Here is an 86,421-nt window from a genome sequence, read left to right as displayed (position 1 = left end):
GGGTGGGCGCGGTCCGGGTCGGTCGTGGGGGCGGGGACGGCGACGGCTTCGGTCCAGTCGGCCGGTGGGTCGTCCGTGGTGGGGGCCGGCGTCCGGGCCGGGTCGCTTGTCCGCGGGGTGCCGCCTTCGGGCTGGGGGTGCCCGTTCACGCCCGCGTTGCCACGCTCGGCACGCCGCAGGTGGGCGCCGAACCGCCCGTACGCCCCGAACGTCTCCCGCGCCACCGATCGGCTGTACGCCCCGAAGCGGCGGTACGACCTTCCCGTGCTCTGGGCGGCGGTGGGCCCGAGCTCCTTCGGGCGCAGTGCCCACGCCACCATCACCGACGCGATCCCCGGTACCAGGGTCAGCAGCGTCAGCGTGGCCGGCAGGGGCAGGGGGCTGTCCGCCGCCAGGAACTGCGAGGCCGCGCCGTCGAAGGGCATGCCTGTCAGGTCGCCTCGCAGGTGGAGGAAGACCAGCAGGGCCAGCATGGAGCCGACGGCGCAGGACAGGGCCGTGGTGGTGGCCGATACGGCCATCAGGCGGACCGGGCCCAGGCCGAGGGCGGCGAGACCGGGGCGGGGTCTGGTGCCGGGGTCGGTTCGGGCCACGGCCACCGCGAAGTGGACCGTCGCGGCCAGCGGGGGTGCGCACCAGGCCAGGCGGAGGAGTGACTCGGCGGGGGAGTTGTGGGACAACGCGTAGCCCAGGGCGCACAGCAGCAGGAAGCTCGTGCCCGCCGACGCCGCCACCACCAGCAGACGGCGCAGCTGCACGGCGGGTTGCGCGCCGCGGGTCAGACGGAGAGCGAGCACGCGGCCCGGCCTTCCGTCTCCGTGGCCGGGGGCAGGTGCACCGTGTTCACGCGCCGCCCGTCGAGGAGTGTCACCGTGCGGTCGGCGAGGGCCGCCGGGTCCGCGTCGGGGCTGGCCAGGACGACCGTGATGCCGTGCGAGCGGGCCGCTGTCGTCAGAGTGCGCAGGACCTGCGCGCGATCGGAGCGGTGCAGGGGCGCCGCCGGCTCGTCGGCGAACAGGACCGTGGGCGAGGGGGCCAGGGCACGGGCGATGCAGACGCGCTGGCGTTCGGCCTGGACCAGCTGGTGCGGGCGCTTGCGGGCCACCTCGCCGACGTCCAGACGCACCAGCCACTCCAGTGCGGCCGTCTTGGCGCGGCGGCGACTGGTGCCGCGCAGCATCAGGGGGAGGGCGGTGTTCTCCCAGACGTTCAGCTCGGGGACGAGTGAGGGGGCCGGGTCGATCCAGCTGAAGCGGTCGCGCCGGAGCCGTTCGCGGGCCGTCGGGCCCATCTTGTGCACGGGCACGCTGTTGAACCAGACCTCGCCCCGCCGCACCGCGGCCAGGCCGGACAGACACCGCAGGAGAGTCGTCTTGCCGCTGCCGCGCGGGCCGATGACGGCGAGGACCTCGCCCTCCTGGACACCGAGCGAGACCCCGCTGAGCGCGGGCGAACCGTCGTTGTGCGTGAAGTGCAGGGCGCGTGCCCAGAGCACGTCGTTGTCCGGCGGGGCCACCATCGCGTACACCTCGGTTCTGATCCGTTTTCCCAGGCCTGATCCCTCGTGCGGGGGAACGAAGGCTGGGCTGATCGGTCACTGGCACGCTAGGCAGCCACCGCCCGGAGCCCGGACAGCACACGGCCCCGGGCCGCCGTGTCTCACTCGAACGGGCGGCACCGGGGCCGATGTGTTGATCATTCAGGCGGAAGATCGACTTCCGTCGAACGCCGGTCCGGTCCAGGTGCCGGCGAACGGTCCGGGCGTCACAGCTTCGTCCACGCCTCCGTCAGCGTCGCCCGCAGGATCTGCTCGATCTCGTCGAAGGTCTCCTGGTTGGAGATCAGCGGCGGGGCGAGCTGGACGACCGGGTCGCCGCGGTCGTCGGCACGGCAGTACAGGCCGTTCTCGTAGAGCTTCTTGGAGAGGAAGCCGTACAGGACGCGCTCGGTCTCGTCGGCGTCGAAGGACTCCTTGGTCGCCTTGTCCTTGACCAGCTCGATGCCGTAGAAGAAGCCGTTGCCGCGGACGTCGCCGACGATCGGGAGGTCGTGCAGCTTCTCCAGCGTGGTGCGGAACGCCGCCTCGTTGTCGAGGACGTGCTGGTTGAGGCCCTCGCGCTCGAACAGGTCGAGGTTGGCGCAGCCCACGGCCGCGGAGACCGGGTGGCCGCCGAAGGTGTAGCCGTGCAGGAAGGTGTTGTCGCCCTTGTAGAACGGCTCGGCCAGCCGGTCGGAGATGATGCAGGCGCCGATGGGGGAGTAGCCGGACGTCATGCCCTTGGCGCAGGTGATCATGTCCGGGACGTAGCCGAACTTGTCGCAGGCGAACATCGTGCCCAGGCGGCCGAAGGCGCAGATGACCTCGTCCGAGACGAGCAGGACGTCGTACTGGTCGCAGATCTCGCGCACCCGCTGGAAGTAGCCGGGCGGGGGCGGGAAGCAGCCGCCCGCGTTCTGTACCGGCTCCAGGAAGACCGCGGCGACCGTGTCCGGGCCCTCGAAGAGGATCTGCTGCTCGATCTGGTCGGCGGCCCAGCGGCCGAAGGCCTCGGGGTCGTCGCCGAAGATCGGGGCGCGGTAGATGTTGGTGTTCGGGACCTTGTGGGCGCCCGGGACGAGGGGCTCGAACGGGGCCTTCAGGGCGGGCAGGCCCGTGATGGACAGGGCGCCCTGCGGAGTGCCGTGGTAGGCGACCGCACGCGAGATCACCTTGTGCTTGGTGGGCTTGCCGACCAGCTTGAAGTACTGCTTGGCGAGCTTCCAGGCGGTCTCCACCGCCTCACCGCCGCCGGTGGTGAAGAAGACCTTGTTGAGGTCGCCCGGCGCGTAGTCCGCGAGGCGGTCGGCGAGCTCGATCGCCTTCGGGTGGGCGTAGGACCAGACCGGGAAGAACGCCAGTTCCTGCGCCTGCTTGAACGCGGTCTCGGCCAGCTCGACGCGGCCGTGACCCGCCTGGACCACGAACAGGCCGGCGAGACCGTCGAGGTAGCGCTTGCCCTTGTCGTCGTAGATGTAGGTGCCCTCGCCCCGGACGATGGTGGGGACGGGGGCGTTCTCGTACGAGGACATGCGCGTGAAGTGCATCCACAGGTGGTCGTACGCGGTCCTGCTGAGGTCCTGAGGGGTGTCGGTACTCACGGTTATCGGGTCCTCACGGTTATCGGGTTCCCCACATGTAGGTCTGCTTCTTGAGCTTGAGGTAGACGAAGCTCTCGGTGGAGCGCACTCCGGGCACGGCCCGGATGCGTTTGTTGATGACCTCCAGGAGGTGGTCGTCGTCCTCGCAGACGATTTCCACCATCAGGTCGAAGGACCCGGCTGTCATCACCACGTACTCGCATTCGGACATGGCGGTCAGCGCGTCGGCGACCGACTCCACGTCGCCCTCGACGTTCACGCCGACCATCGCCTGGCGGCGAAAGCCCACGGTGAGCGGGTCCGTCACGGCGACGATCTGCATCACGCCCTGGTCGAGCAGCTTCTGGACGCGCTGGCGCACGGCTGCCTCGGACAGGCCCACGGCCTTGCCGATGGCGGCGTACGGCCGGCGGCCGTCCTCCTGAAGTTGTTCGATGATGGCGAGGGAGACGGCGTCCAGCTGGGGACCGGCGTTCCTGGACTCGCGGGAGTCCCTGTGCTCTGCGCTTCGACTGGCCACGACGTCACTGTGCACGACGTCTCGACAGTTCCGCAAGGCCGTAGCGATGAAATTCGTTGTTTACGTGACTGGGACTTGCGGATTTCGCAGCCTTGGCGCAATCGGGGGTGTTGAAAACGTGGGTCTGCCGACTAGGGTGGTTGTCTCAGTAACTGGACAACCAGAACTGACAGCCACAAGCAGTGAAGACCTGACAGGAGGCCGGCAGTGAGCACCGAGCTGGGACGGCTGCGCAAGCTACGAAACTACGTCGCCGGTGAGTTCCGGGACGCCGCTGACGGACGGACCACCGAGGTGGTCAACCCCGCGACGGGCGAGGCGTACGCGACCGCGCCGCTGTCCGGGCAGGCGGACGTCGACGCCGCGATGGAGGCCGCCGCCAGGGCCTTCCCGGGCTGGCGTGACACCACCCCCGCCGAGCGCCAGAAGGCCCTGCTGAAGATCGCGGACGCGTTCGAGGAGCGGGCCGAGGAGCTCATCGCCGCCGAGGTGGAGAACACCGGCAAGCCGGTCGGGCTCACCCGGTCGGAGGAGATCCCGCCGATGGTCGACCAGATCCGCTTCTTCGCGGGTGCGGCGCGGATGCTGGAGGGTCGGTCGGCCGGTGAGTACATGGAGGGGATGACCTCGATCGTCCGCCGTGAGCCGGTCGGCGTCTGCGCGCAGGTCGCGCCCTGGAACTACCCGATGATGATGGCCGTGTGGAAGTTCGCGCCGGCGCTCGCGGCGGGCAACACGGTCGTGCTGAAGCCGTCGGACACGACCCCGGCTTCGACGGTGCTGATGGCCGACATCATCGGTTCGATCCTCCCCAAGGGTGTCTTCAACGTCATCACCGGCGACCGCGAGACCGGCCGCATGATGGTCGAGCACCCCGTCCCGGCCATGGCGTCCATCACCGGCTCGGTGCGGGCGGGCATGCAGGTCGCCGAGTCCGCGTCCAAGGACCTCAAGCGGGTCCACCTGGAGCTGGGCGGCAAGGCGCCGGTCGTCGTCTTCGAGGACACCGACATCGCCAAGGCCGTCGAGGACATCTCCGTCGCGGGCTTCTTCAACGCCGGGCAGGACTGTACGGCCGCCTGCCGCGTCCTCGTCCACGAGGCCATCCACGACGAGTTCGTCGCCGCGCTCGCGAAGGCCGCCGCCGACACGAAGACGGGGCAGCCGGACGACGAGGACGTGCTGTTCGGGCCGCTCAACAACCCCAACCAGCTCAAGCAGGTCGAGGGCTTCATCGAGCGGCTGCCGGCGCACGCGCGCGTGGAGGCCGGTGGCAAGCGGGTCGGTGAGAAGGGCTACTTCTTCGCGCCGACCGTCGTCTCGGGCGTCCAGCAGGACGACGAGATCATCCAGAAGGAGGTCTTCGGCCCGGTCATCACCGTGCAGTCCTTCTCCGACGAGGCGCAGGCCGTCGAGTGGGCGAACGGGGTCGAGTACGCGCTCGCTTCGTCGGTGTGGACGAAGGACCACGGGCGGGCGATGCGGATGTCCAAGGCGCTGGACTTCGGGTGCGTGTGGATCAACACGCACATTCCGCTGGTTGCGGAGATGCCGCACGGTGGGTTCAAGAAGTCCGGGTACGGCAAGGACCTTTCGGCGTACGGGTTCGATGACTACACGCGGATCAAGCATGTGATGACGTCGTTGGACGCGTAAGAGGTCGTATTCCGGCTGCGGGTGCGTGGGGGCTGGTCGCGCCCACGCGGCGGAGCCGCAAATCGATACAGCCCCGCGCCCCTGGGGGCGTTGCGGTCCCGGACGGATCAAGTACCGTCCGGGACATGCCCTCTCGTCGCACTCTCCTTCGGGCGCTCGGTTCCGGCGCGATGCTGGGCGGGCTCGTCGGCTGTGGTGTGCCTGCCGCCTACGTACGACCCGGCGACCGTGCAGCCGCAGACGCCTCTGCCACCGACCCGCGGCTCACCTGGGCCAACTGGCCGCTGTACATCGACACCGACGACGAGGACGAGAACCGGCGGCCGACGCTGGAGGCCTTCCAGAGGCGCACCGGCATCTCCGTCGAGTACGTCGAGGAGATCAACGACAACGACGAGTTCTTCGGCAAGATCAGCCCCGCCCTGATGAACCATCGGCGCACGGGCCGCGATCTCGTCGTCATCAGCGACTGGATGTGCGCCCGGTTCGTACGGCTGGGCTGGGTGCAGGAGATGGACCGGGCGCGGCAGCCGAACGTGACGAAGTACCTGGACCCGCTGCTGCGTTCACCGGCCTTCGATCCGGGCCGGAAGTTCACCGTGCCGTGGCAGTCCGGTATCACCGGCATCGCGTACAACCGCCGCAGGCTGGGCCGCGAGATACGCAGCGTGTCCGAGCTGTGGGCGAGTGATCTGAAGGGCCGGGTGACGCTGCTGTCCGGGCTGGACGAGGCCTTCGCGCTGCTCATGCAGGGCAACGGCGTCGACATCACCCGGTGGACGGCGGACGACTTCCACACCGTCTGCGACCAGGTCGAGGAGCAGGTGCGCAAGGGGCAGATCCGCCGCTTCACCGGCAACGACTACATCAAGGACCTGTCGAGCGGCGACGTCCTGGCCTGCCAGGCGTACTCGGGCGACGTCATCCAACTCCAGGCCGACGACCCCGACATCCGCTTCGTCGTCCCCGAGGAGGGCGCCGAGCTGTGGTCGGAGTCCCTGATGATCCCCAACCTGGCCCGCCACAAGGCCAACGCCGAGCGGCTGATCGACTACTACTACGAGCCCGAGGCCGCCGCCGAACTGGCCGCGTGGGTCAACTACGTCTGCCCGGTCCCGGCCGCCCGGGACGTGCTCGCCGCCGCCAAGGACGAGGAGACGGCCGCGTTGGCCGAGGACCCGCTGATCTTCCCGGACAAGGCGATGCGCGAACACCTCGCCATCGCGCGGGACATCACGGCCGGAGAGCGGGTGGAGTTCGGGAAGCGGTGGAACGCCATCGCAGGGTTGTAGGGAGCCGCTAGGGCCTGTCCGGCGGATCGGGCCGGCTGCAAGAAACAGTGCAGACCGGCCGAACCGAGCGGTGCCTGGTGCGTGCAGCTGCAAGGCGGAGGAGCGAAGTCGAGAGTGGGGGAGTCGGCGACCCACGACAACGCGGCTGGGGGTCCCCCCTCTGGGGGAGCGCGTGCCAGGCACCGCGACGCCGGCATGAGCCGCCGGACAGGCCCTAGGTCCGGCTGCGGTGGTGCACCGCCGTACGTCCCACCGTCGCGGCCAGTTTGCGCAGCCTGCGCCAGTCCAAGCGGGGAGCGCGCTGGGGGACGCCGGGGCGTTTGCGGGGGACGCGGACGCGCAGGGCGCCGGGTGTGATGCGGCAGTGGACCGGGGTGGTCAGGACGAGGGCCTCGCCGTCGATGCCGGCCTCGATCTCCGCGCGGTCGGCCTCGATGACGACATCGGGCGCGGTGAGGATGGTGAGGCCGTCCGGCGCGGGGTCGAGGAGCAGTGCCGCGGCCTCGGCCGCGCTGTCCACCCTGATGGCGAGGACGCCCAGGACGGCCGCGTCGAGTCGGTCGCGGCGGCCGAGTCCGAAGGGATCGTCCGTGCGGTAGGGGTTGTTGCTGACCAGCACGGCATGCGGAGCGGTGAGCGTGGTGCCCGCCGCACGGGCCGTCAGCCGCGGGCCCTGCTGGCGGGTGAGCAGGTCGGGCAGCAGCTCCAGGCTGGTGCCGATCTTGTCGTCGCGGTAGCCGGGGCTCTGCACGATGGCCGCGTACGCCCCGAAGGAGGCGTTGTTGACGAAGGGCCGGCCGTTCGCGAAGCCGAGGTCGACGCGGAGTTCCACGCCGTCGGTGAGCGCGTCGAGGCAGGTGGAGGGGTCCTCGCGGTCGAGACCGAGGTCCATGGCGAAGTGGTTGCGGGTGCCGGCGCTGATCACCAGGAACGGGATGTCGTACGCGGCGGCGACCGCCGCGACCAGCGCCTGGGTGCCGTCGCCGCCCGCGACGCCCAGCAGGTCGGCGCCGTCCGCAACGGCCTTGCGGGCCAGGGCGGTCACGTCCTGGTGCTGGTCCGGGTCGAGCAGGATGACGTGGGCGCCGAGGCGCTCGGCCTTCTCCTGGAGAGCGAAGCGGACCACCTTCCCGCCGCCCGAGCGCGGGTTCATGATCAGATACGGCCGCTCCGGCGGGGGCGCCTTCCGCTCCCGCATCACCCGCACCCGAGGGCTGCCCGTGCCCCGCAGCGCGTACCGGCCGCTCCACACGGCCACCGCCCACAGCGCCACGGACGCCAGCAGTGCCCAGAAGAGGGTGGCCGCGAACAGGGCCACGACAGCGGCCGGCACCGCCAGGGCCAGGACGGCCGCGGCCCAGCGCACCGGCCCGCGCAGGGTCAGCGTCCACCACACCGCGACCGCACTGAGGCCCAGACCCGCGGCCCCGGCCACCAGCAGCAGGACGCCGCCGACACCGCCGTAGGCGAGCGGCACGAGCACCGCGAGCCCCGCCGCGGCCAACGCCGTCCGCGCCGCCCACCGCTGCTCTCGGTAGGCCCGCGCACTCAAGTCCAAGCCCATGATTTCTCCGTTCGCCGCGGACATCGTAGGACCGGTCGGTCACGGACCGGACGGCAGTGGGGAGGGCCCCACGAGACCCCGCTTTCGAACGTGTTCAACTGCAGTCGTACGCTACCCCCATGAGCGACAGAGCCGCCCTGCTCAAGGGCATCCGCGTCTGGCTGGTCTCCTTCGTCGTCTGCCTGGTACTCAGCGGCGCCACGGCCTTCCCTCTCGTCCACGAACTGCGCTGGACCGAGGACCTGTTGCGTGCCCTGTCCGTGCCGGAGCACCTCCCCGGCCTCATGGACTGGATCGAGCGCGTCCGGCACGGACTGGACACCGCCGACGCCGACTATCCGTTCCTGCTCTACGGCACCGACTGGCTGGCCTTCGCCCACCTCGTCATCGCGGTCGCCTTCTACGGCCCCTACCGCGACCCCGTCCGCAACATCTGGGTCGTCGAGTTCGGGATGATCGCCTGCGCCGGGATCATCCCGCTCGCCCTCATCTGCGGGCCCATCCGCGACATTCCCTTCTGGTGGTCGGTGATCGACATGTCGTTCGGTGTCTTCGGCGTGATCCCGCTGTACGTCGTACGGAAGAAGATCAAGCGACTGGAGGCGCTGAGCGGAGCGTCGTCACCTCCAGCCGCTGCCGTCGCCGTCAGCGGTTGAACGCCGGGAAGGCGAAGCGCTGGGCGATGGCCAGGCCGTCGCCCTTCGCGTCGGTCGAGTTGACGGAGTAGACCACCGTCCGGGACAGGTTGCGGGTGGCCGCGACGACGGCGTGGTAGCCGGGGCGGGCGCCCGTCTTGGCCCAGATCTCCTTGCCGTTCAGCTCGTACCGCTGCAGCGCGGCGGCCATGGTGGCCCCCTTGATCTTCGGGACGGTGAACATCTCCTTCAGCTGCGGCTCGGGCACGACCTGGCCTCGGAACAGGGCGAACAACAGGCGCTCCAGGTCCGCCGTCGTCGAGATCATGTCGCCGGCCGCGAACCGGTCGGACATGTTCCATTCGGTCACGTCGACCAGCTTGCCGTCGATCCAGTCGTACCCGCGGTTGTGTGGCCCGTGGATGCGGGGGTCCGGGCCGTCGGGGAAGGACGTGTGCCGCATGCCGAGCGGGCGGAAGATCCGTACGGCCGCCTGGTGGGCGTACGAGTCGCCGGTGACCTTCTCGATCAGCATGCCCAGCACGGTGTAGTGGATGTTGCCGTAGCGCTGGTGCTCGCCGGGCGCGTGGTCGGGGTCGGGGCCCTTGGCGACCGACGCGGCCACCACCTCCTCGGGGGTCAGTGTCTCGAAGCGGTGCTCGTAGCCGTCGTCGACGTCCTCGCCGAGGGACGCGCCCGGCTGGAGACCGCTGGTGAAGTTGAGCAGTTGCCGTACGGTGATGGGCTGCTGGAACTTCTCGGAAAGCAGACCCGGCAGATACTCCTGCACCGTGCCGTCGAGGGAGATCCGCTTCTCGGCGGCGAGTTGCAGCACGATCGCCGCGGTCACGATCTTCGTCGTCGAACCGGCCCGGAAGCGGGCGTTCTCCAGCGCCGGCGCACCCGTTCTCATGTCACGCACGCCGGCCACCCCGTGCCAGCTCCCCTTGCCACCGACACGGATCAGCGCGGCCGTCGCGTCCTTGTCGGGCAACCCCTTCAGCGCGGCGCACAGGGCCTTGACGTCGGGGCCGGCCGGATCGGCAGCCTCGATCGCCTGCGCGCTGCACGACGATGACGTGGGGCGCGCGGAAGCCGTCCCGGCCAGGGGTAGCGCGGTCAGGGTCAGGGCGAGCGCCGAGGTGAGGAGGGCGGGAAGCGGGCGTACGGGCATCTGCTGCTCCTGAAGTCGACGAGATGTCGTGATCATCGTCAGGGCGAGGCGGCCCCGGGCGAATCGTCGGTGAGGAGGGGCCCGGACCCTGGGGGAGCCCGGGGCAAGTGCCGTACGGAACAAGGGTGTTGTAAGGGATCGCCCTTACGGGCCGGCCGGGTCCGCAGCTCCGGTCGCCGAAAAAGTGTTATCCCTGCCCCCTTCACCGCGTCTCCACTCGAGTCCCCCCGTCCCCCCACGTCCGGGAGTCGCCCCTATGCCTCGCCCGTCGTCCTGCCTGTCGTCCTGCCTGTCGTCTCACTCGCACCGGAAGCGGAATGTGATCTCCGACATAGCCAACAGTGCTGGTCAGGCTGAGAAGGTGCGTACGGGCAGCAAATGACCTGGGAGAGGACGCACGTGGACGAGGGAGCCCGCATGCAGTGGCGCTCCACCATCGCGGCGGCGCAGGCCGGTGACCGGCATGCGCTCGACGAGCTGGTCGAGGGCTGGCTGCCGCTGGTCTACAACGTGGTCGGGCGCGCCCTGAACGGGCATGCCGACGTCGACGACGTCGTCCAGGAGACCATGCTGCGCGCCGTCGACAACCTCGGCTCGCTGCGGGACCCGGACAGCTTCCGCTCCTGGCTCGTCGCGATCGCCATGCGGCAGATCCGGGACCGGGCACGCCGCAGGCAGACCGCCCAGCTGGACGAGTCGGCCGCGCACGAAGCCACCGACTTCGCCGAACTCACCGTGCTGCGGCTGCAGTTGGAGGGGCAGCGGCGCGAGGTCGCGGAGGCCGTGCGCTGGCTGGACGACGAGGACCGGCAGCTGCTGTCGCTGTGGTGGCTGGAGGTCGCAGGCGAGCTGACCCGGCGCGAGCTGGCCGCGGCGGCCGGGATCAGCCGGCAGCACGCCGCGGTGCGCGTCCAGCGGGTGAAGGAGCGGCTGGAGACCGCGCGCGGCATCGTCCGTGCGCTGGAGGGCGCCTGCCCCGACCTGCGTGAACTGACCGGCCGCTGGAACGGCAGCCCCGACTCGGTCTGGCGCAAGCGGCTGGCCCGGCACATCAGGGGCTGCGGCTACTGCGGCGACACCCGCGAGGCGGTCGTACCGGCGGAACGGCTCCTCGTCGGCATCGCGCTCGTCCCGATCCCCGTCGGCTTCACCCTCTCACTCGCCCTCGGCGGCAAGACGGCGGCCGCGGCGACGGCCACGGCGACCTCCATCGGCTGGTCCGCGAAGGTGATGGCCGCGCTCACCCAGCCCGCCGTGGCGGTCACGGCCGGCGCGACCATCGTCGCGGGCGGCGCCTACGTCGTCACCCAGACCCCGGACGCCCCGCCACGCGCGGCCGCCCCCACGATGGCCAGCACGGCCCGCCCCCCGTCGCCCACGCCGACCGTCTCGCCGTCGGCGACGCCTTCACCGTCACCGTCGCCATCGGCGACGAAGAAGGTCGGCCTGTACGGCACGGTCGTCGACGCCGTCGACCAGGCCCCCGACCCGAACACCAAGCCAGCCGCCCTGCCTCGCCGCCCCGAGTCCGGCATCACCAGCACCTTGGGCGCGAGGGCCGTCATGGAGCACCGCGGCGAGAGCGTCACGCTCAGCGGGCAGGGCTATGTCCTGGTGCGCTGGCAGATCGCGCCGCACGACCGGCCCGGCGGGCTGACCATGCCGACCTGGACCGGTCTGAAGGGCAAGATCTTCCACGTCGCCTCCGGCGGCGGACGCCGCATGGACGACGTCGTCGGGGACGGTTCCGACGGGGGCTACGTCACCGGCATGGGCGGCCCGGACATCGGCTACACGGTGCTGCCCGACGGCACCCAGCAGATGTGGCAGAACGAGTACTTCTACATCGACGGCACCGTCACCCTGAACCAGAACGAGCGCGGCGCCTCCTACGGCCTGACCGTCATGCCGTCGAGCTGGGACAAGGTGACCGAGGACCTGGAGTACGGCCCACCCCGGGGTGCCATCCGCTACGGCCTGGTCCGCGACAACGGCCAGGACACCGCGCCGGTGCCGCAGTACGTCACCCGCGAGGGGCCGACCGATCCGGCGACGGTGCCTCAGCGCTCGCGCGTGTAGCGCTCCTGCGCCTCCATCACCTCGTCGCCGTGCTCGAAGGCCCAGGCGCCGAAGGCGTCGATGGGAGTGAGCAACGTCCTGCCCAGCTCGGTGAGTTCGTACTCCACGCGGGGCGGCGAACCGTCGTACGCGTGACGTTCGACGAGCCCGTTGAACTCCAGCCGCCGCAGCGTCTCGGTGAGCGAGTCGGGCGCGGCAGTCGGCGAGGAAAGGCTGGTCGGTGGTCACGTACCGAATGGTGCCCGAGCGGCTTCCTGCAGTCAGGCACATGCGAATCGGGATTCTCGGTATGGGCGGTATGTCGGACGCGTTGGGGACGCAGTGGCGGCGGGCCGGGCACGAGGTGCTCGCCGGTGGCCGCTCGGCGGGCGGTCTGCGGGAGGCCGCCGAGTTCGGAACGGACGCGGTGCTGCCGGCGGTGCCGTACGCGGCCGTGATCGAGGTGGTCGCCGGGCTCGAACCGGCGCTGCGCGAGCGAAGCGAGATGGGGGTCCCCCCGGCCGAAGGCTTGGGGAAGGTGTTGATCGACTGCACCAATCCGGTGGGCCCGGGCTTCGGGCTGCTCACGGCGGGCGGCCCCGCCGCGGCCGAGCGCATCGCCGCCGCCGCGCCGGCCGCGCATGTGGTCAAGGCCTTCAACCTGTGCCACGTCGACGTCTGGCGGATGACGCCGCCCGTCTTCGACGGCCGCCCGCCGGCGGTGCCGCTGTGCGGGGACGACGAGGGGGCTCTGTCCGTCGTACGACGACTCGTGCGCGACCTCGGCTGTGAGCCGCTGAACGCCGGGGGACTGGACCGGGCCGGGCTGGTGGAGGCGACGGCGGCGTTGCTGATCGTGCTGTGGGTGGGGGAGGGGGCGGACGCGCAGGCGATCGCGCCGCCGCTCGTGTTCGCCGGTGACCGGGCCTAGGCGGTGCGCAGCCCCAGGAGGACGTCGACGCGGTTGGTCGTGATCGAGTCGACGCCGAGGTCCAGCAGCCGGCGCATCGAGCGGCGGGTGTCCGGGGTCCAGACGGACAGCAGGTAGCCGTCGCGGTGGACGCACTCGGCGAGGGCGTGGCCGACCAGGCCGAAGCGGTAGTTGAGCCAGCGCGGGCGGACCGCGTCCAGCAGGGCCGGGCGCGGCGGCGCCAGGGTCGTCCAGGTCAGGGCGATCTCGGCGGCCGGGTCGGCGGCGCGCACGGCGAGCATGGCCGGGGCGCCCGCGCAGTAGTACACGCGGTCCTGCGCCCCGCAGTCGCGCACGACGTCCACGACCCGGCGCGCCGCCCGCACGTCGGGCGTGCCCGGCAGGTCGAGCATCACCCGGCTCCCGTCGCACGCCGCCAGCGCCTCCTCCAACGTCGGCACCCCGCCCGCCGTCAGCCCCCGCACCTCGGCCCACGACAGCGCGAGCAGCGGCCGGTCCTGCTCCCACAGCCGCTTCAGCGTCTCGTCGTGCAGCAGCACCGGCACGCCGTCCTTGGTGAGCCGCACGTCGATCTCCACGGCGTCCGCGCCCAGTTCGAGCGCGGAGCGCAGGGACTCGAGCGTGTTCTCGCGGACGCGGTAGGGGTCGCCGCGGTGGGCGACGGCGGTCACGTTCTGCATGAGGACATTGTGGCGGCTCGGATTGCTCAGGTGGCGAGCCGGCCGGCGGTGTACGTGTCGATCTCGGCCGCGATCCGGGCCCTGCCGGGCTCGTCGAGGAAGGACGCGTCCACGGCGTTCTTGGCGAGGTCGGCCAGGCCCCGCTCGTCGAGGTCGAGGAGGCGGGCGGCGACCGCGTACTCGTTGTTGAGGTCGGTGCCGAACATGGGCGGGTCGTCGGAGTTGATGGTCACGATGACCCCGGCCTTCGCGAACTCCTTTATCGGGTGCTCGTCGATGGTGCGGACCGCGCGCGTGGCGATGTTGGAGGTCGGGCACACCTCCAGCGGGATCCGGTGCTCGGCGAGGTGTGCGAGCAGCTTCGGGTCCTGGGCGGAACTCGTGCCGTGCCCGATGCGCTCGGCACGCAGGTGGGTGAGGGCGTCCCAGACCGTCTCCGGTCCGGTGGTCTCGCCGGCGTGCGGCACGGAGTGCAGTCCGGCGGCGATCGCCCGGTCGAAGTACGGCTTGAACTGCGGCCTCGGTACGCCGATCTCGGGCCCGCCGAGCCCGAACGACACCAGGCCCTCCGGGCGCACCCGGTCGTCGGTCGCGAGCCGCACGGTCTCCTCGGCCGCCTCCAGCCCGGCCTCGCCCGGAATGTCGAAGCACCACCGCAGTACGGTCCCGAACTCGGCCTCGGCCGCCTTGCGGGCGTCCTCTATCGCCGCCATGAACGCGCTCTCGTCGATGCCGCGGCGGGTGGAGGAGAACGGGGTGATGGTCACCTCGGCGTAGCGCACCTGCTGGCGGGCCAGGTCGCGGGCCACCTCGTACGTCAGCAGCCGTACGTCCTCCGGGGTGCGGATCAGGTCCACGACGGACAGGTACACGTCGATGAAGTGGGCGAAGTCCGTGAACGTGAAGTAGTCGACCAGGGCCTCGGGGTCGGTGGGGACCTTGGAGTCGGGGTGGCGGGCGGCGAGTTCCGCGACGATGCGGGGGGAGGCGGATCCGACGTGGTGGACGTGCAGTTCGGCCTTGGGCAGTCCGGCGATGAAGGTGTGCAGGTCGCGCGGGACGCGGGCGTCGACGAGACGGTCGGTCAAGGTTCCTCCCCGGGAACGGCGTCCGCGGCGGCCGGATGTGCGGCTCGGCGGGACGCGGGTGATCGGCTGATCAATGCAGTGACATCGTAGGCAGCGGGGACGAGAGCGGGGGCGGGCGGTCGGGATGCCGGCCATGGGGCTCGGGTACCGGGCGGTGGAGCGCTGGTGGTGAGGCCGTAGCATGGCGGCACGAACGAGCCAGGGGGACATGACATGACGGACGCAGCGCAGGCCGGGGGAGGCCAGGACCCGTGGGCGCCGCCCGAGAACAGACCGTCGCTGGACAAGAACCCGGCGCCCGGTGACGCGTCGCAGCCGCAGTCCGTCCACGACCATGCCACGGTCACGTCGATGCCGTCCGACGGTTTCGCCCCGCCCGGCGCCCCGGCCCCGGCAGGCTCCGGTCCGGCAGGTCCCGCCCCGGGATACGCCCTGCCCGCCTACCCTCCGCCCGGTGCCGCCGTCCCGCCCCCGCCCATCGCGCCCACCGGCCCCGGGGCCCCGGGCGGCTACGGCTACCCCGGCTATCCCCCGGGCTACGGCTGGCCCGGCATGCCGATGCAGCCGCAGAACGGCATGGGCGTCGCGGCGTTGGTGCTCGGCATCCTGTCCTGCTGCCTCTTCTGCCTGTACGGCGTGGTCTCCCTCGTCCTCGGCATCCTCGCCGTGATCTTCGGCATCAAGGGACGCCAGAAGGCGGAGCGCGGCGAGGCCAACAACCACGGCCAGGCGCAGGCCGGTCTGATCACGGGCATCGTCGGCATCGTCCTCGGCATCGCCGTGATCGTCCTGATCGCCATCGGCATCACGGCCGCCATCAACTCGGACGACGACTACGACGAGGACTACTACGGTGCCTCCCCGGCGGTGTCCGTCGCGGCGGTCCGCTGAATCCCCGGCCTGACCAGGGCGATTACGATGCCCTGACTGTCAACGAGGGGAGAGCAGTTCATGTCCGACGCCAATCCCGGAGCCGGTGGATTCGGGCCGCCGCCGTCGCAGCCACCGCAGCAGCCCGCCGGGGGATACGCCGACGCGTCGTCCGCTCCGGGGTACGGCCATCCGCACGCCACCCCGTCCTACCCGGCGGGATACCCCCAGGCGCCCGGCTATGCCATGCCGCTGCAGCCGAGCAACGGAATGGGCACCACCGGACTGGTCCTGGGCATCATCGGCGTGGTGTGCAGCCTGACCTTCTTCCTGTGGTTCTTCGGCGTCGTCCTCGGGATCCTCGGGATCATCTTCGGCGCGATCGGCCGGAGCAAGGCGGGCCGCGGCGAGGCCACCAACAAAGGCGCGGCGACCGCGGGTCTGGTCTGCGGGATCGTGGCCACCGTGATCCTGCCGGTGCTGGGCTTCCTCATCTTCGCGAGTGTCATGGGCGCCCTGTGAGGCTCCGCGCCCTGTGAGGCTCCGCGCCCTGTGAGGCTCCGCGCCCTGTGAGGCTCCGGGCCCTGTGAGGTCCCGCGGCCTGTGAGGTCCAGGGGCCGGCCGCCAGGTCGGCCCCTCACCCTCCGACCGGCCCGCCCCGCAGCCGCTCCCGCGCCTCCATCAGCGCGAACCCCAGCAGATTCGGCCCCCGCCACCGCTCCGGATCCCCGGCCCCTTCGTCGTTCGCCGCCAGCCCGATCCCCCATACCCGGTCCACCGGACTCGCCTCCACCAGCACCCGATCCCCCGTGCCCAGCAGAAACCCCCGCAGATCCGCATGCGCGGCGAACTTGTGCACCGACCCCTCGACCACGATCCGGAACCGCTCCCGCTCCCATATCGCGTCGTCGAACCCCCGCACCAGCCGCCCGGCCTTCTTCGCCACCGACGGATGCCCGGCGTCCAGCACGCGCCGCTCGGCCTCCCCGTCACCGAACAGCCGTGCCTTCTCGGCCATCATCCAGTGCTCGGCCGTCGCGTACTCCACCCCGTCCGCGGTGAACGGCGATGCCCACCACTGGCTCAGACAGCTCGCGCCCACCCGGCCGTCGGGCAGCGGCCGATGCCCCCAGAAGTGCAGGTACTTGACCCTCGCCCCCGCGTGGACCTCCCTGATCAGGACGTCCAAAGAATCGATCTTCGCCATGTGCCCGAGTCTGGCACGCACCACCGACAATCCGTCCCCCGTTTTCAAGGCCAACTCGACACCTGGTCGACAGATTCCGTCGCGTAACCAAAAGGCAACAACGGAATCCCTTGTTGGAGCCCTCTACCTCTGTCAGGATCGGCACTCAAATCGAGCCTGAGCCACGCCGATCCCCTCACGGGGCGCGGAGGGAGCGACATGCATAACCCGGGCACCGCCACCCCGGAACGATTCCCGGCCCAGGACCGCTTCGCGGACGGCGCGCAGTACATCGCGGGCCGCCCGGCGAAGGGGACCTCGGGCCGTACCCACGCCGTCGTCGACCCTGCCATCGGCGCGGAGGTGTACACGTACGACCTGGCCGGTACCGATGACGTCGACGTGGCCGTCGCCGCCGCGCGCGAGGCGTTCCCCGGCTGGGCCGCCGCCACCCCGGGCGAGCGTTCCGACGCGCTGCACCACTTCGCCGCCGTCGTCGCCGACCGCGCCGAGGAATTCGCCCGCGCCGAGTCCCTGCAGTGCGGGAAGCCGCTGAAGCTGACCCGTGAGTTCGATGTGCCGGGGACCATCGACAACATCGCCTTCTTCGCCGGTGCCGCCCGCCACCTCGCCGGCCAGTCCGCCGGGGAGTACTCCGGTGACCACACCTCCTACGTCCGCCGCGAGCCCATCGGCGTGGTCGGGTCCATCGCCCCCTGGAACTACCCCCTCCAGATGGCCGCCTGGAAGATCCTCCCGGCGATCGCCGCGGGCAACACCATCGTGCTCAAGCCCGCCGAGCTCACCCCGCTCACCTCGCTCCTCTTCGCGCAGGCCGCCACCGACGCCGGGATCCCGGACGGTGTCATCAACATCGTCACCGGGACCGGCAGGGAGGCCGGCGAGCATCTCGTCGGTCATCCCGACGTCGCCATGACCTCCTTCACCGGCTCCACCGCCGTCGGCAAGCGCGTCGCCGAGATCGCCACCGGCACCGTGAAGCGGATCCACCTGGAGCTGGGCGGCAAGGCGCCCTTCGTCGTCTTCGACGACGCCGACCTCGAAGCAGCCGTACACGGCGCGGTCGCGGGGGCGCTCATCAATACCGGGCAGGACTGCACGGCGGCCACGCGCGCGTACGTGCAACGGCCGCTCTACGAAGCTTTCGTGGAGCAGACCGCCGCCCTCATGGACACCGTCCGCCTCGGCGACCCCTTCGCCCCCGGCACCGACCTCGGCCCGCTGATCTCGCACGTCCAGCGCGACCGGGTCGCCGGGTTCGTCGACCGTGCACGTGCCTACGCGCGCGTGGTGACCGGTGGCGAGGCGCCGAAGGGCGAGCTCGCGAACGGCGCGTACTACCGTCCCACCCTCGTCGCCGACGCGCCCCAGGACAGCGAGATCGTCCAGTCCGAGATCTTCGGACCGGTTCTGGTCGTCGTGCCGTTCGACAGTGACGAGGACGGGATCCGGCTCGCCAACGACACCCCGTACGGGCTCGCCGCCTCCGCCTGGAGCCGTGACGTCTACCGGGCGAACCGGGCCACCCGCGAGATCAAGGCGGGGTGTGTCTGGGTCAACGACCACATTCCGATCATCAGCGAGATGCCGCACGGCGGCTACAAGGCGTCCGGCTTCGGCAAGGACATGTCAACCTTCTCCTTCGAGGAGTACACGCAGATCAAGCACGTCATGTTCGACAACACCGCGGTCGCCAGGAAGGACTGGCACCGCACCGTCTTCGGGGACCGATAGCCAGATCAGGCGGGAGCAGCCGGCCGCCCGACCCTCGACCGGCCTCCCCAACCTTTCCGATCTCTCCCGAAAGGGCACCACGCGCATGGAGCAGTACGAGCCCGACCGCCTGTCCCCGGCCCGAGTGGCCGCCATGCGGCGCAGCCTGCGCAACGGCAGGGCCGCCATGACCCGCCGTTCGCTGCTGCGCGCCTCCACGGGCGGCGCGCTCGCGCTGGGCGGGCTGGGCACGCTCAGCGCCTGCGGGATCCCCGCGGCCGGCAAGACCCAGGGCGGCACGTCCGCCGAGGACCACTCGGCCGAGGAGAAGACCGTCAACTTCTCCAACTGGACCGAGTACATGGACGTCGACGACAGCGGCAAGCACCATCCGACGCTGGAACAGTTCACGAAACGCACCGGCATCAAGGTCAAGTACACCGAGGACATCAACGACAACAACGAGTTCTTCGGCAAGATCAAGCCGCAGCTCGCCGCCGGGCAGGACACCGGGCGCGACATCGTCGTCCTCACCGACTGGCTGGCCGCACGTCTCATCCGCCTGGGGTGGGTCCAGAAACTGGACGCGTCCAACCTGCCGCACGCCTTCGCCAACACGTCGCAGCAGTTCCGCAGCCCCGACTGGGACCCGGGACGGGCGTACTCGTACCCCTGGCAGGGCATCTCGACCGTCATCGCCTACAACAAGAAGGCGCTCGACGGCGTCGAGGTGAAGACGGTCTCCGACCTGCTCGACAACCCCAAGCTCAAGGGCCGCGTCGGCTTCCTCACCGAGATGCGCGACACCGTCGGGATGACCCTGCTCGACATGGGCAAGGACCCGGCCAAGTTCACCGACGACGACTACGACGCGGCGATCGCCCGCCTGCAGAAGGCCGTCGACAACAAGCAGATCCGCCGGTTCACCGGCAACGACTACACCTCCGACCTCACCAGCGGCGACTTCGCCGCCTGCCTCGCCTGGGCCGGTGACGTCGTACAGCTCAAGGCCGACAGCCCGGACATCGACTTCCTCATCCCGGACAGCGGCTACATGACGTCCAGCGACAACCTGCTCATCCCCAACAAGGCCCGTCACAAGACGAACGCCGAGCGGCTCATCGACTACTACTTCGAGCCGAAGGCCGCCGCCGAGCTCGCCGCCTACATCAACTACGTCTGTCCCGTCGACGGCGTGAAGGAAGAGCTTGCGAAGATCGACGAGGACGCGGCGGACAACCCGCTGATCCTCCCCGACAAGGCCATGCAGGCCGCCTCCCGTGCCTTCCGCTCACTGAGCTCGAAGGAAGAGACGGCATACGAAGAGAAGTTCGCGAAGCTCACAGGGGCGTGACACCAATGACGAACGAAACCAGCGGCGACGTCCGCCTCTCCGGCATCAGCAAGATCTACGGCTCCTTCACCGCCGTACACCCGCTCGACCTGACCGTGCCACAGGGCTCCTTCTTCGCCCTGCTCGGCGCCTCCGGCTGCGGCAAGACCACCACCCTGCGCATGATCGCGGGTCTGGAGGAACCTTCCTCCGGCACGGTGCACCTCGGCGAGCAGGACGTGACCGCCCTCCCGCCGTACAAGCGGCCGGTGAACACGGTCTTCCAGTCGTACGCCCTCTTCCCGCATCTCGACATATTCGAGAACGTCGCCTTCGGCCTGCGCCGCCGCGGCATCAAGTCGGTGAAGAAGCAGGTCGACGACATGCTCGACCTCGTGCAGCTCGGCGAGCAGGCCCGCAAGAAACCGCACCAGCTCTCGGGTGGTCAGCAGCAGCGCGTCGCCGTCGCCCGCGCGCTCATCAACCACCCCAAGGTGCTCCTCCTCGACGAGCCCCTCGGCGCCCTCGACCTCAAGCTGCGCCGCCAGATGCAGCTGGAGCTCAAGCGCATCCAGACCGAGGTCGGCATCACCTTCGTCCACGTCACGCACGACCAGGAGGAGGCCATGACGATGGCCGACACGGTCGCCGTGATGAACGCGGGCCGCGTCGAGCAGCTCGGCTCGCCGACCGACCTCTACGAGAACCCGCGCACGACGTTCGTCGCCAACTTCCTCGGCACCTCGAACCTCATCGAGGCCGAAGTCGACTCCAGGAGCGGCGACGACATCGTGCTGAAGGCGGGCGGCGGCAAGCTCGTCCTCCCCGAGGCGCGCTGCTCCGCGGCCACGGCGACCGGTGGCAAGGTGCTGGTCGGCGTCCGCCCGGAGAAGATCTCCCTCACCCCCGCCGACGATGCCGGCGAGATCCCCGAGGGCCGCAACCGCATCACCGGCAGGATCGCCGACTCCAGTTTCATCGGCGTCTCCACGCAGTACGTCGTCGACAGCCCGGTCTGCCCCGAGTTCGAGGTCTACGCCCAGAACATCGACCGGGACGCCCGACTGGTGCCCGGCGCCGAGGTGGTCCTGCACTGGAACCCGGCGCACACCTTCGGTCTGGACTCCAGTCAGGACATCGACGCCGGCACCGAGGAAGAGGCGGCGGTCTGATGGCGACCCTCACCGAGGCGCCACCGCCTCTCTCCCCGACGGCTCCCGAGAAGAAGCCCCCGCGGGGGCGCGGCCGTCTCGTCCCCTACTGGCTCCTGCTCCCCGGCATCCTCTGGCTGCTGGTCTTCTTCGCGCTGCCGATGATCTACCAGGCCTCCACGTCCGTGCAGACGGGCTCCCTGGAGGAGGGCTACAAGGTCACCTGGCACTTCGCCACCTACTGGGACGCCCTGTCCGAGTACTACCCGCAGTTCCTGCGCTCGGTGCTCTACGCCGGCTCGGCGACGATCCTGTGCCTGATCCTCGGCTACCCGCTCGCGTACCTCATCGCCTTCCGTGCGGGCCGCTGGCGGAACCTGATCATGATCCTGGTGATCGCGCCGTTCTTCACCAGCTTCCTGATCCGCACCCTCGCCTGGAAGACGATCCTCGCGGACGGCGGACCGGTCGTCGGCGCCCTCAACACGCTGCATGTCCTGGACGTCACCAGCTGGCTCGGCATGACCTCCGGCGACCGCGTGCTGGCCACGCCGCTGGCGGTGGTGTGCGGTCTGACGTACAACTTCCTGCCGTTCATGGTCCTGCCGCTCTACACCTCGCTGGAGCGCATCGACGGCCGGCTGCACGAGGCGGCGGGCGACCTGTACGCCAAGCCGATCACTACCTTCCGCAAGGTCACCTTCCCGCTGTCGATGCCGGGCGTCGTCTCCGGCACCCTGCTGACCTTCATCCCGGCGGCCGGCGACTACGTCAACGCGGACCTGCTCGGCTCCACCGACACCCGCATGGTCGGCAACGTCATCCAGACGCAGTTCCTGCGGATCCTGGACTATCCGACGGCCGCGGCCCTCTCCTTCATCCTCATGGCCGCCATCCTCGTCATGGTGACGCTCTACATCCGCAGGTCGGGAACGGAGGATCTGGTTTAAATGACCTTCGTCAACTGGCTCAAGCGCAATCTCGTCGTCATCGCGGGACTGCTGACGCTCGCTTATCTCCTCCTGCCGAACGTCGTCGTGACGGTCTTCTCCTTCAACCAACCGAAGGGGCGCTTCAACTACGAATGGCAGGAGTTCTCCACGGCCGCCTGGCAGGACCCGTGCGGCGTCTCCGACCTGTGCGGCTCGCTGTCGCTCAGCCTCCAGATCGCGTTCTGGGCGACGGTCGGCGCCACGCTCCTCGGCACGATGATCGCCTTCGCACTGGTCCGCTACCGCTTCCGCGCGCGCGGCGCCGTGAACTCGCTGATCTTCCTGCCGATGGCGATGCCCGAGGTCGTCATGGCGGCCTCGCTGCTCACCCTGTTCCTCAACATGGGCGCCCAGCTGGGCTTCTGGACGATCCTCATCGCCCACATCATGTTCTGCCTGAGCTTCGTCGTGACGGCGGTCAAGGCCCGCGTGATGTCGATGGACCCGCGGCTGGAGCAGGCCGCGCAGGACCTGTACGCCGGACCGTTCCAGACGTTCGTCCGGGTCACTCTGCCGATCGCCGCTCCGGGGATCGCGGCGGGCGCGATGCTCGCCTTCGCGCTCTCCTTCGACGATTTCATCATCACCAATTTCAACGCGGGTTCCACCGTCACCTTCCCGATGTTCGTCTGGGGCTCGGCCCAGCGCGGAACGCCCGTTCAGATCAATGTCATCGGTACGGCCATGTTCGTCGTCGCCGTACTGTTCGTCCTGGCCTCCATGGTCATTGGCAATCGCCGCAACAAACAAAAGGCATAACTGTAGGGAGTTGAAATCATGGCCCCAAGCGCCATGAACCGTTGGACAACGTCACTCTCTGAGGCCCAGCCGGTCCCGTACTGGCTGGACGACCCCGGCAGGCCCCACCCGGAACCCGCCCTCACCACCGCCGAGACCTGCGATCTGCTGGTCGTCGGCGGCGGCTACAGCGGACTGTGGACCGCGCTCATCGCCAAGGAGCGCGACCCGCAGCGGGACGTGGTCCTGCTCGAAGGCCGCGAGGTGGGCTGGGCCGCCTCGGGCCGCAACGGCGGCTTCTGCGCCGCCTCCCTCACCCACGGGCTGCCCAACGGGCTCGCCCGCTGGCCCGACGAGATCCACAGGCTTCAGGAGCTGGGCGCCCGCAACCTCGACGAGATCGAGAAGGCGGTCGCCCGCTACTCCCTGGACTGCGACTTCGAGCGCACCGGCGAGATCGACGTCGCCACGGAGACCTACCAGGCGTGGGAACTGCGTGACTGGTACGAGGAGTTGCGGGACAAGGGCCTCGCCGAGGGCATCGAGTTCCTGGACGCGGAGGCGGTGCGGGCGCAAGTCGACTCACCGACATTCCAGGCGGGGCTCTACGACCGCCGGGGCGTGGCCATGGTCAACCCCGCCAAGCTGGCATGGGGCCTGAAGCGGGCCTGCCTCGACCTCGGCGTCCGCATCCACGAGCACACCCCCGCCCTCACCCTGAAGCCGTACGGCGCCGGCATGGCCGTACGCACCCCCTACGGCCAGGTCCGCGCCCGCAAGGTCGCGCTCGGCACGAACATCTTCCCGAACCTGGTCAAGCGCGTCCGCGCCTACACCGTCCCGGTCTACGACTACGCCCTGATGACGGAGCCGCTCACCATCGACCAGCTGGCGTCCATCGGCTGGAAGAACAGACAGGGGCTCGGGGACAGCGCCAACCAGTTCCACTACTTCCGTCTCTCCGCGGACAACCGCATCCTCTGGGGCGGCTACGACGCCATCTACCCGTACGGCGGCCGGGTCCGGGCCGAGTACGACGACCGCCCGGAGACGTACGCCAAGCTCGCCGGGCACTTCTTCACCTGCTTCCCGCAGCTGGAGGGCATCCGCTTCACGCACGCGTGGGGCGGCGCGATCGACACCTGCTCGCGCTTCTCGGCGTTCTTCGGGACGGCCCACCAGGGCAAGGTGGCGTACGCGGCGGGCTTCACGGGCCTCGGTGTCGGCGCGACCAGGTTCGGCGCGGACGTGATGCTGGACCTGCTGGCGGGGGAGCGCACGGAACGCACGCAGCTCGACATGGTCCGCAAGAAGCCGCTGCCCTTCCCGCCGGAGCCCTTCGCCTGGACCGGCATCGCGCTCACCAAGTGGTCGCTGGCCCGGGCCGACGCGCACGGCGGACGGCGCAACCTGTGGCTGAAGACCATGGACCGGCTCGGCCTCGGCTTCGACAGCTGAAGGTCGCTCAGCTCGGAATGTGACTCAGGTCACTATGAATTGGTGGCGAAAACTCGCGTAATGCCTGGCAGGTGACCTCCCTCTCCCTCGTGACGCGACTCGCGTCCACGAAGAAAAGGGAGGTCACCGTCATGACAGGGGCGAAGACGGCGGTCGAGTGGCTGGCATCCGTTGCGCCGGATCCCGAAGCCTGTCGCTGGGAGTGGGAGCGCAACCCCCTCGGAGTCGCGCTGCTGCCGGCCGGCAAGGCCTGGGACGTACTCATCCTGCCGGGCGAGCTCGGCTATCCGACCCTCGATGTCCTCACCCGCATCATCGATCAACTCGGCCCGGTCCTGGTCGACTTCGGCGACTCGCGCATGGGCTTCTTCGTGCCGCCCGGCACCGCCGCCCGCTGGCTCGGCACCGGCATCCGTACGGCCGGGGCCGGCACCTGGATCGTCGTTCCGTATCCGGGCCGCGCCACCGGGGGCACCCGCTGGCTGGTCCCGCCGGACGGCACCGGCACCCTCACGGACCCGGCACTTCTCGAGCTGGCCATGCACGAGGCGGCGGCGCGGCTGGCCGTGGAGGGGGAGGGCTAACCTGCGGGAACTCCCGGGATTCCTGAGACCCTTGACAGAAAGATTGGTCTGGACCAAGTTGTGAGCGCTCCGCCCTCCAATTCCCCCATCCCTGGAGGCACTTGTGGATCGCTTCAGACCTCTCGCCCTGCTCGCCGCCGCGGCACTGACCCTGCCCGGCGTCACCGCGCTCTCGTCGGCCGCCCGTGCGGCCGACGCCGACCTGGCTCGCAACGGAGGATTCGAGGCCGGCCTGGACGGCTGGACCTGCACGGCCGGTACGACCGTCAACTCACCCGTGCGCACCGGCGCTTCGGCACTCCAGGCGACCCCGGCCGGGAGCGACAACGCCCGATGCGCACAGACGGTGACCGTGAAACCGGACTCCCCGTACACGCTGTCCGGATATGTCCGCGGCTCCTACGTCCACCTCGGCGCGAGCGGCACCGGCACCACCGACGTCTCCACCTGGACCCAGTCGGCCCCCGCCTGGCAGCAGCTCACGACGACCTTCCGCACCGGCCCCTCCACCACCCGCGTCACCCTCTACACCCACGGCTGGTACGGCACCGGCGCCTACTACGCCGACGACATCTCCCTGGTCGGACCGGGTGTGGACGCCGGTCAGCCGCCCGCGCCACCGACCGGCCTGAAGGCCGGCACGGTCACCTCCTCCAGCGTCGCCCTGTCCTGGTCGCCGGTACCGGGCGCGACGAGCTACGCCGTCCACCGCGACGGCGCCAAGGTCCAGACGGTGAGCGGCACTTCGGCGACGATCGGCGGGCTGTCGCCCTCCACCGCGTACGGCTTCCAGGTCAGTGCCGTGAACGAGGCGGGCGAGTCCGCGAAATCGGCCACGGTGAGGGCCACGACCACCGCCGGACCGGGCGGCGGGGGCACCGACCTCCCGGCCCACGCCCTGGTCGGCTACCTCCACGCGAGCTTCGCCAACGGCTCCGGCTACACCCGCCTGGCCGACGTCCCGGACAGCTGGGACGTCATCGACCTGGCCTTCGGCGAACCGACCTCGGCCACCTCGGGCGACATCCGCTTCGACCGCTGCCCCGCCACCGAGTGCCCGAGCGTCGAGAGCGACGCCGACTTCAAGGCGGCGATCAGGGCCAAGCAGGCGGCCGGCAAGAAGGTGCTGATCTCCATCGGCGGCCAGAACGGCCAGGTGCAGCTGACGACCACGGCGGCGCGGGACACCTTCGTGACGTCGGTCTCGAAGATCATCGACGAGTACGGCCTCGACGGCCTCGACATCGACTTCGAGGGCCACTCGCTGTCCCTGAACGCCGACGACACGGACTTCAAGAATCCGAAGACGCCGGTGATCGTCAACCTCATCTCGGCCCTGAAGACCCTGAAGGCCAAGTACGGCGACGACTTCGTCCTGACGATGGCCCCGGAGACCTTCTTCGTCCAGCTCGGCTACCAGTACTACGGCACCGGCCAGTGGGGCGGCCAGGACCCGAGGGCGGGGGCGTACCTCCCGGTCATCCACGCGCTGCGCGACGACCTGACGCTCCTCCATGTCCAGGACTACAACTCGGGCCCGATCATGGGCCTGGACAACCAGTACCACTCCATGGGCGGCGCCGACTTCCACATCGCCATGACCGACATGCTGCTCACCGGATTCCCGGTCGCCGGCAACGCGAACAACGTCTTCCCGCCCCTGCGCCCCGACCAGGTGGCGATCGGCATGCCCGCCTCGACCAACGCGGGCAACGGCCACGTCCCGCCGGCCGAGGTCACCAAGACCCTCGACTGCCTGACCAAGAAGGCGAACTGCGGCTCGTACGCCACCCACGGCACCTGGCCGGCGCTGCGCGGCCTGATGACATGGTCGATCAACTGGGACCGGTACGGCGGCTGGGAGTTCCAGCGGACGTTCGACGGCTACTTCGGCTGAGAAACAGCCAGAGCAAGGACAGAAGCACCGTGCACAGGCACCAACTGGCCACGACGTCCAGTGGCCAGTGGTAGCCGCGGCGGACCAGGCCGAAGCCGACGGCCGCGTTGACGACCGCGCAGGCGATGAGGAGCTCGCGGCGGGCGTAGGCGGAGCGGAGCCAGGGGAGGAGGAGCAGGGCCACGGAGCCGTAGGCGATGGCGGCCGTGGCGGTGTGGCCGGAGGGGAAGTAACCGGTCGCCGGGGGGACGGCGGGGGTGCCCGGGCGGTCGGTGAGTTCCTTGAGGGGCACGATCAGGGCCGGGACCAGTGCCATCAGGACGGCCGCCGCGGCGGCCGGCAGCCACCAGTGGTCTGTACCAGTGCGGCGGGACCGCCAGGCGGTGTGGACGAGGAACACGGCGAGAACCGGTACCGCGACCTGGACATTGCCCAGGTCGGCCAGGAGTTCGGAGAAGCGGTCCGGGTGGATCAGGGCCCGGCTGACCCGCTCGTCCACACGCACGAGCGGCCCGTCCGCGACGACCTGCCAGGTGATCAGGGCGAAGAGGAGGGCCGGAAGACCGAGAAGGAGGAAGAGGGAGGTCGGGCGCCCCGGAACAGGGGGGGTGGTTCCGAGGCGCCCGTCCGGATCGGATGGTCGGCCGCCCCGGGGGGTTTGGGGCGGGCGACTGTCCGATCGGTGAGGAGATCCGAAGCCGGAGGCTCCGGTTGTGTGCGCGAGGGCACGACCAGGTCGAAGCTGGGGAGGCCTCGGCCCGTTGTCGCCCAGAGTCCCCTCTGGGCGGGGTGTATCTCTCATCTGCTTAGAACCTACGACAGCGGAAGGGGGTTAGACAGACGGAAACGCGTCCTGACATCCACCTCGCACACCTTCTTCACACGCTCTGACTACAGCCGCCCCAGCCCCGGAACCGCGGACGCCGGCAGGGCTGGGGCGGATGAGGTTCCCGGGTCGGGAAACCGGCACTCACCAGTGGTTTTGATGGGACCTCAGATACGGGCGAAGGCCTGCTCGATGATGTCGAGGCCCTCGTTCAGCAGGTCCTCGCCGATGACCAGCGGGGGCAGGAACCGCAGCACGTTGCCGTAGGTGCCACAGGTCAGGACCAGCAGGCCCTCCTGGTGGCAGGCCTTGGCGAGCGCGGCGGTCGCCTCCGGGTTCGGCTCCTTGGTGGCGCGGTCCTTGACCAGCTCGATGGCGATCATGGCGCCACGGCCACGCACATCACCGACGATGTCGAACTTTTCGGCCATGGCGGTGAGGCGGGCCTTCATGATCGCCTCGATGTTCTTCGCCTTGGCGTTGAGGTCGAGCTCCTTCATCGTCTCGATCGAGCCCAGCGCTCCGGCGCACGCCACCGGGTTGCCGCCGTAGGTGCCGCCCAGGCCGCCCGCGTGCGCGGCGTCCATGATCTCGGCACGGCCGGTCACGGCGGCGAGCGGGAGGCCGCCGGCGATGCCCTTCGCGGTCGTGATCAGGTCGGGGACGATGCCCTCGTCCTCGCACGCGAACCACTGCCCCGTACGGCAGAAGCCGGACTGGATCTCGTCCGCGACGAAGACGATGCCGTTGTCCGAGGCGAACTTGCTGATGGCCGGCAGGAAGCCCTTGGCCGGCTCGATGAAGCCGCCCTCGCCGAGAACCGGCTCGATGATGATCGCGGCGACGTTCTCCGGGCCGACCTGCTTGCTGATCTGGTCGATGGCCTGCGCGGCGGCCTCCGGGCCGGCGTTCTCCGGGCCGGTCGGCCAGCGGTAGCCGTAGGCCACCGGCACCCGGTAGACCTCGGGCGCGAACGGGCCGAAGCCGTGCTTGTACGGCATGTTCTTCGCGGTCAGCGCCATCGTGAGGTTCGTGCGGCCGTGGTAGCCGTGGTCGAAGACGACGACCGCCTGGCGCTTGGTGTACGACCGCGCGATCTTGACGGCGTTCTCGACGGCCTCGGCGCCGGAGTTGAACAGCGCCGACTTCTTGGCGTGGTCGCCGGGGGTCAGCTCGGCCAGCGCCTCGGCGACAGCGACGTAACCCTCGTACGGCGTGACCATGAAACAGGTGTGGGTGAAGTCGGCGAGCTGCGCGGTCGCCTTGCGTACGACGGCCTCGGCGGACGCGCCGACGGACGTCACCGCGATGCCCGAACCGAAGTCGATGAGCCGGTTGCCGTCGACGTCCTCGATGATTCCGCCGCTCGCACGCGCCGTGAACACGGGCAGCACCGAGCCCACGCCCTGCGCGACCGCGGCGGTACGGCGGGCCTGCAGCTCCTGCGACTTCGGGCCGGGGATGGCGGTGACGACGCGGCGCTCCTGCGGAAGTGCGCTCATGAGGGGCTCCTGGGGGTTTTGCGGACGCTTGTCTTGTCTTTTCTCGCAGGCTAGGGCGGGGAGTGGGGGGTGGGCATGCTCCATGTGGGCGTTGTCGGCGAGGCATGTTGTCCGTGGTGGACATGGCGTTCACGAGAGCGCCCGGCCGCGTAAGCGGTGAACTCCCCACGCGGGGGCATTAGATTGGCTCGCTGACGGTGGACGGAACGGCTGGTCAGGGGAAGAGGGCGATGGACAGCGACGGGACGAGGGACGCGCGGGGCACGCATGCGAACCCGGTACCGCGCCCGGCGGGCCCACCGAAGGTGCCGACGGCACCGCCACGGCCGACGCACGCCCCGGACCAGCCGACGCCATCGGGAATCGCCGGCTGGCTGAACGAGCCCCGTCCCGAGGCCCGGCCCGGCATCTGGCGAATGGGTTACCGGCCGGCAAAGGGAGCGGATCAGCAACAGCGGCTCAGCCCGATGACGATCGTCGGCATGGTGATCCCGGCGGTCGCCGGAATGATCATCTGGTCTTTGTGGCTGCGTGGCGGGATTCCGTATCAGTGGGCTCCCCTGCGGCTGGTCACACCGGACGACTGGTGGGAGACCGCGACCGAGATCAATGCCAAGCCCGGTGGGTGGGGCATTGAGGCCTTCATCGCCTACCGGGGCATCTCCTTTGCCCTGCTCGTCTGGGCCATGGCCCGTCTCGGTAGCTGGGGCAAGGTGTCCGGCTACTACTTCGCCCGCAAGCCCCAGCCCCGGCGTGCCGCGCTCACTGCCCTTTGGGCCCTCGTGGCGCTGGCGCTCGTGTTCCCCAGCGCGTTCCCCGGGGCGTTCTGGGACCCCGTCCCGGTCGTCGACCCCCTCCTCAACCTGACCATCGCCCTCTCCCAGGGCTACGAACTGCTCCAGTCGCCACTGTTCGTCTACGGCCTGTACACGGTCATCACCCTCCTCGTGATCTGGCCCTTCGCCCGGGCGGGCGACTGGCGGGCCTATGCCAAGGAGCGGCTCGCCGTCCGCCGGTCCACCGGCACGGACGGGCCTGCGAAGCCGGCCCCTGTGCCCCCCGCCCAGTGGCCGGCCCTGCGCGCCGCCGGGCAGCACCAGGTGGCCGACCTGCTCACCGCCGAGGTGTTCGCCGGGCGGATGAACGACGTGGACTGCGCCCGCCTCGAGTACGCCTGGGGCCGGGCCCGGAGCCAGGGCCGGATGGCTGCCTTCGCGGACACGGTGCTGCGGCACGGGGCCGCCGCGTTCACCCACCCCTCCGGCGCCCGGGACCTGGGCGGCCGCGCCGCCCGGCACGACCTGCTCACCGGGCAGGTGCGCATCGGGCAGTGGGCCGCCGACGAGCGCACCCCGCCGGCATACGGCGGCGTGGGTGCGGCCCTCGGGTCGCAGACGCTGGGCACCTCGCTGCTGGTCGTCGGGCCGTCGGGCGCCGGCAAGACCCGGCACGTGATCGCCCCGGTGACCGAGTCCCTCACGCTCCAGGCCCTCACCGGCAGTTGTGCGGTCGTCGTGGTGTGCGGCGCGGGCGCGGCGGTCGGGGCGGACTCGTCGTACGACGTCGTGGTGCGCATCGGCGACCCCGCGTCTGTGCACGACCTCGACCCGTACGCGGACGTGGACGACCCCGACGAGGCAGCCGGGTTCCTCGCCGAGGCGCTGGCCGGGGACCTCGACACCGTCGGCGCCGAGCGCGCGGCCACCGCCCTCGCCCAGCTCCTGGGCCCCTACCTGGCCGCGTACGGCCGCTTCCCCGCCCTGCCCGTCCTGCGGCAGCTGCTGGAAGGGGACCCGGCGGCCCTGACCGACCTGCGCGAGCGGCTGGCCGACGACCAGCACACGGCGATGCGCCGCGAACTCGAGGCCCGCGTCCGGCACACCGGCGCCCCCGGCGACGCCGGCCCGGTGCTCGCCGACCGGCTCGCCCTGCTGGACCGGCCCGCTTTCGCCGACTTCTTCGGCTCGGGGGGCGACACGATCCGCCCGTTCTCGCTGCGAGCCGTGGCCCACCACCCGCTGCGGGTCCGTATCGACCTGCCCGAGCGTGGTCACGAGGAGGCGTCCCGGCTGATCGCACGGCTGGTGCTGGCCCAGTTCGCCGCGGTCGTGAGGGAAGGGGCACGCGACCACTTCGTCGGCCTGGTCCTCGACGACGCCACCGGCACCGTCACTCCCGAATCGGTACGGCGGATTCAGCGGCTGCGCTCGCAGAACGCCGGTGTCGTGCTGGCGCTGCGCACGGTCTCCGACGTCCCGGAAGCCCTGCACGGGCCGCTGTACGGGGCAGTCGGCTGCCGGATGGCGCTGTCCGGAGTGACGACCTGGGACGGCAGCCGCTTCGCGGACGCCTGGGGCACGGAGTGGGTGGAGACCACCGATGTCGCCCAGCACACCGTGTTCGCCGATCAGCCGATGACCCGGGCCATGCACGCCCTGCGCAAGCTGGTGACCGGCAAGGCGGTGACCACGGAAGCGGTCACCGTCCGCCAGGTCGAGCGGGAGCGGTGGTCGGCGTCCGAGCTGGCGCATGCGGTGCCGCCGGGACATGCGGTGCTGTCACTGACGCAGGTGAACGGGGAGCACGCGCCGCCGTTGCTGGTGGATCTGCGGGGGTAGGTCCGGACTTCACGTCACCCCATGACCGTACGGTGAGGCAGAATCGGTACAGGCCGTTCATACATGGCGGCCAAAAGATCACACGGATCACAAGATCAATCCGAAGATCGCCGAGATCACACCGACTGAAGGCCTCATGCCCCCGACGCTCGCCTCGCTCGTCCACCACTCCGCGCTGAAGCTGACCGTGCGGGCGGGCGAGGACCGCCTGGACGTGCCCGTGCGCTGGGCGCACGTCAGTGAGCTCGCCGACCCGGTCCCCTATATGGAGGGCGGCGAGCTGCTGCTGATCACCGCGCTCAAGCTGGACGCGGAGAACCCCGAGGCGATGCGGCGCTATGTGCGACGGCTGGCCGGTGCGGGCGTGGTCGGGCTCGGCTTCGCGGTCGGCGTCAACTACGAGGACATCCCCGCGGCGCTGGTCGAAGCGGCGAAGGAGGAGGGCCTGCCGCTGCTGGAGGTGCCGCGCCGCACGCCCTTCCTCGCCATCAGCAAGGCCGTCTCGGCGGCGATCGCGGCGGACCAGTACCGGGCGGTGACGGCGGGGTTCGCGGCGCAACGGGAGCTGACGAAGCAGGCGTTGACCGACGGTCCGGAAGGGCTGCTGGCCGCGCTGGCCTCCCAGGTGGACGGCTGGGCGGCCCTGTACGACGCGTCCGGTGCCGTGGTCGCGACGGCGCCCGAGTGGGCGGGGCGGCGGGCGGCACGGCTCACGGCGGACGTGGAGCGGCTGCGGGAGCGGCCCGCGCCGGCGTCGTCCGTGGTCGGCGGGCCGGAGCACGAGGACCGGGTCGAGCTGCACACGCTGGGCACGGGGCGTCGGCCGCGGGCGGCGCTGGCCGTGGGGACGGCGGCGGCGCTGGGTACCGCGGAGCGGTACGCCGTGTACTCGGCGATCGCGCTGCTGACGCTGACCACCGAGCGGTCGCGGTCGCTGCACGCGGCCGAGCAGCGGGTGGGCGCGGCGGTGCTGCGCATGCTGCTCGCCGGGGAGCCGGACCATGCGCGGGCCGTGGCGGGAGACCTGTACGGCGAGCTGCTGGACGCGCCCTTCCGGGTGATCGTCGCCGCGTCCGACACGAACGGGGATCCGCTGGGCGCCGTCACCGAGATCGTGGAGTCCGCGGCGGCTCGGGCCGGGGAGGCGGTGCTCGTCGTGCCGGAGGGGGAGGGTGAAGCGGCGCGGCTGGTGGTGCTCGCCGCGGACGGGGGTGCGGCGGTGGCGGCGTGCGCGAAGTACGCGGCAGCGCTGGAGGCGGCGCGGGCGGGGGACGTACCCGAGCAGGCGGCGGGCGCCGGCGAGGACGAGCTGGTCGTGGGGCTCTCGGCGCCGGCCGGGCCGATCGCTGCCGCGGCGGCGTACAAGCAGGCCGAGCAGGCCCTGTCGGTGGCTCGGCGGCGGGGGCGGGTGTGCGTGGAGCACGAGCAGCTGGCCGCCGGGTCGGTGCTGCCGCTGCTCGCGGACGATGCGGTGAAGGCGTTCGCGGACGGGTTGCTGCGGGCGCTGCATGAGCATGACGCGACGGGGCGGGGGGATCTGGTGGCCTCGCTGCGGGCGTGGCTGTCGCGGCACGGGCAGTGGGACGCGGCGGCTGCGGATCTGGGGGTGCATCGGCACACGCTGCGGTACCGGATGCGGCGGGTGGAGGAGATTCTGGGGCGTTCGCTGGACGACGCGGATGTGCGGATGGAGCTTTGGCTGGCGTTGAAGGCGACGTCGGCGGAGTAGACAGCCGGCGTCGGTGCGGGCCTCGCTGGGGGCTGCCGCCCCCAGACCCGGCTTCGGCCCTGAAGGGGCCTCGTCCTCAAACGCCGGACGGGCTAGGTCCAGCCCCTCCGGCGTTTGAGGAGCGGGGGTCCAGGGGGCAGTGCCCCCTGGCGGGGTCGAAAGGGCAGAGCCCCTGGGGGATGGGACGGGTAGGGGCGGCGGGGGCGAGGCATCCTGGGTCGCGCACCACCCACCCCGCCAAACCGGCGCAGCCCCTCCCCTCACCACTCCACCCCGGACAAACACCACTCAGCCACCGCCCCCCTACCGTGGACCACGACACACAGGACACCCCCAACGCGGAAGGGCCGGGACTCGATATGCCCAAAGAAAATGTGGCGGTCACCCACGCCTTCTGGCTCGCCGGTCGCCAGGTCAGTGGCGAGGACAGCTTTGATGTCACCTCCCCGTGGGACGGGCGGGTCGTCGGCAAGGTGAGTGCGCCGACGGACGCGCAGATCGAGGAGGCCGTGGCCGCCGCGTACGCCGTCCGCGAGGACTTCGCCGCGACGCCGGCCCACGTGCGTGCCGCCGCGCTCGACCACGTCAGCAGGCGGCTCGTCGAGCGGACCGAGGAGATCGCCCGGCTGATCTCCGCCGAGAACGGCAAGCCCATGAAGTGGGCCCGCGGCGAGGTCGGCCGTGCCGTGTCCGTGTTCCGGTTCGCGGCCGAGGAGGCCCGGCGGTTCAACGGGGGAGAGGCCCAGCGGCTCGACACCGACCTCGGCGGTCAGGGTCGCCTCGCCCTCACCCGGCGCTTCCCCAAGGGCGTCGTGCTGGGGATCGCGCCGTTCAACTTCCCGCTGAACCTGTGCGCCCACAAGATCGCCCCGGCCCTCGCCGCCGGCGCGCCGATCATCCTGAAGCCCGCCCCGGCCACCCCGCTCTCCGGGCTCGTCATCGGTGAGCTGCTCGCCGAGACTGAGCTTCCGGCCGGCTCCTGGAGCATCCTCCCGGTTCCGAACGACCGTATGCCCGCGCTCGTCCAGGACCCGCGCCTGCCCGTGATCTCCTTCACCGGCTCCGAGAAGGTCGGCTACGCGATCATGGACTCGGTGCCGCGCAAGCACTGCACCCTGGAGCTGGGCGGCAACGGCGCGGCGGTCGTGCTCGGCGACTACGCCTCCGACGCCGACCTCGACTGGGCCGCCACCCGCATCGCCACGTTCTCCAACTACCAGGGCGGCCAGTCCTGCATCTCCGTGCAGCGGGTGATCGCGGACGCGTCCGTCTACGACCGGCTCGTGCCGCGCATCGTCGCCGCCGTCGAGGCCCAGGTCACCGGCGACCCGAGCGACGACGCGACCGACGTCGGGCCGCTGGTCAGCGAGGACGCCGCCAAGCGCGTCGAGACGTGGGTGGACGAAGCCGTCGCGGCGGGGGCGGCTCTGCTCACCGGCGGCAAGCGCGACGGTGCCTCCTACGCGCCGACCGTCCTCACCGACGTACCGGCCGACGTCACCCTCTCGTGCGAGGAGGTCTTCGGGCCCGTCCTCACCGTGCAGAAGGTCGACGGGGAGGCCGCCGCCTTCGCCGCCGCCAACGACTCCAAGTACGGCCTCCAGGCAGGTGTGTTCACGCACGACCTGCAGACCGCCTTCCGGGCCCACCGTGCCCTCGAGGTCGGCGGCGTCGTCATCGGCGACGTGCCTTCCTACCGCGCCGACCAGATGCCGTACGGCGGCGCCAAGCAGTCCGGTGTGGGCCGTGAGGGCGTGAAGTTCGCGATGGACGACTACACCTACGAGCGGGTGATGGTCCTCACCGGCCTCGCTCTCTGAGCTCTCTGAGCTATCTGAGACCGTTCGGGATCTGCTCTAGCTTGTGACAATCGTTTTCAGCTAGACTGGGTCCGTATCCCGGGATGAAAAGGGGCCCGGCACCGATGCCTTCCGGTGCCGGGCCCCTTCTTTACGTCGGCCTCTTCCGGACCCTCAACCGGAGAAGCCGACGTGCGCGAGCCGCACCGGGCCGCGCAGTCTGAGGTGGACGTCGCGGACGCCCTCGGCGATGATCTCGGCGCGCTGCGTCGAGTAGTCGTACGGGCTCGCATCCGGCGCCTTCGACGTCAGCACGGCGAGCACCGCGCCCCCGTCCAGCGAGACCTCGACCACGCCGTCGCCGGACACGGTGGCCGTCACCGCCGTGACGCCGCCTTCGAAGTCGCAGTCGCGGTAGATCAGTTCGCCCGACCTGCCCTGGGCGGGCGTCACCGCGTCGCCCGACGCCTTCGTGCGGTCGACGATCGCCACGCCGCTCTGCTCGTCGAAATCGGCCGCGTCCAGGCCGCGGCGCAGGACCGGGCGCGGTGCGGCCGCCTCGCCGTCCAGGAGCACGGTCGTGCGCAGGCGGATGTCCTCGCTGGAGGCGCCGGCCAGGATCTCGTACGGGCCCGGCTCACGGCGCCAGGCGCCCCGCGCCACGTCCCAGAAGTCGAAGGACGACAAGGGGACTTCGAAGGTCAGGGTCGACTGCTCGCCGGGCTCCAGCCGCACCCGGCTGTGGGCCACCAACTCCCGCCGCGGGCGCGGCACCGTCGGTTCCACGGCGCGCGTGTAGAGCTGGGCGACCTCGTCGGACGTCACGTCCCCGGTGTTGGTGACCGTGAAGGAGACGTGCAGCGCGTCGTCCGCCACGCGGGTCTCCAGGTCGGCGTAGGAGAAGGCCGCGTACGACAGGCCGTGGCCGAACGGGAACAGCGGGGTCCCCTCGAAGTACAGGTAGGTCTGACGGCCGCCGATCACGTCGTAGTCGAGGAGGTCGGGCAGGTCGGCGTCGTCGGCGTACCAGGTCTGCGGGAGGCGGCCGGCGGGGGAGACGTCGCCGGCCAGGACGCGGGTGAGGGCGGTACCGGCCGCCTGGCCGCCGTGGGACGTCCACAGGATCGCCGGGAGGGCGGCCGGGTCGACGGCGTAGGGGTACGCCGACACCAGCGCCAGCACCGTGTTCGGGTTGGCCGCGCGGGCGGCGCGCAACAGGCGCTCCTGGTGCGCGGGGAGGGCCAGCGTCGTGCGGTCCTCGGTCTCACGGCCGTTGATGTGCGGGTCGTTGCCCGCGACCACCAGGACCACGTCCGCCTGCGAGGTGACCCTGGTCACTGCGTCTTCGCCGCTTTCGACGACGATGAGCTCGAAGATTTCCGGATTCGCTTCGGCAACCCTCACGCCGTCGGCGGCGACTGAGACGTGGCGACCCGTGCCGACATGGCGGAGGAGGTGTCCGTTCTCGTGGGGTTCCAGGCGGAATGTCTCCTGGACGACCCAGCCTCCGGGCTGGTCGGCGGAGGCGCGGACACAGCCGTCCTCGGCGACCGACAGATAGCGGCCGTCGGGGGCCCGCAGGGTCAGCACGCCCTCGCCCCAGTCGACGAGCGCGAACTCGGTGCCGGTCGGGTCGGTGGTCAGCGGCGGCAGATCCGTACGGCCGGCGAGCAGGGCCGGGTCGAGGGCGCCCTCGGCGCCGCGTACCTCGTCGTCGGCGTCCGCCTCGGGGACGTGCAGGAAGGCTCCGGCCGACGTCTTCAGCAGGATGCGGTCGACGCCCTCCGCGAAGTCCACCCGGTCCGCACCGAACCGCTCGTACAGGCCCTCCAGCGGGGTGCAGCGGTGGATGAGCGTGCCGCTGTACCAGTCGCGCTTGCACTCGTCGGCGAGCAGACCGACCACGGCGAGCCGGGTGTCCGGCGCGAGCGGCAGCAGGCCGCCGCTGTTCTTGAGCAGGACGACCGACTGCTCGGCGGCCTCCTGGGCGAGGGCGCGGTGGGCCGGGGTGTCGAAGTCCTTGGTGAGCGCATGCGGGTCGTACTCCGGGTCGAACTCGCCGAGGCGGAAGCGGACCGAGAGCTGGCGGCGCACCGCCGTGTCGATGTCCGACTCGGTCAGCAGGCCCTGGTCGAGGGCGCCGCGGATCCGTGCGGTGATCTTCGAGCTGTCGGTGCCGTGGTCGGTGAAGCTGTCGACGCCGGCGAGGATCGAGGCCGCCGTGGCCTCCTCGTGGGTGTCGAAGTAGTGCTCGGAATCGACCAGGTTGGAGGGTGCGCCCGCGTCCGAGCAGACCAGCAGGTCCTCGTCGGTCCAGGCGCGCAGGTGCTCGCGCAGATACGGCGAGACGTGGTTGGGGCGGCCGTTGACCAGGTTGTACGCCGGCATCACCCCGGCCGTCGCGCCCGCCTCGACCGTCTCGCGGAAGGCACGCAGGTCGTACTCGTGCAGGACGCGCGGGCGCACCGAGGAGGACGTGACGTCGCGGCCCGTCTCGTTGTTGTGGGCCAGCCAGTGCTTGAGGACGGGCGCGGTGCGCCAGTACGTGGGGTGGTCGCCGCGCAGGCCGCGGGTGTACGCGGTGGCGATGGCCGAGGTGAGCTTCGGGTCCTCCGAGTAGCCCTCCTCGTTGCGGCCCCACAGGGGGTGGCGCAGGAGGTTGACGGTGGGGGCCCAGACGTTCAGGCCCACGCGGTCGTCGCGGGCACGCATCGCACGGGTCTCCTTGGAGACGGCGTCGCCGACCCGTCGTACCAGGTCCGTGTTCCAGGTCGCGCCAAGGCCGACGGCCTGGGGAAACACGGTGGCCGGGCCCATCCAGGCCACGCCGTGCAGCGCTTCCTGCCCGGTGCGGAATTCGTCGATGCCGAGCCGCTCGACGGCCGGTGCGAACTGGTGCAGGAAGCCGATCTTCTCGTCGAGCGTGAGCCGCGACAGAAGGTCGTCGATGCGCTTCGCGAACGGCAGTCGCTGATCGCGGAAAGGCGGCGTAGGCGGCGTTTGTGCGGTCACGTGGGGTTCCCCTTGCGGTGGAGCGGCGAGACGCTTTCGAAGCGCTTCGATGCTCATTCGATCCGGGGGTGGGTGTCAAGACACCCCGGCGCAACAACTCCGACGCCTGACCGTTATTTCAAGCCCTGTAAGAGAGCGTTCCGACCCCCGCACCTCGGAGGAATCTTGGAAGCGACCCTTGTGCGCCCCCATGCCTTCACTTAACCTCGCAGCAACATCGAAGCGCTTCGACTACGAGGCTCGCCCACTTCAGGGGTGTACGTCCTCGGCCGTGGCCGGAGCACCGCTTCAGCTCAGCCAGATCCACTTAAGACACCGCAGCCGACGGCCCACCGCCGGGTGTCCAGGTGCGCCATGAAGGGTTGACGCAATGACGCCGAATGCCGCCTCCGCCTCCTCCGGACCCAGCCGGAGAAGCTTCCTCGCCTCTACGGCGGTCGCCACCGCAGCGGTGGCGGGAGGGATGCCGCTGCTCTCCGCCTGCGGCGGTTCGGACAGCGGGTCGCGAGACGGCACCACGTCGGGCAAGGACGCGAAGAAGATCCTTCCGGCGTACGTGGCCAGCAATGTGGTGACGCCGGACATCCCGTCGAAGAACGGCTCGTCGCTCGGCTTCACCAGCAAGCTGGACCTGGCGGACCTGAAGACCTCGGTCCCGAAGAAGCTCGGCAAGGGCGGCAAGGTCACCATCATGTCGCCGTTCTGGGGCTCGCCGCCCAAGGGCGACAACCCCTACTACACGGGGATGAACGACCTGATCGGCGTCGACGTCCGGTGGCAGAACCAGGACGGCAACACCTACGACCAGAAACTCGGCGCGGTCCTCGCTTCCAGTGAAATCCCGGACATGGTGGTGATCCCCGGCTGGAACATGGGCGGCAAGATACCCAGCGCCATCATCGGCAAGTTCGCCGACCTGGGGCCCTACCTCTCCGGTGACGCGGTCAAGGAGTACCCGAACCTCGCGGCGATCCCGACGGACGCCTGGCAGCGGTCCATTTTCGGCGGCGCGCTGCGCGCCCTGCCGATGCCGGCCTCGTACGTCCCGAACATCGTGCCCTGCTACCGCAAGGACATCTTCGACAAAGAGGGCTACGAAGTCCCCAGGTCCGCCGACGAGTTCCTGGCCCTGTGCAAGGAGATCACCAACGCCAAGGCCAAGCGGTGGGCGTGCGGTGACATGAAGTGGACCGCCTTCAACTCCTTCGGCTCTCTCGGCGGTGGAGAGAAGGCGCTCGCCTGGAACGTGGTCGACGGCAAGCTGATCAACCGCCTCGAGACCGAGGAGTTCCTCGAGGCGCTGGAGTGGACCCGCAAGCTGTTCGCCGCCGGGGTCGTCCACCCCGACTTCGAGCTGGGCAAGAGCCAGGCCACCGACCCGGCCCCCAAGTTCGCCGCCGGTGAGTTCCTGATCTGGAACAACGACAGCTCCAACTGGTACGGCCAGACCGCCTCCCAGGCCACCCAGAACCCCGACTTCGAGATCTGGGGCATGGACATCTTCGGCCACGACGGCGGCGACCCGGTCCTGTGGGCCACGAACCCGGCCAACATCTTCGCCTTCGTCAGCAAGAAGGCCTCCGAGTCCGTGATCCGCGACGCGCTGGCCGTCGCCAATGTCACCGCGGCGCCGTACGGCACCCAGGAGTACATGTTCACCAACTACGGCGTCGAGGGCACCCACTACACGGTCAAGGACGGTGTCCCCGTCAAGAACGACAAGGGCAACAACGAGGTTCTCAACGCCTTCGTGATGGTCGCGAGCCCCGCCTCCACCATCGCCCACCCGGACTTCCCGGACGTCGCCAGGGGCCGGGTCGAGTGGCAGCAGCGGATGGGCGCCTTCACCAAGAAGACCGCCTTCTACGGCATGCAGATCACCGAGCCCGCCCGCTACACCAACCTCACCAACGACCTGGAGCAGCTCGAGGACGACGTCGTCCGCGGCCGCAAGAAGATCAGCGACGTGCAGCAGTTCGCCTCCGAGTGGAAGAGCAAGGGCGGCGACAAGCTGCGCGACTGGTACCAGAAGATCCTCGACGAGAACGGCAGCGCGGCCAACTGATCCGGGGTTGAGGCAAGGAGAACGCCGTGTCCCACAGCACGGTGCCTCGGAGCAGTGCCGAGGCGAAGACGAAGACCCAGCGTGAAGAGACCCCGGTGGCGTCCGACGGCGCCACCGGGCCGGCGGGGAAGCACCCATCGGGCAAACTGAGCCTCAAGGTCAGGTTCAGACGCGACCGGCTGCTGCTGGTGATGACACTGCCGGCCGTCCTGCTGATCCTGCTCTTCAACTACCTGCCGATCCTCGGCAACGTCGTCGCGTTCCAGGAGTACGACCCCTACATCAGCGACAACGGCATCGTCTCCATCCTGAACAGCCCCTTCGTGGGTCTGGAGAACTTCCAGCGGATCTTCGAGGACTCGGCCTTCTGGAACGCGGTCGAGAACACACTGGTGCTGTTCTTCCTCCAGATCGTGCTGTTCTTCCCGATCCCGATCCTGCTCGCGCTGCTCATCAACAGCGTGGTCAGGCCCCGGGTGCGGGCGGTCGCGCAGGCCGTGCTGTACCTGCCGCACTTTTTCTCCTGGGTGCTGGTCATCGCCGTGTTCCAGCAGCTGTTCGGCGGTGCCGGGCTGCTGTCGCAACTGCTGCGCGAGAACGGCTACGACGGCCTCAACATCATGACCAACCCGGACACCTTCCCGCTGCTGATCACCGCACAGAGCGTGTGGAAGGACGCCGGCTGGGGGATCATCGTCTTCCTCGCCGCGCTCGCCTCGGTGAGCCCGGACCTGTACGAGGCCGCGGCCATGGACGGTGCGAGCCGCTGGCGCCGGATGTGGCACGTCACGTTGCCCGCACTGCGGCCGGTGATCGCCCTGCTCCTGGTGCTGCGTGTCGGTGACGCGCTGACGGTCGGGTTCGAGCAGATCCTTCTGCAACGCGACGCCGTCGGACCCGGGGCGGGGGAGGTCCTCGACACCTTCGTGTGGTGGAACGGCGTGCGGAACCAGGACTTCAGCTATGCGGCCGCCGCCGGCCTGATCAAGGGCGTCGTGAGCCTCGGACTGGTCCTCGTCGCGAACAAGGTGGCCCATCTCATGGGCGAGCAGGGGGTGTACAAGAAGTGACCGCCGTCATCGACAAACCGGTGAGCGAACCGCGCTGGTGGCAGGCCCCGCCCCGGCCGAGCTGGGAGGAGAAGCCGTCCAAGGCCGGCCTCACGGGCAAGGGCCTCGCGCTGACGCTGGCCTGTCTCGGGGTGCTCTTCCCGCTGTGGATCGTCCTCGTGACGAGCCTGTCGTCGCGCAAGACCATCGACGAGGCCGGCGGTCTGGTGATGGTGCCCAACGGGATCACCTTCATCGCCTACAAGGAGCTGCTGAGCGGCGGCCAGGTCACCCGCGCCACGATCATCAGCCTCCTCGTCACCCTGATCGGCACGCTGTTCTCGATGGCCGTGTCCGTGATGTGTGCCTACGGGCTGTCCCGGAGCGGGTCGCTGGGGCATCGCTGGATTCTGATGACGCTGCTGGCGACGATGTTCTTCAGCGCCGGGCTCATTCCCACGTATCTGCTGGTGCAGACACTGGGGCTGACGGACTCCTATCTGGCGCTGATCCTGCCCAGTGCGGTGAGCGTGTTCAACATCCTTGTGCTGCGCGGGTTCTTCATGGGGATCTCGCAGGAACTCGTCGACAGTGCGCGCATTGACGGAGCCGGTGACTTCCGGATTCTGTGGCAGATCGTCATGCCGCTGTCCCGGGCGGTGATCGCGGTGATCACGCTGTTCTATGCCGTCGGGTACTGGAGCGCCTGGTTCAACGCGTCGCTCTATCTGAACGACCAGGACATGATGCCGCTGCAGAACGTCATGATCCAGCTGGTGCAGAAGCAAGAGGCCCCGGTGGGACTGGGGCAGGCCATCAAGACCGGAGAGCTCTCCGGGCTGGCTGTGCAGATGGCCGTGATGGTCATGGCTCTGCTGCCGGTTGCTGTGCTTTCCCCCTTCGTCCAGAAGCACTTCAAGAAGGGCATGCTCACGGGGGCGGTCAAGGGCTGACGCCCTCGCACGAGGTCTCGCCGTAGGACCACGGTTGTTTGCTGTCTGCGGCTTCGTCGTGGTTGGTCGCGCCCACGCGGCGGAGCCGCAAATCGAAACAGCCCCGCGCCCCTAGGCAGGTTTCCCCACTCTTTCTCGTAGAACGAGGTATGTGTCATGCACGCGTCCCGCCTGAGCAGACGTGCCGTTCTCGCCGGGACCGCGGCCGCCGCCGCGCTCACCGGCCTTCCGTCCCTCGCGGGGCGGGCGTCCGCCGCGGAGCCCGTTGCCGCCGCCGGCCAGGCGTACCGCTGGCGCACCGCCGTCATGGGTGGCACCGGCTTCATCACCGGTGTTCTCTTTCACCCTTCCGTCCGCGGCCTCGCCTACGCCCGTACCGACATCGGTGGCGCCTACCGCTGGGACGACCGCACCGCGAACTGGGTCCCGCTGACCGATCACCTCGGCTGGGACGACTGGAACCTCCTCGGCGTCGAGGCGATGGCCGTCGACCCCGCCCACCCCGACCGCGTCTACCTCGCCCTCGGCACCTACGCCCAGTCCTGGGCGACCAACGGTGCCGTCCTGCGCTCCGACGACCGCGGCGCCAGCTGGGCCCGGACCGACCTCACCGTGAAGCTCGGCGGCAATGAGGACGGCCGGGGTGCGGGTGAGCGGCTGCTCGTCGATCCGCGGGACAGCAACACGCTGTGGCTGGGCACCCGGCACGACGGGCTGCTCAAGTCGACCGACCGGGGCGCCACTTGGGCAGCCGTGACCGGATTCCCGGGTTCCGCGAGCGCCACCGGCCAGGGCGTCACCCTCCTCGTCGCCGCCGGGCGCACCCTCTACGCCGGCTGGGGCGACGGTGACGGCACGTCGGGTACCAAGAACCTGTACCGGACCAGCAACGGCACGACCTGGGAAGCCGTCCCCGGCCAGCCCTCCGGCACCGCCGCCAAGGTCCCGATCCGCGCCGCCTACGACCGGGGCACCAGCCACCTGTACGTGACGTACGCCAACGCACCGGGCCCCAACGGCCAGTCCGACGGCAGCGTGCACAAGCTGTGCACCCTCAACGGCAAGTGGACCGAGGTCACGCCCGTGAAGCCCGGCGGCACCACGGCCGACGGGTCGGCCGACACCTTCGGGTACGGCGGCGTCGCCGTCGACGCACGCCGCCCCGGCACGCTCGTCGTCTCCACCAACAACCGCTGGGCGGCCGTCGACACGGTGTTCCGCAGCACCGACGGCGGCCGCACCTGGACGTCCCTGAAGGACACGGCCGTCCTCGATGTCTCCGAGACCCCCTACCTCAAGTGGGGCCAGGACAAGCCGAAGTTCGGCTGGTGGATCCAGGCCCTCGCCCTCGACCCGTACGACTCCCGGCACATCGTCTACGGCACCGGCGCCACTCTCTACGGCACCCGGGACCTGAAGAACTGGGCCCCGCAGATCCGCGGCCTGGAGGAGACGTCCGTGCGCCAGCTGATCTCGCCCCCGGTCGGGGAGGCGCATCTGATCAGCGGCAACGGGGACATCGGCGTGATGTACCACGAGTCGCTCACCGCATCGCCCTCGCGCGGCATGGCGTCGAACCCCGTGTTCGGGTCGGCGACGGGGCTCGCCCAGGCCGCGGCCAAGCCGGCGTACGTCGTCCGGGCCGGCTGGGGCGACAACGGCAACGGCGCCTACTCGGGCGACGGCGGGCAGACCTGGGCGCCCTTCAAGGCCCAGCCCACTATCGCCAAGGACGCACCCGGGCCGATCGCCACCAACGCCGACGGCAGCGTGCTGCTCTGGGCCTTCGTGCACTGGGACGGCACGAAGTACCCCGCCCACCGCTCCGCGGACAACGGTGCCACCTGGTCCGAGATCTCCTCCTTCCCGAAGGGCGCCACGCCGGTCGCCGACCCGGCCGACCCGACGCTCTTCTACGCGTACGACACCGACACAGGAACGCTACTGGCCAGCACTGACAGTGGCCGTACCTTCACGGCCCGTGCGACCGGGTTGCCCTCCGGGGAAAGCCAGTTCGAGCTGGTCGCGGCGCCCGGGCGCTCCGGTGACCTGTGGCTGAGCACGAAGGGGAACGGCCTCTACCGGTCCACCGACGGCGGCGGGGCCTTCACCAAGGTCGACAGCTGCTGGGCCTCGCACACCCTCGGCTTCGGCAAGGCCGCCGACGGCGCCGACTACCCGGCGATCTACATGGTCGGCTCCACCGAGACGATCACCGCCATCCACCGCTCGGACGACGAGGCGAAGACCTGGGTGCGGATCAACGACGACCAGCACCAGTGGGGCTGGACCGGCGAGACGATCACCGGCGACCCGCGCGTCCACGGCCGCGTCTACGTCGCCACCAACGGGCGCGGTGTCCAGTACGGGGACCTGGTGTGATGCCGGAGTCACAGCGGCCGACGCTCGCCGACGCCACCCGCGGCCGCCTCCTCTTCGGCGGCGACTACAACCCCGAGCAGTGGCCCGAGGAGACCTGGCACGAGGATTTCCGGCTGATGAAGGAGGCCGGGGTCAACTCGGTCACCCTCGGCGTCTTCTCCTGGGCGAAGCTCGAACCCCGGCCGGGGGCACGGAACTTCGGCTGGCTGGACCGGCTGATGGACCTCATGCACGAGAGCGGCATCGGCGTCGTCCTCGCCACTCCGACCTCCTCGCCCCCGCCCTGGATGGGGCGGCTGCACCCCGAGACGCTCCCGCGCGACGAGGACGGCCGTACCGAGTGGTGGGGCGGCCGGCAGCACTTCTCGCACTCCAGCGCCACCTACCGGCGCTACGCCGCCGCCATTACCGAGGACCTCGCCGCCCGCTACGGCAGCCACCCGGCCCTGCGGATGTGGCACATCAACAACGAGTACTGCACCTACGACTGGGGCGACGAGGCCGAGGCCGCCTTCCGTCGCTGGCTCCAGGAGAAGTACGGCACGCTCCACGCCCTCAACGAGGCCTGGGGGACCGCCTTCTGGAGTCAGGGCTACGGCGACTGGGACGAGGTCCTGCCGCCGCGCCGGGCGCACTACATGAAGAATCCGACCCAGGTCCTGGACTTCAAGCGGTTCACGTCCGACGCGCTGCTGGAGTGCTACCTGGCCGAGCGCGACATCGTCGCCCGGCACACCCCGCACATCCCGGTGACGACCAACTTCATGCCGTTCTGGCAGGGGCAGGACGCGTGGGTCTGGGCCGAGCGGGAGGACGTCGTCTCCGTCGACATCTATCCGGATCCGCGTGATCCGTTCGGCGGGCAGTACGGGGCGCTGGTCCATGACATGACGCGCTCGCAGGCCCGCGGCGGCCCCTGGACGGTCATGGAGCAGGCCGCCGGGCCGGTCAACTGGCGCGGGGTCAATCACCCCAAGCCGGCCGGCCTGGGCCGCCTCTGGTCCCTCCAGGCCGTGGCCCGCGGCGCCGACGCCGTCTGCTACTTCCAGTGGCGGCAGTCCCGGCAGGGCGCGGAGAAGTTCCACTCCGGCATGGTCAGCCACGCCGGGGAGCACGGCCGTACCTTCCAGGAGGTCAGGCGGATCGGCGCCGAACTCGCCCTGCTCAGCGAGAAGGTGGCGGACACCCGGGTCGCGGCCGCCGAGGTCGCCGTACTCCTCGACTGGAACGCCTGGTGGGCGAGCCAGCAGGAGGGGCGGCCGTCCTCCGAGGTCGACTACCCGCAGGTCGTCCGCGCCTGGCATCGCGCCCTCTGGGAGGCGCACACCGTCGCGGACTTCGCTCACCCCGAGCACGACCTGTCCGCGTACAAGCTGGTCGTCGTCCCGCAGCTGTACCTGGTGACGGACACGGCCATCGACCGCCTCGTCGCCTACGTCGAGGGCGGCGGCACCCTCGTCGCCGGCTTCCAGACCGGCGTCGCCGACGAGGACGACCGGGTGCGGGCGGGCGGTATGGACGCCCGTCTTCGCGATCTCTTCGGCATCCGCGTCCTGCACGAGTGGTGGCCGCTCGACGCGGGCGAGAAGGCCGACGTCGAGGGCTTCCACGGCACCCTGTGGTCCGAGGAGATCGAGGCGGCGGACGACGTGGACGCCGTGATCCCCTACAAGGGCGGCGAGCTGGACGGGCTCCCCGCGGTCCTGCGCAAGGGCCGCGCCTGGTACGTCTCCACCCTTCCCGAGCCGCACACCCTGCGCACCCTGCTCGCCGACATCGCCGCCGGCGCGGGCGTACGGCCGACCCTCACCGGGCTCCCGGCCGGGGTGGAGGCGGTCCGCCGGGGCGGGCTGCTGTTCCTGCTCAACCACGGGCGCGACGGCGTCACGGTGCCCGTGCCCGGCCGCCACCGCGACCTGCTGACCGGCACGGATGTCACCGACGCGGTGGAGCTGGGCCGATACGGGGTGGCCGTACTGGAGGCCGCCTCATGAGCGGACCCGTACACGGCACCTGGGAGCCCGCCCCCGCCGCCCGCTGGGAGGACGCCTACCTGAGCGGGAACGGCCGACACGGCGTCATGGTGTGCGGAGATCCGAACGCCGACCGGGTCATCGTCAACCACCACACCCTGGTCCGCCCCAACGGCAGCGAACACGCCCGTCCACCCGCCCTCGCCGCCGAACTCCCGCAGCTCCAGGACCGGTTGCTCGCCGGAGACGTCACGGCGGCCGAGCGCTTCACCGACGGGCGGGAGCTGCAGTGGGTGCAGCCCTTCCATCCCGCCTTCCAGATACGGCTGCGCCGTGCGGTCGCCGAAGAGCGCGAGGACTACCGTCGCGAGGTCGACTTCGCCACCGGCGTCTGCACAGCCATACGGGGCGGCTGGCGGAGCCAGGTCTTCGTCTCGCGCGCCGACGACGTCATCGTCCAGTACGTCACCGAGCCCGGCCTCACCACCGACGTGACCCTGGACCCTCAACTGCCTGGCGCCCCCTACAACTTGGCGGTCGGACACAGCGCCATCCTCACCCCCGACGGCGCACTCCTCACCCTCCGCGTCCGCTACCCCGGCAGCGACCGCGCGTACACAGGTGTCACGCTCGCCCTGGTCACCGGCGGCAGTACCCGCACCTCCCTGCCCGGCATGCGCATCGAGGGCGCCCGCTCGCTGCTCCTCCTCACCCGGGTCCAGCGCCACACCGGTGAGCTGGACGCCCTCGCCGAGGCGCGAGCGCTGCGTGCCCTGCTCCCCGACGGCGACGAGGACCCGTACGACCGCCTCCTGGCCCGCCACACCGACCTGCACCGCCCGGCCTACCTCCGCGCAGGCCTCGACCTCGGCGCCGACGACGCCGAACGTGCGCTCCCCGGATCGGAGCTGGTCAGCCATCCCAAGAGCCCCGCCCTTCTGGAACGCCTCTTCGCAGCCGGCCGCTACCACCTCCTCTCCGCCGCCGGAATGCTGCCGCCCCGGCTCACCGGCCTGTGGACCGGCGACTGGAACACGGCCTGGTCGGGCGCGTTCACCACCGACGCCAACGTCAACCTCCAGACCGCATCGGCAGCGGCGGCCGCGCTCCCGGAGGTCACGGAGGCCCACGCCGCCCTCATCCACGGCCAGTTGGACCACTGGCGCGACAACGCCCGCACGATCTTCGGCACCCGCGGCGTCGTCGCCCCCGCCCACACCGACGGCGAGTCCGGGCACATCTACCACTTCAACCGCGAATACCCCCTGCACCTGTGGACCGCCGGCGCCGACTGGCTCCTCAAGCCCCTCGTCGACCACGACGACACACGCGGCGACCGCGACCCCCGCACCGCCGCCGTCCTCGCCGAAGTCGCCCTGTTCTACGAGGACTTCCTCACCCGGACCGACAACGACGGCTACCTGGTCGTCGTCCCCTCCTACTCACCCGAGAACCGCCCGGCGAACGCGAGCTGGGGCACTCTCAACGCCGCGATGGACCTCTCGGCGGCCCGGCATGCGCTGCTCACGGCCGCCGAGTACCACCCGGACACCCCGGAGGCCGACAGCTGGCGCGCCCTCGCCGACCGCCTCCCGCAGCACCGGATCAACGCTGACGGCGCCCTCGCCGAATGGGCCTGGCCCGGCCTGGAGGACACCTACGACCACCGCCACCTCAGCCACCTCTACGGCGTCTGGCCGCTCGACGAGATCACCCCGTACGACACCCCCGGCCTCGCCGCGGCCGCCCACCGCGCCCTCGAACTGCGCGGCGCCGAGAACGACTCCGCGCACGGCCACCTCCACCACGCCCTCATCGCCGCCCGCCTCAGGGACGGCGACCGGGTCGCCCACGCCTTCGACCAGGTGCTGGGCGGCGACTTCTTCCACGCCTCCCTGATGAGCGCCCACTACCCGAACCGCCACGTCTACAACGCGGATGCCGCACACACCCTGCCCGCCGTACTGATCGAGATGCTCGTGCAGTCGACCCCGCACCGACTGGTCCTGCTGCCGGCCCTTCCCCCCACCTTCCGGGAGGGCCGGCTCCGGGGCGTACGCACACGGTTCGGCGCCGAGGTCGACCTGACCTGGACGCCCGAGGGAGCCACGGCCGTCCTGAAGCCGTCGCGCTCCCTCCGTATCGAACTCCGGACTTCCTCCGGCGACGCGCAATCGCTCGACCTCGTCGCCGGAGAAGACCACGTCCTCACGTCGGGGACGTGGTAACTCCCCCCGCATTTCCCCCCACCCATGGAAGGGACACCATGGCAAAGAACGCACTTCGCAAGATCACCATGGCCGTGCTGGCCCCGGCGATGGCCATCGGCGCCACCGTCGGTCTCGCCTCCGCCCCCGCCTCGGCCGCGGTCTGGAACTCCTGCGACCAGTGGGGCAACACGAGCCTGAACGGCTACACGCTCTACAACAACATCTGGGGCTCCGGCGCCGGCAGCCAGTGCATATGGGCCAACTCCGGCACCAACTGGGGTGTCTGGGCCAACCACCCCAACACCGGCGGCATCAAGTCCTACCCCAACTCCAAGAAGGTGATCAACAAGACGATCGCCTCCCTCGGCTCGCTCACCAGCAACTACAACGTGACCGTCCCGTCGTCGGGCGCGTACAACACGTCGTACGACATCTGGGACACCGACTACGACTACGAGATCATGCTGTGGGTCAACTACAACGGAGCCGTCGGCCCGCTCGGCACCTCGCAGGGCAACGTCACGCTCGGCGGCCACACCTGGACCGTCTACAAGGGCACCAACGGCGTGAACGAGGTCTTCTCGTTCCTGCGGACGTCCGACTCCTCCTCCGGCACCGTGAACATCAAGCCGATCCTCAGCTGGATCGCGGGCAAGGGCTGGATGTCCAGCAACGAGACGATCGGTGACGTCCAGTTCGGCTACGAGATCACCTCGTCGTCCGGCGGTCTGGACTTCACCACCAACAACCTGACGGTCAGCAGCAGCTGACGCGTCATCGGGGCCGGGGTCGGTCCGCGTCCGTTCTCAGGCGCGGTCGACCTCGGCCCGCAGTGCGTTGTAGTCGGCGAAGGCGGACTCCACGGCGTCGCGGGTCAGGCCGTAGCGGGCCAGGTCGTAGCGGTGCGGGCGGCTGCCCTTCGGGCGGGCGACGGCCCCAGGGAGCCGGGCGGCGTCGGCGTCGGTCCAGCGCGCGCCGACCGCATCGTAGAGCTTGGGCGCGCCCGTGGCCGGCTCGGCGGCGAGCCAGGCGTACGGGGCGTCGACCAGGGCGTGGGGCGGGATGGCGGCGCGGGCCGCGAGGCCGCGGGTCATGGCGTGGCTCAGCAGGCCGAGCCAGAGGGCGCCGATGCGGTGCAGGTCGAGGGGGCGGGTGCTGACGGCCATGCCGTGCTCGATGAGGCTGCAGAAGGAGGCCACGACGGTCACCGGGTCGCGGTGGCACCACACGATCGTGGCGTCCGGGAACACCGTGCGCAGCGCGTCGAGATTGCCCAGGTGCATGGGGGACTTGAGGATCCAGCGGCGGCGCGGACGGCCGTACTGCAGGACCTGGAACACCTGCTTGAGATACCGGTAGTCGTCGACGAAGTCCCGCTCGCGGTACCACGCCTCGTACTCGGGCATCAGCGCCTGCGACAGCGGCATCAGGGCGTGCGGCAGCGCGAAGGTGCACTCCTCCGGGCCCTCGGCGGCCATCGCGTGGATGTCGCGGAAGCGCGGCGCGAACAGATTGGTGCCCTGGACCAGACGACGCCCCGCCGTGACGGCCTTACGACGCTGTCGAGGCGGCAACTCCAGGTCGGGCGTGAGCAGTTCCCACAGCAGCGGGCCTCGGTGCTCGGCGGAGAGCGACAGGACGGCGTGCGTGACCGTGGTCGCGGTGCGCGGCAGGCCCACGACGAACACCGGCTTCTCGATCGGCTCGCGCTCGATCCCGGGATGCTCGGCGATCAACCGCCGCACGCGGGCCCGGTTGGTGAGGTGCCGGCGCACGAAGACCTGAGCGGACTGCCAGCCGACCGGGGTCAGGTTCTCGGCCTTCGCCCACCAGCCCAGCAGCGAACGGAAGTCGTCGACGAACTGCCGGTCTCCCGGCGTCTCCCCGGCCTCCACCGCGATCCGGTCGAAGATCCGCTGGTGCCCATGACGGGAGCCGAGAGTCGGACGCAGCAGCACATTGGCCAGGGTGAGGGCTATCGGAGACGAGGACACGCGGCGACTCTATCCCGCCGAACTTGCTTGTGGGGCAAGGAAGTTCGGCGCGCATCAGGGCAAGAGAGCTGAATGGGCGATCGAGGGGGTGACCGGAAGACCTCCACCCCCCGGCCACCCCCCACCGACACGGCTACTCCGCTACAGGCAGCCGTGCCCCGTCCCGCAAGAACAGCGGGATGCGGTCCAGCGGGGCGTCGACCGTCACGGTCGTACCGCCCTCGTACGTCTCCCCGGTCCACGCGTCCGTCCAGGCCGCGCCCGCCGGGAGATACGTCGTGCGGGCCGTCGCGCCCGCCGTCAGCACCGGGGCGACCAGCAGGTCGCGGCCGAACAGGTAGGCGTCGTCGACCGACCAGGCCGCCTGGTCCTCGGGGAACTCCAGGAACAGCGGGCGCATCACCGGCAGGCCCTCCTCATGGGCCTCGCGCATGACCTCGAGGACATACGGCTTCAGGCGCTCGCGCAGCCGCAGGTACTGCTCCAGGATCGCGCCGGCCTCCTCGCCGTACGACCACACCTCGTTCGGGCCGCCGGTCATCTGCGGGCCGAGCGGCATGCCCGGGTCGCGGAAGCCGTGCAGGCGCATCAGCGGGGACAGCGCGCCGAACTGGAACCAGCGGACCATCACCTCGCGGTACGCCGGGTCGTCCGGGTCGCCGCCGTGGAAGCCGCCGATGTCGGTGTTCCACCAGGGGATGCCGGACAGCGCGGTGTTGAGGCCGGCGGCGATCTGGCGGCGCAGGGTCGGGAAGTCGGTGCCGATGTCGCCGGACCACAGGGCGGCGCCGTAGCGCTGGCTGCCCGCCCACGCCGAGCGGTTGAGGGTGATGATCTCGTCCTCGCCGGTCGCGCGCAGGCCCTCGTAGAAGGTGCGGGCGTTCTCGGCCGGGTAGATGTTGCCGACCTCCAGGCCCGGGCCCGTCCAGTAGCGCAGGTTCTCCTGGAAGCCCGGCTTCAGCTCCGGCTCGCAGGCGTCCAGCCAGAAGGCCGTGATGCCGTACCGGTCGAGGTAGTTCTGCTTGACCTTGGACCACACGAACTCCCGGGCGTCCGGGTTGGTGGCGTCGTAGAAGGCCACCTGGACCGTCGACGCCACCTCCTTGTCGGGCCAGTCGGCGTGCGCCATCGGGCCGTACTGGGTGCCGATGAAGTAACCGCGCTGCTCCATGACCGGGTGGTTCTCGGAGAGGGGGGAGACCGACGGCCAGACGGACACGACGAGTTTGATGCCGAGCTCGTCCAGCTCGCGCACCATCGCCGCCGGGTCCGGCCACTCCTTCGGGTCGAACTTCCACTCGCCCAGGTGGGTCCAGTGGAAGAAGTCGCAGACGATGACGTCGATGGGCAGGCCGCGGCGCTTGTACTCCCGCGCCACCGCCATGAGCTCGTCCTGGGTGCGGTAGCGCAGCTTGCACTGCCAGAAACCCGCCGCCCACTCGGGCAGCATCGGCGTACGGCCCGTCACCGCGCTGTAGCGGCGCTGGCCGTCGGCCGGGGTGCCCGCGGTGATCCAGTAGTCGATCTGGCGGGCGGAGTCGGCCACCCACCGGGTGCCGTTGTGCGCGAGCTCCACGCGGCCGATCGCCGGGTTGTTCCACAGCAGGGTGTAGCCGCGGCTGGAGGACAGAACCGGGATGCCGACCTCGGCGTTGCGCTGGACCAGGTCCAGCACCAGGCCCTTCTGGTCGAACCGGCCGTGCTGGTGCTGGCCGAGGCCGTACAGCTTCTCGTCGTCGTACGCGGCGAAGCGCTGCTCCAGCCGGTGGTAGCCGTTGCCCACGGCGGTGTAGAGCCGCGAGCCCGGCCACCAGAAGTGGGCGCGCTCCTCGGCGAGCACCTCCGTGCCGTCCTCGGTGCGCAGGAAGCGGATCAGGCCCTCGGCGTCGACCTCGACGGTCAGCGCGCCGACGGTCAGCACCCCCAGCCCGTCCTCGATCTTGACGGTCGACTCGGTCGCCGGGGCGGCCTCGACCAGCGCGCCGGGCAGCCCGTCGAGAACCGGACCGCCGAGCCGGGCACGCACCCGGACCGCGTCCGGCCCCCACGGCTCGACGCGCAGGGTCTCCTGACGGCCGCTCCACTCCAGCGCACCGTCCCGCTCACGGAACGTGCCGACGGTCGGGGACGACTGCGCGAGGCTGACCGTGCCTGGCTGGGGCTGGTTTTCGGCAGACTGATTCACGTTTGGCGCTCCTGAAGAGGGCGGCGAGTGCAGACATGGGGGTGCCCTGGAAGGACACGGTGATGGAACGAGGATCAGTTGGTGTTGGCCGGCGCCGGGCCCGTGCTCGCCCGCTGCGTCAACTCGGGTGCGATCAGCACGACTTCGTTGCTGCCGCGCCCGTCGAGCTTGGCCACCAGTTGCTCCACGGCATGTCGGCCCATCTCCTGCGCGGGGATGGAGACGGACGTCAGCCGCACCGAGGCCTGGGTGGCGACCTGGTCGGGGCAGATGCCGACCACCGACACGTCCTCCGGCACGGCACGGCCCTGCTGGCGCAGCAGGGCGAGCAGCGGCTCGACCGCCGACTCGTTCTGCACGACGAACCCCGTGGTGCTCGGGCGCTCGTCGAGGATCCGGGCGAGGGTGACGGCCATCGCGTCGTACCCGCCCTCGCAGGGCCGGTGCAGCAGCCGCATCCCCAGCTCCTGGGAACGCAGCCGCAGTCCGTCCAGCGTGCGCTCGGCGAAACCGGTGTGCCGCTCGTAGACAGCCGGGGCCTCGCCTATGACAGCGATGTCGCGGTGACCCAGCATCGCCAGATGCTCCACGCACAGCGCGCCGGTCGCCTTGAAGTCGAGGTCGACGCAGGTCAGCCCGGAGGTGTCGGCGGGCAGCCCGATCAGCACGGACGGCTGGTCGGTGCCGCGCAGCAGCGGCAGCCGCTCGTCGTCCAGCTGGACGTCCATGAGGATCATCGCGTCGGCCAGCCCGCTGCCGGTGACGCGGCGCACGGCGTCGGGGCCCTCCTCGCCGGTCAGCAGCAGCACGTCGTATCCGTGCGTACGGGCCGTGGTGGCCACCGCGATGGCGATCTCCATCATCACCGGCACATACATGTCGGTGCGCAGCGGGATCATCAGCGCGATGATGTTCGACTTGCTGCTGGCCAGGGCGCGGGCGCCCGCGTTCGGGTGGTAGCCCAGCTCGCGGATGCTCTGCTCGACCCGCTGCCGGGTGGCCCCGGAGATGGACCGCTTGCCGCTGAGGACATAGCTCACCGTGCTCGCCGAGACTCCGGCGTGCTGGGCGACCTCGGCGAGGGTGACCATCCAGCTCTCCAAGCTTTGTGAAGCGCTTCGACAATGCGCGGTGTGAACAGAGGCAGGTGTGAGGGTGCTTCGACAGTAGCTCCACCGCGAGTGGGTGTCCATAGGTTGTCGAAGCGCTTCGACTGTGAGTTTCCCGGCAACGTCGACGCGGGCCTCGGCAGGGGCGCGGATCCTGTCCGGCGCATGCCCGGGGCGGCATTCCGGGGTTCGTGGCCTCCTCCCTACCATGGCCGGCCGTGGGGGGCCATGCAGCGGGGGGACCTCTGGACCGTCCCCCATGCAGCACCGCCGCCCAGTGCCCCCGGCGTTCGCCGGGGGCTCGGCAAGTACTACGTCACCGTCCTGGCCGTGAACGGAAGGGCGCGTCGGCCCCGCTGCGCACACCTCGTCGCGCTCCTGCGAGGGCGACATCGGCTGGAAGGTCCACTCCTTCGTCCGTCGCACCAACACCACCAAGGCCACCCTCGACCTCGACGACTTCACCCAGGCACTCGTACGGCGCAACCTGCTCGGCCACGACAAGTACGTCTCCGGCATCGAGTCCGGCACCGAGGTCTTCAAGGGCACGGGCCGACTGGACACCGAGGCGTACTCCGTCAACATCGGCTGAACGGCTGCGCGCGGGGTGGTGGCCCCGCCCGGAATCGGGTACATACGATCGGGTAGCACCCGTCGGTAACCAAACGGCCCAAGATCCCGATTCGCGGCGAGGTGAGCCTCATGTCCGCAGCACCCTCGAAACCCACTGTCAGTGAGCGTGAGGCCCGCCAGGTGGCAGAGGCGGCCCGGCAACAGGAATGGCGCAAGCCCAGCTTCGCCAAGGAACTGTTCCTCGGCCGCTTCCGCCTCGACCTCATCCACCCCCACCCCATGCCCACCGACGAGGCCGCCCAGCGCGGCGAGGAGTTCCTCGCCAAACTGCGCGACTTCGTCGAGACGAAGGTCGACGGCGCCCTCATCGAACGCGAGGCCCGCATCCCCGACGACGTGATCGACGGGCTCAAGGAACTCGGCGCCTTCGGCATGAAGATCGACACCAAGTACGGCGGGCTCGGCCTCGGCCAGGTCTACTACAACAAGGCCCTCACCCTGGCCGGCTCGGCGTCCCCGGCGATCGGCGTGCTGCTGTCCGCTCATCAGTCGATCGGCGTACCGCAGCCGCTCAAGCTCTTCGGCACCCCGGAGCAGAAGGAGCGGTTCCTTCCACGCTGCGCCCGCACCGACATCAGCGCCTTCCTGCTGACCGAGCCCGACGTGGGCTCCGACCCGGCCCGCCTCGCCACCTCCGCCGTGCCGGACGGGGACGACTACGTCCTCGACGGGGTCAAGCTGTGGACGACCAACGGCGTAGTCGCCGACCTCCTCGTCGTCATGGCCCGCGTGCCCAAGTCGGAGGGCCACAAGGGCGGCATCACGGCCTTCGTCGTGGAGACCAACTCGCCCGGCATCACCGTCGAGAACCGCAACGCCTTCATGGGCCTGCGCGGCATCGAGAACGGCGTCACCCGCTTCCACCAGGTCCGCGTCCCCGCCGCCCACCGCATCGGCCCCGAGGGCGCCGGCCTGAAGATCGCACTCACGACGCTGAACACCGGGCGGCTGTCCCTGCCCGCGTCCTGCGTCGCCGCCGGCAAGTGGTGCCTGAAGATCGCCCGCGAGTGGTCGGCGGCGCGTGAGCAGTGGGGCAAGCCGCTCGCCGCACACGAGGCCGTCGGCTCGAAGATCTCCTTCATCGCGGCCACCACCTTCGCCCTGGAGGCCGTTACCGACCTCGCCTCGCAGATGGCCGACGAGGACCGCAACGACATCCGCATCGAAGGCGCCCTCGCCAAGCTCTACGCCTCCGAGATGGCCTGGCTCATCGCCGACGAACTCGTCCAGATCCGCGGCGGCCGCGGCTTCGAGACGGCCGACTCGCTCCGGGCCCGCGGCGAGCGCGCCGTCCCCGCCGAACAGGTCCTGCGCGACCTGCGCATCAACCGCATCTTCGAGGGCTCGACGGAGATCATGCACCTCCTCATCGCCCGCGAGGCCGTCGACGCCCACCTGTCGGTCGCCGGCGACCTCATCGACCCCGACAAGTCCCTCCAGGACAAGGCGAAGGCGGGCGCGAACGCCGGTGTCTTCTACGCCAAGTGGCTCCCGAAGCTGGTCGCCGGCCAGGGCCAACTGCCGTACTCGTACGGCGAGTTCAAACACGGCGTCGACCTCTCCGCGCACTTGCGCTACGTCGAACGCACGTCGCGCAAGCTCGCCCGCTCCACCTTCTACGGCATGTCCCGCTGGCAGGGCCGCATGGAGACCAAGCAGGGCTTCCTCGGCCGCGTCGTCGATATCGGCGCCGAGCTGTTCGCCATGAGCGCGGCCTGTGTCCGCGCCGAGCACCTGCGCGGCCAGGGCGAGCACGGCCGCGAGGCCTACCAGCTCGCCGACGCCTTCTGCCACCAGTCCCGCCTGCGGATCGAGGAGCTCTTCGGCCGGCTGTGGTCCAACACCGACGACCTCGACCGCAAGGTGGTCAAGGGCGTGATGTCGGGCACGTACGAGTGGCTCGAGCAGGGCATCGTCGACCCGTCGGACGACGGCGCCCCGTGGATCGCCGACGCGACCCCGGGCCCGAGCGAACGGGAGAACGTGCACCGCCCGATCAGGTGACCCGCGGTGAGGGGTCACCGCCCGCCAGTCACAGCCTGCGGCGACCCCTCACCATCCTGTTACCCGCCCGATGGGGACGCCCTGTCCTTCCCGACAGCCGTTACGGCCACAATGGGGGGATGAGCGACAGTCCAGCCCCCCGAGGGCGCGGGGCGGAAGCCCCGTCTGCCCTGCGACGCCATGCACGCACTCTCGCCGCACCGGGCGCTGACCCAAGTACATCCAGTACGTGGGCCAACGCCCGGCACGGCGAGAGCACGCACCTACTGGCGACATCAGCCGCTCCGCGGCGGGCGCAGGACCCACCCTCCGGGCGGACGACGGGGCTTCCGCCCCGCGCCCTCGCCGATCCACATCTGGTCTACGACCCCGTAGCGGGCGACGGCCCCAAGGACGTGGTGATCCTCGGCTCCACCGGCTCGATCGGCACCCAGGCCATCGACCTCGTGCTGCGCAACCCCGACCGGTTCCGGGTCACCGCCCTGTCCGCCAACGGCGGCCGGGTCGCCCTCCTCGCCGAACAGGCGTACCGGCTGAGGGCGCGGACCGTCGCGGTCGCCCGCGAGGACGTCGTACCGGCACTGCGGGAAGCTCTGACGGCCCAGTACGGCACGGGGGAGCCGCTCCCCGAGATTCTCGCCGGCCCGGAGGCGGCCACGCAGGTCGCCGCCTCCGACTGCCACACCGTCCTGAACGGCATCACCGGCTCCATCGGCCTCGCCCCCACCCTCGCCGCCCTGGAGGCGGGCCGCACCCTCGCGCTCGCCAACAAGGAGTCCCTCATCGTCGGCGGCCCGCTGGTCAAGGCGCTCGCCAAACCCGGGCAGATCATCCCGGTCGACTCCGAGCACGCCGCCCTGTTCCAGGCGCTGGCGTCCGGCACGCGCGCGGACGTACGCAAGCTCGTCGTCACGGCGTCCGGCGGCCCCTTCCGCGGCCGCACGAAGGCCGAGCTGGCGAACGTGACGGTCGAGGACGCCCTCGCGCATCCCACCTGGGCCATGGGCCCGGTCATCACGATCAACTCCGCGACCCTCGTCAACAAGGGCCTGGAGGTCATCGAGGCGCACCTGCTCTACGACATTTCCTTCGACCGCATTGAGGTGGTCGTGCATCCCCAGTCGTATGTTCACTCGATGGTTGAGTTCACGGACGGATCCACGATCGCCCAGGCGACGCCCCCCGACATGCGCGGCCCGATCGCCATCGGCCTCGGCTGGCCGGAGCGCGTCCCCGACGCGGCGCCCACCTTCGACTGGAGCAAGGCGTCGACCTGGGAGTTCTTCCCGCTCGACAACGACGCGTTCCCGTCGGTCAACCTGGCGCGGCACGTGGGCGAGCTCGCGGGCACGGCACCCGCGGTGTTCAATGCGGCCAACGAGGAGTGCGTGGAGTCCTTCCGGTCCGGCGCACTGCCGTTCAACGGGATCATGGAGACCGTGACGAGGGTGGTGGAGGAGCACGGCACCCCGCAGACGGGAACTTCACTCACCGTCGCGGACGTCCTCGAAGCGGAGACCTGGGCCCGCAGGCGGGCACAGGAACTGGCGGCACACACGGCGGAGGCCCGTGCATGACGACCCTGATGTTCATCCTCGGCATAGTGCTGTTCGCGGTCGGGCTGCTCTTCTCGATCGCCTGGCACGAGCTGGGCCACCTGTCCACGGCCAAGCTGTTCGGCATCCGTGTGCCGCAGTACATGGTCGGCTTCGGCCCGACCATCTGGTCACGGAACAAGGGCGAGACCGAGTACGGCATCAAGGCGATCCCGTTCGGTGGCTACATCCGCATGATCGGCATGTTCCCGCCCGGCCCCGACGGCAGACTGGAAGCCCGCTCCACCTCGCCCTGGCGCGGCATGATCGAGGACGCCCGCGCACAGTCCTACGAGGAGCTGCGCCCCGGCGACGAGGCCCGCCTGTTCTACACGCGCAAGCCGTGGAAGCGCGTGATCGTGATGTTCGCGGGCCCCTTCATGAACCTCGTCCTCGCGGTGGCCCTGTTCCTCACCGTGCTGATGGGCTTCGGCATCCAGCAGCAGACCACCACCGTCAGCTCGGTCTCCAAGTGCGTCATCGCGCAGACCGAGAAGCGCGAGGACTGCAAGGCGTCCGACGCCGAGTCCCCGGCCGCGGCCGCGGGCATGAAGGCCGGCGACAAGATCGTCTCCTTCGACGGCGTACGGACCGAGGACTGGAACACCCTCTCCGACCTGATCCGCGAGAGCGCCGGCGAGAACGTCCCGATCGTCGTCGACCGCAAGGGCGAGGAACTGACCCTGCACGCGAAGATCGCCACCAACTGGGTCGTGAAGAAGGACGCCGGCGGGTCGTACGTCAAGGACGACTACGTCCAGGCCGGCTTCCTCGGCTTCAGCGCCGCCACCGGCGTCGTCAAGCAGGACTTCGGCGACTCGGTGACCTGGATGACCGACCGGGTCGGCGACGCCGTCGACTCCCTCGTCGCCCTGCCCTCCAAGATCCCCGCCCTGTGGGACGCGGCCTTCGGCGACGGCCCGCGCGAACCGGACTCCCCGATGGGCATCGTGGGCGCGGCAAGGGTGAGCGGCGAGATCGCGACGCTGGACATCCCGGCCTCGCAACAGCTGGCCACCTTCGTCTTCCTCCTGGCCGGCTTCAACCTCTCCCTGTTCCTGTTCAACATGCTCCCGCTGCTGCCGCTCGACGGCGGCCATATCGCGGGCGCCCTGTGGGAGTCGCTGCGCCGCAACACGGCGAAGGTGCTGCGCCGCCCGGACCCGGGCCCGTTCGATGTGGCGAAGCTGATGCCGGTGGCGTACGTGGTCGCCGGAATCTTCATCTGCTTCACGCTGCTGGTGCTGGTCGCGGACGTCGTTAACCCGGTCAGAATCTCCTAGTCATACGGCGTTCGAGGCGGCCCGGGATCCTATGTCCCGGGCCGCCTTCCATTGAGTGGGTTTACGGGGCGATGGGGGTCCCCCCGCCGAGTGCATTCGAGGTGGGGGAGTGCTGGCGTGAGGCCCCGTACCGTAATCTCGAAGCCTGGAGCCCGCCGCTGACGGGACCGGACCTTGATCCACGACTTGGGGTTGCACAGCAGATGACTGCGATTTCTCTCGGCATGCCGTCCGTTCCGACCAGGGTTGCCGAGCGCCGGCAGAGCCGGCAGATCCAGGTCGGCTCCGTGGCGGTAGGCGGAGACGCCCCGGTGTCCGTGCAGTCGATGACCACGACCCGTACGTCCGACATCGGCGCCACCCTCCAGCAGATCGCCGAGCTCACGGCCTCCGGCTGCCAGATCGTGCGCGTGGCCTGCCCGACCCAGGACGACGCCGACGCCCTCGCGACCATCGCCCGCAAGTCCCAGATCCCCGTCATCGCGGACATCCACTTCCAGCCGAAGTACGTCTTCGCCGCGATCGAGGCCGGTTGCGCCGCGGTCCGCGTGAACCCTGGCAACATCAAGCAGTTCGACGACAAGGTCAAGGAGATCGCGCGGGCCGCCAAGGACCACGGCACCCCGATCCGCATCGGCGTCAACGCCGGCTCCCTGGACCGGCGCCTCCTCCAGAAGTACGGCAAGGCGACGCCCGAGGCCCTCGTCGAATCGGCGCTCTGGGAGGCGTCCCTCTTCGAGGAGCACGACTTCCGGGACATCAAGATCTCGGTCAAGCACAACGACCCGGTCATCATGATCGAGGCGTACAAGCAGCTGGCCGCTCAGTGCGACTACCCGCTCCACCTCGGCGTCACCGAGGCGGGCCCCGCCTTCCAGGGCACGATCAAGTCGGCGGTGGCCTTCGGAGCCCTCCTCTCCCAGGGCATCGGCGACACGATCCGCGTGTCCCTGTCGGCTCCCCCCGCCGAAGAAGTGAAGGTCGGCATCCAGATCCTGGAGTCCCTGAACCTCAAGCAGCGCGGCCTGGAAATCGTCTCCTGCCCGTCCTGCGGCCGCGCCCAGGTCGACGTCTACAAGCTGGCCGAGGAGGTCACGGCCGGCCTGACCGGCATGGAGGTCCCCCTCCGCGTCGCCGTCATGGGCTGCGTGGTGAACGGCCCCGGCGAGGCCCGCGAGGCCGACCTCGGCGTCGCCTCCGGCAACGGCAAGGGCCAGATCTTCGTGAAGGGCGAGGTCATCAAGACCGTCCCCGAGTCCAAGATCGTCGAGACCCTCATCGAGGAGGCCATGAAGCTGGCCGAACAGATGGAGGCGGACGGCGTGGAGTCGGGCGAGCCGTCGGTGGCGGTGGCGGGCTGAAGCCGGACGGGCTGGTGGGGGGCCGCAGGCCCCCAAGGGGCGCGGGGCTGTATCGATATGCGGCTCTGCCGCGTGGGCGCGACCAGCCCCCACTACCCGCAGCCGCCAACCCTCCCAGCGGCCCGAGCTCCTAGGCGCCCGGCCCAGCGGCGCAGCCAGAGGGCGGCGTGGCCCAGCTTCCGCAGGTACAGTGCGGGGATCAGCAGAACCCCAGCGTGAGGCCCCGTACGTGTTGACCCAGACCACCTCACGGGTGCTCGAACCGAGCGACCTGGACGCAGCGCTCGCCGTACTCGACCGCGAGCCGGTCGCGAACGCCTTCGTGACGTCCCGCGTCCAGATCGCCGGCCTCGACCCCTGGCGCCTCGGCGGCGAGATGTGGGGCTGGTACGAGGGCGGCATGCTGACGTCCCTGTGCTACGCGGGCGCCAACCTCGTCCCGATCTGCGCGGGCCCCCGAGCGGTACGGGCCTTCGCCGACCGCGCCCGGCGCGCGGGCCGCCGCTGCTCCTCCATCGTCGGCCCCGCCGAATCCACCGCCCAGCTGTGGCGCCTGCTGGAACCCAGCTGGGGCCCGGCCCGCGAGGTCCGTCGCCACCAACCCCTCATGGTCACCGACCGCATGCCGACCGACATCACCCCGGATCCGTACGTCCGCCGCATCCGCAAGGACGAGATGGAGACGATCCTGCCGGCGTGCGTGGCGATGTTCACCGAGGAGGTCGGCGTATCGCCGCTGGCGGGCGACGGCGGGCTCCTCTACCAGGCCCGGGTCGCCGAACTCGTCGGCTCCGGCCGCTCCTTCGCCCGCCTCGACCACAACGGCAAGGTCGTCTTCAAGGCCGAGATCGGCGCCGCGACGGACCGCGCCTGCCAGATCCAGGGCGTGTGGGTGGCCCCCGAGTACCGGGGCCAGGGCCTGGCGGCCCCCGGGATGGCGGCGGTACTGCGCTACGCCCTGGCGGACGTGGCCCCGGTGGTGAGCCTGTACGTGAACGACTTCAACACGGCGGCGAGGCGGACGTACCACAGGGTGGGCTTCCAGGAGGTCGGCGCCTTCATGAGTGTCCTGTTCTGAAACCCTCCAGGGGCGCGGGGCCGTTGTCGACATGCGGCTCCGCCGCGTGGGCGCGAGCAACCACAGCTGAGCCGCACCCGGAACACAGCGCGAACCCCCCCTGTAGGCTCCCCACATGCGCCTTCCCGGTCACGCACACCGCCGCCAACCCGACGACATCGTGATCGGCCCCCTGGACCTCTCGGCCCGAGTCGACGAAGCCCTCGCAGTCCAAGCCGTAGCCTTCGGCCTCGGCCCCGACGAGGTAGCCGTACGCCGCCAGATCGTCCTGCGCCACATGACCTACCCGGGAGCAAGGGCCCTCGGCGCAACCGCCGGAGGCAACCTCGTCGGCTTCGTCTACGGCATGCCCAACGACCGCACCCACTGGTGGTCCACCGTCGTGGAGCCCTACCTCCGAGCCCAGGGCTACGACGACTGGCTCGACAACTCCTTCGTCATCACGGAACTCCACGTCCACCCGCGCTACCAGAACCGCGGCGTGGGCCGCTCCCTGATCACCACGATCACGGACGCCGCCACCGAACCCCGCTCGATCCTCTCGGCGATCGACGTCGAAAGCCCGGCCCGCGGCCTCTACCGCTCCCTCGGCTACCAGGACCTCGCCCGCCAGGTCCTCTTCCCCAGCGCCCCGAAGCCGTACGCCGTCATGGGCGCCCCGCTCCCGCTCCGCCGCCGTTAACCGATTTCCACCGTCCCGTACCGCCCGGCTAACCTCCTGCCATAACCCAAACCAGCAGGAGTACGAGAACCATGGCGAACGCACCGGTCCAGCGCATGTCCCAGTTGATGGCGAAGACGCTGCGCGACGACCCGGCGGACGCCGAGGTCCTCAGCCACAAGCTGCTCGTCCGCGCCGGCTACGTCCGCCGCACGGCGGCCGGCATCTGGTCGTGGCTGCCCCTCGGCAAGCGGGTGCTCGCCAATGTGGAGCGCATCGTCCGCGAGGAGATGGACGCGATCGGCGCCCAGGAGGTGCTGCTCCCCGCGCTGCTGCCGCGTGAGCCGTACGACGCGACGGGCCGCTGGGACGAGTACGGCCAGGAGCTGTTCCGGCTCAAGGACCGCAAGGGCGGCGACTACCTGCTCGGCCCGACCCACGAGGAGATCTTCACCCTGTTGGTGAAGGACCAGGCGTCCTCCTACAAGGACCTGCCGGTCATCCTCTACCAGATCCAGCACAAGTACCGCGACGAGGCCCGCCCCCGGGCCGGCATCCTGCGCGGCCGCGAGTTCCTGATGAAGGACTCCTACTCCTTCGACACGGAGGACGAGGGCCTCGCCCAGTCCTACGCCCTGCACCGCGCGGCCTACCAGAAGATCTTCGCGCGCCTCGGCCTCGACTACCGCATCTGCGCCGCCACCGCCGGCGCGATGGGCGGCTCCAAGTCGGAGGAGTTCCTCGCCCCGGCCGGCGCCGGCGAGGACACCTTCGCCGACTGCCCGAACTGCGACTTCGCGGCCAACACCGAGGCGATCTCGTACGAGCTGAAGCCGGTGGACGGCTCCGCCGTCCCGGCCGCCGAGGAGATCCCCACCCCCGACACCCCGACCATCGAGACCCTCGCCGCCCACCTCGGTGTCGAGGCCTCCGCCACCCTCAAGAACCTCCTGGTGAAGGTCGACGGCGAGATCGTCGCCGTCGGTGTCCCCGGCGACCGCGAGGTCGACATGGACAAGGTCGAGGCCCACTTCGCCCCGGCCGCCGTCGAGATGGTCACCGAGGCGGACTTCGCGGGCCGCCCGGACCTGGTCCGCGGCTACGTCGGCCCGCAGGGCCTCGGCGAGAAGGTCAAGTACCTCGCCGACCCGCGCGTGGCCCCCGGCACCTCCTGGATCACCGGCGCCAACAAGGAGGGCGTGCACGCGAAGAACGTCGTCGCGGGCCGTGACTTCGAGGTCGACGCGTACGTCGACGTCGTGGTCGTGCAGGAAGGCGACCCCTGCCCGAACTGCGGCACCGGCCTCAAGCTCGACCGCGCCATCGAGATCGGCCACATCTTCCAGCTGGGCCGCAAGTACGCCGACGCCCTCAAGCTCGACGTCCTCGGCCAGAACGGCAAGCCGGTCCGCGTCACCATGGGCTCCTACGGCGTCGGCGTCTCCCGCGCCGTCGCGGCCCTCGCCGAGCAGACCGCCGACGACAAGGGCCTGTGCTGGCCCGCCGAGGTCGCCCCGGCCGACGTCCACGTCGTCGCCGCCGGCAAGGCCCTGCAGACCGAACTCGCCCTCGACGTCTCCGAGAAGCTGTCCGCGGCCGGCCTGCGCGTCCTGTGCGACGACCGCGCGGGCGTCTCGCCGGGCGTGAAGTTCACCGACTCGGAGCTGATCGGCGTACCGCAGATCCTGGTGGCCGGGCGGCGCGCGGCCGAAGGCGTCGTCGAGCTCAAGGACCGCAGGACCGGTGAGCGCGAGGAGCTCACGGTCGACGAGGCGATCGCCCGCCTCACGGCGTAGTAAGCCGGGCGCCGGGCAGCATCAGGCTGCCCGGCGTTCGCCTTCAAACGGACGGGCGGGAGACGCCTCTGGGGGCGCGGGGCTGTATCGATTTGCTGCTACCGCCGCGTGGGCGCGACCAGCCACAAACGACTCGCAGTCGCCGAACAGCCACAAGCGCCCCACCGTATAGGCGCACCTTAAAGCCACCCCGCGAACTCCAACAACAGCTCCGCATCCTTCGGCCGCCCCACCCGCAGGGCCCGCACCCCGGACTCCACGGCCCGGAACAGCGTCCACCCCCGCAACCGCTCCTGATCCACATCCAGCGACTCGGCCAGCCGCTTCACCCGCCGCCGCGTAGTCGCCGCCCCCGACGGCTGGGCGATCAGGTCCTCCACTCGATCCCGCACCAGTCGCGCCAGATCGAACGCACACTCGCCGACCACCGGATCCGGCCCCACCGCCAGCCACGGCATCCGCTCCCCGGCCAGCACCTTGCTCTGCCGAAACGTCCCGTGCAGCAACCGCTGTTCGGGCGGCGCAGCCAACAGCTCTTCGCGGGCCGCGAGCGCCGCGTCCACCAGCGGCCCCACCGCCGGATCGGCCTCCGCGCTCGCCCGCATGGCCTCCGCCTGCCGCCCGGTCCGCTCGGCCACCGTCTCGAAGGGGTGCCCGGCCGGCGGCTCCACCCACAGCCGCCGCAACGTCGCCGCAGCCTCCAGCAGCGCCTTCGCCTCCGGCAACGACCGCACCGACAGATCAGGATGCAGCCGCTCCAGCAGCAGCACACCCTTGGTCGTGAAGGGCTCCAGCAGTTGTACGGCGCCCAGACCGCCCCAGTGCGCGAGCGCCGCCCGCTCGCTCTCCGGACGGGCCCGGGGCGGGGCCAGCTTCAGCACGGCGGGTGCCCCGTCAGGGCGCCGCACGAGCACCACCAGGCTGCTGCGGCCGCCCGGCATCTGCACCCGCTCAACGGTCAACTCGCGTAGCGCGACGGCCTGGTGGGCCGCCTCCGGCAGCTTCTCCAACCAGTCGTCACGGTCCGGTGCCGTCTCACCGAGCGCCCTGACCAGACGCTGCGGCGGTTCGAAAGCCATGCGCGAGTTGTTCCCTTCCCGTGTCCCGTATGCCCGTACTCCGGCCTCGTCTACGCCGTGGGCGCCGCCGATGCCGACGCGGTGGCCGTCCGCTCGGCGAGCCCAGGGAAGGCTACGCTCTCGCCCCGCCAGCGCACCGCCCGCACCGCAGCCTCGCGCAGCGCCTCGGCGGCCGTACCCCGCAGCTCACCCTCGGTTGCCCGCACCAGGTCGGAGTAGACCCCGGCCACCCGGTCCTCCAGTTCGACGGCGAGCCGGACGGCCGCGGCCGAGTCCGGCACCGGGAACGGCAGCGCGTACGCGGCGCTCGCGGCGGCCGGCTTGGCGCCCAGGTCGCGCACCTCGCGCGCCAGCCCGTCCCGCCGCGCCCGGTGCGCGTCGTACGCCGCGCGTGCCTCGGAGCGCTGTCCCTCGCGGATCCGGCCGCCGACGACGCCGTATCCGTACACGGCCGCGTGCTCGGCGGCGAGCGCCGCCTGCAGCGCCGTCAGTTGCCGCTTCTTCGCCTCGCTCACTTGGCCCCCTCCGTCAGCAGATACGCGTGCCCGGCACCGGCCGCGGCCACCGAGGCCAGCAGCCGCGCCAGCTCGCCCGGCACGTCCAGCAGCGCCTTGGCCCGCCGGTCCGCGAGCGCCCGCTCGGTGGCGGCGAGAGCGGCCAGCGCCTCCCTCTTGTCGAGGGGCACGGCGGCCGATGGCGACGCGGAAGGCGACGACGAACCGGAAGGCGACGGCGACGCAGAAGGTGACGCACTCTCCGAGGCCTCCCGGCCGCCTCCGAACGCCTCCACATGCCGTACGGCCTCCGCCCGCAACGGCTCCAGCAGCCCCGCCAGCGCCGGATGGGCGGCGAGCACCGCGTCGTACCGCTCGACCAGCCCCTCGCTGTCCCGGGCCGCACGCGCGCGTGCCCGCTCGGCGACCGACGGGCTGCCGCTCGTGCCGCCGTCGGAGTCCTCGGACCCGGAGGAGCAGCCGACCAGCAGGGCGGCCCCGGCGGCAGAGGCGAGCAAGGTCCTTCTGCGCGGCCCCGAGAGGGAGCGCGGCGGCGAGGGGTACGGCACGGCAGTCGTCCTCGGGAAACTCGTACGAAGCAGCCACGAAAGCAGCCACGAAAGCGGCTACGAAGGCAGCTACGGAATCAGCGGGCCACAGGCCCGTGATCACCGTACCCGCGCAACCGGACGGCACCACTCATCGGCACCGCCCGTGCACAGGTGGACGGCAACAGCCCTCGCGACCGGATACCCTTTGACCAGACACGCGACCCATCCCACAACAGCACACGCGGCCGAGGAGTCACCCGGATGAGCACCACCCAGAGCGAGAGGCTGCGAGAGCTCCTGGAACCGCTCGTCACCTCCCAGGGGCTGGATCTCGAAGAGATCACAGTGGACTCCGTCGGACGCAAGCGGGTGCTGCGCGTCGTCGTCGACTCCGACACCGGGGCGGACCTGGACCAGATCGCCGATGTGAGCCGTGCGCTCTCGGCGAAGCTGGACGAGACGGACGCGATGGGCGAGGGCGAGTACACCCTCGAGGTCGGCACCCCGGGCGCGGAGCGCCTCCTCACGGAACACCGGCACTACGTACGTGCCGTCGACCGGCTGGTGAAGTTCCAACTGGCCGAGGGCGGCGAGCTGGTGGCCAGGATCCTGAAGGTCGACGACGAAGGACTCGACCTCGAAGTGCCCGGAGTGAAGGGCCGCAAGGCCACCTCCCGCAGACTCGACTTCCCGGAGATCGACAAGGCGCGCGTGCAGGTCGAGTTCAGCCGCAAGGACAGCAAGAACGAGAAGGAAGAGGAGGCGTAGCCGTGGACATCGACATGAGTGCCCTGCGGGGCTTGGTACGGGAGAAGGAGATCTCCTTCCCCCTGCTGGTCGAGGCGATCGAGTCGGCCCTCCTCATCGCCTACCACCGCACCGAGGGAAGCCGCCGCCACGCGCGCGTGGAGCTGAACCGGGAGACCGGCCATGTGACCGTGTGGGCGAAGGAGGACCCCGAGGACCTCGAGGAGGGCCAGGAGGCCCGCGAGTTCGACGACACCCCGTCCGGCTTCGGCCGTATCGCCGCCACCACCGCCAAGCAGGTCATCCTGCAGCGGCTGCGCGACGCCGAGGACGACGCGACGCTCGGCGAGTACGCGGGGCGTGAGGGCGACATCGTCACCGGCGTGGTCCAGCAGGGCCGCGACCCGAAGAACGTCCTCGTGGACATCGGCAAGCTGGAGGCCATCCTGCCGGTGCAGGAGCAGGTCCCGGGCGAGACCTACCCGCACGGGATGCGGATCCGGTCGTACGTCGTCCGCGTGGCGAAGGGCGTCCGCGGCCCGTCCGTCACCCTGTCCCGCACGCATCCCAATCTGGTGAAGAAACTCTTCGCCCTGGAGGTGCCGGAGATCGCCGACGGATCCGTCGAGATCGCCGCCATCGCCCGTGAGGCAGGTCACCGCACGAAGATCGCCGTCCGGTCCACCCGCAGCGGCCTGAACGCCAAGGGCGCCTGTATCGGCCCCATGGGTGGTCGTGTGCGCAATGTCATGGGCGAGCTGAACGGCGAGAAGATCGACATCGTCGACTGGTCGGACGACCCGGCCGAGATGGTGGCGAACGCGCTGTCGCCGGCCCGGGTCTCCAAGGTGGAGGTCGTGGACATGGCGGCCCGCTCCGCGCGCGTGACCGTGCCCGACTACCAGCTGTCGCTGGCGATCGGCAAGGAAGGGCAGAACGCCCGACTCGCGGCCCGGCTCACCGGCTGGCGGATCGACATCCGTCCGGACACCGAGCAGGCCGGGGAATAGTTCCCGGCCGCAGGTCGCTTAGATCACGTCAGGTTACCGCGCAGCAACTGTTCGAATCCTGCCCCAAAGGGGTGAGGTCGGTACGGGGAGGTAGACTTAAGGGTGTCTGGCCGGACACGCATCCGCGCATGCCCTGAACGCACCTGTGTGGGGTGCCGGGAGCGAGCGGCCAAGGCTGATCTGCTGCGCATCGTGGCGATCGAGGACGAATGCGTCCCTGATCTTCGCGGTACGCTGCCCGGCCGGGGTGCGTACGTACACCCCGCACTGGTCTGTCTCGACCAGGCGGTACGCCGCCGGGCGTTCACGCGGGCGTTGCGCGCCCCGGGAGCGCTCGACACAAAGGCGTTGCGCCGGCACGTCGAGCAGACAACAGTTGCTGAGCAGGCAACACCGTAAGACGCGTCGTACGGAACCCCCGTGCGGCCCTGGTACCCCGCGAGTTGGAAGTAGGTCGAGATTGCGATGAGCACTCGATGAGCACGCGATGAGTACGCCCATGAAGTAGCGACGGTCCGGACGCAACCCGGACCTAAAAGGAGCGAAGTGGCTAAGGTCCGGGTATACGAACTCGCCAAGGAGTTCGGGGTTGAGAGCAAGGTCGTCATGGCCAAGCTCCAAGAACTCGGTGAATTTGTTCGTTCGGCTTCCTCGACGATCGAGGCGCCCGTCGTACGCAAGCTGACTGACGCCCTCCAGCAGGGCAACGGTGGCGGCAAGCCCGCCCCCGCACGCAAGGCTGCTCCGGCAAAGCCGGCAGCCCCCTCTCCGGCACAGGCTGCCCGTCCGGCCGCCCCGCGCCCGCCGGCCCCCAAGCCGGCTGCCGAGAAGCCCGCGGCTCCCGCCGCGCCGGCCGCTCCCGGCCCCCGTCCCACTCCGGGCCCGAAGCCCGCGCCGCGGCCTGCCCCGGCGTCCCCGGCTCCGACCACGCCCGAGTTCACGGCACCCCCGTCGGCGCCTGTCGCGCCGGCCGCCTCCCAGGGCCAGGGCTCCGGCCCGCGTCCGGGCGCCCCGCGTCCGGCGGGCCAGGCTCCGCGTCCCGGCGCCCCGCGTCCGGGTGGTCCCGCGCAGGGTGGCCAGGGCCGTGGTGACCGTGGCGACCGTCCCGGTGCTCCGCGTCCGGGCGGCCAGGGTGCTCGTCCCGGCGCTCGTCCGGCCGGTCCCCGTCCGGGCAACAACCCGTTCACCTCTGGTGGCTCCACCGGCATGGCGCGCCCGCAGGCGCCCCGCCCGGGCGGTGCCCCGCGTCCCGGCGGCCCGGGTGGCCCCGGTGAGCGTCCCGGCGGCGCCCCGCGTCCGCAGGGCCAGGGCGGTCCCCGTCCCCAGGGTGCCGGCGGCGGTCCCCGTCCGCAGGCTCCGGGCGGCGCGCGTCCCACGCCGGGCGGCATGCCCCGTCCGCAGGGCGGCGGTCCTCGTCCCGGTGGCGGCCCCGGTGGTCCGCGTCCGAACCCCGGCATGATGCCGCAGCGTCCTGCTGCCGGCCCGCGTCCCGGCGGCGGTGGCCCCGGTGGCCGTGGTCCCGGTGGCGGCGGTCGTCCCGGCGGTGGCGGCGGCGGTCGTCCCGGTGGCGGCGGCGGCTTCGCCGGTCGTCCCGGTGGTGGCGGCGGTGGCGGTTTCGCCGGTCGTCCCGGTGGTCCCGGTGGCGGTGGCGGCGGTTTCGCCGGCCGTCCGGGTGGTCCCGGCGGTGGCGGCGGTGGCCGTCCCGGCTTCGGTGGTCGTCCCGGCGGTCCCGGTGGCCGTGGTGGCACGCAGGGTGCCTTCGGTCGTCCCGGTGGTCCCGCGCGTCGTGGTCGCAAGTCGAAGCGGCAGAGGCGCCAGGAGTACGAGGCCATGCAGGCCCCGTCGGTCGGCGGTGTGATGCTGCCTCGCGGCAACGGCGAGTCCATTCGCCTGTCGCGCGGTGCGTCGCTCACCGACTTCGCGGAGAAGATCAACGCCAACCCGGCGTCGCTCGTCGCGGTCATGATGAACCTCGGTGAGATGGTCACCGCGACGCAGTCCGTCTCCGACGAGACGCTGCAGCTCCTCGCGGGCGAGATGAACTACGAGGTTCAGATCGTCAGCCCCGAGGAGGAGGACCGCGAGCTGCTCGAGTCCTTCGACATCGAGTTCGGCGAGGACGAGGGCGACGAGGAAGATCTGGTGGTCCGTCCGCCGGTCGTCACCGTCATGGGTCACGTCGACCACGGTAAGACCCGACTGCTCGACGCCATCCGCAAGACGAACGTCATCGCGGGCGAGGCCGGCGGCATCACCCAGCACATCGGTGCCTACCAGGTCGCGACCGAGGTCAACGAAGAAGAGCGCAAGATCACCTTCATCGACACCCCGGGTCACGAGGCGTTCACCGCCATGCGTGCCCGTGGTGCGAAGTCGACCGACATCGCGATCCTGGTCGTCGCGGCCAACGACGGCGTCATGCCGCAGACGGTCGAGGCGCTCAACCACGCCAAGGCGGCCGACGTCCCGATCGTCGTCGCGGTCAACAAGATCGACGTCGAGGGTGCCGACCCGACCAAGGTGCGCGGTCAGCTGACCGAGTACGGCCTGGTGGCCGAGGAGTACGGCGGCGACACCATGTTCGTCGACATCTCCGCCAAGCAGGGTCTGCACATCGACTCCCTGCTGGAGGCCGTGATCCTCACGGCCGACGCCTCGCTCGACCTGCGGGCCAACCCGAACCAGGACGCGCAGGGCATCTCGATCGAGTCCCGTCTCGACCGCGGCCGCGGTGCCGTGTCGACGGTCCTCGTCCAGCGCGGCACGCTGCGGGTCGGCGACACCATGGTGGTCGGCGACGCGTACGGCCGAGTCCGGGCGATGCACGACGACAACGGCAACAGCGTGGCCGAGGCCGGCCCGTCGACGCCGGTGCAGGTCCTGGGCCTCACCAACGTCCCGGGTGCGGGCGACAACTTCCTCGTGGTCGAGGAGGACCGTACGGCCCGCCAGATCGCGGAGAAGCGTGCCGCTCGCGAGCGCAACGCGGCCTTCGCGAAGCGCACGCGCCGCGTGTCGCTCGAGGACCTGGACAAGGTGCTCAAGGCCGGCGAGGTCCAGCAGCTGAACCTGATCATCAAGGGTGACGCTTCCGGTTCCGTCGAGGCTCTCGAGTCCTCGCTGCTCCAGCTGGACGTCGGCGAAGAGGTCGACATCCGCGTCCTGCACCGCGGCGTCGGTGCGGTCACGGAGTCCGACATCGACCTGGCCATGGGCTCCGACGCCATCGTCATCGGCTTCAACGTCCGGGCAGCCGGCCGTGCGCAGCAGATGGCGGAGCGCGAGGGCGTGGACGTCCGGTACTACTCGGTCATCTACCAGGCGATCGAGGAGATCGAGGCGGCCCTCAAGGGCATGCTCAAGCCGGAGTACGAAGAGGTCGAGCTCGGTACGGCGGAGATCCGCGAGGTCTTCAAGTCGTCCAAGCTGGGCAACATCGCGGGTGTTCTCATCCGCTCCGGCGAGGTCAAGCGCAACACCAAGGCGCGCCTCATCCGCGACGGCAAGGTCATCGCGGAGAGCCTCAACATCGAGGGTCTGCGTCGCTTCAAGGACGACGTCACCGAGATCCGCGAAGGGTTCGAGGGCGGTATCAACCTCGGCAACTTCAACGACATCAAGGTCGACGACGTCATCGCGACGTACGAGATGCGGGAGAAGCCGCGGGCGTAAAGCCGACGGTTTGTGCTGGCCGGCGGGACTTCGGTCCTGTCGGCCAGCGCGCCGTTTGCGGAGCGTGTCCGATGGCATTCCGGCGCCGGGCTCCACGGTCCACGGAGCGTAATATCCGTCGATCGGCCCGGCCCCTTCGTTGTACGGTTCTGATGTCCCTGGCCGCACGGCCGGCAGGACCATCGATCCCGTACCGGCGGGTGAACCGGTTGCACTCATGTACGTGGGGACGCTGTCCTTCGACCTCCTCCTCGGCGACGTACGGTCGCTGAAGGAGAAGCGCTCCGTCGTCCGCCCGATCGTCGCCGAGCTCCAGCGCAAGTACGCGGTGAGCGCGGCCGAGGTGGACCATATGGACCTCTACCGGCGGGCCGAGATCGGCATCGCCATGGTGTCCGGCGACGCCGGGCACCTCACTGACGTACTGGATCGGTGCGAACGGCTGGTCGCCGGGCGTCCCGAAGTGGAACTGCTGTCGGTACGGCGGCGCTTCCACGGTGACCACGACGACTGACGACCAACAGCCAAGAACGCAGAAGAAGAGAACGGGAGACGGACCAGTGGCCGACAACGCGCGGGCGAAAAGGCTGGCGGACCTCATCCGAGAGGTGGTGGCCCAGAAGCTGCTGCGCGGGATCAAGGACCCGCGGATCGGCTCGCACGTCACCATCACGGACACTCGTGTCACGGGTGACCTGCGGGAGGCGACCGTCTTCTACACGGTGTACGGGGACGACGAGGAGCGGGCGGCCGCGGCTGCCGGACTGGAGAGCGCCAAGGGCGTGCTCCGGTCGGCCGTCGGGGCGGCCGCGGGCGTGAAGTTCACGCCGACCCTCACCTTTGTCGCCGACGCCCTGCCGGACACCGCCCGGACCATCGACGACCTCCTCGACAAGGCGCGCCAGTCCGACGAGAAGGTGCGCGAGGTGTCCGCGGGCGCGAAGTACGCCGGTGAGGCGGACCCGTACCGCAAGCCGGGCTCCGAGGACGAGACGGACGGCGACACCGCGGAATGACGCAGAAGCACACCACGCCCGACGGCCTTGTCATCGTCGACAAGCCGTCGGGCTTCACTTCGCACGACGTGGTCGCCAAGATGCGCGGCATCGCGCGCACCCGCCGTGTCGGGCACGCCGGCACCCTCGACCCCATGGCGACGGGCGTCCTCGTCCTCGGCGTCGAGAAGGCGACCAAGCTCCTCGGTCATCTGGCCCTGACCGAGAAGGAGTACCTCGGCACCATCCGCCTGGGCCAGACCACGGTCACCGACGACGCCGAGGGCGAGATCACGGGGTCGGTCGACGCCTCGAAGGTCACCCGGGACGGCATCGACGCCGGGATCGCCAAGCTGACCGGCGACATCATGCAGGTGCCGTCCAAGGTCAGCGCCATCAAGATCGACGGCGTGCGCTCCTACAAGCGGGCGCGGGAGGGCGAGGAGTTCGAGATCCCGGCGCGGCCGGTCACCGTCTCCTCCTTCTCGGTGTACGACGTCCGGGACGCCGTCGCCGACGACGGCACCGCGGTCCTCGACCTGGTCGTGTCGGTGGTCTGCTCCTCCGGCACCTACATCCGCGCCCTCGCCCGTGACCTCGGCGCCGACCTGGGCGTCGGCGGCCACCTCACGGCGCTGCGCCGCACCCGCGTCGGCCCGTACAAGCTGGACGCCGCCAAGACCCTGGACCAGCTCCAGCAGGAGCTCACCGTGATGCCGATCGCCGAGGCCGCATCGGCCGCGTTCCCGCGCTGGGACGTGGACGTCAGGCGCGCCCGTCTGCTCACGAACGGGGTCCGCCTCGACATGCCTGACGAGTACGCGGGCACCGGCCCCGTCGCCGTCTTCGACCCCGAGGGCCGCTTCCTGGCGCTCGTGGAGCAGCACAAGGGCAAGGCGAAGAGCCTCGCCATCTTCGGCTGAGGGGCCGGTCGAGGCGCTCGGCCTTCCGGTCTCCTTCGGGTCTCCGCCCGTGGAGCGGCGGTCACGGGGTGGTCCTCTGCCCGCCGCTCCACGGTCCCCCTCGGTTCCCCCACCCCTAGGGTGTATCCAGCGACCCCTACCTGTTCACCCGTCCGTGCAGGCGCTCGGAGTGAACCGAGGGAGCGGAAGGGGGCGCGTTCGCAGCGCGAGTTGTCCCACTGATCACATCGCCCCTACCGTCGAAAAAACAGGGCGCGGGCGTATGGGCGTGTGGACGTGCGGCGGGGAGGTTCGACGATGGCGGGACGGGGTCCGCGGGCGGGCGGCGACCGCCGGATGCCGGGGATGACGGGGATGCCGGACGGGACGTGGGCGGCGGGGGAGGCGCGGGGCGCGCAGGGCCTGCGGGACTCATCGGGGTCGTGGGTAACGCCGGACGGCATCAGCTGGTCCGAGCAGGACGCCGGCACCCGGGGCCCACGCTCCTCCCAGTTCCACGACGACCCTGCTCGCCACGCGCGCGGGCCTCGGAGCGGCGAGCGTCCGGACGGGGAAGCCCTCGCGGGGCAGGGCGTGACCGGTGATCGCCCCGCAAGTGAACCCCCGGACGGCGACGGAATCGGCGCCCCCGCCCGCGACGCAGCCCTGGTCCGTATCCACGACCTGGCCGGTCGGCCCCGCGGTCTCGGTTTCGTGGCCGACCACCACGGCACGGTCGTCACCGGCCACGAGGTCGTCGAGGGCCTGCCTCGTCTGGTCCTGCATGCCGAGGGCGACCGCAGTTGTGTGGTGCCCGCGAGTGCGGTGACCCCGTTGCCGGCCCTGGACCTGGCCCTCGTACGCACCGAAGGCCTGGGCGTCGACCCGCTGCCGGTGAGCGTGCGGGACCGGATCGAGACCGGTGCGTACGTCCGGATCGCGGCCGGTGGCTGGCGGGAGGCGCGGGTGCTGGGCGCGGCCACCGTGACGTACACGGCGACGGACCGTTTCCATCTCCCCGACGGCGCCCTGGAGTTGGCGATCGGCACGGCCGGCCGGGACGCGCTGCGGCTGGGCGGCGGGGCGGCCGGGGGACCCGTGCTCGACGCCGGGACCAGCGCGGTGGTGGGCGTCCTCGGCACGGCCCTGCAGGCCGGCCAACGCGACGCCGTCTTCGCCGTGCCGCTGAGCCAACGTCCCGACGGCCCGCTGGCCGACCTGCTCGCCGAGAACGCGGCGACGGTGCCGGCGTACGGCGCCGACCTGAACCTGGCGGGCGTACTGGAGCTGACGGCCACGTCGGTCGGTCAGGACGGTCCGCCGGGGACACTGGACGGCTGTGTGGGCCGGGCGGACGCCGGGGGAGGCGTGCCCGTGACCGCGGTCGAACGGGCGCGGCCGGCAAGGGAGTTCAGGGCCTTCACCGAGGGACCGGCGGCCGTCCTGGGCCTGGTGGGGCCCCCGGGCAGCGGCCGTACGACGGAACTCGCGGCCCTCGCCGCCCGCCGCAACCAGGGCCGGGAACCCGCCCCCACGCTGTGGCTGCGCGGCGCGGATCTGCAGGACGACGACACCTCGGTGGCGGACGCCGCGCTCAGGGCGCTGGCCCGGGCGGCCCGCATCGTGGCGGCGTCGGCCGCATGCGACCCCGCCGCACTGGGCGACACGACCCCGGAACACCTGGCCCACCTCTCCCGCATCACCGGCCGCCCCCTGCTGCTCCTCCTGGACGGCCCGGAGGAGATGCCCCCCGTCCTGGCCCACCGCCTCACGGAGTGGACCGAGGGCACGGCGGAGTGGCTGCGGGTGACGGGGGCGCGGCTGGTGGTGGCGTGCCGGGAGGAGTACTGGGAAGGAGCGGGGGCCGAGTTCCCGGAGGAAGTGCTGTACGGCTCCGCCGACCGGGCGGTGCGCGAGAACTCCCGCCGCATCCCGCCCTGCGTACGGCTCGGCGACCTCACCCCCGACGAGGCCCACCAGGCCCGCGCCCGCTACGGCATCCCCGACGACGCCCTGGCCACCCCGGACGCCCGCCACCCCCTCACCCTGCGCCTCCTCTGCGAGGTCCGCGCCGCCCTCCCCGACACCCCTCACCGCCGACTCGACCGCGACGACGTCCTCTCCGCCCACCTCGACCTCATGTGCCTGCGCATCGCCGTCCGCCTCGCCGCCGAGAACGGCCTGCGCGGCACCGCCGTGCGCCGTCTCGCCGCCAAGGTCTCCGGCCAGGTCCACGAGGCCGCCCGCCGCAGCCTCGGCCCCGGCCAGGGGGAGCTGGACCGCGCGTCCTTCGAGGCCGTGTTCCCCTGGGGCCCCGCCCCGGCGAGGCTCGGCAGCGGTACCGGCTGGGCGTCCGCCGTCCTCACCGAGGGCCTCCTCGTCCCCGCCGGCAACGGCTACCGCTTCGCCCACGAGGAACTCGCCGACTGGATCCAGGGCATGCACCTCGACCTCGACGAGGCCCTGCACGCCCTGGTCCACCGCCGCCGCACCGACCCCGACGCCGCCCACCCCTTGCCCGTACCGCACCACCGCATCGGCCCCGTCGTCCAGGCCCTCCTGCTGCTGCCACGTCACCAGGGGGCCCGTCAACTCGCCGTCCGCCTGGAGGAGTTGATGCATGCCCTGGACGCCGACCGGCACTCCTGGTGGGCGGCCCGGCTCCTCGCCGAGACCCTGCTGCGCGTCCCCGACGCGATGCCGTACCAGGACGTACTGCACCTCCTCACCGACCGGATCGTGGCCTGGAGCCGGCAGCACCGCAGCGCGCCCCCCGAGCTCGGCCCCGACTTCTGGACCGCGCTGCCGCTCCCGGACGGCGAGCGCCTCGACCTGCTCCGCCGCCTCGTCCTCGCCGACGGCCCGCCGACCGACGCCGCAGCCCCCCGGCAGCCCCGCTACCTCGACGCCGTGTCCCGTCTCCTCGCCGCCGCCCCCACCGCCGTACAGCCCCACCTCACCCGCTGGTTCGACGACGACCGGCCCCTCCCCGCCACCCCGCACGCGACCGTCGCCGGCGCCGCCCAGGCCCTGCTGTACGCGCACCGCAACCGCGCGCTGGACGACCTCACGGAGACGCTGGTCGACAGCGCGCACCGGCGGGCCGACGAGCTGCTCGCCGTGCTGGCCGAAGAGGAACCGTCCGCCATGTGCCGAGCCGTCGACCGCTGGGCGCACGACGAGAGGCCCGCACGACGCGTCGCCGCGGTGGCGTACGGGCCGCGCGCCGCGCCCCACGCCCGCACCGAGGCCGACCGCGAGCTGTTGCGCTACGCGGCCCTCGGCCTGCTCGACCGCCCCGCCGACTGCACCCTGCACGGCGGCGCGCTCGCCATGCTGGTGCGTGACCCCAGCACGCGTTCCCGTCATCTCCCGCAGGCCGTACGGCACTTCGCGGAAGGCGACCCGCAGCTCCCGCCCAGCGCCCTGGTCACCGCCCTGACCACACACCCCGAGCCGGTCCTCGACGCCTTCCGCGCGCGCCTGCACCGACCGGACGCCTCAGCGGCGCTGCGCACCCTCGCCGACGCCACCACGCCCGGCCTCGCCCACCGGGTCGCCGCCCTCGTGGGGGAGGCGGTGGAGCGGCACCCCGCGACCGCCGAGGACGTGGCCGCGTACGTCGACCGGCGCCTCGACCACGGCCCCGCCGCCCGCGCCGTACTCCTCCCCCTGGTCACCGGTCTGCTGGACGGCGGTCCTGAAGAGGTGCGGGCCGCCCTCGCCGCCGTACTCGCCGCTGCCGGCACCCCCGCCTCCCGCGCCCTGCGCCGCGAGCTCCTGGACCACATGCTGGACCACGAGCGCAGTCCCGCCGTGCTGGACGCCTTCCTGCACGCCACCGTCCGGCAGAGCGGCGACCGCTGCGACGGCCGCCTCCGCGACCTCGTCCACCACACGGGCGTGCTCCTCGTCCGCACCCCGGACGGCGCGGCCCGCTTCGACCGCGGGCTGGTCGATCTCGGCCGCCACGTCCCCGGCTTCGCCGCGCGTGTCGCCGGCTGGCTGACCGACACCCCGCAGGAGTGGGCGACGGTGGTGGGGCCGAGTACCCGCCGGATGATCGAGAGCCTGGCCGGCGTACGAGTTCCCGCATGACCGGCGCATCCGTACGTGCACCCGGTCACAGCCCCCATGCCGATGCGGGCCGGAGGCGCCCGGCATGGCACCCTTAGTCCTGCGTAAGAGCGTCTGAGGCACAGGCGGACACGGGTTCGACGAGTTTGTGACAAGGAGCAGGCACAGTGCAGCGCTGGCGTGGCTTGGAGGACATCCCCGAGGACTGGGGGCGCAGCGTCGTCACCATCGGCTCCTACGACGGGGTCCACCGCGGGCACCAGCTGATCATCCGGCATGCCGTGGACCGCGCCCGCGAGCTGGGCGTTCCCGCCGTGGTCGTCACCTTCGACCCGCACCCCAGCGAGGTCGTCCGCCCCGGCAGCCACCCGCCCCTGCTGGCCCCGCACCACCGCCGCGCCGACCTCATGGCCGAGCTGGGCGTGGACGCGGTGCTGATCCTCCCCTTCACGACCGAGTTCTCGAAGCTGTCGCCGGCCGAGTTCGTGGTCAAGGTCCTGGTCGACAAGCTGCACGCCAAGGCGGTCGTCGAGGGCCCCAACTTCCGCTTCGGCCACCGCGCGGCGGGCAACGTGGACTTCCTCGCCGACCAGGGCAAGACCTACGACTTCGAGGTCGAGGTCGTCGACCTGTACGTGAGCGGTGAGGCGGGCGGCGGGCAGCCGTTCTCCTCGACCCTGACCCGGCGCCTGGTCGCCGAGGGCGACGTCACCGGCGCCGCCGAGATCCTGGGCCGCCCGCACCGCGTGGAGGGCGTGGTCGTACGGGGTGCTCAGCGCGGGCGAGAGCTCGGTTTCCCGACCGCCAACGTCGAGACCCTGCCGCACACCGCCATCCCCGCCGACGGCGTCTACGCCGGCTGGCTGCACGCCCAGGGCGAGGTGATGCCGGCCGCGATCTCCGTCGGCACGAACCCGCAGTTCGACGGGACCGAGCGCACGGTGGAGGCGTACGCGATCGACCGCGTGGGCCTGGACCTGTACGGCCTGCACGTCGCCGTCGACTTCCTCGCCTTCGTCCGCGGCCAGGCGAAGTTCGACTCGCTGGAGGCCCTGCTGGAGCAGATGGCCGAGGACGTCAAGCGCTGCCGGGAGCTGATCGCGGCGGCCGAGTAGCCGGTCCTACGACCGACTCTCCTACGACGCCGAAGGGCGGCCGGTGCCTCCAAGGCACCGGCCGCCCTTCGTGGTTCACGGGCTACTGCTGCGTCCAGCCGGGCGGTACGGCCCCCTGCTGCGGCTGGCCCTGCTGCGGATCCTGGGGCGGCGGCGCCTGCTGCTGCCAGCCCTGGCCCGGTGCGGGCTGCTGCGGCTGCCCCCAGCCCTGACCCGGCTGCGGGGCGCCGCCGGGCTGGGCGTAGGGCTGCTGCGGCGGCTGCTGCTGCGGGTAGCCCTGCTGGGGCTGCTGGTCGTACCCCTGCTGGGGCTGCTGCTGGTACTGCATGTTCGGGTTGCCGAAGCCCTGCTGCGTCCGCGCGATGTCCTCGGCGATGAGGGCCGCGAGGTCGAAGTAGGCCTCGCGGGTCTTGGGACGCATCATGTCGAGGTCCACCTCGGCGCCCGCCGCGAGGTGCTCGTCGAACGGGATCACGACGACACCGCGGCAACGGGTCTCGAAGTGCGCGACGATGTCCTCCACCTTGATCATCTTGCCCGTCTCGCGGACACCGGAGATCACGGTGACCGACCGCTGGACGAGATCGGCGAAGCCGTTCGCCGACAGCCAGTCGAGCGTGGTCGAGGCACTGCTCGCGCCGTCCACCGAAGGGGTGGAGATGATGATCAACTGGTGGGCGAGGTCCAGGACTCCGCGCATCGCGCTGTAGAGCAGACCGGTGCCCGAGTCCGTAAGGATGATCGGGTACTGCCGGCCCAGCACGTCGAGCGCGCTGCGGTAGTCCTCGTCGTTGAAGGTGGTGGAGACCGCCGGGTCCACGTCGTTGGCGATGATCTCGAGACCGGAGGGCGCCTGCGAGGTGAAACGGCGGATGTCCATGTAGCTGTGCAGCTGCGGGATCGCCTGCACCAGGTCACGGATGGTGGCGCCCGTCTCGCGCCGGACCCGTCGGCCGAGGGTGCCGGCGTCCGGGTTGGCGTCGATCGCCAGGATCTTGTCCTGACGCTCGGTGGCGAGCGTGGCGCCGAGCGCCATGGTCGTCGTGGTCTTGCCGACGCCGCCCTTGAGGCTGATCACCGCGATCCGGTAGCAGGACATCACCGGCGTACGGATCAGACCCAGCTTCCGCTCCCGCTCCGCCTGCTCCTTCTTGGCGCCGAGCTTGAACCGGGACGGGGCCTGGTTGTTCTTGCGGGCCTTGGGCTGGTTGCGCAGCAGTCGGTCGGAGGAGAGCTCCACGGCGGCGTTGTAGCCGAGCGGGGTTCCGGGCGCGGCTTGCTGCTGCTGGGGAGCGCCGGGACCGGCCTGGGGGCCGGGCGGGGCGGTCCAACCCTGGTTGCCCTGGCCCTGGTTGCCGTAGGCGGCGGGCGGCACCGCGGGGTTCTGCTGGGGTGCCTGCTGCTGCGGAGCCTGCTGCTGGGGCTGGGCCGGGGGCTGCTGCTGGGGTGCGGGCTGCTGCGGCTGCGCGGGCTGGGGGTAGCCGTAACCGCCCGGTTGGGGCGGGTAGCCGTAGCCGGGCTGTGCGGGCTGCTGCGGCTGCTGGGGGTAGCCGTATCCGTCCGCCTGCGGCTGTCCGGCCTGGGGCGGCTGCTGCGGGTAGCCGTACCCGGCGGCCTGGGGCTGTCCGGGGTGCGGCTGTCCGGGATACGGCTGTGCGGGCTGAGGCGCCTGGCGCGGGTCGACCGGGGCGGGCTGTCCGGCCTGCGCCGCCGGGTACTCGGGCTGCTGCTGCGCCGGGTAGCCGGCCTGCTGGGCCGGGCCGAACGCGCCCTGCGGCGGGGTCTGGGGCGCCTGCTGGGCGGGCTGCTGCTGCGCGGGCTGCTGGGGGTAGCCGTATCCCCCGGCGTGCGCGGCTGCGGCCTGTGCGGCGGCAGCCTGTGCGGCGGCCGCGGCCTGCTGGTCCGGCTGTCCTGCCTGCTGCGGCACTCCCTGGGCGGGGTGCGCGGGCACGAAGCCCTGCGGCAGCGGAGGAAGCGGCTGCCCCGCCTGGGGCGGCACGGGGGCCTGGCCGGTGGGCTGCGCCTGCGGCTGCAGTCCCTGGGCCTGAGCCGGGGCCGTGGCCGGGTCCGCGGGAGCGGCGGGCGCAGGCGCTGCCTCCGGCTCCGCTTCCGCCGGCGCCGCTGCGGCCGGGGGCTCGGTGTGCGCGGGGGAGTCCGCGTCGGCCTGGACGTGCGCCGACTCGTCACCCTCGGCACCGGATGCGGATACGGCGTTGTCACCCGACTCCGCCTCGTCGCTCCGCTCCTCCTCCGGCTCCACGTCGTCGGCATCGCCGAACAGCAGTGCCGCCTCGGCGTCCGCAGCGGCGTGGTTGAGCTCCGGCTCCGGTTCCGTCACCGGCTGTGCGGGGGTGGGCTGTTCGGGCGCGGGCGCTGCCGGGACCCCGGCCGCCGGAGTGGCGGTCGGGGGCGGCCCGGCCTGGGCGTCCGTGTCGACCGGACGCAGCACGGGGAAGCCGGGTGCGCCGGCCGGCTGGGCAGGCGTGTGCTGCTGGGGCACGGTGGGCGGTTGGGCGGGCGCGTGCTGCTGGGGCTGCTGAGGGGCGGCGAAACCACCCGAGGTGTCCTGGCCCGGCTGGGGCACGCCGAAGCCACCCGACGTGTCCTGCGCCGGCTGGGGCGCACCGGCTCCCGTCTGCTGGGGGTAGCCGTACCCGCCGGCCGCGGGGGCACCCGGCGCGGACTGCTGCTGCGGAAAACCGTAGCCACCCGTGGCAGGGCCCTGCTGGTGCGCGGTGGGCGTGCCCTGAGCCGGAGTGGGCTGCGCGGGCTGTGCCGGCTGCGCGGGCTGCTGAGGCGCAGGCTGGGCCGGCGGCTGGGTCGGCGGCTGCGCCGGTGCGGGAACGCCTGGCGGCCCGGTGGGCGACCCGACGGGCGATCCCGTCGGCGGTGGTGGCGAGGGCCGGTCGGCGTCCTGCTGACCACCGGCCGGGGAACCACTTTGCGTACTTTGGGCGTACCAGGCGGGAGGTGTGTAGACGATTTCGAACTCGCCGGTGAGATCCACCTCGTGATCGTCCCCGTCCGAGGAAGGGCTCCCGCCGTTGTACTCGGACCGATCCCTGTTCACTGCTTGCCTCCTGGTCAGCCACTGCTGCTGAGCTGGTCGTCGTCGCGGCCGGGCGGACCGAGTGGCTAGTCCCACGCGACTGCGATCGTCACCGCACCACCAGAAGCCTAATCACTCGCATGGCGGGACGGAAAAGCCCCCATGGGCGCGGACGCTATAGCCCCAGGTATGTGGGCGGAAGTGCCGCATGGGCGCGGACGCAAAGCCCCGCGGGCGAGGCCTCGTTCGCGCCCCACCCCGGAGACGACGACGTGTCAGTCCATACGACGGGCCACGCCGAGCAGGCCCGTCTCCGCATCTGTGGGTTCGGTCATGACGAACTTCTGATGCTTGCGAGTGCACCACAGGGCGACGCCGTCGTGAAGGGTCGGCAGGTGCTGGAGTTGTTCCTCCGGGACCCCGAGCGTGTCACGCACGGCCTCGGTCTCGTAGGGCGAAATGCGCTGAATCCCGACAAGATGGGCCTGAGCCAGCCAGCGCGGCGCATGCTCACTGACGAACGGCAGCACCGTCACCACGGCCTGCCACGGCACGGACGTCACCCGACCGCGCGGCGGGCGGATGCCACAGTCCCGGAACAGCACCACCGGACTCGAGACGGACGGCCCCTGCGCGGGCACCCGCCCCACCGGATACACCGTCACGCACTGCTGACCGCCGCCGGCCGCCTGGGCCAACTGCTGCCAGGCCTGCGGACGTCCGGTCTCCACACCCACGCGCGCACCCGTCGCGGCGGCACGCAACGCCAGCACCTGGGCGAGCCACAGGCCACCCACGAGCACGACGTCGAAGGCAGTCGGACGGGACAGACCGAGCACGGCCGGCTGCTGTTCCGGGTCGGTGCCGATGAGGACGCCGTCGTCACCGATCGGCATGCTGATCGCCGCGAGCTCGTCGGCGGAGACGACATGACGATTGCGGCGCGGCCCGCGCAGCCCGAACCCCGGGCTGAAGATGCGGCGTTGCTGCTGCGGTGCCTCCGGCTGCCGGATGATGGGGATCATGCCGGTGTCGGTGGGCGAGGCCACGTGTGCCGGCGTGCGCCCGGGGGCCCGGCCCTGCTGCCCCGGGGGCATGGTCGAGGCGGGGTGGGACATCAGTACGTACCTCCGAGCGGCAAAGTGGCGAGAGCTCCGGGGACCTGCTCCCGGTCGAGACGGACCAGACCGACCTTCGCGGCACTCGCGGCCCGCTCCAACTCACGTCCCACCTGGCCGAGTTCACTGTCACCGCGGGCGGTGACGCGGATGTGCCCGGTGAGGGCGACACCCCGGTTGCCGGCCTTGCTCAGGGTCATGCTGAACGTCGTGGCGAGCACCGGCAGCGAGGTGAACCGCGTGACCAGTTCGGGCAACGCCACACCGCCGCTCCCCAACTGCGGCCAGCGGGAGACCCAGTACGTCGTGTGGTACCGGTCGTCGACCCGCCAGGTCCGCACCGACTCGACCGTACGGCGCTGGGGAGTCCGCCCGTCCTGAGCGTGCTGCGCGTTGGCGCGCGGGTTCAGGCAGCTGGACGTCGCGAGCGCCTGCACCAGCTCGTTCTCGTCCAGGATGGTCGCCTTGAAGCCGGCCCCGGCCAGTCGGCTCGCCAGCTGGTCCGCCACCCGCAGCAGGGCGCGCTGCGCGCCGGGAACGCCGTCCCCGCGGGCCTGGACCGCCTCCGGACACAGCTCCGGGTCGAGCTTGAGGGCGACCCAGGTGAGCCGGAGCGCGGGCGAACCGGCCTGCGCCTGCAGGGGGCCGTACGACCGCGCGGCCAGCGACTGCTGCGGCAGATGCGGTGCCGGCGCCGGCTGGGTGTGCTGCACGACCTGCACGGAGGCGAGACGGATCCCGTCGACCTCGAGGGCGTCCTGGATCAGCCGCAGCGGCAGCTGCCGATCGGCGGCGCCGGGACGCAACGGCTGGTCTCCGGGCTGCACGAACAGGACGGCGGTCAGGAAGGACCCGTCGCCGATCATGCCGATCGAGCGGTCGTCACGTGACACGAAGGAGTACGTCCGCAGGGCGGGGTCGCACTCCACGACCGGCGCCATCATCGCGTCCGTACCCGGCGGCACGGGCTGCTTGGCGTCGCGTCGGCGCTGCCTGAGCGCACGCGTCGTCTCGTACCACTCGGGCAGCGGACGGCGACCCCGGCGCAGAACCGCCAGGAGCAGCAGCAGTGCCGCAACGACACCGGCCGGAACCAGCAGCCATGACTGGTCGGCGGCCCAGGCGGCCAGCATGACCGCCGCCGCGAGCTCCACCAGGATGAGCTGCTGCAGCCGCACCGGGCCCAGACCGCCGGGGCGGGGCAGCGTGCGCGGCGACGCGGCGGCGGTCTGGGCGGCCGGAGCGGCTGACGTACGTCTGCCGCGGCTCGGACCCCCCTGTTGCTGCTGTGCGCGGCGTCCGCGCCGAGTGCTCGTAGCGCTGGTCATCCCCCGGGACATCCCTTTCGCGAAGTAGTGGCCGTTGACCGGGCGGGATCCTCTGTCCGAGAGGTCCGAGAGGTCCGAGATCCCGGCGACGGGCCAGGGGCACCGATGGCCCACAACATCCATGCGGGTGGCTCACGGTACCCGCTGCGGAACACCGGGCGACACAGGGGACACCCAAAACCCAGGTGGTCAGCCTGTCATGGACCGGCCCCGCATGGTGCAGCGCTGTCGTGAAGCTCTGTGAAGATGCAGGGTCGGCCACACACCTGATGGATCGTCGCCGCGTGGCGCAGGGCATAGTAGGTGCCTGCGCGGCCGAACGGGCCTGTCGAGTCGGCCTGTCGAGCGCCGCGAAACACAACGACCGCGATCGAACACCACGACCGCGATCGAAACAGCACGACAGCGATCGAGCGGTACAGACGCGGTCGGAACATCGCAGAACGATCGAGCATCACAAACGGGAGAAACGGGGATCATGGCAAAGCGTCGGGATGAGCTCGCCGCCTACACGTTCGCTCGCAAGCGCACCGTCGCGGCGTTCCTGGCGCCGTCACCGGGCGGCTCGGAGGAAGGCGCTCCGCGTCCCATTCGTACGGTGATGCCCAGCCTCGGAGTGGGCCTGGTGCTGGTGCTCGGCTTCATCGCCTGGGGTGTGATCAAGCCCACGGCACCCAAGGGCTGGGACACGCCGGGCGAGTACATCATCGTCGACAGCGATTCCACGACGCGGTACGTGGTCCTCGACCCGAACCCGAAGGACGGCAAGGAGGAGAAGGTCCTCCACCCGGTCCTCAACTACGCCTCCGCGAAGCTGCTGCTCGACAAGGGCAAGGGCACCGTCCTCGAGGTCCCCGGCAAGGAGATCGACAAGAGCGGCGTCCGGCACGGCGCGACGATCGGCATCCCCTACGCCCCCGACCGGCTGCCCTCCAAGGACGACGCGGAGACGGCGAAGACCTGGGCGGTGTGCGAGCGTCCGACCCCGGGATCGGCGACCGGCGCCATCGACCGTGCCGTCTTCGTCCTCGACGCCGACGACGCCAAGTCGCTGAACAACGCGGGGAAGGTCAACCCCAGCGAGGCTCTCTATGTCGTCGAGCGTCAGACCGGACGGCAGTTCCTGGTCGACAGCAAGGGCAACCTCTTCCTGCTGGGCGACACGGCAGGTCTCGACAAAGTCACCATGGAACTGCTGCGCAACGCCGTCGTCGGCCGGGATGCCGAGCCGCAACCGGTGAGCCCTGAGTGGCTGCGCACCTTCAACGAAGGCGGCGTCATCACCTTCCCGACGATCCCGAACGTCGGTGGGGCGACCACGGTCCAGGGGCTCCCCGCCAACGCGAGCACGGTGGGCCGGGTGCTCAAGGCGCAGGACGCGCAGGGCGAGAAGTACTACGTCGTCCTCAAGGACGAGGTCGCTGCCATCACACCCTTCGTCGCAGACCTGATCCAGGCATCGCCCGCAGCCCAGACGGCGTACGGGACGGACGAGATCGCCCCCATCCAGGTCGCCCCCCAGGTCATCACCACGGCCAACAACGGCCCGGCGAACCGCTTCTACCAGAACAAGGGCTGGCCCCAGACGGTTCCGCAGCAGGCCAACCCCGCGACCACGGCGAACGGCGAGGCCCGTAACACTTCGTGCAGCGTCTACAAGGGCACCATCGACGAGGGCAAGAAGCCGCAGCTCGCCGCCTGGGCCGGGACGGCGTACCCGAAGAGGGTCATCGCCGACTCGCTCAGCGCCTACGTCTCGTCCGGTTCGGGCCTGCTCTTCACGGAGGT

The 86,421-nt window shown here is 70.9% G+C and carries 63 protein-coding genes and 2 pseudogenes (1 of these 65 only partly in view); 43 read left to right on the top strand and 22 right to left on the bottom strand.

The window, feature by feature from the left end; genetic code table 11:
* The 4 genes and pseudogenes from ADL12_RS13895 to ADL12_RS13880 form a co-directional block, all read right to left on the bottom strand.
* Positions 1-797, bottom strand: a pseudogene (locus tag ADL12_RS13895) (hypothetical protein); the annotation flags it as partial.
* On the bottom strand, positions 779-1,519 hold the full coding sequence (locus tag ADL12_RS13890) for an ABC transporter ATP-binding protein (RefSeq protein WP_062702110.1): 741 nt from the start codon (positions 1,517-1,519) through the stop codon (positions 779-781). The pseudogene ADL12_RS13895 and the gene ADL12_RS13890, both read right to left, overlap by 19 nt.
* Positions 1,520-1,764: 245 nt before the next feature.
* Positions 1,765-3,138: an aspartate aminotransferase family protein gene (locus ADL12_RS13885; RefSeq protein WP_062702091.1), complete on the bottom strand. Its 1,374-nt coding sequence runs from the start codon at positions 3,136-3,138 to the stop codon at positions 1,765-1,767.
* A 19-nt stretch (positions 3,139-3,157) separates the two neighbouring features.
* Complete coding sequence (locus ADL12_RS13880; RefSeq protein WP_062702088.1) at positions 3,158-3,673, bottom strand: Lrp/AsnC family transcriptional regulator; 516 nt, start codon at positions 3,671-3,673, stop codon at positions 3,158-3,160.
* Between the two features lie 192 nt (positions 3,674-3,865).
* Between ADL12_RS13880 and ADL12_RS13875 the strand changes: the two genes are divergently transcribed.
* Complete coding sequence (locus tag ADL12_RS13875) at positions 3,866-5,314, top strand: gamma-aminobutyraldehyde dehydrogenase (RefSeq protein ID WP_062702086.1); 1,449 nt, start codon at positions 3,866-3,868, stop codon at positions 5,312-5,314.
* A gap of 125 nt (positions 5,315-5,439) precedes the next feature.
* The gene (locus ADL12_RS13870) at positions 5,440-6,606 is read left to right on the top strand and encodes an ABC transporter substrate-binding protein (protein ID WP_062702083.1); all 1,167 of its coding nucleotides are present in this window, start codon (positions 5,440-5,442) and stop codon (positions 6,604-6,606) included.
* Between the two features lie 214 nt (positions 6,607-6,820).
* Here ADL12_RS13870 and ADL12_RS13865 read toward each other — a convergent pair whose 3' ends face one another.
* Complete coding sequence (locus ADL12_RS13865) at positions 6,821-8,170, bottom strand: diacylglycerol/lipid kinase family protein (RefSeq protein ID WP_062702082.1); 1,350 nt, start codon at positions 8,168-8,170, stop codon at positions 6,821-6,823.
* 119 nt (positions 8,171-8,289) lie between these two features.
* On the opposite strand from ADL12_RS13865, the gene ADL12_RS13860 reads away from it, so the two are divergent.
* The gene (locus ADL12_RS13860) at positions 8,290-8,826 is read left to right on the top strand and encodes a hypothetical protein (protein WP_062702080.1); all 537 of its coding nucleotides are present in this window, start codon (positions 8,290-8,292) and stop codon (positions 8,824-8,826) included.
* On the opposite strand, the gene ADL12_RS13855 is transcribed toward ADL12_RS13860, so the two are convergent.
* A complete protein-coding gene (locus ADL12_RS13855; protein WP_062702078.1) occupies positions 8,816-9,979 on the bottom strand; it encodes a serine hydrolase domain-containing protein in 1,164 nt (387 codons plus the stop codon). The two genes, ADL12_RS13860 and ADL12_RS13855, sit on opposite strands and share 11 nt — an antisense overlap.
* Before the next feature lie 378 nt (positions 9,980-10,357).
* Between ADL12_RS13855 and ADL12_RS13850 the strand changes: the two genes are divergently transcribed.
* Positions 10,358-12,058 (top strand): RNA polymerase sigma factor, encoded by a 1,701-nt coding sequence (locus ADL12_RS13850; RefSeq protein WP_062702075.1) that lies wholly within the window; start codon positions 10,358-10,360, stop codon positions 12,056-12,058.
* Here the strand turns inward: ADL12_RS13850 and ADL12_RS13845 are convergent.
* Positions 12,040-12,240 (bottom strand): annotated as a pseudogene (locus ADL12_RS13845) (winged helix-turn-helix transcriptional regulator); the annotation flags it as partial. The gene ADL12_RS13850 and the pseudogene ADL12_RS13845 overlap by 19 nt on opposite strands.
* 86 nt (positions 12,241-12,326) lie before the next feature.
* Here ADL12_RS13845 and ADL12_RS13840 point away from each other — a divergent pair.
* A complete protein-coding gene (locus tag ADL12_RS13840) occupies positions 12,327-12,968 on the top strand; it encodes an NADPH-dependent F420 reductase (RefSeq protein ID WP_062702108.1) in 642 nt (213 codons plus the stop codon).
* Here the strand turns inward: ADL12_RS13840 and ADL12_RS13835 are convergent.
* Positions 12,965-13,648, bottom strand: coding sequence for a glycerophosphodiester phosphodiesterase (locus ADL12_RS13835; protein WP_062702073.1), 684 nt, complete (start codon positions 13,646-13,648; stop codon positions 12,965-12,967). The genes ADL12_RS13840 and ADL12_RS13835 overlap by 4 nt on opposite strands.
* A 26-nt stretch (positions 13,649-13,674) precedes the next feature.
* Positions 13,675-14,736: an adenosine deaminase gene (locus tag ADL12_RS13830; RefSeq protein ID WP_062702071.1), complete on the bottom strand. Its 1,062-nt coding sequence runs from the start codon at positions 14,734-14,736 to the stop codon at positions 13,675-13,677.
* A gap of 213 nt (positions 14,737-14,949) precedes the next feature.
* Between ADL12_RS13830 and ADL12_RS13825 the strand changes: the two genes are divergently transcribed.
* Both ADL12_RS13825 and ADL12_RS13820 read left to right on the top strand, forming a co-directional pair.
* A complete protein-coding gene (locus tag ADL12_RS13825; protein ID WP_062702069.1) occupies positions 14,950-15,627 on the top strand; it encodes a DUF4190 domain-containing protein in 678 nt (225 codons plus the stop codon).
* A 60-nt stretch (positions 15,628-15,687) separates the two neighbouring features.
* Positions 15,688-16,128, top strand: coding sequence for a DUF4190 domain-containing protein (locus ADL12_RS13820; protein WP_062702067.1), 441 nt, complete (start codon positions 15,688-15,690; stop codon positions 16,126-16,128).
* A 115-nt stretch (positions 16,129-16,243) separates the two neighbouring features.
* Here ADL12_RS13820 and ADL12_RS13815 read toward each other — a convergent pair whose 3' ends face one another.
* Positions 16,244-16,813, bottom strand: a complete 570-nt coding sequence (locus ADL12_RS13815) for an NADAR family protein (protein WP_062702066.1) — start codon at positions 16,811-16,813, stop codon at positions 16,244-16,246.
* A 198-nt stretch (positions 16,814-17,011) separates the two neighbouring features.
* Between ADL12_RS13815 and ADL12_RS13810 the strand changes: the two genes are divergently transcribed.
* From ADL12_RS13810 to ADL12_RS13775, 8 genes are all read left to right on the top strand, one after another.
* Complete coding sequence (locus ADL12_RS13810) at positions 17,012-18,547, top strand: gamma-aminobutyraldehyde dehydrogenase (protein ID WP_062702064.1); 1,536 nt, start codon at positions 17,012-17,014, stop codon at positions 18,545-18,547.
* Positions 18,548-18,632: 85 nt separating this feature from the next.
* Complete coding sequence (locus ADL12_RS13805) at positions 18,633-19,880, top strand: ABC transporter substrate-binding protein (protein ID WP_062702062.1); 1,248 nt, start codon at positions 18,633-18,635, stop codon at positions 19,878-19,880.
* 5 nt (positions 19,881-19,885) lie between these two features.
* Complete coding sequence (locus tag ADL12_RS13800; RefSeq protein ID WP_079052024.1) at positions 19,886-21,031, top strand: ABC transporter ATP-binding protein; 1,146 nt, start codon at positions 19,886-19,888, stop codon at positions 21,029-21,031.
* Positions 21,031-21,960 (top strand): ABC transporter permease, encoded by a 930-nt coding sequence (locus tag ADL12_RS13795; protein ID WP_062702058.1) that lies wholly within the window; start codon positions 21,031-21,033, stop codon positions 21,958-21,960. Before ADL12_RS13800 ends, ADL12_RS13795 begins: the two co-directional genes overlap by 1 nt.
* Positions 21,961-22,761, top strand: a complete 801-nt coding sequence (locus tag ADL12_RS13790; protein WP_062702056.1) for an ABC transporter permease — start codon at positions 21,961-21,963, stop codon at positions 22,759-22,761. It begins immediately after the preceding gene.
* Positions 22,762-22,779: 18 nt separating this feature from the next.
* Positions 22,780-24,198 (top strand): NAD(P)/FAD-dependent oxidoreductase, encoded by a 1,419-nt coding sequence (locus ADL12_RS13785; protein ID WP_062702055.1) that lies wholly within the window; start codon positions 22,780-22,782, stop codon positions 24,196-24,198.
* 131 nt (positions 24,199-24,329) lie between these two features.
* Positions 24,330-24,782, top strand: coding sequence for a hypothetical protein (locus ADL12_RS13780; RefSeq protein ID WP_062702106.1), 453 nt, complete (start codon positions 24,330-24,332; stop codon positions 24,780-24,782).
* Positions 24,783-24,885: 103 nt separating this feature from the next.
* A complete protein-coding gene (locus tag ADL12_RS13775; protein ID WP_062702053.1) occupies positions 24,886-26,679 on the top strand; it encodes a chitinase in 1,794 nt (597 codons plus the stop codon).
* On the opposite strand, the gene ADL12_RS13770 is transcribed toward ADL12_RS13775, so the two are convergent.
* Positions 26,618-27,481 carry a phosphatase PAP2 family protein gene (locus ADL12_RS13770; RefSeq protein WP_079052023.1) on the bottom strand — a complete coding sequence of 288 codons (864 nt, stop codon included), beginning with the start codon at positions 27,479-27,481 and terminating at the stop codon, positions 26,618-26,620. The genes ADL12_RS13775 and ADL12_RS13770 overlap by 62 nt on opposite strands.
* 191 nt (positions 27,482-27,672) lie before the next feature.
* Complete coding sequence (gabT, locus tag ADL12_RS13765) at positions 27,673-29,007, bottom strand: 4-aminobutyrate--2-oxoglutarate transaminase (RefSeq protein ID WP_062702051.1); 1,335 nt, start codon at positions 29,005-29,007, stop codon at positions 27,673-27,675.
* 230 nt (positions 29,008-29,237) lie between these two features.
* Here gabT and ADL12_RS13760 point away from each other — a divergent pair, with 230 nt between their 5' ends.
* The 3 genes from ADL12_RS13760 (at position 29,238) to ADL12_RS13750 (ending at position 35,174) form a co-directional block, all read left to right on the top strand.
* A complete protein-coding gene (locus ADL12_RS13760) occupies positions 29,238-31,625 on the top strand; it encodes a type IV secretory system conjugative DNA transfer family protein (protein ID WP_062702049.1) in 2,388 nt (795 codons plus the stop codon).
* 136 nt (positions 31,626-31,761) lie between these two features.
* On the top strand, positions 31,762-33,354 hold the full coding sequence (locus ADL12_RS13755; protein ID WP_062702047.1) for a PucR family transcriptional regulator: 1,593 nt from the start codon (positions 31,762-31,764) through the stop codon (positions 33,352-33,354).
* 374 nt (positions 33,355-33,728) lie between these two features.
* Complete coding sequence (locus ADL12_RS13750) at positions 33,729-35,174, top strand: aldehyde dehydrogenase family protein (RefSeq protein ID WP_107119901.1); 1,446 nt, start codon at positions 33,729-33,731, stop codon at positions 35,172-35,174.
* Between the two features lie 153 nt (positions 35,175-35,327).
* On the opposite strand, the gene ADL12_RS13745 is transcribed toward ADL12_RS13750, so the two are convergent.
* The gene (locus ADL12_RS13745; protein WP_062702044.1) at positions 35,328-38,165 is read right to left on the bottom strand and encodes a glycoside hydrolase family 3 C-terminal domain-containing protein; all 2,838 of its coding nucleotides are present in this window, start codon (positions 38,163-38,165) and stop codon (positions 35,328-35,330) included.
* A 370-nt stretch (positions 38,166-38,535) separates the two neighbouring features.
* On the opposite strand from ADL12_RS13745, the gene ADL12_RS13740 reads away from it, so the two are divergent.
* The 7 genes from ADL12_RS13740 (at position 38,536) to ADL12_RS13710 (ending at position 49,567) form a co-directional block, all read left to right on the top strand.
* Positions 38,536-40,230 carry an extracellular solute-binding protein gene (locus ADL12_RS13740; protein WP_062702042.1) on the top strand — a complete coding sequence of 565 codons (1,695 nt, stop codon included), beginning with the start codon at positions 38,536-38,538 and terminating at the stop codon, positions 40,228-40,230.
* 26 nt (positions 40,231-40,256) lie between these two features.
* A complete protein-coding gene (locus tag ADL12_RS13735; protein ID WP_062702040.1) occupies positions 40,257-41,300 on the top strand; it encodes an ABC transporter permease in 1,044 nt (347 codons plus the stop codon).
* Positions 41,297-42,232 (top strand): carbohydrate ABC transporter permease, encoded by a 936-nt coding sequence (locus tag ADL12_RS13730; protein WP_062702038.1) that lies wholly within the window; start codon positions 41,297-41,299, stop codon positions 42,230-42,232. The genes ADL12_RS13735 and ADL12_RS13730 overlap by 4 nt, the downstream gene beginning before the upstream one ends.
* Positions 42,233-42,388: 156 nt before the next feature.
* Positions 42,389-44,614, top strand: a complete 2,226-nt coding sequence (locus ADL12_RS13725; protein WP_062702036.1) for a sialidase family protein — start codon at positions 42,389-42,391, stop codon at positions 44,612-44,614.
* A complete protein-coding gene (locus ADL12_RS13720; RefSeq protein ID WP_062702034.1) occupies positions 44,614-46,608 on the top strand; it encodes a beta-galactosidase in 1,995 nt (664 codons plus the stop codon). The genes ADL12_RS13725 and ADL12_RS13720 overlap by 1 nt, the downstream gene beginning before the upstream one ends.
* Positions 46,605-48,815 (top strand): glycosyl hydrolase family 95 catalytic domain-containing protein, encoded by a 2,211-nt coding sequence (locus ADL12_RS13715; protein ID WP_062702032.1) that lies wholly within the window; start codon positions 46,605-46,607, stop codon positions 48,813-48,815. Before ADL12_RS13720 ends, ADL12_RS13715 begins: the two co-directional genes overlap by 4 nt.
* A 38-nt stretch (positions 48,816-48,853) precedes the next feature.
* Positions 48,854-49,567, top strand: coding sequence for a glycoside hydrolase family 12 protein (locus ADL12_RS13710; RefSeq protein WP_062702030.1), 714 nt, complete (start codon positions 48,854-48,856; stop codon positions 49,565-49,567).
* Between the two features lie 36 nt (positions 49,568-49,603).
* Here ADL12_RS13710 and ADL12_RS13705 read toward each other — a convergent pair whose 3' ends face one another.
* The 3 genes from ADL12_RS13705 to ADL12_RS13695 all read right to left on the bottom strand — a co-directional run bounded on the left by ADL12_RS13705 (position 49,604) and on the right by ADL12_RS13695 (position 54,067).
* Entirely contained in the window at positions 49,604-50,791 is a 1,188-nt protein-coding gene (locus tag ADL12_RS13705; RefSeq protein WP_062702028.1) for a sulfotransferase family protein, read from the bottom strand.
* Positions 50,792-50,924: 133 nt separating this feature from the next.
* The gene (locus ADL12_RS13700; RefSeq protein ID WP_062702027.1) at positions 50,925-52,976 is read right to left on the bottom strand and encodes a glycoside hydrolase family 31 protein; all 2,052 of its coding nucleotides are present in this window, start codon (positions 52,974-52,976) and stop codon (positions 50,925-50,927) included.
* 74 nt (positions 52,977-53,050) lie between these two features.
* The gene (locus tag ADL12_RS13695) at positions 53,051-54,067 is read right to left on the bottom strand and encodes a LacI family DNA-binding transcriptional regulator (protein WP_062702025.1); all 1,017 of its coding nucleotides are present in this window, start codon (positions 54,065-54,067) and stop codon (positions 53,051-53,053) included.
* A gap of 409 nt (positions 54,068-54,476) precedes the next feature.
* On the opposite strand from ADL12_RS13695, the gene ADL12_RS50305 reads away from it, so the two are divergent.
* The 8 genes from ADL12_RS50305 to ADL12_RS13660 all read left to right on the top strand — a co-directional run bounded on the left by ADL12_RS50305 (position 54,477) and on the right by ADL12_RS13660 (position 64,496).
* Entirely contained in the window at positions 54,477-54,677 is a 201-nt protein-coding gene (locus tag ADL12_RS50305) for a GH12 family glycosyl hydrolase domain-containing protein (RefSeq protein ID WP_244187896.1), read from the top strand.
* Positions 54,678-54,787: 110 nt separating this feature from the next.
* Positions 54,788-56,722, top strand: a complete 1,935-nt coding sequence (locus ADL12_RS13690; RefSeq protein WP_062702023.1) for an acyl-CoA dehydrogenase family protein — start codon at positions 54,788-54,790, stop codon at positions 56,720-56,722.
* A 395-nt stretch (positions 56,723-57,117) separates the two neighbouring features.
* A complete protein-coding gene (gene dxr, locus ADL12_RS13685; protein WP_244187895.1) occupies positions 57,118-58,299 on the top strand; it encodes a 1-deoxy-D-xylulose-5-phosphate reductoisomerase in 1,182 nt (393 codons plus the stop codon).
* Positions 58,300-58,307: 8 nt separating this feature from the next.
* Entirely contained in the window at positions 58,308-59,600 is a 1,293-nt protein-coding gene (locus ADL12_RS13680; RefSeq protein WP_208614536.1) for a M50 family metallopeptidase, read from the top strand.
* 203 nt (positions 59,601-59,803) lie between these two features.
* On the top strand, positions 59,804-60,961 hold the full coding sequence (gene ispG, locus ADL12_RS13675; RefSeq protein ID WP_062702019.1) for a flavodoxin-dependent (E)-4-hydroxy-3-methylbut-2-enyl-diphosphate synthase: 1,158 nt from the start codon (positions 59,804-59,806) through the stop codon (positions 60,959-60,961).
* 229 nt (positions 60,962-61,190) lie between these two features.
* Positions 61,191-62,039, top strand: coding sequence for a GNAT family N-acetyltransferase (locus ADL12_RS13670; RefSeq protein WP_062702017.1), 849 nt, complete (start codon positions 61,191-61,193; stop codon positions 62,037-62,039).
* A 115-nt stretch (positions 62,040-62,154) separates the two neighbouring features.
* A complete protein-coding gene (locus ADL12_RS13665; RefSeq protein WP_062702015.1) occupies positions 62,155-62,721 on the top strand; it encodes a GNAT family N-acetyltransferase in 567 nt (188 codons plus the stop codon).
* A 71-nt stretch (positions 62,722-62,792) separates the two neighbouring features.
* The gene (locus ADL12_RS13660; RefSeq protein ID WP_062702012.1) at positions 62,793-64,496 is read left to right on the top strand and encodes a proline--tRNA ligase; all 1,704 of its coding nucleotides are present in this window, start codon (positions 62,793-62,795) and stop codon (positions 64,494-64,496) included.
* Between the two features lie 179 nt (positions 64,497-64,675).
* Here the strand turns inward: ADL12_RS13660 and ADL12_RS13655 are convergent, their stop codons facing one another.
* From ADL12_RS13655 to ADL12_RS13645, 3 genes are read right to left on the bottom strand one after another with little or no spacing between them, the layout of a single operon-like run.
* Positions 64,676-65,575 (bottom strand): aminoglycoside phosphotransferase family protein, encoded by a 900-nt coding sequence (locus ADL12_RS13655; RefSeq protein ID WP_062702010.1) that lies wholly within the window; start codon positions 65,573-65,575, stop codon positions 64,676-64,678.
* 50 nt (positions 65,576-65,625) lie between these two features.
* Positions 65,626-66,090: a ferritin-like domain-containing protein gene (locus ADL12_RS13650; RefSeq protein WP_062702008.1), complete on the bottom strand. Its 465-nt coding sequence runs from the start codon at positions 66,088-66,090 to the stop codon at positions 65,626-65,628.
* Complete coding sequence (locus ADL12_RS13645; RefSeq protein ID WP_208614535.1) at positions 66,087-66,638, bottom strand: hypothetical protein; 552 nt, start codon at positions 66,636-66,638, stop codon at positions 66,087-66,089. Before ADL12_RS13645 ends, ADL12_RS13650 begins: the two co-directional genes overlap by 4 nt.
* 243 nt (positions 66,639-66,881) lie before the next feature.
* Here ADL12_RS13645 and rimP point away from each other — a divergent pair, with 243 nt between their 5' ends.
* The 9 genes from rimP (at position 66,882) to ADL12_RS13600 (ending at position 79,138) form a co-directional block, all read left to right on the top strand.
* Positions 66,882-67,388, top strand: coding sequence for a ribosome maturation factor RimP (gene rimP / locus ADL12_RS13640; RefSeq protein ID WP_062702004.1), 507 nt, complete (start codon positions 66,882-66,884; stop codon positions 67,386-67,388).
* A 2-nt stretch (positions 67,389-67,390) separates the two neighbouring features.
* Positions 67,391-68,377: a transcription termination factor NusA gene (gene nusA, locus ADL12_RS13635; protein WP_062702002.1), complete on the top strand. Its 987-nt coding sequence runs from the start codon at positions 67,391-67,393 to the stop codon at positions 68,375-68,377.
* A gap of 102 nt (positions 68,378-68,479) precedes the next feature.
* Positions 68,480-68,776 carry a YlxR family protein gene (locus tag ADL12_RS50300; protein WP_079052022.1) on the top strand — a complete coding sequence of 99 codons (297 nt, stop codon included), beginning with the start codon at positions 68,480-68,482 and terminating at the stop codon, positions 68,774-68,776.
* A gap of 147 nt (positions 68,777-68,923) precedes the next feature.
* Positions 68,924-72,049 carry a translation initiation factor IF-2 gene (infB, locus tag ADL12_RS50295; protein ID WP_079052021.1) on the top strand — a complete coding sequence of 1,042 codons (3,126 nt, stop codon included), beginning with the start codon at positions 68,924-68,926 and terminating at the stop codon, positions 72,047-72,049.
* Positions 72,050-72,266: 217 nt separating this feature from the next.
* The gene (locus ADL12_RS13620; RefSeq protein WP_062701996.1) at positions 72,267-72,563 is read left to right on the top strand and encodes a DUF503 domain-containing protein; all 297 of its coding nucleotides are present in this window, start codon (positions 72,267-72,269) and stop codon (positions 72,561-72,563) included.
* A gap of 46 nt (positions 72,564-72,609) precedes the next feature.
* Positions 72,610-73,065 carry a 30S ribosome-binding factor RbfA gene (gene rbfA / locus ADL12_RS13615; protein WP_062701994.1) on the top strand — a complete coding sequence of 152 codons (456 nt, stop codon included), beginning with the start codon at positions 72,610-72,612 and terminating at the stop codon, positions 73,063-73,065.
* Positions 73,062-73,967, top strand: a complete 906-nt coding sequence (gene truB / locus ADL12_RS13610) for a tRNA pseudouridine(55) synthase TruB (protein WP_062701992.1) — start codon at positions 73,062-73,064, stop codon at positions 73,965-73,967. Before rbfA ends, truB begins: the two co-directional genes overlap by 4 nt.
* Positions 73,968-74,264: 297 nt before the next feature.
* Positions 74,265-78,044, top strand: a complete 3,780-nt coding sequence (locus tag ADL12_RS13605; protein WP_244187893.1) for a trypsin-like peptidase domain-containing protein — start codon at positions 74,265-74,267, stop codon at positions 78,042-78,044.
* 146 nt (positions 78,045-78,190) lie between these two features.
* Positions 78,191-79,138, top strand: a complete 948-nt coding sequence (locus ADL12_RS13600; protein WP_062701990.1) for a bifunctional riboflavin kinase/FAD synthetase — start codon at positions 78,191-78,193, stop codon at positions 79,136-79,138.
* An 82-nt stretch (positions 79,139-79,220) separates the two neighbouring features.
* On the opposite strand, the gene ADL12_RS55540 is transcribed toward ADL12_RS13600, so the two are convergent.
* The 3 genes from ADL12_RS55540 to eccE form a co-directional block, all read right to left on the bottom strand.
* Positions 79,221-82,208, bottom strand: a complete 2,988-nt coding sequence (locus ADL12_RS55540; protein ID WP_062701988.1) for an SCO5717 family growth-regulating ATPase — start codon at positions 82,206-82,208, stop codon at positions 79,221-79,223.
* Between the two features lie 254 nt (positions 82,209-82,462).
* Positions 82,463-83,305 carry a hypothetical protein gene (locus tag ADL12_RS13590; protein WP_062701986.1) on the bottom strand — a complete coding sequence of 281 codons (843 nt, stop codon included), beginning with the start codon at positions 83,303-83,305 and terminating at the stop codon, positions 82,463-82,465.
* Positions 83,305-84,633, bottom strand: a complete 1,329-nt coding sequence (gene eccE / locus ADL12_RS13585) for a type VII secretion protein EccE (protein WP_208614534.1) — start codon at positions 84,631-84,633, stop codon at positions 83,305-83,307. The genes ADL12_RS13590 and eccE overlap by 1 nt, the downstream gene beginning before the upstream one ends.
* 478 nt (positions 84,634-85,111) lie before the next feature.
* Here eccE and eccB point away from each other — a divergent pair, with 478 nt between their 5' ends.
* Positions 85,112-86,421 carry the 5' portion of a type VII secretion protein EccB gene (eccB, locus tag ADL12_RS13580; protein WP_062701984.1) on the top strand. The gene runs 289 nt beyond the window's last position, so the window shows 1,310 of its 1,599 coding nt (coding positions 1-1,310); the start codon lies at positions 85,112-85,114; its stop codon lies off the right edge, out of view.

Source organism: Streptomyces regalis (genome assembly GCF_001509475.1).
Classification (GTDB): domain Bacteria; phylum Actinomycetota; class Actinomycetes; order Streptomycetales; family Streptomycetaceae; genus Streptomyces; species Streptomyces regalis.
Note: the sequence above shows the minus strand (reverse complement) of the source record. Positions and strands in the feature narration are given on the sequence as shown.

Excerpts from the sequence above, each read along its gene's own strand:
- ADL12_RS13890 (WP_062702110.1), bottom strand. The coding sequence starts at position 1,519 with ATGGTGGCCCCGCCGGACAACGACGTGCTCTGGGCACGCGCCCTGCAC.
- ADL12_RS13870 (WP_062702083.1), top strand. The coding sequence starts at position 5,440 with ATGCCCTCTCGTCGCACTCTCCTTCGGGCGCTCGGTTCCGGCGCGATG.
- ADL12_RS13865 (WP_062702082.1), bottom strand. The coding sequence starts at position 8,170 with ATGGGCTTGGACTTGAGTGCGCGGGCCTACCGAGAGCAGCGGTGGGCG.
- ADL12_RS13860 (WP_062702080.1), top strand. The coding sequence starts at position 8,290 with ATGAGCGACAGAGCCGCCCTGCTCAAGGGCATCCGCGTCTGGCTGGTC.
- ADL12_RS13855 (WP_062702078.1), bottom strand. The coding sequence starts at position 9,979 with ATGCCCGTACGCCCGCTTCCCGCCCTCCTCACCTCGGCGCTCGCCCTG.
- ADL12_RS13850 (WP_062702075.1), top strand. The coding sequence starts at position 10,358 with ATGACCTGGGAGAGGACGCACGTGGACGAGGGAGCCCGCATGCAGTGG.
- ADL12_RS13840 (WP_062702108.1), top strand. The coding sequence starts at position 12,327 with ATGCGAATCGGGATTCTCGGTATGGGCGGTATGTCGGACGCGTTGGGG.
- ADL12_RS13835 (WP_062702073.1), bottom strand. The coding sequence starts at position 13,648 with ATGCAGAACGTGACCGCCGTCGCCCACCGCGGCGACCCCTACCGCGTC.
- ADL12_RS13825 (WP_062702069.1), top strand. The coding sequence starts at position 14,950 with ATGACGGACGCAGCGCAGGCCGGGGGAGGCCAGGACCCGTGGGCGCCG.
- ADL12_RS13820 (WP_062702067.1), top strand. The coding sequence starts at position 15,688 with ATGTCCGACGCCAATCCCGGAGCCGGTGGATTCGGGCCGCCGCCGTCG.
- ADL12_RS13815 (WP_062702066.1), bottom strand. The coding sequence starts at position 16,813 with ATGGCGAAGATCGATTCTTTGGACGTCCTGATCAGGGAGGTCCACGCG.
- ADL12_RS13810 (WP_062702064.1), top strand. The coding sequence starts at position 17,012 with ATGCATAACCCGGGCACCGCCACCCCGGAACGATTCCCGGCCCAGGAC.
- ADL12_RS13805 (WP_062702062.1), top strand. The coding sequence starts at position 18,633 with ATGGAGCAGTACGAGCCCGACCGCCTGTCCCCGGCCCGAGTGGCCGCC.
- ADL12_RS13800 (WP_079052024.1), top strand. The coding sequence starts at position 19,886 with ATGACGAACGAAACCAGCGGCGACGTCCGCCTCTCCGGCATCAGCAAG.
- ADL12_RS13795 (WP_062702058.1), top strand. The coding sequence starts at position 21,031 with ATGGCGACCCTCACCGAGGCGCCACCGCCTCTCTCCCCGACGGCTCCC.
- ADL12_RS13790 (WP_062702056.1), top strand. The coding sequence starts at position 21,961 with ATGACCTTCGTCAACTGGCTCAAGCGCAATCTCGTCGTCATCGCGGGA.
- ADL12_RS13785 (WP_062702055.1), top strand. The coding sequence starts at position 22,780 with ATGGCCCCAAGCGCCATGAACCGTTGGACAACGTCACTCTCTGAGGCC.
- ADL12_RS13780 (WP_062702106.1), top strand. The coding sequence starts at position 24,330 with ATGACAGGGGCGAAGACGGCGGTCGAGTGGCTGGCATCCGTTGCGCCG.
- ADL12_RS13770 (WP_079052023.1), bottom strand. The coding sequence starts at position 27,481 with ATGAGAGATACACCCCGCCCAGAGGGGACTCTGGGCGACAACGGGCCG.
- gabT (WP_062702051.1), bottom strand. The coding sequence starts at position 29,007 with ATGAGCGCACTTCCGCAGGAGCGCCGCGTCGTCACCGCCATCCCCGGC.
- ADL12_RS13760 (WP_062702049.1), top strand. The coding sequence starts at position 29,238 with ATGGACAGCGACGGGACGAGGGACGCGCGGGGCACGCATGCGAACCCG.
- ADL12_RS13755 (WP_062702047.1), top strand. The coding sequence starts at position 31,762 with ATGCCCCCGACGCTCGCCTCGCTCGTCCACCACTCCGCGCTGAAGCTG.
- ADL12_RS13740 (WP_062702042.1), top strand. The coding sequence starts at position 38,536 with ATGACGCCGAATGCCGCCTCCGCCTCCTCCGGACCCAGCCGGAGAAGC.
- ADL12_RS13725 (WP_062702036.1), top strand. The coding sequence starts at position 42,389 with ATGCACGCGTCCCGCCTGAGCAGACGTGCCGTTCTCGCCGGGACCGCG.
- ADL12_RS13720 (WP_062702034.1), top strand. The coding sequence starts at position 44,614 with ATGCCGGAGTCACAGCGGCCGACGCTCGCCGACGCCACCCGCGGCCGC.
- ADL12_RS13715 (WP_062702032.1), top strand. The coding sequence starts at position 46,605 with ATGAGCGGACCCGTACACGGCACCTGGGAGCCCGCCCCCGCCGCCCGC.
- ADL12_RS13710 (WP_062702030.1), top strand. The coding sequence starts at position 48,854 with ATGGCAAAGAACGCACTTCGCAAGATCACCATGGCCGTGCTGGCCCCG.
- ADL12_RS13695 (WP_062702025.1), bottom strand. The coding sequence starts at position 54,067 with ATGGTCACCCTCGCCGAGGTCGCCCAGCACGCCGGAGTCTCGGCGAGC.
- ADL12_RS13690 (WP_062702023.1), top strand. The coding sequence starts at position 54,788 with ATGTCCGCAGCACCCTCGAAACCCACTGTCAGTGAGCGTGAGGCCCGC.
- ADL12_RS13680 (WP_208614536.1), top strand. The coding sequence starts at position 58,308 with ATGTTCATCCTCGGCATAGTGCTGTTCGCGGTCGGGCTGCTCTTCTCG.
- ispG (WP_062702019.1), top strand. The coding sequence starts at position 59,804 with ATGACTGCGATTTCTCTCGGCATGCCGTCCGTTCCGACCAGGGTTGCC.
- ADL12_RS13665 (WP_062702015.1), top strand. The coding sequence starts at position 62,155 with ATGCGCCTTCCCGGTCACGCACACCGCCGCCAACCCGACGACATCGTG.
- ADL12_RS13660 (WP_062702012.1), top strand. The coding sequence starts at position 62,793 with ATGGCGAACGCACCGGTCCAGCGCATGTCCCAGTTGATGGCGAAGACG.
- ADL12_RS13655 (WP_062702010.1), bottom strand. The coding sequence starts at position 65,575 with ATGGCTTTCGAACCGCCGCAGCGTCTGGTCAGGGCGCTCGGTGAGACG.
- rimP (WP_062702004.1), top strand. The coding sequence starts at position 66,882 with ATGAGCACCACCCAGAGCGAGAGGCTGCGAGAGCTCCTGGAACCGCTC.
- ADL12_RS13620 (WP_062701996.1), top strand. The coding sequence starts at position 72,267 with ATGTACGTGGGGACGCTGTCCTTCGACCTCCTCCTCGGCGACGTACGG.
- truB (WP_062701992.1), top strand. The coding sequence starts at position 73,062 with ATGACGCAGAAGCACACCACGCCCGACGGCCTTGTCATCGTCGACAAG.
- ADL12_RS13605 (WP_244187893.1), top strand. The coding sequence starts at position 74,265 with ATGGCGGGACGGGGTCCGCGGGCGGGCGGCGACCGCCGGATGCCGGGG.
- ADL12_RS13590 (WP_062701986.1), bottom strand. The coding sequence starts at position 83,305 with ATGTCCCACCCCGCCTCGACCATGCCCCCGGGGCAGCAGGGCCGGGCC.
- eccE (WP_208614534.1), bottom strand. The coding sequence starts at position 84,633 with ATGACCAGCGCTACGAGCACTCGGCGCGGACGCCGCGCACAGCAGCAA.